101 protein-coding genes, 7 pseudogenes and 1 riboswitch (1 of these 109 cut by a window edge) are annotated in these 112,153 nt (G+C 71.2%); of the genes and pseudogenes, 48 read left to right on the forward strand and 60 right to left on the reverse strand.

The window, feature by feature from the left end; all coding sequences use genetic code 11:
- The 3 genes from AB0D29_RS13670 to AB0D29_RS13680 all read right to left on the reverse strand — a co-directional run.
- A partial coding sequence (locus tag AB0D29_RS13670; RefSeq protein WP_362854044.1) for an ATP-binding cassette domain-containing protein occupies positions 1 to 316 on the reverse strand: 316 nt, incomplete at its 3' end.
- A 386-nt stretch (positions 317 to 702) separates the two neighbouring features.
- Entirely contained in the window at positions 703 to 1,092 is a 390-nt protein-coding gene (locus AB0D29_RS13675) for a DUF1048 domain-containing protein (protein ID WP_362854045.1), read from the reverse strand.
- A gap of 2 nt (positions 1,093 to 1,094) precedes the next feature.
- Positions 1,095 to 1,424, reverse strand: coding sequence for a PadR family transcriptional regulator (locus AB0D29_RS13680; RefSeq protein WP_362854047.1), 330 nt, complete (start codon positions 1,422 to 1,424; stop codon positions 1,095 to 1,097).
- Between the two features lie 225 nt (positions 1,425 to 1,649).
- Between AB0D29_RS13680 and AB0D29_RS13685 the strand changes: the two genes are divergently transcribed.
- The gene (locus tag AB0D29_RS13685; protein ID WP_362854048.1) at positions 1,650 to 1,895 is read left to right on the forward strand and encodes a hypothetical protein; all 246 of its coding nucleotides are present in this window, start codon (positions 1,650 to 1,652) and stop codon (positions 1,893 to 1,895) included.
- A 3-nt stretch (positions 1,896 to 1,898) separates the two neighbouring features.
- Here the strand turns inward: AB0D29_RS13685 and AB0D29_RS13690 are convergent, their stop codons facing one another.
- Entirely contained in the window at positions 1,899 to 2,051 is a 153-nt protein-coding gene (locus AB0D29_RS13690) for a hypothetical protein (RefSeq protein ID WP_362854050.1), read from the reverse strand.
- 81 nt (positions 2,052 to 2,132) lie between these two features.
- Between AB0D29_RS13690 and AB0D29_RS13695 the strand changes: the two genes are divergently transcribed.
- From AB0D29_RS13695 to AB0D29_RS13725, 7 genes and pseudogenes are all read left to right on the forward strand, one after another.
- Entirely contained in the window at positions 2,133 to 2,408 is a 276-nt protein-coding gene (locus AB0D29_RS13695; RefSeq protein WP_362854052.1) for a hypothetical protein, read from the forward strand.
- Positions 2,409 to 2,678: 270 nt separating this feature from the next.
- Positions 2,679 to 4,733 (forward strand): calcium-binding protein, encoded by a 2,055-nt coding sequence (locus AB0D29_RS13700; protein WP_362854053.1) that lies wholly within the window; start codon positions 2,679 to 2,681, stop codon positions 4,731 to 4,733.
- 208 nt (positions 4,734 to 4,941) lie between these two features.
- Positions 4,942 to 7,473, forward strand: a complete 2,532-nt coding sequence (locus tag AB0D29_RS13705) for a SpoIIE family protein phosphatase (protein ID WP_362854054.1) — start codon at positions 4,942 to 4,944, stop codon at positions 7,471 to 7,473.
- A gap of 349 nt (positions 7,474 to 7,822) precedes the next feature.
- Positions 7,823 to 8,503: a hypothetical protein gene (locus AB0D29_RS13710; RefSeq protein WP_362854055.1), complete on the forward strand. Its 681-nt coding sequence runs from the start codon at positions 7,823 to 7,825 to the stop codon at positions 8,501 to 8,503.
- A gap of 338 nt (positions 8,504 to 8,841) precedes the next feature.
- Positions 8,842 to 9,399 carry a YceI family protein gene (locus AB0D29_RS13715; RefSeq protein WP_362854056.1) on the forward strand — a complete coding sequence of 186 codons (558 nt, stop codon included), beginning with the start codon at positions 8,842 to 8,844 and terminating at the stop codon, positions 9,397 to 9,399.
- A 51-nt stretch (positions 9,400 to 9,450) separates the two neighbouring features.
- Positions 9,451 to 9,690 (forward strand): annotated as a pseudogene (locus tag AB0D29_RS13720) (hypothetical protein); the annotation flags it as partial.
- 58 nt (positions 9,691 to 9,748) lie between these two features.
- Positions 9,749 to 10,756: a hypothetical protein gene (locus AB0D29_RS13725; protein WP_362854058.1), complete on the forward strand. Its 1,008-nt coding sequence runs from the start codon at positions 9,749 to 9,751 to the stop codon at positions 10,754 to 10,756.
- 24 nt (positions 10,757 to 10,780) lie between these two features.
- Here the strand turns inward: AB0D29_RS13725 and AB0D29_RS13730 are convergent, their stop codons facing one another.
- The 7 genes from AB0D29_RS13730 to AB0D29_RS13760 all read right to left on the reverse strand — a co-directional run bounded on the left by AB0D29_RS13730 (position 10,781) and on the right by AB0D29_RS13760 (position 16,106).
- Entirely contained in the window at positions 10,781 to 11,647 is an 867-nt protein-coding gene (locus AB0D29_RS13730) for an SDR family oxidoreductase (RefSeq protein WP_362854059.1), read from the reverse strand.
- Between the two features lie 96 nt (positions 11,648 to 11,743).
- Entirely contained in the window at positions 11,744 to 12,208 is a 465-nt protein-coding gene (locus AB0D29_RS13735) for a hypothetical protein (protein ID WP_362854060.1), read from the reverse strand.
- A 151-nt stretch (positions 12,209 to 12,359) separates the two neighbouring features.
- A complete protein-coding gene (locus AB0D29_RS13740) occupies positions 12,360 to 12,878 on the reverse strand; it encodes a MarR family transcriptional regulator (protein ID WP_362854061.1) in 519 nt (172 codons plus the stop codon).
- 108 nt (positions 12,879 to 12,986) lie between these two features.
- The gene (locus AB0D29_RS13745) at positions 12,987 to 13,994 is read right to left on the reverse strand and encodes a terpene cyclase (RefSeq protein ID WP_362854063.1); all 1,008 of its coding nucleotides are present in this window, start codon (positions 13,992 to 13,994) and stop codon (positions 12,987 to 12,989) included.
- 138 nt (positions 13,995 to 14,132) lie between these two features.
- Positions 14,133 to 14,795 (reverse strand): class I SAM-dependent methyltransferase, encoded by a 663-nt coding sequence (locus AB0D29_RS13750; RefSeq protein ID WP_362854064.1) that lies wholly within the window; start codon positions 14,793 to 14,795, stop codon positions 14,133 to 14,135.
- 99 nt (positions 14,796 to 14,894) lie between these two features.
- Positions 14,895 to 15,710: a sulfite exporter TauE/SafE family protein gene (locus tag AB0D29_RS13755; protein WP_362854066.1), complete on the reverse strand. Its 816-nt coding sequence runs from the start codon at positions 15,708 to 15,710 to the stop codon at positions 14,895 to 14,897.
- A 3-nt stretch (positions 15,711 to 15,713) separates the two neighbouring features.
- A complete protein-coding gene (locus AB0D29_RS13760) occupies positions 15,714 to 16,106 on the reverse strand; it encodes a TOBE domain-containing protein (RefSeq protein ID WP_362854067.1) in 393 nt (130 codons plus the stop codon).
- Between AB0D29_RS13760 and AB0D29_RS13765 the strand changes: the two genes are divergently transcribed.
- The 3 genes from AB0D29_RS13765 to AB0D29_RS13775 all read left to right on the forward strand — a co-directional run bounded on the left by AB0D29_RS13765 (position 16,105) and on the right by AB0D29_RS13775 (position 17,815).
- The gene (locus AB0D29_RS13765; RefSeq protein ID WP_362854069.1) at positions 16,105 to 16,242 is read left to right on the forward strand and encodes a hypothetical protein; all 138 of its coding nucleotides are present in this window, start codon (positions 16,105 to 16,107) and stop codon (positions 16,240 to 16,242) included. The genes AB0D29_RS13760 and AB0D29_RS13765 overlap by 2 nt on opposite strands.
- A gap of 427 nt (positions 16,243 to 16,669) precedes the next feature.
- Positions 16,670 to 16,966 (forward strand): hypothetical protein, encoded by a 297-nt coding sequence (locus tag AB0D29_RS13770; protein ID WP_362854071.1) that lies wholly within the window; start codon positions 16,670 to 16,672, stop codon positions 16,964 to 16,966.
- 183 nt (positions 16,967 to 17,149) lie between these two features.
- The gene (locus AB0D29_RS13775) at positions 17,150 to 17,815 is read left to right on the forward strand and encodes a DUF4232 domain-containing protein (protein ID WP_362854072.1); all 666 of its coding nucleotides are present in this window, start codon (positions 17,150 to 17,152) and stop codon (positions 17,813 to 17,815) included.
- A 42-nt stretch (positions 17,816 to 17,857) separates the two neighbouring features.
- On the opposite strand, the gene AB0D29_RS13780 is transcribed toward AB0D29_RS13775, so the two are convergent.
- The 3 genes from AB0D29_RS13780 to AB0D29_RS13790 all read right to left on the reverse strand — a co-directional run bounded on the left by AB0D29_RS13780 (position 17,858) and on the right by AB0D29_RS13790 (position 20,869).
- Entirely contained in the window at positions 17,858 to 18,286 is a 429-nt protein-coding gene (locus AB0D29_RS13780) for a nitroreductase family deazaflavin-dependent oxidoreductase (RefSeq protein WP_362854073.1), read from the reverse strand.
- A 40-nt stretch (positions 18,287 to 18,326) separates the two neighbouring features.
- Positions 18,327 to 20,162, reverse strand: coding sequence for a glycoside hydrolase family 15 protein (locus AB0D29_RS13785; RefSeq protein WP_362854075.1), 1,836 nt, complete (start codon positions 20,160 to 20,162; stop codon positions 18,327 to 18,329).
- Between the two features lie 62 nt (positions 20,163 to 20,224).
- Positions 20,225 to 20,869, reverse strand: a complete 645-nt coding sequence (locus AB0D29_RS13790) for a helix-turn-helix domain-containing protein (RefSeq protein ID WP_362854076.1) — start codon at positions 20,867 to 20,869, stop codon at positions 20,225 to 20,227.
- Positions 20,870 to 20,968: 99 nt separating this feature from the next.
- Here AB0D29_RS13790 and AB0D29_RS13795 point away from each other — a divergent pair, with 99 nt between their 5' ends.
- Positions 20,969 to 21,865 carry an MBL fold metallo-hydrolase gene (locus AB0D29_RS13795; protein WP_362854077.1) on the forward strand — a complete coding sequence of 299 codons (897 nt, stop codon included), beginning with the start codon at positions 20,969 to 20,971 and terminating at the stop codon, positions 21,863 to 21,865.
- A gap of 13 nt (positions 21,866 to 21,878) precedes the next feature.
- Here the strand turns inward: AB0D29_RS13795 and AB0D29_RS13800 are convergent, their stop codons facing one another.
- On the reverse strand, positions 21,879 to 23,543 hold the full coding sequence (locus AB0D29_RS13800) for an ATP-binding cassette domain-containing protein (RefSeq protein WP_362854078.1): 1,665 nt from the start codon (positions 23,541 to 23,543) through the stop codon (positions 21,879 to 21,881).
- Between the two features lie 353 nt (positions 23,544 to 23,896).
- Between AB0D29_RS13800 and AB0D29_RS13805 the strand changes: the two genes are divergently transcribed.
- The 11 genes from AB0D29_RS13805 to AB0D29_RS13855 all read left to right on the forward strand — a co-directional run bounded on the left by AB0D29_RS13805 (position 23,897) and on the right by AB0D29_RS13855 (position 36,121).
- A complete protein-coding gene (locus AB0D29_RS13805) occupies positions 23,897 to 25,132 on the forward strand; it encodes a hydroxymethylcytosylglucuronate/cytosylglucuronate synthase (RefSeq protein ID WP_362854400.1) in 1,236 nt (411 codons plus the stop codon).
- 154 nt (positions 25,133 to 25,286) lie between these two features.
- Entirely contained in the window at positions 25,287 to 26,279 is a 993-nt protein-coding gene (gene blsE, locus AB0D29_RS13810) for a cytosylglucuronate decarboxylase (RefSeq protein ID WP_362854080.1), read from the forward strand.
- Positions 26,267 to 27,211 (forward strand): CGA synthase-related protein, encoded by a 945-nt coding sequence (blsF, locus tag AB0D29_RS13815; RefSeq protein ID WP_362854081.1) that lies wholly within the window; start codon positions 26,267 to 26,269, stop codon positions 27,209 to 27,211. The genes blsE and blsF overlap by 13 nt, the downstream gene beginning before the upstream one ends.
- A gap of 151 nt (positions 27,212 to 27,362) precedes the next feature.
- Positions 27,363 to 28,529 (forward strand): arginine 2,3-aminomutase, encoded by a 1,167-nt coding sequence (gene blsG / locus AB0D29_RS13820; RefSeq protein ID WP_362854082.1) that lies wholly within the window; start codon positions 27,363 to 27,365, stop codon positions 28,527 to 28,529.
- Positions 28,526 to 29,707: a DegT/DnrJ/EryC1/StrS family aminotransferase gene (locus tag AB0D29_RS13825; RefSeq protein WP_362854083.1), complete on the forward strand. Its 1,182-nt coding sequence runs from the start codon at positions 28,526 to 28,528 to the stop codon at positions 29,705 to 29,707. Before blsG ends, AB0D29_RS13825 begins: the two co-directional genes overlap by 4 nt.
- On the forward strand, positions 29,704 to 30,945 hold the full coding sequence (locus AB0D29_RS13830; protein ID WP_362854084.1) for an ATP-dependent carboxylate-amine ligase: 1,242 nt from the start codon (positions 29,704 to 29,706) through the stop codon (positions 30,943 to 30,945). Before AB0D29_RS13825 ends, AB0D29_RS13830 begins: the two co-directional genes overlap by 4 nt.
- 103 nt (positions 30,946 to 31,048) lie before the next feature.
- The gene (locus AB0D29_RS13835; RefSeq protein ID WP_362854085.1) at positions 31,049 to 32,278 is read left to right on the forward strand and encodes an MFS transporter; all 1,230 of its coding nucleotides are present in this window, start codon (positions 31,049 to 31,051) and stop codon (positions 32,276 to 32,278) included.
- Positions 32,279 to 32,388: 110 nt separating this feature from the next.
- Complete coding sequence (locus tag AB0D29_RS13840) at positions 32,389 to 34,272, forward strand: hypothetical protein (protein ID WP_362854086.1); 1,884 nt, start codon at positions 32,389 to 32,391, stop codon at positions 34,270 to 34,272.
- A 48-nt stretch (positions 34,273 to 34,320) separates the two neighbouring features.
- Entirely contained in the window at positions 34,321 to 34,923 is a 603-nt protein-coding gene (locus tag AB0D29_RS13845; RefSeq protein WP_362854088.1) for a class I SAM-dependent methyltransferase, read from the forward strand.
- Positions 34,924 to 34,973: 50 nt separating this feature from the next.
- Positions 34,974 to 35,510 (forward strand): nucleoside 2-deoxyribosyltransferase, encoded by a 537-nt coding sequence (locus AB0D29_RS13850; RefSeq protein ID WP_362854090.1) that lies wholly within the window; start codon positions 34,974 to 34,976, stop codon positions 35,508 to 35,510.
- Between the two features lie 80 nt (positions 35,511 to 35,590).
- Positions 35,591 to 36,121: a hypothetical protein gene (locus tag AB0D29_RS13855; protein WP_362854091.1), complete on the forward strand. Its 531-nt coding sequence runs from the start codon at positions 35,591 to 35,593 to the stop codon at positions 36,119 to 36,121.
- 31 nt (positions 36,122 to 36,152) lie between these two features.
- Here the strand turns inward: AB0D29_RS13855 and AB0D29_RS13860 are convergent, their stop codons facing one another.
- From AB0D29_RS13860 to metE, 3 genes and pseudogenes are all read right to left on the reverse strand, one after another.
- The gene (locus tag AB0D29_RS13860) at positions 36,153 to 40,037 is read right to left on the reverse strand and encodes an energy transducer TonB (protein ID WP_362854093.1); all 3,885 of its coding nucleotides are present in this window, start codon (positions 40,035 to 40,037) and stop codon (positions 36,153 to 36,155) included.
- Positions 40,034 to 40,933 (reverse strand): dihydropteroate synthase, encoded by a 900-nt coding sequence (gene folP, locus AB0D29_RS13865; RefSeq protein WP_362854095.1) that lies wholly within the window; start codon positions 40,931 to 40,933, stop codon positions 40,034 to 40,036. The genes AB0D29_RS13860 and folP overlap by 4 nt, the downstream gene beginning before the upstream one ends.
- 180 nt (positions 40,934 to 41,113) lie before the next feature.
- Positions 41,114 to 43,437 (reverse strand): annotated as a pseudogene (gene metE / locus AB0D29_RS13870) (5-methyltetrahydropteroyltriglutamate--homocysteine S-methyltransferase).
- A gap of 170 nt (positions 43,438 to 43,607) precedes the next feature.
- Positions 43,608 to 43,829: riboswitch (cobalamin riboswitch) on the reverse strand.
- A 188-nt stretch (positions 43,830 to 44,017) separates the two neighbouring features.
- On the opposite strand from metE, the gene AB0D29_RS13875 reads away from it, so the two are divergent.
- Together AB0D29_RS13875 and prpB are read left to right on the forward strand one after the other, a co-directional pair.
- Positions 44,018 to 45,538 carry an MmgE/PrpD family protein gene (locus AB0D29_RS13875; protein ID WP_362854096.1) on the forward strand — a complete coding sequence of 507 codons (1,521 nt, stop codon included), beginning with the start codon at positions 44,018 to 44,020 and terminating at the stop codon, positions 45,536 to 45,538.
- Positions 45,538 to 46,443: a methylisocitrate lyase gene (gene prpB, locus AB0D29_RS13880; protein ID WP_362854097.1), complete on the forward strand. Its 906-nt coding sequence runs from the start codon at positions 45,538 to 45,540 to the stop codon at positions 46,441 to 46,443. Before AB0D29_RS13875 ends, prpB begins: the two co-directional genes overlap by 1 nt.
- A 64-nt stretch (positions 46,444 to 46,507) precedes the next feature.
- Here prpB and AB0D29_RS13885 read toward each other — a convergent pair whose 3' ends face one another.
- Complete coding sequence (locus tag AB0D29_RS13885; RefSeq protein WP_362854098.1) at positions 46,508 to 46,864, reverse strand: hypothetical protein; 357 nt, start codon at positions 46,862 to 46,864, stop codon at positions 46,508 to 46,510.
- Positions 46,865 to 47,189: 325 nt separating this feature from the next.
- Between AB0D29_RS13885 and AB0D29_RS13890 the strand changes: the two genes are divergently transcribed.
- The 3 genes from AB0D29_RS13890 to AB0D29_RS13900 all read left to right on the forward strand — a co-directional run bounded on the left by AB0D29_RS13890 (position 47,190) and on the right by AB0D29_RS13900 (position 50,212).
- On the forward strand, positions 47,190 to 47,900 hold the full coding sequence (locus AB0D29_RS13890) for a restriction endonuclease (RefSeq protein WP_362854099.1): 711 nt from the start codon (positions 47,190 to 47,192) through the stop codon (positions 47,898 to 47,900).
- A 144-nt stretch (positions 47,901 to 48,044) separates the two neighbouring features.
- Positions 48,045 to 49,334, forward strand: a complete 1,290-nt coding sequence (locus tag AB0D29_RS13895) for a GNAT family N-acetyltransferase (RefSeq protein WP_362854100.1) — start codon at positions 48,045 to 48,047, stop codon at positions 49,332 to 49,334.
- A gap of 80 nt (positions 49,335 to 49,414) precedes the next feature.
- Positions 49,415 to 50,212 (forward strand): maleylpyruvate isomerase family mycothiol-dependent enzyme, encoded by a 798-nt coding sequence (locus tag AB0D29_RS13900; protein ID WP_362854101.1) that lies wholly within the window; start codon positions 49,415 to 49,417, stop codon positions 50,210 to 50,212.
- Between the two features lie 125 nt (positions 50,213 to 50,337).
- On the opposite strand, the gene AB0D29_RS13905 is transcribed toward AB0D29_RS13900, so the two are convergent.
- The 3 genes from AB0D29_RS13905 to AB0D29_RS13915 form a co-directional block, all read right to left on the reverse strand.
- On the reverse strand, positions 50,338 to 51,093 hold the full coding sequence (locus AB0D29_RS13905) for an ASCH domain-containing protein (protein WP_362854103.1): 756 nt from the start codon (positions 51,091 to 51,093) through the stop codon (positions 50,338 to 50,340).
- A 571-nt stretch (positions 51,094 to 51,664) separates the two neighbouring features.
- Positions 51,665 to 51,895 carry a DUF5133 domain-containing protein gene (locus tag AB0D29_RS13910; protein ID WP_362854104.1) on the reverse strand — a complete coding sequence of 77 codons (231 nt, stop codon included), beginning with the start codon at positions 51,893 to 51,895 and terminating at the stop codon, positions 51,665 to 51,667.
- Positions 51,896 to 51,996: 101 nt separating this feature from the next.
- Entirely contained in the window at positions 51,997 to 52,770 is a 774-nt protein-coding gene (locus AB0D29_RS13915) for a response regulator (RefSeq protein WP_362854105.1), read from the reverse strand.
- Positions 52,771 to 52,892: 122 nt separating this feature from the next.
- Here AB0D29_RS13915 and AB0D29_RS13920 point away from each other — a divergent pair, with 122 nt between their 5' ends.
- From AB0D29_RS13920 to AB0D29_RS13940, 5 genes and pseudogenes are all read left to right on the forward strand, one after another.
- On the forward strand, positions 52,893 to 54,491 hold the full coding sequence (locus AB0D29_RS13920; RefSeq protein WP_362854106.1) for an ATP-binding protein: 1,599 nt from the start codon (positions 52,893 to 52,895) through the stop codon (positions 54,489 to 54,491).
- A complete protein-coding gene (locus tag AB0D29_RS13925; RefSeq protein ID WP_362854108.1) occupies positions 54,488 to 55,681 on the forward strand; it encodes a fused response regulator/phosphatase in 1,194 nt (397 codons plus the stop codon). Before AB0D29_RS13920 ends, AB0D29_RS13925 begins: the two co-directional genes overlap by 4 nt.
- 129 nt (positions 55,682 to 55,810) lie before the next feature.
- Positions 55,811 to 56,768, forward strand: a pseudogene (locus AB0D29_RS13930) (NAD-dependent epimerase/dehydratase family protein); the annotation flags it as partial.
- Positions 56,768 to 56,962, forward strand: a pseudogene (locus AB0D29_RS13935) (glycosyltransferase); the annotation flags it as partial. The pseudogenes AB0D29_RS13930 and AB0D29_RS13935, both read left to right, overlap by 1 nt.
- Positions 56,959 to 57,377 (forward strand): annotated as a pseudogene (locus AB0D29_RS13940) (DUF2064 domain-containing protein); the annotation flags it as partial. The pseudogenes AB0D29_RS13935 and AB0D29_RS13940, both read left to right, overlap by 4 nt.
- 117 nt (positions 57,378 to 57,494) lie before the next feature.
- Here AB0D29_RS13940 and AB0D29_RS13945 read toward each other — a convergent pair.
- Entirely contained in the window at positions 57,495 to 58,097 is a 603-nt protein-coding gene (locus tag AB0D29_RS13945; RefSeq protein WP_362854109.1) for a DUF4352 domain-containing protein, read from the reverse strand.
- A 138-nt stretch (positions 58,098 to 58,235) separates the two neighbouring features.
- On the opposite strand from AB0D29_RS13945, the gene AB0D29_RS13950 reads away from it, so the two are divergent.
- On the forward strand, positions 58,236 to 58,580 hold the full coding sequence (locus AB0D29_RS13950; RefSeq protein WP_362854110.1) for a hypothetical protein: 345 nt from the start codon (positions 58,236 to 58,238) through the stop codon (positions 58,578 to 58,580).
- Between the two features lie 339 nt (positions 58,581 to 58,919).
- Positions 58,920 to 59,492, forward strand: a complete 573-nt coding sequence (locus tag AB0D29_RS13955) for a hypothetical protein (protein ID WP_362854112.1) — start codon at positions 58,920 to 58,922, stop codon at positions 59,490 to 59,492.
- A gap of 806 nt (positions 59,493 to 60,298) precedes the next feature.
- Here the strand turns inward: AB0D29_RS13955 and AB0D29_RS13960 are convergent.
- A complete protein-coding gene (locus AB0D29_RS13960) occupies positions 60,299 to 60,961 on the reverse strand; it encodes a deoxynucleoside kinase (protein ID WP_362854113.1) in 663 nt (220 codons plus the stop codon).
- A gap of 259 nt (positions 60,962 to 61,220) precedes the next feature.
- On the reverse strand, positions 61,221 to 62,471 hold the full coding sequence (locus AB0D29_RS13965; RefSeq protein ID WP_362854115.1) for a cytochrome P450: 1,251 nt from the start codon (positions 62,469 to 62,471) through the stop codon (positions 61,221 to 61,223).
- A gap of 204 nt (positions 62,472 to 62,675) precedes the next feature.
- Here AB0D29_RS13965 and AB0D29_RS13970 point away from each other — a divergent pair, with 204 nt between their 5' ends.
- A complete protein-coding gene (locus AB0D29_RS13970; RefSeq protein ID WP_362854116.1) occupies positions 62,676 to 63,563 on the forward strand; it encodes a hypothetical protein in 888 nt (295 codons plus the stop codon).
- A gap of 85 nt (positions 63,564 to 63,648) precedes the next feature.
- Here the strand turns inward: AB0D29_RS13970 and AB0D29_RS13975 are convergent, their stop codons facing one another.
- On the reverse strand, positions 63,649 to 64,299 hold the full coding sequence (locus AB0D29_RS13975) for a molybdopterin cofactor-binding domain-containing protein (protein WP_362854402.1): 651 nt from the start codon (positions 64,297 to 64,299) through the stop codon (positions 63,649 to 63,651).
- Positions 64,286 to 64,714 (reverse strand): ester cyclase, encoded by a 429-nt coding sequence (locus AB0D29_RS13980; protein ID WP_362854118.1) that lies wholly within the window; start codon positions 64,712 to 64,714, stop codon positions 64,286 to 64,288. The genes AB0D29_RS13975 and AB0D29_RS13980 overlap by 14 nt, the downstream gene beginning before the upstream one ends.
- Before the next feature lie 150 nt (positions 64,715 to 64,864).
- Here AB0D29_RS13980 and AB0D29_RS13985 point away from each other — a divergent pair, with 150 nt between their 5' ends.
- On the forward strand, positions 64,865 to 65,380 hold the full coding sequence (locus AB0D29_RS13985) for a hypothetical protein (protein ID WP_362854120.1): 516 nt from the start codon (positions 64,865 to 64,867) through the stop codon (positions 65,378 to 65,380).
- Between the two features lie 191 nt (positions 65,381 to 65,571).
- On the opposite strand, the gene AB0D29_RS13990 is transcribed toward AB0D29_RS13985, so the two are convergent.
- Entirely contained in the window at positions 65,572 to 67,233 is a 1,662-nt protein-coding gene (locus tag AB0D29_RS13990) for a serine/threonine-protein kinase (RefSeq protein WP_362854122.1), read from the reverse strand.
- A 171-nt stretch (positions 67,234 to 67,404) separates the two neighbouring features.
- On the opposite strand from AB0D29_RS13990, the gene AB0D29_RS13995 reads away from it, so the two are divergent.
- Positions 67,405 to 69,366: an FHA domain-containing protein gene (locus AB0D29_RS13995; protein ID WP_362854123.1), complete on the forward strand. Its 1,962-nt coding sequence runs from the start codon at positions 67,405 to 67,407 to the stop codon at positions 69,364 to 69,366.
- A gap of 58 nt (positions 69,367 to 69,424) precedes the next feature.
- Here the strand turns inward: AB0D29_RS13995 and AB0D29_RS14000 are convergent.
- Positions 69,425 to 69,550: pseudogene (locus AB0D29_RS14000) on the reverse strand (multicopper oxidase domain-containing protein); the annotation flags it as partial.
- A gap of 36 nt (positions 69,551 to 69,586) precedes the next feature.
- Positions 69,587 to 70,819 carry an MFS transporter gene (locus AB0D29_RS14005; protein WP_362854124.1) on the reverse strand — a complete coding sequence of 411 codons (1,233 nt, stop codon included), beginning with the start codon at positions 70,817 to 70,819 and terminating at the stop codon, positions 69,587 to 69,589.
- 170 nt (positions 70,820 to 70,989) lie between these two features.
- Here AB0D29_RS14005 and AB0D29_RS14010 point away from each other — a divergent pair, with 170 nt between their 5' ends.
- Positions 70,990 to 71,757, forward strand: coding sequence for a DeoR/GlpR family DNA-binding transcription regulator (locus AB0D29_RS14010; protein ID WP_362854125.1), 768 nt, complete (start codon positions 70,990 to 70,992; stop codon positions 71,755 to 71,757).
- 133 nt (positions 71,758 to 71,890) lie between these two features.
- Complete coding sequence (locus AB0D29_RS14015; RefSeq protein ID WP_362854127.1) at positions 71,891 to 72,823, forward strand: 5'-nucleotidase; 933 nt, start codon at positions 71,891 to 71,893, stop codon at positions 72,821 to 72,823.
- 8 nt (positions 72,824 to 72,831) lie between these two features.
- Here AB0D29_RS14015 and AB0D29_RS14020 read toward each other — a convergent pair whose 3' ends face one another.
- From AB0D29_RS14020 to AB0D29_RS14040, 5 genes are all read right to left on the reverse strand, one after another.
- On the reverse strand, positions 72,832 to 73,554 hold the full coding sequence (locus AB0D29_RS14020) for a hypothetical protein (RefSeq protein WP_362854129.1): 723 nt from the start codon (positions 73,552 to 73,554) through the stop codon (positions 72,832 to 72,834).
- Entirely contained in the window at positions 73,551 to 74,078 is a 528-nt protein-coding gene (locus AB0D29_RS14025) for a SigE family RNA polymerase sigma factor (RefSeq protein WP_362854130.1), read from the reverse strand. Before AB0D29_RS14025 ends, AB0D29_RS14020 begins: the two co-directional genes overlap by 4 nt.
- Positions 74,079 to 74,203: 125 nt before the next feature.
- The gene (locus AB0D29_RS14030; protein ID WP_362854132.1) at positions 74,204 to 75,613 is read right to left on the reverse strand and encodes a polysaccharide lyase family 1 protein; all 1,410 of its coding nucleotides are present in this window, start codon (positions 75,611 to 75,613) and stop codon (positions 74,204 to 74,206) included.
- A gap of 57 nt (positions 75,614 to 75,670) precedes the next feature.
- Positions 75,671 to 76,114: an SRPBCC family protein gene (locus AB0D29_RS14035; protein WP_362854133.1), complete on the reverse strand. Its 444-nt coding sequence runs from the start codon at positions 76,112 to 76,114 to the stop codon at positions 75,671 to 75,673.
- 21 nt (positions 76,115 to 76,135) lie between these two features.
- Positions 76,136 to 76,525, reverse strand: coding sequence for a hypothetical protein (locus AB0D29_RS14040; protein ID WP_362854135.1), 390 nt, complete (start codon positions 76,523 to 76,525; stop codon positions 76,136 to 76,138).
- A 315-nt stretch (positions 76,526 to 76,840) separates the two neighbouring features.
- Here AB0D29_RS14040 and AB0D29_RS14045 point away from each other — a divergent pair, with 315 nt between their 5' ends.
- Positions 76,841 to 78,595, forward strand: coding sequence for a SpoIIE family protein phosphatase (locus AB0D29_RS14045; protein WP_362854136.1), 1,755 nt, complete (start codon positions 76,841 to 76,843; stop codon positions 78,593 to 78,595).
- A gap of 70 nt (positions 78,596 to 78,665) precedes the next feature.
- On the opposite strand, the gene AB0D29_RS14050 is transcribed toward AB0D29_RS14045, so the two are convergent.
- From AB0D29_RS14050 to AB0D29_RS14065, 4 genes are all read right to left on the reverse strand, one after another.
- Positions 78,666 to 78,896, reverse strand: coding sequence for a DUF6479 family protein (locus AB0D29_RS14050; RefSeq protein ID WP_362854138.1), 231 nt, complete (start codon positions 78,894 to 78,896; stop codon positions 78,666 to 78,668).
- Between the two features lie 90 nt (positions 78,897 to 78,986).
- A complete protein-coding gene (locus AB0D29_RS14055; RefSeq protein ID WP_362854139.1) occupies positions 78,987 to 79,253 on the reverse strand; it encodes a DUF4235 domain-containing protein in 267 nt (88 codons plus the stop codon).
- Positions 79,250 to 79,630, reverse strand: a complete 381-nt coding sequence (locus tag AB0D29_RS14060) for a DUF3618 domain-containing protein (protein ID WP_362854140.1) — start codon at positions 79,628 to 79,630, stop codon at positions 79,250 to 79,252. Before AB0D29_RS14060 ends, AB0D29_RS14055 begins: the two co-directional genes overlap by 4 nt.
- Complete coding sequence (locus AB0D29_RS14065; protein ID WP_362854141.1) at positions 79,627 to 80,040, reverse strand: phage holin family protein; 414 nt, start codon at positions 80,038 to 80,040, stop codon at positions 79,627 to 79,629. The genes AB0D29_RS14060 and AB0D29_RS14065 overlap by 4 nt, the downstream gene beginning before the upstream one ends.
- A gap of 352 nt (positions 80,041 to 80,392) precedes the next feature.
- Here AB0D29_RS14065 and AB0D29_RS14070 point away from each other — a divergent pair, with 352 nt between their 5' ends.
- Positions 80,393 to 82,624, forward strand: a complete 2,232-nt coding sequence (locus tag AB0D29_RS14070; protein ID WP_362854142.1) for a catalase — start codon at positions 80,393 to 80,395, stop codon at positions 82,622 to 82,624.
- Positions 82,625 to 82,644: 20 nt separating this feature from the next.
- Here AB0D29_RS14070 and AB0D29_RS14075 read toward each other — a convergent pair whose 3' ends face one another.
- A complete protein-coding gene (locus AB0D29_RS14075) occupies positions 82,645 to 83,088 on the reverse strand; it encodes a hypothetical protein (protein ID WP_362854143.1) in 444 nt (147 codons plus the stop codon).
- Positions 83,089 to 83,368: 280 nt separating this feature from the next.
- Between AB0D29_RS14075 and AB0D29_RS14080 the strand changes: the two genes are divergently transcribed.
- Entirely contained in the window at positions 83,369 to 83,737 is a 369-nt protein-coding gene (locus AB0D29_RS14080; RefSeq protein ID WP_362854145.1) for a PRC-barrel domain containing protein, read from the forward strand.
- Between the two features lie 60 nt (positions 83,738 to 83,797).
- Here the strand turns inward: AB0D29_RS14080 and AB0D29_RS14085 are convergent, their stop codons facing one another.
- From AB0D29_RS14085 to AB0D29_RS14110, 6 genes and pseudogenes are all read right to left on the reverse strand, one after another.
- The gene (locus AB0D29_RS14085) at positions 83,798 to 84,148 is read right to left on the reverse strand and encodes an STAS domain-containing protein (protein WP_362854147.1); all 351 of its coding nucleotides are present in this window, start codon (positions 84,146 to 84,148) and stop codon (positions 83,798 to 83,800) included.
- Complete coding sequence (locus AB0D29_RS14090) at positions 84,145 to 85,431, reverse strand: SpoIIE family protein phosphatase (RefSeq protein ID WP_362854149.1); 1,287 nt, start codon at positions 85,429 to 85,431, stop codon at positions 84,145 to 84,147. Before AB0D29_RS14090 ends, AB0D29_RS14085 begins: the two co-directional genes overlap by 4 nt.
- Entirely contained in the window at positions 85,431 to 86,234 is an 804-nt protein-coding gene (locus AB0D29_RS14095) for an alpha/beta hydrolase (protein ID WP_362854151.1), read from the reverse strand. Before AB0D29_RS14095 ends, AB0D29_RS14090 begins: the two co-directional genes overlap by 1 nt.
- Positions 86,235 to 86,307: 73 nt before the next feature.
- Positions 86,308 to 86,571 (reverse strand): annotated as a pseudogene (locus AB0D29_RS14100) (CBS domain-containing protein); the annotation flags it as partial.
- A 294-nt stretch (positions 86,572 to 86,865) separates the two neighbouring features.
- Positions 86,866 to 87,069: a cold-shock protein gene (locus AB0D29_RS14105; protein WP_030722003.1), complete on the reverse strand. Its 204-nt coding sequence runs from the start codon at positions 87,067 to 87,069 to the stop codon at positions 86,866 to 86,868.
- Between the two features lie 362 nt (positions 87,070 to 87,431).
- On the reverse strand, positions 87,432 to 87,782 hold the full coding sequence (locus AB0D29_RS14110) for a MerR family transcriptional regulator (protein WP_362854153.1): 351 nt from the start codon (positions 87,780 to 87,782) through the stop codon (positions 87,432 to 87,434).
- Between the two features lie 614 nt (positions 87,783 to 88,396).
- Between AB0D29_RS14110 and AB0D29_RS14115 the strand changes: the two genes are divergently transcribed.
- On the forward strand, positions 88,397 to 89,533 hold the full coding sequence (locus AB0D29_RS14115) for a phospholipase D-like domain-containing protein (protein ID WP_362854404.1): 1,137 nt from the start codon (positions 88,397 to 88,399) through the stop codon (positions 89,531 to 89,533).
- Positions 89,534 to 89,564: 31 nt separating this feature from the next.
- Here AB0D29_RS14115 and AB0D29_RS14120 read toward each other — a convergent pair whose 3' ends face one another.
- The 4 genes from AB0D29_RS14120 to AB0D29_RS14135 all read right to left on the reverse strand — a co-directional run bounded on the left by AB0D29_RS14120 (position 89,565) and on the right by AB0D29_RS14135 (position 92,591).
- On the reverse strand, positions 89,565 to 91,040 hold the full coding sequence (locus AB0D29_RS14120) for an amino acid permease (RefSeq protein ID WP_362854154.1): 1,476 nt from the start codon (positions 91,038 to 91,040) through the stop codon (positions 89,565 to 89,567).
- A gap of 131 nt (positions 91,041 to 91,171) precedes the next feature.
- Complete coding sequence (locus AB0D29_RS14125; RefSeq protein ID WP_362854155.1) at positions 91,172 to 91,393, reverse strand: helix-turn-helix transcriptional regulator; 222 nt, start codon at positions 91,391 to 91,393, stop codon at positions 91,172 to 91,174.
- Positions 91,393 to 91,884: a DUF2975 domain-containing protein gene (locus AB0D29_RS14130; RefSeq protein ID WP_362854157.1), complete on the reverse strand. Its 492-nt coding sequence runs from the start codon at positions 91,882 to 91,884 to the stop codon at positions 91,393 to 91,395. Before AB0D29_RS14130 ends, AB0D29_RS14125 begins: the two co-directional genes overlap by 1 nt.
- Positions 91,885 to 91,991: 107 nt before the next feature.
- Positions 91,992 to 92,591: a TetR/AcrR family transcriptional regulator gene (locus tag AB0D29_RS14135; RefSeq protein WP_362854158.1), complete on the reverse strand. Its 600-nt coding sequence runs from the start codon at positions 92,589 to 92,591 to the stop codon at positions 91,992 to 91,994.
- A gap of 420 nt (positions 92,592 to 93,011) precedes the next feature.
- On the opposite strand from AB0D29_RS14135, the gene AB0D29_RS14140 reads away from it, so the two are divergent.
- Positions 93,012 to 93,401 (forward strand): ATP-binding protein, encoded by a 390-nt coding sequence (locus AB0D29_RS14140; RefSeq protein WP_362854160.1) that lies wholly within the window; start codon positions 93,012 to 93,014, stop codon positions 93,399 to 93,401.
- Positions 93,402 to 93,408: 7 nt separating this feature from the next.
- On the opposite strand, the gene AB0D29_RS14145 is transcribed toward AB0D29_RS14140, so the two are convergent.
- Both AB0D29_RS14145 and AB0D29_RS14150 read right to left on the reverse strand, forming a co-directional pair.
- A complete protein-coding gene (locus AB0D29_RS14145; protein ID WP_362854161.1) occupies positions 93,409 to 94,401 on the reverse strand; it encodes a helix-turn-helix domain-containing protein in 993 nt (330 codons plus the stop codon).
- 137 nt (positions 94,402 to 94,538) lie between these two features.
- Positions 94,539 to 98,273 (reverse strand): S8 family serine peptidase, encoded by a 3,735-nt coding sequence (locus AB0D29_RS14150; protein WP_362854163.1) that lies wholly within the window; start codon positions 98,271 to 98,273, stop codon positions 94,539 to 94,541.
- Between the two features lie 274 nt (positions 98,274 to 98,547).
- On the opposite strand from AB0D29_RS14150, the gene AB0D29_RS14155 reads away from it, so the two are divergent.
- Complete coding sequence (locus tag AB0D29_RS14155) at positions 98,548 to 99,129, forward strand: DUF5994 family protein (RefSeq protein WP_362854164.1); 582 nt, start codon at positions 98,548 to 98,550, stop codon at positions 99,127 to 99,129.
- Positions 99,126 to 99,458 carry a hypothetical protein gene (locus AB0D29_RS14160; protein ID WP_362854165.1) on the forward strand — a complete coding sequence of 111 codons (333 nt, stop codon included), beginning with the start codon at positions 99,126 to 99,128 and terminating at the stop codon, positions 99,456 to 99,458. The genes AB0D29_RS14155 and AB0D29_RS14160 overlap by 4 nt, the downstream gene beginning before the upstream one ends.
- A 9-nt stretch (positions 99,459 to 99,467) precedes the next feature.
- Here the strand turns inward: AB0D29_RS14160 and AB0D29_RS14165 are convergent, their stop codons facing one another.
- The 3 genes from AB0D29_RS14165 to AB0D29_RS14175 all read right to left on the reverse strand — a co-directional run bounded on the left by AB0D29_RS14165 (position 99,468) and on the right by AB0D29_RS14175 (position 103,309).
- On the reverse strand, positions 99,468 to 100,940 hold the full coding sequence (locus AB0D29_RS14165; protein ID WP_362854166.1) for a hypothetical protein: 1,473 nt from the start codon (positions 100,938 to 100,940) through the stop codon (positions 99,468 to 99,470).
- 19 nt (positions 100,941 to 100,959) lie between these two features.
- A complete protein-coding gene (locus AB0D29_RS14170) occupies positions 100,960 to 102,432 on the reverse strand; it encodes a hypothetical protein (RefSeq protein WP_362854167.1) in 1,473 nt (490 codons plus the stop codon).
- Positions 102,433 to 102,736: 304 nt separating this feature from the next.
- Entirely contained in the window at positions 102,737 to 103,309 is a 573-nt protein-coding gene (locus tag AB0D29_RS14175) for a dihydrofolate reductase family protein (protein WP_362854169.1), read from the reverse strand.
- Positions 103,310 to 103,545: 236 nt separating this feature from the next.
- Between AB0D29_RS14175 and AB0D29_RS14180 the strand changes: the two genes are divergently transcribed.
- A complete protein-coding gene (locus AB0D29_RS14180) occupies positions 103,546 to 105,579 on the forward strand; it encodes a protein kinase (RefSeq protein WP_362854171.1) in 2,034 nt (677 codons plus the stop codon).
- 105 nt (positions 105,580 to 105,684) lie between these two features.
- Here the strand turns inward: AB0D29_RS14180 and AB0D29_RS14185 are convergent, their stop codons facing one another.
- The 5 genes in view from AB0D29_RS14185 to AB0D29_RS14205 are tightly spaced (at most 10 nt apart) and all read right to left on the reverse strand, a layout consistent with a single transcriptional unit that may run on beyond the window.
- Positions 105,685 to 105,933: a hypothetical protein gene (locus tag AB0D29_RS14185; protein WP_362854173.1), complete on the reverse strand. Its 249-nt coding sequence runs from the start codon at positions 105,931 to 105,933 to the stop codon at positions 105,685 to 105,687.
- Positions 105,930 to 107,909, reverse strand: a complete 1,980-nt coding sequence (locus AB0D29_RS14190) for a peroxidase family protein (RefSeq protein WP_362854174.1) — start codon at positions 107,907 to 107,909, stop codon at positions 105,930 to 105,932. The genes AB0D29_RS14185 and AB0D29_RS14190 overlap by 4 nt, the downstream gene beginning before the upstream one ends.
- Before the next feature lie 10 nt (positions 107,910 to 107,919).
- Positions 107,920 to 109,320 (reverse strand): hypothetical protein, encoded by a 1,401-nt coding sequence (locus tag AB0D29_RS14195; protein ID WP_362854176.1) that lies wholly within the window; start codon positions 109,318 to 109,320, stop codon positions 107,920 to 107,922.
- Between the two features lie 8 nt (positions 109,321 to 109,328).
- Entirely contained in the window at positions 109,329 to 110,768 is a 1,440-nt protein-coding gene (locus AB0D29_RS14200) for a cytochrome P450 (protein ID WP_362854177.1), read from the reverse strand.
- On the reverse strand, positions 110,765 to 112,153 hold the 3' portion of the coding sequence (locus tag AB0D29_RS14205; RefSeq protein WP_362854178.1) for an FAD-linked oxidase C-terminal domain-containing protein. It continues 51 nt past the right edge of the window; only the last 1,389 of its 1,440 coding nucleotides appear in the window; its start codon lies off the right edge, out of view; its stop codon occupies positions 110,765 to 110,767. Before AB0D29_RS14205 ends, AB0D29_RS14200 begins: the two co-directional genes overlap by 4 nt.

Here is a 112,153-nt window from a genome sequence, read left to right on the forward strand (position 1 = left end):
CGGTGATCAGCCCGTCCACGGCGGAGAACTGTCCGGTGACACCGATCGCGGCCCGCACCGCCTGCGGGGCGGCGGCCAGGTCGTGGCCGCCGACGTGCAGGTCGCCCGCGTCGGCGCTGACGAGAGTGGAGAGGATCTTGACGGCGGTCGTCTTGCCCGCGCCGTTCGGACCGAGCAGGGAGAAGACCGTTCCTTCGGGGACGGTCAGGTCGATGCCGTCGAGCACGACCTTGTCGCCGTACGACTTGCGCAGCCCGACGGCGGAGACAGCGGCGGCCGGCGACGGGTGACCGCCACCACGTTTGGATGTGGGCATGACAAATGAAGGCATGGGCAAGGGCCCTCCCGTTTCGATGGATGAAGTGGCCGAGCGAGTGAGTGAGTTGAGGGCTGCGCTTCGGGGAGTCAGGGAGTCAGGCCCTGACGCGGCAGATCCAGAAGCCGCCGTACCGAGTTGGTGAGCGCCGCACCCGCGGAGGGACGAGGCCGATGCGCCTCACCCGGCGCGCGGCAGCCGCAGCGGGGCCCGGCCGCCGGCCCGGCGGGTCGCGCCGGGCCGGCGTCCGGGCCCCGTGGGCACCGGGTTCTCCCGCGGCGAGCATCTCGCCTACGGCCGCGAACTGCCCGTTCAGGCCGGTGAGGCCGGTGAGGCCGGCGGGCTCCCGTACCGGCGCACCCGCGTGGCGAGCGCCGTCGCGGCGGTCACTGGGGCGCGCCTTCCTCCGCCCCCTGCACCCCCTCCGCCCGCGCGATGGCGTCGGTCAGCTGCTTCCGCGCACGGGCGGGGACGTAGCCGCCCTCCGAGTAGTTCTGGACGAACACCTCGGCGAACTCCACCGGGTCGTCCCCGACGATCTCGCGGATCGGCGTTCCGTTCACCACGGCCTGCTCGAACAGATCGGCGAGGTCTTCGAACATCGACGCGTTGCTGTCGCCGTCGGTGGGCACGAAGTGCATCGCGTACCGCTCGATCGCCTCGACCGCCGCGCGGTAGTTCTCGGGAAGCTCCTTGACGCGCGCCTTGTACGCCCTCCAGCGCTTCTTGGGCCCGATCACCTTCGAGATGAAGCCGCCCTTTTCGACATCGGACATGGCTACTCGCCCCCTTCGCGGAGCTGATCCAGTCGTTCCGTGAGGAAGCTCCACGTCCTCCAGAACTCTTCGAGGTACTCGCGCCCCTGAGCGTTGAGGGAGTACACCTTGCGCGGCGGCCCCTTCTCGGAGGGCACCTTCTCCACGTCGACGAGGCCGCGCTTCTCGATCCTGACGAGCAGCGCGTAGATGGTCCCCTCGGCGATGTCGGAGAAGCCCTGCTCCCGCAGCCCGGCCGTGATCTCGTAGCCGTACGCGGGCCGGCCGGACAGTGACGCGAGGACGATGCCCTCCAGCGTGCCCTTGAGCATCTCCGTCACCAGCTTGGACATCGAACACCTCCTCCCTGAGCTATTCAGTGTTACCGACTACCGGTACACCGTAACGCTGACTACCGGTACTTAGCAAGACGGAATAGTGGGAGGTATGGCTGCCGCCACCGGGTCAAGCCCCGATATCCAGCGACACGACACGCCACTCCATGCTCGGGCCCAATGGAGGCACGGCGAACGCACCCCCACGTGGTGCGTCACCATCCGACCCCAAGGAGCAACCTCATGACCCGCACCCGTACCCGCACGCAGCGACTGGTCCTCCTCACCGCCACCACCGCGCTGACCGCAGGAGCCCTCGCGGTGACCACCAGCGCAATCGCAGCCCCCGCCGGCGCCCACACCGCCACCCAAGCCGCAGCCCCCACCGATGGCGGCGAGGGCATCCTCGTAGGCGGCAAGGGCGGGAGGTGGTCCCACCTCCGCCACTACGGCGGCGACACGAGCCCGTGGAAGGCCAACCTCTGGTAACGGTCAGCCGGCGGGCACGTCCGGGCGCAGCATGCTGCTGGTACTGGCAGCGCTCACCCGGCTGCCTGGCACCGTGCCGCCGGCCGGGTCGAGGTGGCTGCCGGGGGCGATCTTCGTGCTGCTCTTCCCGGTCTTCCTCTCCGCTCTGGTGCGCATCTTCCTGGCGCGCGCGGACCGGCACTCGATGTGGATGCCTTCCGGTGCCTTCCCCTCCCGGCCCAGATGGGGCTTGCGGCCTTGGCCCTGTCGGATGTGGTCCTGCTGGTCCCCGACCCGGCAGGAGCGCGGAACCCGCAGGCCGCGCAGGAGCGGGAAGGGCGGTACTTCGCCTTCGACACCGCGCCGCACGCGCGGGGCACGGTCGAGGTCTCCCGGAGCCGGTACCAGGCCGTTCTGGAAAGCGATCAGCGCAGCATGTTCGCGATCCCGGGGGTGCTCTTCACCGGCGCCGCGTATGTCGTCCTGGTAGCCGGCGAGCTGCGCCCGGCGGATCGGGTCTCCCTGCCGTCGTGACCGGTTGGGGAACGGACCGCTGCGGCACACCACCGCCAACTCCCCGCCTCGAACGACCCCTTCGGCACACCCACCGGACAGCCGGCGCCCTGTGGAACACCCGCACCCCGGGAATCTCCCGGGCCGTCGTGTACGGCGGTCGGGTGGAACCGCCGTCTCCGGCGGCGCGAGTCCGGCGAGCCGCCGAGGTCCCGCCGCGGCAGTGGCCCGAAGCTGTGGCCCGTCACGAGGGGTGACCAAGGCAGGGCGAGCAGCGGCAGAGGGGTCTGCATGTCGACATTCACGTGGGGTGCGCGCAGGGTTCGGGGACGATTCGCGCGAGGTGTACGCCGGCGGCGCGCCGCCCGGATCGGCGCGGTGGTGGCCTTGGGCCTGGCGCTCACCGTGGCCCTGCCCGGGGCGGCACTGGCCGCCCCTGGCGATCCGGATCCCACGTTCGGCGGCGGCGACGGGGTGGTGACCACCGACCTCGGCTCCTCCGAAGCCGCCGCCGACATGGTGGTGCAGCCCGACGGCAAGATCGTCGCCGTGGGTGGTGACGTGTCGGACTTCATCGGCAATTTCGCGGCGGTCCGCTACAACGCCGACGGCAGCCTGGACACCACCTTCGGCGACGGCGGAAGGGTGTCCACCGACATCGCCGGCGGCTCCGACACGGCCAACGGCGTGGCCCTCCAGGCCGACGGCAAGATCGTCGTCGTGGGCATCAGCGAGAACCTCGAAGGCGGCATCGCCTGGTTCACGGTGGTCCGCTACAACCCGGACGGCAGCCTGGACACGACCTTCGACGGCGACGGCAAGGCGGTCACCGACTTCGGAGGCGGTGGCGCCGACCAGGGCTCCGACGTGGCGGTGCAGGCCGACGGCAAGATCGTGGCCGCCGGCGGGGTCGGCGGGGTGTTCGCACTGGCCCGGTACAACGCCCTGGACGGCAGCCTGGACACCACCTTCGACGGCGACGGCAAGGTGTTCACCGACTTCGGAGGACTCCAGGAGGGGAGCACTGCGTACGGACTGGCCCTGCAGGCCGACGGCAGGATCATCGCCGCCGGTGACACGACCGAGGGCCTCGTACGGGACTTCGCGCTGGCCCGGTACAACACCGACGGCAGTCCGGACACGAGCTTCAGCGGCGACGGCAGGGTGACCACCGACCTGGGGTCCATGGACACCGCCCAGGACGTGCTGGTGCAGGCCGACGGCAGGATCGTGGCCGTGGGCGGCTCCAGTCCCGGTGTGTTCTCGCTGACCCGTTACAACACCAACGGCACCCCCGACACGACCTTCGACGGCGACGGCAGGGTGACCACCAACCTCGGTGGGCCCCAGGGCGGCAGCTCGGCGTACGACGTGGTCCAGCAGTCCGACGGCAAACTCGTCGCCGTCGGTGGCGGCAACGGCGACTTCGCGCTGGCCCGCTACCTCACCAACGGCAGCCTGGACACGGGCTTCGGCGGGGGCGACGGCGCGGTCGCCACGAACCTCGGGGGCGCCGACCTGGCCCAGTCCGTGGCGCTGCTGCCCGACGGCAGGATCCTCGCCGCAGGCGGTGGCGGGGCGGGCGAGGACTTCGCGCTGGCCCGGTACGAGGGCGGCGGCACCACTCCGCCGCCTCCGCCGAATGCGGACCTGGCCGTCACGGTGTCCGGTCCCGGCACCGTCAGCATCGGCGACCAGGCGACCTACACGGTGACGGTGCGCAACACCAGCGCCACCACCTCCGCGACGGCGGTCACGCTGGCCGACACCCTCACCGGAGCCGGCGGCACCGTCCTGTCGGCCGTGCCCGGCCAGGGCAGCTGCACGAGGACGCCCACCAGCGCGAGCTGCACCCTGGGCACCCTCGCCGCCGGCGCCTCCACCACCGTGACCGTGGTGGCCGAGCCCCGCAGCACCGGCACCCTCACCAACACCGCCACGGCGGACGCGACGCAGACCGACCCGGTGCCCGGCAACGACAGCGCCACGGCGAACACCACCGTGAACAACGCCCGCGGCTGCACGATCATCGGCACCAGCGGCGCGGACACCCTGAACGGCGGCTACTTCACCGACGTGATCTGCGGTCTCGGCGGCAACGACACGATCCGCCCGAGCTACGGCAACGACACCGTCCACGGCGGTGCGGGCAACGACAACATCGACGGCGGCTACGGGGACGACACGCTGATCGGCGGCCCCGGGAACGACACCCTGCTGGGCAACTACGGCAACGACCGGCTGAACACGGTCGACGCCGTCACCGGCAACGACACGGCGAACGGCGGCCTCGGCAGCGACACCTGCACGACCGACCCGGGCGACGCCCGCATCAGCTGCCCGTAGGACTGCGCCCGGGCGGGAGCGGCGCCCGGGCGGGGCCGGCGGCCGGGCGGGAGCGGCGGCCGCGGCGCCGGCCTTCCCGCCCGGGGCACGCGCGCGAGACACTGTGACCGACGCCTGGAGCGGATCCGGATGGCGCAACGCCTCTGGCTCCCGTTCCGGACATCGACCAGCATGAGGGCAGCGGGACCGGCGGACGAGATGGGCACGCATGCGCGCCACCGAGAGCAACCAGGACTACCCCTTCGCTGCCACGAACACGGCCGCGGCACTGCTCGACGACGCCGGGACCGTCCTCGCCTGGACACCGGCGGCCGAAGCCCTCCTGGACCGCCGGTCCGCAGACGTGTGCGGCCGGCCGGCCCGGGACCTCCTGGCGGACCCGGGCAGCTGGGAAGCCGTCCTGGCCCAGGCCGGACTGCGGAAGCAGGAGGACAGGGAGGACTGGGCCGGCGGGGAGGGCCAGGACGGCCCGGTGGGCTGGGAGGGCCGGGCCACGCTGCGGCACGGCTCGGGGCGTGAGCTGGAGATCGGCTTCCGCGTCATCCCGCTGAACGACGGCGCACGCGAGGGCAGGGCCCGCTGCCTCGTACTCGGCGCGCCCCTGGAGCTGGTCGCCCGCTGGCGACAGGACCACGCCTTCACGCAGGAACTGTTCCTGCAGGGCCGCGTGGGCCTGGCCGTCTTCGACGCGGACCTGCGCCTGCTGCGGACGAACTCGCACCTGTTGCCGTACACCGGGGTGCCGGTCGACCTGTCCGGCCGGCGCCTGGCCGACTTCCTGTGGGCCGAGGACGCGCAGATCATCGACGACCGGCTGCGGGAGGTCCTGCGCAGCGGGATCCCCCTGATCGGCCTCAACACGACCGTGCGCACCTTGGACGACCCGAGGGGCGGCCGGGTCGTGACCGTCCAGGCGTTCCGGCTGCAGGAACCCGACGGGCATCCGATGGGTGTGGCGACGGTGTTCACCGACGTCACCGACCACGAGCGGTCGCGCGGGCGCCTGGACCTGCTGTACCGGGCGACCGGAGCGCTGGGTGGTTCGCTGTCCGTCCTGCGCACCGTGGAGGACCTGGTCAAGGTGCTGACGCCCGCGCTCGGCGATTGCGCCGCGGTGGATCTCGCGGAGACCGTTCTGACCGGTGGTGAACCACCCGCCGACGGGCGTCTCACGCTGCCCCTGATCCGGCTGGCCGTCGCCGGAGCGGAATCGGCGGCGCTGCGTACGGGGACGGCCCAGTTCCCCGCGCCTCTCGCCGCGGCCGCTCCCCAGCCGACCGTGACCGAGGCGGGCGGGCCCGAGACGGTCGCGCCCGAGGAGCGGGGGTGCCGGGGCGAGCTGATCACCGACCTCGGAACCCCACCCACCGGGCCCGGGGACGACGCGGCCCCGGAGTGGGCCACGGCCGTCCCGGGTGCGCATTCGGCGATGACGGCGCCGCTGTGCGCACGGGGCATCAGGTTCGGAAGGCTCACGCTCTGGCGCACGGGGGACGCTCCCCCGGTGGACGAGGACGACCTGGCGCTCCTGGAGGAGATCGCCGCCCGTGCGGCGGTCGCCGTGGACAACGCGCGGCGGTACACCAAGGAACGCCGCACCGCTGTGGGCCTGCAGCGCAGCCTCCTGCCACCGGCCACCTCGGAGAGGCCCGCGCTGGAGGCCGCCGGCCTCTACCTGCCCGCCGACGCGGACAGCGGAGTGGGCGGCGACTGGTTCGACGTCATTCCCCTGTCGTCGGCCCGGGTCGCCCTGGTGGTCGGGGACGTGGCCGGTCACGGACTGCACGCCACGGCCATGATGGGCCGCCTGCGCAGCGCCGTACGCGCGATGGCGGACCTGGAACTGGAACCCGAGGAACTGCTGGCGCACGTGGACGACATGGTGCTGCAGGTCGCCGCCGAGGCCGAGAGCGACGACCCGGACGACGGCGACGCGGGCATACCGGTGCCCAGCGGACCGGCCGGTGCCACCTGCCTGTACGCCGTCTACGACCCGGTCACCCGAACGTGCGTCATGGCGAGCGCCGGGCACCCGCCGCCGGCCGTGGTCAGCCCGGACGGAACGGTGGAGTACGTCGAGCTGAGCCCCGGCCCGCCCCTGGGGGTCGGTGGCTGGCCCTTCGAGCCGGTCGAACGCGAACTGCCGCCGGGGAGCGTGCTCGCCCTGTACAGCGACGGTCTGATCGAACGCGGAGAGGGGGACGTCGACACGGGCATGGCCGACCTGGCGGACCGGCTGCTGCGCGCGGACGTACTCGGTCGGCCGCTGCGTCAGGCCCGGCACGACATCGTGGAAGGGCTGCCGCCGGGCAGGCTGCGGGACGACGTCACCCTCCTGTTGGCCCGTACCCGGGAGGTGGATCCCGGCTCCCTCGCGACCTGGTGGCTCGACGCCGATCCGGCGATCGTCGGCGACGCGCGCCACCTCGTCCTGGACCAGCTGACCGCCTGGGACCTCGACGAGCTGGCCTTCAGTACGGAGCTCATCGTCAGCGAGCTGGTCACCAACGCCATTCGCCACGCGGGCGGACCGGTCCGCCTCCGCCTGATCCGGGCGGACACCCTGACGTGCGAGGTCTCGGACGCCAGCAACACGCAGCCGAGGATGCGGCGTGCGAGGAGCTCCGAGGAAGGCGGTCGCGGCCTGTACATCGTCGCCCAGCTCTCGCACCGCTGGGGCAGCCGCTACACCAGGGGCGGCAAGACCGTCTGGTCCGAACAGAACCTGCCGCTCGCTTGATCGACGGGAGTGCGCGGAAGTCCGGCGCAGCATTAAGGGGGGATCAACCCAACCTTAAGGATTCCTCCGGGCTCCTCGTCTCCGCGTCGGTCGCGAGGGGCAGCCCGAGCGCTGCACACGTCGATCACTCTCAGCGCGGCGGCCTCCACCTGCGTCTTTGAACGTACTCCTTGGGACTCGAGCCCCTGCGGCATGCCGTGCACAGCACTCCGAAACCTCCGCACCGCTGGATTTGTAATGCCGCGACAAGGAATGAACTGGCGCGTGGCGGCGGGCGTATGCAGGACGGGGGAGACAGCGTCCATCGGATCGAGGAGTGTCAATGTCCCGCAAACGGACTATGAGTGTGATGAAGAAGCTCGTGCTCTCTGTCACCACGGGAACCCTGGTGACCGGAGGCGTCATCGCCACGGTGGCGACCGGCAACGCCTCCGTCCCCGACGTCGTGTGCCCGGGGTCGACGGTGACGCTGTCGGGCGAAGCGGGCCCGCCCGCGGCGACCAGCGGCACCTTCCCGGTGGGAACGAAGCTCAAGGTGACGAACCTCGACAACGGCCAAGCCACGACCGTGACCGTGAACGGACCCTCAGGAAGCTGCGTACTCCTCAACAACGCGGCCTTCGACAAGGTGCGCGAGCCCGGCAAGAACCTCATCCGACGCGCACGCGTCGAGCGCGTGGGTGGCGGCGGCACGCCGGCCGCCGGTGCGACGCGCGCGACGGGTGCGACAGGCGCGGCGGGTGCGACAGGTGCGGCGGGTGGCCAGGCGCCGCCCGCCACCGGTGAGGTGGTGTGTCCGGGGTCGACGGTGACGCTGTCGGGCGAAGCGGGCCCGCCCGCGGCGACCAGCGGCACGTTCCCGGTCGGCACGAAGCTCAAGGTGACGAACCTCGACAACGGCCAAGCCACGACCGTGACCGTGAACGGACCCTCGGGAAGCTGCGTACTCCTCAACAACGCGGCCTTCGACAAGGTGCGCGAGCCCGGCAAGAACCTCATCCGACGCGCACGCGTCGAGCGCGTGGGCTGAGCCACCAGAGCCACATCGGGGCCGCCTCGGGGCCGCCAAGGCCATGGCGGGGACACCGGACACACCGTCCCCGCCATGGCACCGAGGGCGTGAGCGTCTGTCAGCAGGGCCGGTAGGACGAGATTGCAAGAGCTTGCTGCAAGCCTTGCAAGAGTTTCACGCGGGTGACCGGCTGGGCAACTCCTGTGCACCGACGAACAGCTGCCCATCGATCGGCAGGGTGCACTGTGCCGCCGCCCCGTGCGTCAGGCCGCGCCTCGAACCGATCACGCCCTAGCGTGGCCCGGGAGACGATCCGGGCGGACCGCCGCCGGGATCCAGGCCCTACGGAGGCACCCGTGACCACGTCCCCCACCCTCGCCGAGCTCACCGGGGACTACGTCCTCGACCCCGCCCACACCCGGATCGGCTTCGTCGCCCGCCACGCCATGGTGACCAAGGTCCGCGGCGCGTTCCACCAGTTCGAAGGCACTGCCCACCTGGACGGCGCCGACCCGGCGCGCTCGACCGCCCAGATCGTGATCAAGACCGAGAGCATCGACACCGGCGTCGAACAGCGCGACCAGCACCTGCGCACCAACGACTTCCTGGACGCTCCCAACTTCCCCGACATCACCTTCCGCACCACCTCGGTCGAGGCGAGCTCCGACACCGAGTACCGCGTCACCGGCGACCTGACCATCAAGGACACCACCCGCCCGATCAGCATCGACTTCGAGTACACGGGCACGGCGGTCGACCCCTACGGAAACCGGCGCGTCGGTCTGGAGGGATCGGTGAGCATCTCCCGCAAGGAGTACGGCGTGACCTGGAACGCGGCCCTGGAAGGCGGCGGCGTCCTGGTCGGCGACAAGGTCGTCCTGGAGTTCGACATCTCCGCGATCAAGCAGGACTAGGCCGGCCGCTCCCGGAGCAGGCCTTCGCCGACCACATGTGACGCAGGCCATATGCCCGGGATCGAACTTTCCCTCTCCGTTCCCATCTTGGGGGTGTCGTCCGACGGCCCTCAAGACCAGGAGCTGAGCTGTGGTGGTCCCACCTGTCATGGAAGGCGCGTTCCCGGCAGCCGGCACCCCCTTCGGAAGCGATGGTCCGTTGATCGCCGCGAGGCCGAACTGGAGCGGATCGATGCCTTCTTGAGCGGTTCGGTCCGCAGCGGCCGTCCGCTGCTCCTGCTGGGGGTCGCGGGCGTCGGCAAGACGGCCCTGCTGGCCGCCGCCGCGGACCGGGCCGCCCGGGCGCGGTATGCGCGTACTCGCCGCCACGGGGGTCGAGTACCGGGCCCGGCTGAGCTACGGCGGCCTCGTCCAGCTGCTCGGCTCGGTCACGGCCGGGCAGCCGTCGGTGGTCCTCGGGAGCGCTCTCACCGCCGTGCCGGCCGACCTGACCCCGGAGGGCCCGGAGCGGGCCCTCCGCCTCGCCCGCGCCGCGTACCTGACCGAGGCCCTGCACACCCTGCTGCTGGTGTGCTTCTTCGGCGGACGGCCCGAGCTGTGGGCCCCGTTCGACGCCGCGGTGGCCAGGCATCCCGCCGTCCCGGAGCTGCTGACGACGGCCCGCAGCACGCTGGCCGACCCGGCCCGCGCGAGCCCGGCGGCGCTCGGGCGGCTGGACGGCGCCGTCGCGGGGCTCGCCCACGAGTGCGACCCCCTGCGCATCGTCCGGGTGGCCACCGCGGGGGCGTACCTGGACCGCCTGGGCGGGTGCACGGAGGCACTGCGGCGTGTCGTGGCCGGCGGGCGCCGGGGCGAGCACATCGCCCCGGCCATCGACGCCCTGCTCCTGCTGGGCAACCATGCCTGGCTGAGCGGGCAGTGGCCGGAGCTGCGGCAGTCGGTCCGCGAGGGCCTGGAGCTGTGCGAGCAGTACCACTACCCCCTGCTCGCCTGGCCGGGGACGTACCTGCTGGCCTGCGCGGCCGCGGTGCGCGGCGACCATGCGGCGGTCCGGGACCTGACCGACCGGATGGAGCGGTGGGCCGGGCCCCGGCGCGCGGAGACCGTACGCGTCTACGGTGCCCACGCGCGGGCCCTGTCCGCGCTGGGGCGGCGGGACTTCGAGGAGGCGTACGAGCTGCTGCTGCGCGACGACGTCGGCTCGTGGTTCGCGGCCCGGTGGGCGGGCCGGCAGCCGTACTTGACCTCGTTCCTGTCCGAGGTCAACGTCCCGGTCCGGTCCACCGGCGGTGACCATTCCGTGGTCTGCCTGTGGGACTTCGGCGACGCCAGGGACGCCCGCTCGGCGACACCCTGACCCCCGGAAGCTCGGGCCGCCTGGCTACCGGCGGAAGTGGTCGCGGTTTTCGTGGAGGAAGGCGTCGAGAGTGCGGGGCGGGCGGCCGAGGATGCGGGAGACGGTATCCGTGGGGGTTTCCGGCCGGGCGATGGCGAGTTGCTGGATCTCCGTCACGTGGTCCGCGAGCCAGGCGGGCATGTGGGCGCGGTGGATGAGGTGGTCGCGCAGCTCGTCCGGGGCGAGGTTCACGTAGCGGATCTGATGTCCGGTCAATGTGCTGAGCCGACGCGCGAGTTCAGGCTGCGATACGGCTTCAGATCCAGTGAGGACGTAGCTGCCGCCCGCGATGTCCGGCCGGGTGAGCGCGGCGGCGGCGACATCCCCGATGTCCCGGCAGTCGACGTAGTTGCAGGGCGCCTCACCCGTCGCGCCGAGGATGACTCCCTGGGCGACGGCCGGCGCCAGGCGCAGGAGGTTCTGCATGAACGCGTAGGGGTGCAGGATGGTGTGCTTCATCCCGAGTGCGCGTACGTGTTCCTCCACGGCATGGTGCCCGCGGGAGATGGCGACCGGGGAGTCGGGTTCGGCGGCGGGTGCGGAGATCTTGACGATGTGCTCGACGCCGGTGTCGGCGGCCGTGTCGATGACGCCGGTTTCGAGTTCGACCTGGGCGGGGCTGTTGGCCATGACGAGGAAGAGCCGGCTCGCTCCCGCGAAGGCGGTGCGCAGCGAGTGGGGGTCTCCGGCGTCGGCGTAGCGGACGTCCAGGGGCGGGCGGTGTGTGCCGGTGACGCCGGGGATCGGCTCGTGCGGAGTGCGGGTCAGTGCCCGGACGGGGGCGCCGAGCGCGAGGAGGCTGTGGAGCACGGCGTTGCCGGTTGCTCCGGTCGCTCCCATGACAGCGATCATCGGGTGTCCTCTTTCCTTGTGGGTTGCTGGTGGGCTGCTGGTGGGTTGCCTGGTGGGTTGCCCGGCGGTGGTGCCGGCGGGCCGTTGCGAGGGGGGTTACGTCCTCGTCGCCGCGGTGGTGCTCCGCCAGCGCAGGGTGACGATGGTGGTGGCGAGGGCCGCGGAGAGGGGCAGGTCGATGCGCAGGCGCTCCAGCCAGGCGGGCGCGGGAACGAGGGTGTGGGCGGGCAGCCACTGAGCGGCGAACCACCCCAGCAGGGCCGCCGCGCCGGTGGCCGTGACGACCAGTACGAGGGTCAGGGCGGGGCGCGGTAGGGCGATGGTCCACCGTCGGGGCTGACCGCCGCGCCGCAGCCAGGCACCCACCAGGAACGCCACCACGGCGGAGGTGCCGGCTATGGAGGTGCAGGCGGCCACGGCCAGCTCCGGCTGCCCGGTGAGGACTCCCGCGGCGCCGGCCATCAGTGCGGGGGCGGCGTAGGCGGTCAGCACCTCGCGCCACAGGACGAACGGCCGGGGAGTCGCCCGGCTTCGGCTGGTTCTTTCCTTCATCGCGGGCATGTCGGCCTCTTTCTCGTTCGTGTGAGGTGAGCGAAGGGTCGCCGCGAGGTGGTGGGTGGCACCCCACCCCGCCATGTAATTAGCTGGCTAACTATTGGCCCGCAAAAAGCCCCCGCCCGGAGGGCGGGGCCAAAACCGGCCGCGCGTCGGATCAGTCGGCGGCCAAGGCCGCACTGCCGCGCACCACTCGGGCGAGCAGATCGAGGAACACCGCGCGCTCCTCGACGGAAAGCCCGCCGACCATCGCCTCCAGCCGCCCGAAGTGCTCGGGTGCCAGGTCACGCAGGCGCTGCGCGCCACGCGCCGTCAGGATGGCCACCGTGCCACGCCCGTCCTCGGTGGACGGGCGCCGGGCGATCAGACCCTCACGTTCGAGGCCGTCCAGCAGACCGGTGATCGTGGCCCTGGAAACGTCGAGGTCGACCGCGAGGTGCGAAGGCGACTTCTCCCCGCCGTGGGCTTCGAGGTCGGCGAGCAGGCGGTAGCGACCCGTCGAGAGCCCGAACCTGGCGAAGTGCGCCTCGGCGGCCCGCCCCACCCTCGCACCCGCGGAGATCAGCCGCACCGCGACCAGTACCGCCTGCGGATCGACCTCCAGGCCGTAGTGCTCGATCTGCTGCCTCGCCTGGTCCAGCGTGGGGAGTTCGCCGTCGACCTCGTTCCGCGTCATGCAAGTAATATGGCAGCTAACCATCTGCTTGGCAAGGCGCCGCGACCACCGGAAGGCCTACACGAAGTGATCGCCGTCGCCACTGGGCCCCCACGCCGGAACCCAGACCTACGCCCCCAGGACCTCGTCGAAGTAGCCGGGCCCGGTGTTGGGGATGACCTGAAGTGCGCCGGTATAGCGGCGGGTCTGGGTCTGCCAAGCGTGATAGCCGCTCATCCAGGCCCCCATGACCTCGACGTACGTGGCCACGGCGGTACGCTCCGGACCGGTGAGACCGAGCTGTAGGCACATGGCCAGGACCTGGCGGGCGAGTTCCCGGAAACGCTCGACGCGCCCGTCGACTTCGCGGCGGGCGGCCGCGATGGCTTCGTCGCGGGTGCCCGGCCGGGTGTGTTCGATGACCAGGACGAGGTTGTCCATGTCACCGCGGGCTTCCTCCTTCTCCAACGAGTAGACGTCGTTGCACATGAAGGTGACGTCGATGGCGGCCTGGCGCATGATGCGCAGCTGCGGGCTGTGGAACGCGGCTGCGGGGATGGTGATGCCGGCGGCCCGCTCGCCCAGGGACAGCGGCAGGTCGGTGCCGGCTATGCCCCGTCTGACCTGCAGGTACGTTTCCATGTCGGCGGGAGTCCCGCGCAGCCGGCCTATCGCCTCGTGAGACTGGGTGGCGAAGTAGTACTCCCACTCGTGCGCGGTACGGGCCACCCAGCCCGGGTGTGCGCGGTCCCTGCAACGCGCCCAGAGATCGGCGAACGCCACCGAGCACGCGTCCGCCCCCGCGGCCGGGGCAGCGCCGTGCACGATGTCGATCAATTGCCGGCACACGTGCGCGGCGCGGGCGGGGTCCCGACCGAGAGGACCGTCGAACTGGTCGTCGAAGACGAAGAAGAACGCCATCGCGTCCGTGCACAAGTCCAGGGCCGGGCCTTGTGCGCAGGGGAAGCCGTGGGCGGCCAGGAGCGGCATGTCCCACGACGCGTACCACTCCATCGAGCGGCCCTCCCCGACCAGACCCGTACGCCCGACCCACGCCAGGTTTCGCTGCCGCGCGCCCTCCAGGTCCGGGCTGAGGGAGCTCGGGAAGGGCAGGTGGAACTCGATGTCCTGCGGCACGTGTCCTCCGTGAAGCGAGCCGGTCACAGCGGTACGGAGCTCACCATCGCCCGGTTCCGCGGCGTGACGCAGTCGGCCGCCGGCCAGATGGTGGCCGGATTCCATGGATGATCGCCGTGAACTCGCGCCCTGCACGCTCTAGGCGCGGCGAGCCAGCAAGTGGGCGTCGAGGAAGCCGCGTTCGGAGTTCGGGTCGTGGAGCAGCCGGGCGAACGGGACGAGCCCGGCACCGACGAGCAACTCGGCGAACCGGTCCACCGGCCAGCTGTAGGCGGGCGTCACCTTGTGGTCGAAACGCACCGGGTCCGGGCCGTCGGTCGCGAAGAACGAGACCAGGAGCAGGCCCCCTGGCGCCAGCGCGCGCACCTGCTCGGCGAGCAGCGCGGGCAGTTCCCCGGGCGGGGTGTGGATCATCGAGTAGTGGGCCAGCACGCCGCCGAGCGCGCCGTCCTCCACCGGCAGTACCTCCATCCGCGCCTCGTCGAAGCGCAGCGCCGGATGGGCCCGGCGGGCATGGTCGACCATCGCCGGGGAGAGGTCGAGCCCGAAGGAGTCCAGTCCCGACTCATGGAGCATGGCGGTCAGATGTCCGGGCCCGCAGCCGACGTCGGCCGTCCGCAGGTTCCCCGTCCCGCGCACGAGCTCGGCGAAGGTGCCGATCATGGCCCGCGCGAACGGCTGCGTCTCCAGCCGATCGGCGAACAACGACGCGTACAGCTCGACGACCCCGTCGTAGGCCGCCCTGGTCTCGTCCTGGTGCTCCACCCCGGGAACGTAGCCCACTTCCACGTCCGTGCGCACCCGTTCTCCAGCCCCGCAGTCGCTTCGGTCAGCAGCCGCCGCCTGCGGCATCCGCGGTCTCGTCCTGGTCGAAGAAGCCGCGCCGCCGCAGCCCGCGGATCAGCTGAGCGTCTCGACCGCGTACAGGGCACCAACAGCGGCGGCCAGCGTGCCGAGCAGCAACCGCAGCGCCCTTTCGGGAAGGTGGGGCTGGAGGCGGGCGCCGAGGTAGCCGCCGATCAGTCCGCCCAGTCCGCAGGCCAGCCCGAGGAACCAGTGGGGCGCGATGTTGCCCGAGTCGGCGAGCGACAGCAGCGCGTACGTGGCCGCTCCGACGACGGAGGTGGCGAAGGTGGCGGCCAGGGCTGCCGGGGCGACCTTGACGACGGGCATCCCGCGCCCGACGAGGATCGGGCCGAGGAGCGAGCCGCCGCCGATGCCGTAGATCCCTCCGACCACTCCCACGGCCAGGGCCAGTGCGGTGACCGTGCGCGCCGACGGCCCGCCTCCGGACGGTTCCGGTCCCGGTTCCGCGGACGGTTCCTGGTCCGGGGGTGGCAGGAGCGTCCGGGCGATCAGCCATACGCCCAGCGGCAGGAGGAACAGGGCCACCAGCGCCTTGAACACGGCCGGGCCCGGGATGGCGAACACGCGGATGACCGCGCCGATGACGACCCCCGGCAGGGTACCGAGCACCAGCTGCCGGACCAGCGGACCGTGGAGCGCGCCTGTGCGGAGGTAGCGCAGAAGCGCGCCCGGGCCGGCGACGACGTTGTAGAGCAGATTGGTCGGTGTCACCGCCGGGCTCGGTACCGCGAACACGCTCAGCTGCACGGGCAGCAGGAAGACTGCTCCCGAGACGCCGACCGGCGCGGTGACCACGGCGATCAGCAGTCCTACGGCCAGCCCGGCCAGTCCGATCCCCCACTCCCCCACGGGTCAGCCGCGTTCGATGTGCACGCTCGTCGACTTGACCCGTGCAGTGGCCCGCATCCCGACCTCGATCCCGAGTTCTTCGACGGCCTCGCGCGTCAGCAGGGACACCACCCGGTGAGGGCCGGCCTGGATTTCGACCTGGGCGGAAACGTCGCCGAGCTTGATGCCGGTGATGATGCCGGGGAAGGCGTTCCTGGCCGACGTGTACGAAGTGTCCTCGTCCCCCGCGCCCTCCTGCGCGAACTCGACACAGAAGGCGGCGAGGTCGGGCCCGTCGACGATGCGCCGCTTGCCCTCACGGCGGGTGGGGAACCTGTCGGCGTCCGCCCAGCGCCGGGCGGTGTCGATGCTGACGCCCAGCAAGTCGGCAGTCTGACCGATGGTGTAGGACTCCATGCGCCACACCTTAGATGAGCAGGCCGGTTGCCTCGCGGGCGACCTCGACGGGACGGTGGGACGGTCCGCGCGCCCCATCCGCGACGCGATCAAGGGCCTCATTGAGGGCCTGATCGCCGAGATCGACGCCCAGTAGGACATGGCGGCACCAGATCTTGCCGGTGACGTGGCGGGGCTGACGTCGCTGCGCGTCCAACTGTCGCAGTCGTCCTCATACGTGCTCACCAGAGCTGCGCTGCGGCGGGAGGCCATCTGCCCCGCGAGAGGGGCGCCGCTCGGTGGACGGCGTCGTTGAACACGGCCAACGGCGCCTCGCGCAACGGCAGGTCCCGGGCACTCCCCCCAAGGGATCGACGCGGAAACTGCCATGGCGCAGGGCGGTTCGGTCCGCTGGTGCCGTCGCGGCGGGCGTCCGCGAGCCGCTCCAGGTCGAGCACGCCGACGCCCTCGGCCCAGCCGGCGGCCAGGTGCAGGGCGACGGGGCCCCGCCGTGAACGCGCTCTGCCACGAGTGACATCATCTCGCCGGCGTCCGGCGCGGGTCCGGCGCGCAGGAGAGAGATCATGAAGCTGTACCTCGTCGCACCCCTGGTTCTCATCGCGGTGGTCATCGCCGCCTCGGGGGCGGCGGCAGTCATCCGCGGCTGGGTGCTCCCCATGAACCGGCGCCACATCCGCAGCCCCCGCCTCTACGGGTGGGGCCAGCTGGTGACGGCCTTCGCGCTGTGCTGGCAGGTGGTCTTCGGGCTGGTGATCAGCGACTCCGCCACCCGCCAGTGGGGCGCCCTGACCGGCGGCGCGATCCTGGTCGCCGGCCTCATGGTGATGCTGGCGGGCCAGCTCAAGCGTGGCCGCTCCTGAGGGCGAGGCGACCCGCCCCAGCCGATCGCGTTCGTCGCGATCATGTCACCGCTCTGCGACAGCGTTGTCCTGGAACGAAGACGCCGATATCCCCTCGGCTGGCGGTCCCCTCATAGTGATCGTGCAGTACCGGAGCCGAACAGCTCCGGCCGCGACCACGGACCTCAAAAGGGGACTCATCTCATGTCTGGCAACCGTCGTAAGGCTTTCCTCGTCACCGCGGCCCTCATCGGCGGAGCGATGCTGATGACGGCGTGCCAGGACACGGACGCGGCTTCGGACGCGGCTCCGGGCGCCGGCGGCGCGCAGGGCTCTCCGTCCGCCACTGCGGCCGCCACCCCGTCCGCCGGCGCGGTCACCCCGTCCGGCTCGCCGACGGCGACCGCCAAGGGGACCAAGGACGGTGCCGGCTCCGGGGCCGACACCGGCGACGGCGAGCGGAAGCCCGTCGGACAGGTCTGCGGCGCCAACGACATCTCCTGGAGCACCAGGTCCGAGACCCAGGCCGGCGGCTACATCCTGATCAGCGCGAAGGCGAAGCCCGGGATCACCTGTGCCCTGCCGGCCGCCCACCCCACCGTGGCCTTCGGTTCGGACGGCACGGAGGCCGGTCCCGCGGAGCAGGCCGTCGGCAAGCAGATCACGCTGAGCGGGAACACCACCGCCTACGCCGGGCTGAACCCGAAGAGCACCAACACGAACGACGGCAAGGAACTGGACAGCATCATCGTCGCCATCGGCGCCGCCGACCCCGACCCGGTCTCCCTGCCTGTCGCCACCATCACCGTCGACAAGCCGGTCGTCACCAACTGGCACACCTCCCCGAAGGACGCCGTCCCCTCCAAGTGAAGCGACCCGGGGCGAGCACAAGCTGCCGCCGAGCAAGCAGGGCTACGCCCGCCGGAGTTCGAGCACGGGAAGGACGCGGACGCCCGCAGTCTGGCGTGCGTACTCGGCGAAGCCCGGGTAGCGCCGCGCCTGCTCGGCGTAGATGCGGTCGCGTTCCGCGTCGACCAGTTCCCGGACGGTCACCCGGTAGGTCTCAGTGCCGCGTTCGACGGCGCCCTCACCGGCGGCGATCAGGTTGCGGTACCAGTCCGGGTTGGTCGGTGCCCCGCCCTTGCTCGCGAAGACGTACACGACGTCCGGGTCGGTGTCGTGCGGGAGGTACATCATCGGGCTGACGTGGTCCTGCCCGCTCTTGCGGCCGCGGTGATGGACGAGGACCAGCGGAGCGCCCTCGAAGACCCCGCCGACCCTGCCCTCGTTCGCCCGGAACTCCGCGATGTTCTTCGCGTTCCAGTCGAGTGCTTCGCTCACGTCGAACTCCTCTCGTTCACGTCCCGGCGGTGACGCCGTGTCAGCCCAGGGCGCGGTCGAGGTTGAAGGCGGCGCTGATCAGGGAGAGGTGGGTGAAGGCCTGGGGGAAGTTGCCCAGCTGTTCTCCGGTCGGGCCGATCTCCTCCGCGAACAGACCGAGGTGGTTGCCGTAGGTGAGCATCTTCTCGAAGGCGAGCCGGGCCTCCTCCAGCCGGCCCGCCCGGGCCAGCGCCTCCACGTACCAGAAGGAGCAGATCGAGAAGGTGCCCTCGGGGCCGTGCAGGCCGTCCGGGCTGGCGGTGGCGTCGTAGCGGTACACGAGCGAGTCGGAGACCAGGTCCGTGGTGAGGGCGTCCAGGGTGGAGAGCCACTTGGGGTCGGTGGGCGAGATGAACTTGGCCATCGGCATCATCAGCAGCGAGGCGTCCAGCACGTGGTCGTCCAGCCCCTGGACGAACGCCCCTCGTTCGACCGACCAGCCGCGCCGCATGATCTGCCGGTAGATCGCGTCCCGGGACTCCCGCCAGCGGGGCAGGTCCGCCGGCAGACCGCGGTGGTTCGCCATGCGCATCGCGCGCTCCAGCGCCACCCAGCACATCAGCCGCGAGTACACGAAGTTCCGCCGGCCCGCCCTGGTCTCCCACACACCCTCGTCGGGCTGGTCCCAGTGCTCGCACAGCCAGTCCACCACGGCGCCGACCTCGTCCCAGCGGTCACTGCTGATCGGCTGCCCCCACTTGTCGTAGAGGTAGATCGAGTCGATCAGCGCACCGTAGATGTCCAGTTGGAGCTGGCCGGTGGCGGCGTTGCCCACGCGGACCGGTGCGGAGCCGAGGTATCCCTCCAGGTGCGGGAGCTCGTATTCGGGCAGGTCGGTGCGCCCGTCGATGCCGTACATGATCTGCAACGGACCGGTCTCCCCCATGCCCCGCAGGATGCCCCGCTCCGAGATGAACCCCATGAACGCCTCGGCCTCCGAGGTGAACCCCAGGCGCAGCATCGCGTAGACGCAGAAGGCAGCGTCGCGGACCCAGACGTAGCGGTAGTCCCAGTTGCGCTCGCCACCGATCTGCTCGGGCAGGCTGGTGGTCGGTGCGGCGACGATCGCACCGGTGGGCGCGTACGTGAGCAGCTTCAGCACCAGCGCGGAGCGGTTCACCATCTCCCGCCACCGCCCGTGGTAACGGGAACCGGCCAGCCAGTGGCGCCAGAACCGGACGGTCGCCTCGGCCTGCTCCTGTGCCTCGGCGCGTGGGCACGACCGTGGGGGGAGGCCGTCGCCGATCTGGTCGAGGGCGAACACGTGGGACTCGCCCTCGAGGAGCTTGAAGTGCGACCACACGTCCAGGCCGTCGCTCTCCAGGGGGGCGGTGGCGGTCAGCGCGAGCGTCAGTGACGGGGAGCGGAACACCGCCGTGTGGCCATTGAGGTGCGTGGTGTGCGCTTCGGCGCCGTAGCCGAAGCGGGGGGCGATCCGCGCCCGGAAGGGGAGGGTTCCGCGGACGCAGATCACCCGCCGGATCAGCCGGTGCCGGGCCGCCTCGCGCGACTCGTCGACGACGGGCATGAAGTCCTGGATCTCCGCCACCCCGTCCGCGGCGAAGAAGCGCGTGATCAGCACGTTCGTGTCGGGAAAGTAGAACTGTCTGGTGCGGCTCGGTACCTCGGCGGCCAACTCGAACGATCCCCCGCGGTCGGCGTCGAGGATGGCCCCGAAGACGCTGGGCGCGTCGAAGCGCGGGCAGCAGTACCAGTCGATGGTGCCGTTCGTGCCGACCAGGGCGGTCGTACGGAGATCGCCGATCAGGCCGTGCTCGGAGATCGGGATGTAACGGCCGCCGTCCACCTGCTCGAAACCAGCCGTGTCGAACGCCATACCGGCCTCCCTGCCGCTGTGGCCCGGGCCTGGAGATGAACCTCGCTCTTCATGCTAGACCGCTACGCGGGGCGGGGGCCTGACGGCCGCCCCGGTTCACCTCCGGCCGCGGGGCCCAGGGCAACGGCCAGGAGCGTCTCGGCGGCTCGCCGGGCGTCCGAGAACGCCTGGTTGTCATTGCAGGAGGCCGCCAGCGCATTCGCTCCTTCGAAGATCACGGCGAGTTGCTGGCCGAGGGCCTCCGGGTCGGCCGCTCCGGCCTCCGCGGCCGTGGCCACGACGCGGTCACGGAAGGCCTGCTTGTGCCGCTGCGCGAGGCGGGCCACCTCCGGGAGCTCCCCGGCGCCTTCGATGACGGCGTTGTGGAAGGGGCATCCGCGGATGAGCGTCGACGAGTCACCCTCGAGTGCGGTGAAGACGGCCAGGAGTCGCTGAGCCGGGGTCAGGTCGCTGCGCTCCAGCTCCGTTTCGGCAGCGATCGGCCGCTCCGACTCGAATCGACGGAGGTACTGCTCCACCAGCGCGTTCTTGGTCGGGAAGTGCGCGTAGAAGGTCCGGGGCGAGACGTGCGCGGCCGCCATGAGCGCCGCCACACCGGTGGCGTGGATGCCGCGCGTGTAGAAGAGCTCCTCCGCAGCCCGCAGGATCCGCTCACGCGCGCCACGCCCGCCGCGGGCCGCCCCTGCGGTTGATGTCGATGCCCCCATACCAGAAGTATAGCGAACGCTATACATCCACCCGGGAGGGAGTAGCCTGGATCCATCAAGTAAAGCGATCGATATACCTCGGGACATGCGGGAGGAACCATGTCCACCACCGCTGACATCGGCTATGACGTGTTCGTGGCGGACCCGCTGCCGATGAACGGTCCCGGGCCGCTGCCCAACGGAGCGCCCCGCGCCTTCCAGCCCCTCGCGGTCACCCTGATCCAGGGCCGCCGGGAGGCCGTGCTCGTCGACCCGCCGCTGACCCGCGAGCAGGCGGAGCAGGTCGGAGAGTGGGTCGAGGCGAGCGGGAAGCGGCTGACGCACATCGTCGCCACCCACGGGCACGGTGACCACTGGTTCACCGCCGGGGTGCTCGCCGAGCGCTTCGGGGCCCAGGTCGTCACGTCCCCCGGCGCCGTCGCCCAGATGCACCACAACGTGCACGCCCGGGAGGTGCTGTGGGACGTGCTGTGGCCGGGCCGCATCCCCCCGTCCCCGGTCACGGCCGTCACGGTGCCCGGCAACCGCCTCACCCTCGAAGGACACGACCTCGACATCGTCGAAGTGGGCCACGCGGACAGCGACGACAGCGCGGTACTGCACGTGCCCGACCTCGATCTGGTGGTGGCCGGCGACGTGATCTACAACGGCGTGCACATGTACCTCGCCGAGTCGGCCGACGGCGACCTCGGCCCCTGGCGCAAGGCCGTCGACACCGTCGCCGCGCTCGAAGCGCGCCACATCGTGGCGAGCCACCAGAACAAGAACCTCGACGACGACGCGGTACGGCTCCTCGCCGAGACCCGCCGGTACCTCGACGACGCCGAAGCCGCCCTGGCCACGTACGACAGCCCGGCCGAGTTCTTCGACGCGATGCTGAAGCGCTACCCGGAACACCTCGGCCCGACCGTGCTCTGGGTCGGCGCACGTGCGCTCTACCTCGCGCGTGAGGGCGGCGACCCTGCGCAGATCCTCGTCGCGGCCTGGCGAACGTAGACGCGGCCCCGAGTCAGCTGCGGACGCGGCTGACCCGACCCTCGTCCCACACCGGTTCGTCCGTCTCCACCACCCGGCCGTCCTCCCGGAAGACCAGGAACCGGCTGAACACCCGGGCGAACCAGCGGTCATGGGTGACCGCCACCACCGTCCCGGTGAAGCCGGCCAGGGCCTCCTCCAAGGCCTCGGCGGAGATCAGGTCGAGGTTGTCGGTCGGTTCGTCCAGCAACAGCAGGGTCGCTCCGGCCAGTTCCAGCAGCAGGACCTGGAAGCGGGCCTGTTGACCGCCCGACAGGGTCTCGAAGCTCTGGCGGCCGGCGCCCGCCAGGCCGTAGCGGCTCAGGGCCGACATGGCGCTCTGGAGGTCCAGCCCGGGGCGGTCGCCCTCGCCGGCGCCGAGGATGTCGGCCGGGGTCCGGCCGGCCCACTCCGGGTGCCGGTGCGTCTGGGCGAACAGCCCGGGCCGGACGCGTGCGCCCAGCCGGCACTCACCGGTGTGCGCCACGGTCCCGGCCGTGTCCGCGTCCGCGCCCGTGTCCGTGTCCGTGGACATCTCGTCCAGCAGGCGCAGGAAGTGACTCTTGCCCGATCCGTTCGAACCGAGCACGCACACCCGGTCGCCGAAGAACACCTCCAGGTCGAACGGCCGCATCAGCCCGCTGAGTTCGAGGTTCCGGCAGGTGATCGCGCGGACGCCGGTCCGGCCGCCGCGCAAGTCCGGTGCGACCCGCTGCCGGCGCGGCGGCGCGGGCGGCGGCCCGGCCGCCTCGAACTTCGCCAGTCGCGTCTGGGCCGCGTGGTACCGCGAAGCCATCTCGTCACTGATGGAGGACTGCTGACGCAGGGTCCGGACGAGCTCCTTGAGCTGCTCGTGCTTCTCGCTCCAGCGCTGCCGCAGCTCCGCCGCCCGCTGCCAGCGCGCCTCACGGGCCTCACCCCAGGTGGCGAATCCGCCGCCGTGGGTCCAGGCCGTTCCGCCCTCCAGTGTCACGACCTGGCCGGCGGTGCGGCTCAGCACCTCACGGTCGTGGGTGATCAGCAGAACGCCCTGCCGGGTCTGGGCGAGCTGCTCCTCCAGCCAACGCTTTCCCGGAACGTCCAGATAGTTGTCCGGTTCGTCCAGCAACAGCAGTTCGGCCGGCCCCCGGAGCAGGGCCTCCAGGACGAGCCTCTTCTGCTCGCCGCCGGACAGCGTCGCCACCTCCCGGAACTGCGCGGCCTGGAACGGGACGCCGAGCGCGGCGACCGTCACCGTGTCCCACAGCACCTCGTGGTCGTACCCGCCGGCCTCGCCCCAGTCCACCAGCGCCTGGGCGTAGCGGACTTGGGTGGGCTCGTCGTCGGCCTCCATCATCGCGAGCTCCGCCGCGTCGAGGGCGGCGGCCGCCGTCCGCAGTGGCGGCGGCGCGACGGTGAGCAGGAGGTCCCGGACGGTGCGGTCGTCGCGCAGGCTGCCGATGAACTGCGGCATGACCGCGACGGCGCCCTGACTGCGGAACGATCCCCGCTGCACCGGGATTTCGCCCGTGAGGGTGCGCAGGAGCGTGGTCTTTCCCGCGCCGTTGTCGCCGATGAGCGCGACCGTCTGGCCGGTCGACACCCGGAATGAGACATCGCTGAACAGCTCGCGACCATCGGGGAGGACGTGACCGAGGGAGGCGGCTTCGAGGTAGCCCATGGGAGCAAACCCTAGCGGCCGGAAGCTCGGGTGGCGATTCAGTTCCGGCGGCCCACGTGATGCATTTCCGATCGTGTGACGACCCTTCAAATACCGTTCACCGGCGGATGATTATTCTACTGATCCGGCTATTCACCCGCCGGTTCCAATGCGGCGCCGACTTCTTGCATCATGCACCCGTTGTACGGAATGGTTGCTCTCGAAAGAGGCTTCGGGAAGGGACCGCTTGATCCCACCCGGGGTGCCCCCGTGCCTGCGTGTATGCGGATGCGTGCGCGGCGCCCGTCCTCTGTTTCCAGCGTGCCGTCCCTCCACGGAAATGCGAGAGTCAGCCAATGCCGCCCAATGCCGCCATGCCCTCCGCGGCCCCCGCCGCACGCTCTGGTCCCGCCACCGTCGCACTCGTCGGGGCGGAATTCGGATGGGGAAGTTCGGGAAAGCTCAGCGCGGTGCTTTCCGCGTTACGGGAGCGGTCCGCACCGCCCCTGCGATTCGCCGGAATGGCGTCAGGACTGGGTCGGCCTCTGCTCGCCGAGCACACGGTGGACGGCTGGTACGACCTGCCTGACGATCCCGGCCGGTTGGCCCCCGCGGTCCAGGAGTTCGTGCGGTCACAGGGGGTACGGGCCGCCGTGGTCGTCCTGGACGGCGCGGCCGCGAAGGCGCTGCTGGCCATCGGCGTACCCACGGTTTTCGTCGACAGCCTGCCCTTCCTCTGGTCCGAGGGCGACCGGGCCGCGCTGCCGCTGGACGCGACCGTGTACTGCGCCCAGAAGAGCGTCGAGCTGCCGCCCGAGTGCCTGGCCGTCCTGGCCGACGCCCGGGCGCTGCGCTGGGTCGAGGCGGTCATCGCCCAACCCCGCGCCCCGGAGCCGGAGCGTGGCTCCCGGAGCGGCGCCGGACGCCCGTACCGCAGGGCGCTGGTCAGCCTGGGCGGTCTACGGGCGCCGAGTCTCGTCGATCCGGAGCACTATCCGCGCCTGGTCGTCCCGGCCGCCCTCGAGGCCCTCGCCGCCTACGGGATCGAGGAGGTGCACATCGCCGGAAACCTGCCCGGCGACCTGGCGGGGCGCCTCGTCGACTCGTCCATCGCCCCGCCCCGCACGACCGCCGGCCCACTCGGACACTGCGCGTTCCTGGAACGGTTGGACGCCTGCGACGTCCTGCTCACCTCACCGGGTCTGACCACCCTGCTCGAGGCGGCCGGGCTGAACGTCCCCACCGTCTGCCTGCCGCCCCAGAACCTCAGCCAGATCTTCAACGGCCGCTTCCACAGCCAGGCGCTCGGGGCCCGGCTGCGGGTGCTCTGGCCCAAGGAGGTGCTCGTCGAGGACGAGGCGCTGGCACTCCGTTCGGAGGGCGAGGACCACGCTCTCGAGCGGATCTACGGCGCGATCGGGGCGGCAGCGCGCGGCGATGACCGGCAAGGCGTCAGCCACGCCCTGCGCGACGGCGTCCTCGACGCGCTGCGCCGGTCCGCCGACGTCGGCGAGTGGGGTGCGCTCACCACCGCGGTCGGCACCGGCGGCGCGGCCCAGGTGGCCGACGCGCTGCTCGAAGTCCTGGACGCGGCGGCTCCGCTCTCCTGACCCGTCCAGCCCGTCCGCCCCGCCCAACCCGCGTTCGGCCCGCCCGACCCGCGCGTTCCGGTCCGCCCGGTAACCATCCGCGCCGTCCCGGCCGCGCCGTTCCACCCGCGCCCCGTTCCACCCGTCCGTGAGTCGCCTGGAAGGTCTCCACCCCGTGCGTACACGCGATCGCTACCTCTTCATCAGGATCCTGGAAGCCTGCAACGCCGACTGCTTCATGTGCGAGTTCGCCCTCTCCCGCGACACGTTCCGTTTCTCCCTGGAGGACTTCGAAGACCTGGTGCCCAAAGCCAGGGACGCCGGGGTGGGTTACGTCCGGTTCACCGGCGGCGAGCCGCTGATGCACCCGGACGTGGTGGAGCTGGTGCGCTCGGGTGCGGCCGGCGGGATGAAGATGTCGCTCATCACCAACGGCTCGCTGCTGCCCCGGATGGCCGCCCCCTTGGCCGCGGCCGGCCTTGCCCAGGTGATCGTCAGCCTGGACGGCGCCTCGGGCGCCACCCACGACGTCTACCGGCGTTCTCCCGGCATGTTCGACAGTGGGCTGCAGGGCCTGCGCGACGCCGCCGCGCTCGGCGTCCTGCCCAGGGTCAACACCGTGGTCGGGCCGCACAACTACACCGAGGTGCCACGGCTGCAAGAGGTCCTCACACAGGCGGGGGTACGCCAGTGGGAGCTGTCCGCGCTCAAGCTCGACCGCACCATCACGTACCCCGACGCCGATCACGTCCGCGGCGTGTGCGATCCGATCTACGACGCCGACCCGGCAGCGCTGCTGGTCCCCATGGGCAAACGCTTCTACGGCGACACCCCGGAGGAACAGGAGCGGTACTTCTCCCGGTCCGTCACCCCGCGCGCCGCCGAACCCCTGTGCCACGTCGCCGACGACGTCATCTACGTCGACGGCAAGTACGGGCGGATGTTCGCGTGCAGCTGCATTCCGCACCGGGAGGGAGACGACGGGCAGCCCGGTGGCGCGCCGCTGCGGGAGCAGGGGGTGATCCGGCTGGACACCCCGGTGTTCCGGGCTCACGCCGACTACTTCCGCGAGCGCGGGCCCGAGGTGTGCAGCGGGTGCTCCACCACCGCCGCCGGATACAGCGACGACGTGGCCCGGCTCGGGGCGGTGGGAGCATGGCACTACTGACCTCGGCCGAGGACTCCTCGGCCTCGCCGGCCGGCAGCCATGGCGCGCACGGCCCGCGGGTGCTGCTGAGCGCCCGCGAGGACCAGCTCGACTCCACTCTCGCCCTGCGCCGGGTGGCCGCCCACCTCGGCGACCTCACCCGGACCGGCTGGGCCGAGCTCGAACCACCACCGGTCGCGGCGCTGGTCTGCGACGACGTGGCCGCAACCGAACGGCTTCTGGACCTGGGCGTGCCGGTGGTGCACCTGGAATCGGGCCATCCCGAACCGCCCGGCGCCGACGCGCCGCCGGAACGTGCGCTCGGACGGGTCCACCGGCCGGGTTGGCTGCCGCCGTCCGGCTCCCCGGCCCAAGGCGCACGGCCGACCGGGGTCCTCGCGCCGCAGCGCACCGGCAGGAGCCGGACGCGCTCGGGCACCCTGCTGCTCCTGTCCCTGTGGTCCGTACCCCAGGCCGAAACGGAGGTCTTCGCGTACGGGGCGCTGCGGGAGCTGGCCGCCGCCGCGCTGCACCGCACCGGGAGTTGCACCGTGGTCGCCGACACCGGGCTCCCGCTCCTGCGGTCCGCCCTGGCGGAGCATCCGGGCGTCCGGGTGCTCCGGGCCGCCGAAGCCGACCCGGACGCGCTCCACGCCGACGCCGCGGTGTTCCTGGCCTCGCCGGTGCTGGGGGCGCTCGCCCTCGCCCAGGCGCGGCGGGCGCCGCTGGCCCTGCTGCCACCGCTCGGGTCCGCACAGCGGGACCTGGCCGGTCGGCTCGCCGAGGTCCTGCCGCTGCCCTCGGCCGACGATCCCGCCGACCCGGCCCTGTGGGGGCTGTCCGCGGCCGCCGCGACGGGCCCGTGGCACCAGCTCGACCCGGCTCTGGACGACCTGCGCGGCGCACAGCGTGTCGCCCGTACCCTCCGCCAGCTCGCGCTCGCCCCGCTGTGAGCGCGCCGCCGGCCCGCCCGTTCACCCGTCGCGTCCATCGCGTCCCCCTCCTCGTCCGCCCACCTCGTCCGCCCTCCTCGTCAGCCCTCTGGTCCGGCCACACCGGTCGCGGCCACCCTGTCCACGTCCCGCGCGTCGTGCTGGAGCCGCCATGTCCGAAACCCTCCGTGAACCCGTCGCTGCCACCGGCCCCGAACTGATCCGCCCCCGTGTCCCGGAGAGCGACTGGGACGACTGGCGCTGGCACATGCGCCGGCGCATCACCAACGTCGAAAAGGCCAGGCAGTGGATCAACCTCAGTACCGACGAGGAGGAGGCCATCGCCGGGGTGGCGGGCAAGTACCGCTGGAGCGTCACCCCGTACTACGCGTCGCTGATGGACCCGGACGACCCCGGCTGCCCGGTCCGCCTGCAGGCGGTTCCGGCGCTCGGCGAGCTGACGGAGTTCCCCGGGGCCGAGGTCGACCCGGTCGGGGACACCTACTACCGCAAGACCAACCGGGTGGTGCACAAGTACCCGGACCGGGTGATCATGCTGATCACCGAGGCCTGCCCGGTCTACTGCCGCCACTGCACGCGCAAGTTCCACACGACCGATGTCGACGGCACCTACTTCCGTGACGACGAGGGCGGCTCCTTCGACGAGGACCTGCGCTACATCGCCGACCACCCCGAGATCCGGGACGTCCTGCTGACCGGCGGCGACCCGCTCTCGTACCAGGACGGCAAGTTGGAGGAGATCATCGCCGGTCTCCGGGCGATCCCCAGCGTGGAGATCATCCGGATCGGCAGCAGGTTCCCCGTGCTCCTGCCACAACGGATCACCGAAGACCTCTGCTCGATGCTCTCCCGCTACCACCCGGTCTGGCTGAACACCCATTTCAACCACCCGAAAGAGATCACTCCGGAGGCCGCGGCGGCCGTGGACCGCCTGCTGCGGCACGGAATCCCGGTCGGGAACCAGACGGTGCTGCTGCGCGGGATCAACGACGACGTCGCCACCATGCGCACCCTGATGACCGAGCTGCTGCGGATCCGGGTCCGGCCGTACTACCTCTACCACTGCGACAACGTCACCGGGGTCTCGCACTTCATGACGTCCGTGGAGAAGGGCTGGGAGATCATGGCCGGCCTGCAGGGCCACATCACCGGGTTCGGCGTCCCCCAGTACGTCCTGACCACCAAGATCGGCAAGATCCCGGTCGCGCAGCCCTCCTTCACCCCCACCCCCGACGGCCTGCTGCTCCGCAACTACCGAGGCCAGGAGATGGTCGTCGGCGGCGACGCGCAGCCGATCACGGAGTCCGAGACACGATGAGCACACTCGACAAGCGGCTCGGGCAGCGCTTCCTGCCCTACGGAGCGAACTACCTCGACTGGTCCGACATGTCGGAGCTCCGGAAGGTGATCGAGCACCAGGTCCTGTTCCGGTACCAGACCGAGACCGAGAGCATGGCCTCCCGCCTGGAGCGGACCGTGGCCGAACGCCTGGGTGCGGGGCACGCCCTGGCCGTGCACAACTGCACGGAGGCACTGAGGCTGGCGCTGATCTCCACCCGTCCGGCCATCGGCGACCTGGTGCACATCCCGGCGGTGACGTTCGTCGCGGTGGCCGGGGCCGTGCTGTCCTGCGGTCTGATCCCGGTACTGGTCGACGCCGACGACTCGCTCTCCATGGACCCCACGCTGCTGCCGCCGGACGCGCAGCGGGTGATCACGGCCCACATGGAGGGCACCGTGGCACCGCTGCCGGCGGACGTGCCCTACCTGGTCGAGGACTGCGCCCAGTCCCTCGGCGCGCGGTTCCCCGACGGCCGGTACGTCGGAACGGCCGGCTACGCCGGGACGTTCAGCTTCCACCACAACAAGGTGCTCACCTCGGGCGAGGGCGGGCTGGTCGTCACCAACGACGAGGACGCCTGGGCGACCATGCGCCGCTACCACGACCACGGCTCGGCACGGGTGCCGGGCCACTACCCGACCTGGAACCAGGACGCCCACTTCGGGGAGAACTTCGTCACCAGCGAGCAGGTCGCGGCCGTCCAGTGCCAGCAGTTCCGGCACCTCGACGAACTGCTCGACGGCCTGGAGCGGATGTACGCCATCGCCATGGCCGAGCTGCCCGACCGGCCCGACCTGGAAGTCCGGCCGCGGGCCGCCGGCGACGTGAAGGTCAGCCTGCGGTTCCGGTGCGAGAGCAAAGAGCTGCGGGACGCGTCGGTGGCCGCGCTCACTGCGGCCGGCATCGCCAACTGGACGCTCGGGAAATACCTGTTGCCCGACCATCCGGTGCTCACCGGCCGCCGTTCGCTCTACCGCGACGGCTTCCCGTGGAACCACGCCCCCGAGGGCCCGCTCGTTCTCAGCCACGACGGCTTCGCCCGGACCAGGGACCGGCTGGACCGCACCCTGTGCGTGCCGCTCTCCCCGGAGCTGCCGCAGGAGGAGCAGGCCCTCGCGGCCAAGGCCGTCCGCCAGGTGCTGGAGGCGGTGTGAGCGACGCCGAGGTGTTGTTGATGGTGGACGACCGGCCGTCGTCCTTCACCCGCTACGCGGCCCGGAAGTCGGCCGGCCGGCTGGTCCTGCTGCGGTTCGCCGCCACCCGGCAGGACCTGCCGGAGGACTACCTGCTCGAAACCGCGCACCTGCCCGCCTTCTGGGTGCGCGAGGGCGTCCCGGCGGCCGAGGAGGCCCGGCGCTACCGGGAGTGGGCTGCCGGACTGCCGGTACCGCCGACCCGGTTCTGCAACCCGTCGGAGCCCCGGCAGGCCGAGGCCCAGCGGTTCGCGGCGCTCGCCGGCCTGCCGCACCTGACCGAACGGCAGGTGGCCCTGGTCCGGGACAAGGCCGTCATGAAGGCGTGCTTCCGGGAACTGGGCCTGCGTACGGCGGAGTTCGCACGGGTGCGGTCCGCCGACGAGGTCGAGCGGTTCGCCGGCCGGCACGGCTGGCCGGTGGTGCTCAAACCGGTGGACTCGTTCGCCTGCGTGGACACCTACCGTCTCACCGGGCCCGGTGACCTCGCCGGGATCGATCTCACGGCACGGGACTGGATGGTGGAGGCCCACCTCGGAGGCACCGAGTGGGAGGTCTGCGCGATCATCCTCGGCGGCGAGGTCCTCGACGCGTGGCCCAGTGCCATGCCCTGCCGCCCGCTGGACATCGTCGACGGCGCGATGAACGCCAACATCAGCGTCGGCACCGGCGAGGGTCCGCCGGTGGACCTGCGGGAGCTCGTCCAGCGGATCGTCACCGGGATGGGCCTCGACCACGGCTATGCCCACATGGAGTTCTTCCTGATCGACGGCGAGGTGTACGCCGGCGAGATCGGCCTCCGGCTCGCGGGCTGCGAGATCCCCGCCAACCACGGCCACGCGTACGGCTTCGACGTGTTCGGCGCCACCCTCGATGTCTACCTCGGCCGGCGGCCGGAGCTGGACTACCGCGAACGCCGTTGTGCGGGCGATCTGTTGCTGCCGCTGCCCGGCTCCGGAACGATCCGGCGGATCACCTCCCGGGAGGAACTCCTGGAGATGCCCGGGGTCGTCGACGCCGTCCTCAAGGTCCGCGCCGGTGACCCGGTGACGGCCCGCCGGGCCTCGCACAACGCCTCGGGGTACGCCCACGTCGTGGGCGCCTCGGTCGGGGAGGTGGAGAGCCGCATGCGCGAGGTGCTCGCCCGGTTCAGCATCGAGGTGGTGGCGGCGCAGGAGGCCGACGCCGTCCCCATCTGATCCCTGGCGATTCCGCCCCGCCCCTGCCGACCCGCCCGCCCGCGCAGCGGACGGGCACCCGACTCGGCCGCCCCGTGCGGCCAATGGAACGGAGACCGACCACGTGACCAGCGGCCTGCCCCGTCGCTTCCTCGACCTGCTCACACGCCCCCAGGTGGCGGGGGCGGCCTGGTGGAGCGTCGTCTCCAGACTGCCGGTCTACCTGATGTCGCTGGCCCTCGTCCTGACCGTCCGCGAGCAGGGCGGCAGTTACGCCCAGGCGGGCCTCATCGCGGCGCTGTACACGCTCGGCATGGCCCTCGGCAGCCCGTTCATCGCCCGCCGCCTCGACCGCAGCGGCCGCTCGGCGGTGCTGGCCGCGACCGCCGTCGCCTACCCGGCGGCGCTCGCCGTCCTGGTGTGGGCGACCCGCCCGGGCGGCTGGGGGCAGCCGGTGGCGGCGGTGGTGGCGGGGGTGGTGCTGCCGCCCGCGAACGCCTGCATGCGCTCGCTCTGGGCGCGGCTTCCGCTCCGCAAGGAGGAACGCGAGACGGCCTACCTCTGGGAGGCGCTGCTCACCGAGGTCCTGGTGATCGGCGCGCCGCTGATGCTGGCGGCGCTGATGCTGGTCGGCTCGGCGGGTCTGGCGCTGACGGCGGTCGCGGTGGTGGGCGGCCTGGGCGCGCTCGGGCTCGCGTACACCCGGCTGCCGGCCGGTACGGAGGGCGCCCCGGCGGACGGTCCGAAGGTTCCGCGCCACCCGCTGGGCCCGCTGCGGGATCCGGCCCTGCTGGCGCTGACCGGCATCATGGCCGTCTCCGCGGTGCCCATCGGTCTGCTGACCCTGGCGATCCCGGCGTTCGTCGACCACCACGGTGCGCCCGGCGGCGCGGGCGTGGTGTACGCCTGCTGGGGTGTCGGCAGCGCGCTGGGGGCCGTCTGGCTCGGCCGGTCCCAGTCCGAGGTGGCTCCCCAGGCGCGCTTGCCGCGCCTGCTGCTGGCCTACGCCCTCGGGACGGGGCTGACGCTGCTCGCCGGGTCCCAGGCGGGCCTGGCGGTGGCGCTCGCGGTGGGCAGCGTACCGATCGCGCTGGTCTCCGCCACCGAGATGACCTTGGTGAGCGGCATCGCCGACAAGCGGTCCATGGCGGAGGCGTTCACCTGGGCGTCGCTGGCGACCGTCCTGGGCGACGCCGTGGGTCAGCAGGCCGGCGGGCTGCTGATGGACCCGTTCGGGCCGCGGGTGGTGTTCACGGTGGCGACCGGGACCGCCCTGGCCGCGGCCGGACTGGCCTTCGCCTGTCGGGGGTTGCTGACCCGGCAGGCGGCGCCGGAGCCGGAGCGTGCGGTGTGAAGGCCCGGCCCCGCCCGCGAGGTCCCCCGGTGACCCGTTCACCCGACCCCGGCCCGCAGCCGTTCCCCTTTCCCTCCCGCCCCGGCGCGGACAACACGAGGTGGTCCACCATGAACACCGCCGTCACCGACCAGCGACCCAGCCGTCCGTCCGGGCCGGCCCCCCTGTTCCGTCCGGTCACCCGGCAGGAGTTCGCCCGGGCCGTCCGGGAGTTCCTGGACTCCCCCGAGCTCCTGCCGGTGCCGGTCCCGACCGAGGACCGCGCCGATCTTGCGGAGAGCGTCGAGCTCGCCGGCCGGCTGTACGGCGGCCTGCGGCGGCCGCACCCACTGGACGTCGGGATCGTTCTCGGCGAGGCACAACTGCCCGAGGGCCTCGCACAGTTGGCACGCACGCTCGCCCGGACGTGGGTGGCCGAGGAGGAGCTGGCCGACGAGGCGGCGTTCCGGGCCCGGCACAGCGGCTCGCTGCTGGTCGTCGGCTGCTACGACCGGCTCACCCTCGCCCCGGTACGGGCCCTGCTGATGGCGACCTACCGCGGCCCGCGGCACGCTCTGACGCTGCTGAGCGGCCGGGACGATGCCTCGCTCGTCTGGAACGTGGCCAAGCAGTACGCGGAACCGGCCCTCGACGTCGACGCGCTCGGCCTCTTCACGGACACCGACCGGCCTCCCCGGCTGCCCGGCGTCCAGGTCTTCGACGACCGCGACTTCGAGCGTTCGGACATCCAGGCGGAGATCCTGGGCACCCGGTGGCGGCGGGTGGCCTTCCAGGGACACGGCAAGGACGACAGCGTCAACCTCGGCGAGTTCACCATCTGCGGCCTCAACGGCTCGGCCCCGGCCGTGCCCGGGCTGCTCGGCCCGCGCTGCGCGTACGGCCTGCCCTGCTACAAGCCGGAGGACAAGCTGGTCCCCCTCAACCGGGTGGAGGCCGTGGAACTGGTGCTCAGCGCGTGCAACAGCGGCCCGCTCGCCGACCTCGCGCTGTACGACCCGAAGTACCAGCTGCTGCTGAACGCCCTCGACGGTCCCGCCCGCACCGTGGTCTCGGCCGTGTCGGTGCACGACTCCGACCGGCCGGAGAACGTCGCCTGGATGCACGGCGCCCTCATCGGCGCGGACTCGGTCGACACCCTCAACGCCAGTCTGGCGGGCTCGCACCCCTACCCGGCGTTCATGCGCTTCGGACTGCCCGGGGCACCGGAGGACACCCCGGCGCCCCCTGCTCCGGCGGACCACCGCCCCGACCCGCTCCTGCTCACCGTGGGCGGCCGGCTCACCGCCTACCTCGCCTCGGACCTGCTGCCGCACAACCACGCGCTGCGGCCCCGGCTGACAAAACTGGCCCGCAAGGTCGACCTCTGGGTGGCCAGGCCCACCCACCTCGCCGACCAGTCACCCGAGCAGATCGACGCCTCGCTCACCGCGGACCTGCAGTCCCTCGACCATGCGATCACCGAGCAGGTCGCGGCCGATCCCGAGACCGAGCTGATGAACTACCCGGCGCACTTCGGCGACCGCAGCAGCCTGGACCCGGAGGTCCGGGAGGTCACCTGCCACTGCGGCCGCCCCGCACAGGAGTTCACCCGGCGGGGCCTGCTCCCGCACGTCCTGGACACCACGTGCGCCGTCTGCATGCGGTGCGGAGACGTGACCTTCCGGATCCCGGACGCCCCCACGCTGCTCGCGCACGCCGCGGACGAGGTCGGGCAGGGCGGGGTACTGGAGGTCCGGGCCACGGTCACCGCGGCCCGGACCGGGCCGGTCCGGCTGGGCCTCTTCGTCCCGGGCTACCTGCGCGAGGACACCACCGTGGAGCCGGCCACCACCAGGCTCCGGCTCACCGGTGGGCGGGCCGAGGACGTTGCGTTCCGTGTGCGGTTCGCCCCCGAAACCGCCCCGCAGGCCTACTACTTCACGGTGTTCGCCGTACAGGACCTCGCCGTCTCCACGGCCCGGCGCCACTTCGGGGTCCTTCCCCGAACCACCTGATCCGACCCCCAGCGCCCGAACCGCCCACACCACAGCAGGGAGAAGAGCATGGAGATCGAACTGATCGAGCAGAACGGCGAGGTGACCCTCAGCATCGGCGGCGAGCAGGCCATGCAGGCCTGGGAGCGGGACCTGATGTGGGCCAGCGCCGACATGCTGTGCGAGTACGGCAAGGACTTCTACGAGGTCGGGCTGGGACTCGGCCTGTCCGCCCTGCGCATCGCCGGCAACCCGGCGACCCGCAGCCACACGGTGCTGGAACTCTTCGACGAGGTCGAGGACCTGTTCCGTACCCGGCACCCGCACGTACCCGACAACCTCACGGTCGAGCGCGGCGACTTCTTCGAGCGGATCTTCGAACTGCCGTCGGAGAGCATCGACGGGATGTTCTTCGACCCGGCCCTCGACATGGAGGTCTGGACGGACGCCGACCTGTGGGCCAGGACCATGCCGGAGGTCGTCCGGGTGCTGCGCCCCGGCGGCGTCTTCATCCCGTTCTTCAGCACCAAGCCCGAACTGCGCTGGCAGTACCTCCCGCACTTCCGCCGGATCCGGGTCGAGCGGCACCCCTTCGTCGCGTACGACACCACCGAGTACACCCACGGCGGCACCGCCGGCGACGCCTTCATCCAGTGCTTCCTCAAGGACTGACCCAGCCCGCACCCGACACCGCACACCAGCGACACTCCGGAGGTACCCCCATGACCATCACGCAGCCCCGTGACTCCCGTGACACCCATGACTCCCGCCCCGACCTGGGCATCCGCTCGGTCTTCCTCGCCGGCCCGTTCATCCAGCTCCTGGACCCCGAGACCGGAGAGATGCCGGCCGACGCCCGGGCCCCGTTCGACGTCCTGATCAAGCACTTCGAGGCGCAGGGGCTCGCCGTGCACAACGCCCACCGCCGCGAGGCGTGGGGCGCGGAACTGATGCGGCCGGAGCAGTGCACCAAGCTCGACCAGGACGAGATCCGCAAGGCGGACGTCTTCGTGGCGCTGCCGGGCCACCCGGCTTCCCCGGGCACCCACATCGAGATCGGGTGGGCCAGCGCCTTCGACAAGCCGATCGTCCTGCTGCTGGAACGCGACAGGGAGTACACCTTCCTGGTCCAGGGCCTGCACACGGTCGCGTCCGTGGAGTACGTGGTCCACACGGACATCGCCACCTGTCTGCCCGCCGTCGACCGGGCGGTGGACCTGGCGGTCATGCGGCAGCGGGAGGGCAACGGCGGCCGCTGACCGGCCAGTCCCGCCCTTTCGGCATGCTCGGGGTACGGGCGGGGGATGATGGCCGCATCAATCCGAAAGGGAGTGAACTCTTGCCGGATCCCATCACGTTGGCGGCCCTCGGCGCACTCGCGCTCAGCGAGGGGGTCAAGTTCCTCTATGGCCAGGCCGGAGAGGTGCTGAGACAGCGCAGGGAACGCAGGGCGGAAGCCGTCGAGCTCCCCGGGGAGCTGTTCGAGCGCCCGCCGGCGGCGCTCCGCGTCGACCTGGAACGCGCCGAGGAGCTGGAGCCGGAGCTGCGGCAGCTGCGGCAGTCGCTCAGCGAGTACGGCCAGGGCGTGGACGAGATCGACCCGAGCGACACCCCGACCGTGGAGCTGGTCGACGCCCTGAGGCGGACACTGGAATCGATCTACGGGCAGCCGATCGTCTTCAAGGGTGAGCCGACGCCGGGGACGGCCATCGACCTCACCGGCGAGGCCTCGGTCAAGGTGGTGCGCGGCTACGTGGCCGCGGTCCGGGCCCGGGCCGTGCGTTCGGGGACGGTCAAGGGCACCGTCCGCGCCGACTCGGTCGAGCAGGGTGGGCAGGCCATCGGACTCGACGTCGGTGAGATCGGCTGACACCTGAGCCTCGTCGCGTCCCGTTCCGAGATCAAGACGAGGCTCGGGTGCCGGGGAATGCGGCGAGGAGCAGGTCCTCGACCGCCGGATCGCGGCTGAGGACGGCCAGCAGGCTGAGCAGGTCCGGGTGGTCGAAGTTGGCGAGGGTCCGTGACCGCAGGAGGGCGTCGAACTCGTCCTTGGCTTCGCGGTCGCCGACCAGCGCCTTCACCACGAGGATCTCCGCGACGGAGGCCAGCGCGGCGCCGCGGACCTGCGTCGCCGAAGGCAGGAGCCCGCGCAGCTCGGCGTACCAACCCGCCCGGGCGGCCGTCTCGGCGATGTACTTGAAGGTGTTCGCCTGCCAGTGCGCATCGGTCATCCCCGATGCGCACTGCTCGGCTTCGGCGAACGAGGCCTTCGCCCGTTCGGTGTCGCCGGCGTGGTGATGGGCCTCTGCCATCTGGGCCGCCAGCAGGGACTTTCGGTACAGGGCGGCATCCCCCTCCTGCAGGAATTCGCTGTCGCGGGCGTAGTACCCGCGGAAGGCATCCCAGCCGGCCGCCGCCCGTTGCGCCTGACCGGCCCAGGCGTCCATGATCTGCAAGGAGGTCCGGGCCAGCTCGGGCTCACCCAGGTCGACGGCGGACACGGCCACGTAGGCGGCCTCGGCTTCGCTGCCGTGGCTCTGGGTGGGATCGAGGTAGCTCCGCGGGCCGTGCTCCACCTCTTCCAAGAGGGCTTCGACGATCGTGTCGAGCCCGGGGCGAGCGGCCGCGCCGACGCGGGAGGCGCCCTCGCTGTCGCCCTTCGCTCGCAGGTGGCACACCGTCAGTGCCTGCGCGTGCAGCTCTGAGTGGTACGGGGTGGCCGACTCGCCCTGTGCGCCACCCAACAGCTCGAACTCCTCGAGCTCTCCGCCCAGGATCAGGTCGCGACGGACATCGGGCCGCAGGCGTAGCAGCATCGAGCCCACGTGCGTCGTCGGAGTGCGGAGCACGGCGATCGCTTCGTCCTGCCGCCGGGCGCGCAGGAGATTCTTGACGATGCGGTCCCTGGTCCGTGGCAGGCGGCGCTCCTGGGGCTCCGCCGTGAACATCTCGCGGGCCCGCCCGGCCAGGAATGCCGCCCGCTCGCGGTCGCCGCGCCGGTGTGACGCCCACGCCAGGCACGACATGGCCACGGAGTCCATGGACGTGCGGTGGGAGCGCGACAGGGAACGGGCGACGGCACCCGTCAGCCTCTCGTGATCGCCGTCGACGAGGACGAGCATCGCCTGGGTGCGAAGGTCGCGCGGCACCGCCGCGGCGGCCTGCCGTGCCGACTCGAGGATCTCGTCCGCTCGGCCCGCGTCCGTCTCCGCCTGCCTGACGTACGACAAGGCGCGGACGACTTCGGCGGGGTCCGCCTCGATGATCCGATCGGCTTGGGCCCTGGCCTCGATCAACCGTCCGAACGAGCACAGCGTCCGGATCAGCGCGAGCCTGAAACCGACGTCGCAGGGACCGTGGAACGGATCGACGTGTCCCCGGTACATCTCCCAGACGAAGTCGTCTTCGAAGCCTTCGTCGGACCGTTCGATGGCCAGATCGAGGAACTGGTGCGCGCGTGGGTCCCCCTTGCCGAACAGGAACCTCGCGTAGTACAGGGTCGCCCACGGGTCATTGCCGTCAGCCAGTAGCCGTTCGCCCAACTCCCGCACGGACGCGGCCTCGTCGTCGCCGCTCACCGCCGCCTCGACGATCCGGGCGAGGAGGACTCCGGCCGGATCAAGTGTGTAGCGGTACTTGTGCACCGGGTCGGTCAACTCGGCGTGGGCGGCGGCGAAACGGCCCCGCGCGGCCTCTGTCACCAAGACGGAGTTGGGCACCTCCGGCACGGAGAGATAGGACTTGTGCCGGTTCCCTTCCCGCTCGTGGCGCTCGTACGAATCCATCACGTAGTCGCAGAGTACGTGCAGGTCGTCGAGCCCTTCTCCGGCCAGGGCCAGCTGTGAGACGACCTCCATGGCGGCCCGGGCCCGGACGAGCGTCTCCTGAACGTGGAGAACGGGGAAGACGCACAAGTCGGGGCTGTCGCTCTCGCTCAGGAAGAACGCCAGGTAGCCGAGCAGTTCATCGTCGGCGATGTCGAGGATCGCCCTCCATCCTTCGGCTTCCATCTCCGGCATCAGCGGGGCGAGGAGCGCCGCCACGGAGGAGGACCAGCTCGGGTCGATGACACCGAATCCGGAGCGCTGTACGAGATCCACCACCTGCGGCAGGTCGGCGGGAGCCCGGGAACCGACCGCGGCCATGATCAGCAGGTGCCAGACCAGGGAGACGTTCTCGGGATAGGTGCGCGCCTTGGCGGCTCCGGCCTCGACTCCCCACGTGAGGGCGGCTTCCATGGGGGTGAGGGCGTCGGCCTCGATCTGGGCGCGGGCCGAGGAGAGCGCCAGGACGGTGACCCGTTCGTACTCGCCCACACGGAGAGAGGACTCCAGGGCGAGGGCGAGGGTGGCCAGGTGGGGCTCACGGCTGGGTGCCGCGGCTCGCTGGCCGGCGAGGAATTCTTCGGAGCAGGCGAGGCCGTAGAGCCTGTCGCGCAGGATCCGGGCACGCGAACGGGTCAGGTCCGGCTGTTCCAGGGCCGTCATCAGGTGGTGCGGGAGATGTCCCAGGTAGTACGGGTCGTCGCAGCCGGCCCAGGCGCCTTCCCACTGGTCGAAGGCGTAGGCGGCGATGCGTTCGTGTCCTTCCGCGATGTCGAGGCGCGGGTCGGGACCCTTCAGGAGGAAGTCGGCGAACGAACGGTGGAAGAGCGTCCAAGGACCGCGCGGTGCCCCTACCAGGTACTGGCCGAGGTCCTGGACGGCGTCCTGAGTGGTCCGTGCGGTCTCGTCGAGGATCTCGGCGAGCTGCGCGGTGGTGAAGCCGTCCTCTTGGGCCGCGACGAGAACGGAGAGGAGCGGCCGGAACTGGGCGCGCCAGCGTTCCTCCGCAACGGTGTTGCCGATCGGCCGGAGCTCGCGGCGCAGGAACTGCTCGTAGACGCCCTCGAGATCGGCGGGCAGGGCGGGCGCACGCTCGAGTGCGCCGGCGTCGCGTACGCCGGTGATCAGCTCCTGGGTGAGGTGGTAGACGTACAGGTAGTTCCCCGCGCCGCCGGACGCCAGCCGCCGTGCCAGAGCCTCGCGTTCGGTGCGGTCCCCGACGGCGGCCGACAGCCGGTGGAGGGCGTACTCCTCCAGGTCGGCGTCGGGATCGGGTGCGTCGGCGACCAGGTCGAGCGAGACCGCGTCCGCCCGGGCCTCGATCGCCCGGACGATGCGTTTGTCGTGCCGGGAAGTGACCACGAAGCGCAGTGGCACCCCGTCCACCGCGTCGAGGACGAGCTCGGCGATGGTCCGGTGCGTCCGGTAGGTGAGCGCTTCGTCGAGGGCGTCGATCACCACGATGGGCCAGGGATCCGGCGCGAGCCGTTCGAGGGGCCTGCGCACCAGCCGGTCGAACGCCTCGTCGGCGGAGACGCTGGAGATCGCCACCTTCACGCCGATGACCGTTCCCCCGGGGAGCACCGTCTCGGCCAAGGCCGACCCTTCGATGTGCACCTCTCCCTGACGCCCCGACAGCTCGGTGCTGACCCGCATGAGCGCGTCGGCGAACCCCGGGAGGGAGGCGCTGAACTGCTCGGCGAGCGACTCGGCGAACCGCACCGGGTCGCAGGTCCGCCGGTCGTTGGCGCGGCACCGGTGCACTGCGGCGCAGCCGCCGCTGTTGCCCCACAAGTGGTCGACCGCAGCGGACTTGCCGGTTCCCGGCCCACCGGTGAGGAGCAAGTGCCGTGCTCGTGAGTCCGTCCACTCTCCGACGGCGTCCACGAGCCAGGCGCGTCCGATGTAGGCGTTCCCGCCGGAATCCGATCCGGCGTCGCTCTCTCGGCCTTCGCTTGTCACCATCCCAGCATAGGTCCCGCATCAAGGCCGGTGCCGGTGTTGGGACTTGTTCGCGATGCCGGAGGGGTGAGCGCACGAGCGACCCTGACCGCGTCCGCCGTTGCCCGTACGTCGTGGACGCGTACGGCCCATGCGCCCTGGTGTGCGGCGATGGCCGACAGCGCGGCCGTTGCCGCGTCCCGGTGATGGGCCGCAGGCGGCGTCCCGTCCGCGTCCGCCAGGACGTGCCCGAGGAACCGCTTGCGGGAACCGGCGACCAGTACGGGTCGGCCCAGGGCCCGCAGGTCGGCCATCGCGGCCACCAGGCCGAGGTCGTGCCGTGCCTCCTTGGCGAAGCCGAGTCCCGGGTCGACCACGAGCCGCTCGGGGGCGATGCCCGCCGCGACCGCGGCGTCGATGCGGTCACGGAGCTCTGAGACGACCTCGGCCACCACGTCCCCGTAGACGGCACGGCTGTTCATGTCGTGGCTGAATCCGCGCCAGTGCATCAGGACGAAGGGGACGCCGCAGGCTGCCACGGCCGGAATCATGGCGGGGTCGGCCAGGCCCCCGCTGACGTCGTTGACCAGGACCGCGCCCGCCTCGACCGCCCGCCGGGCGACGACGGCGCGCATGGTGTCGACGGACACCAGGACACCCTCGGCCGCCAGCCCCCGCACGACGGGTATGACCCGGCGCAATTCCTCGTGCTCGTCGACGCGGGACGCGCCGGGGCGGGTCGATTCGCCGCCGACGTCGACCAGGTCGGCGCCGTCGGCCACCAGACTCAGGCCGCGCTTGACGGCAGCGGCCGTGTCGAACCAGTGGCCCCCGTCGGAGAACGAGTCCGGGGTCACGTTGACGACGCCCATGACCGCGCAGCGGTCCCAGTCGGGCAGACCCTCGACGGAGCTCATGAGGGGGCTCTCCTTCGCGAGATGTGTCCAGGAACGTCCCGGCTGCGGGATGCGGATGCGGACGCGAAGGAACGACACCCCTCTTGCGACGCGTCCCGCCCGGCGGACGGGGGCGAACCAGCTGCTCAGGCCACCCCGGGTCGGAACATCCGATCACGGATGTTCCGACCCGGATGCGGATCAGACGGCCGTGGTGCCGCTCTCCGCGCGGACCTCGCGCGCCGCGGCGACGAGGTTCTGCAGAGAGGCGCGGGTCTCCGTCCAACCGCGGGTCTTCAGCCCGCAGTCGGGGTTGACCCAGAGCCGCTCCGCCGGGATGGCCTCCAGCCCCTTGCGCAGGAGGGCCGCCGCCTCGGTGGCCGAGGGGATGCGCGGGGAGTGGATGTCCCAGACACCGGGGCCGGCCTCGCGGGGGTAGCCGTGCTCGGCGAGCTCGGTCGCGACCTGCATGTGGGAGCGGGCGGCCTCCAGGCTGATGACGTCGGCGTCGAGGTCGTCGATGGCCTGGACGATGTCGCCGAACTCCGCGTAGCACATGTGGGTGTGGATCTGGGTCTCCGGCCGCACGCCCGAGGTCGTCAGCCGGAAGGACTCCGTGGCCCACGCCAGGTAGTCGGCGTGGCCGTCCGCGCGCAGGGGAAGCGTCTCGCGCAGGGCGGGCTCGTCCACCTGGATCACCGAAGTTCCGGCCGCTTCGAGGTCGTTGACCTCGTCGCGCAGGGCCAGTCCGACCTGGCGGGCGGTCTCGCCGAGCGGCTGGTCGTCGCGTACGAAGGACCAGGCGAGCATGGTGACCGGGCCGGTCAGCATGCCCTTGACCGGCTTGCTCGTCTGTGCCTGAGCGTACGTCGTCCAGCGACCGTCATCGGCTCCGGACGGGAGATGTCCCCGGCCAGGACCGGCGGGCGCACGTAGCGGGTGCCGTAGGACTGGACCCAGCCGTGCTGGGTCGCCAGGTACCCCGTCAGCTGCTCGGCGAAGTACTGGACCATGTCGTTGCGCTCGGGCTCACCGTGCACGAGGACGTCGATGCCCGTCTTCTCCTGGAACGCGAGCACCTCCCGGATCTCGTCCTTGATCCGCTCCTCGTAGCCGGCCGTGCCGATGCGCCCGGCCCGCAGGTCGGCGCGGGCCACGCGCAGCTCGTCGGTCTGCGGGAACGAGCCGATCGTGGTGGTGGGCAGCAGCGGCAGCCCCAGGTGGGCGCGCTGGGCGACCGCGCGGTCGGCGTACGGCTGGGGGCGGCGCCCGTCCGCGTCGGCGATCGCCGCGGTGCGGGCCCGCACCGCGGGATCGTGGGTGATCGGAGAAGTGGCGCGGGAGGCCAGGTCGGCGCGGTTCGCGGCGAGTTCGGCGGTGATCGCGTCGGTGCCCTGGGCGAGGCCGCGGGCGAGCGTGGTGATCTCGTTCGTCTTCTGGCGGGCGAAGGCGAGCCAGCGCCGGACCTGCGGGTCGATGTCGCGCTCGGCGCCCGCGTCCAGCGGCACGTGCAGGAGGGAGCAGGACGCGGAGACGTCGACCCGGTCGGCAAGCCCGAGGAGGGTCCCGAGCGTGGTCAGCGACTTCTGGTAGTCGTTGATCCAGATGTTGCGGCCGTTGACGACACCCGCGACGAGGCGCTTGCCCGGGAGCCCGCCGACCGCCGCGAGGTCGGCGAGGTTGGCGGCGGCGGCATCGGTGAAGTCGAGGGCAAGGCCCTCCACCGGGGCCTTCGCCAGCACCGGAAGTGCTTCACCGAGCCGGTCGAAGTACGAGGCGACGAGCAGCTTCGGGCGCTCCGTGAGGGCGCCGAGCTCCCGGTAGGCGCGGGCCGCGGCGTTCAGCTCGGCCGGAGTGCGGTCCTGGACCAGCGCCGGCTCGTCCAGCTGGACCCACTCGGCACCCGCCGCGCGGAGCTCGGCCAGCACCTGGGCGTAGACGGGCAGCAGCCGGTCCAGGAGGGTGATCGGCTCGAAGTCGGCAGCCACGCCCGGGGCGGGCTTGGCCAGGAGAAGGTAGGTGACCGGGCCCACGAGTACGGGCCGGGCCGCGTGCCCCGAGGCGAGGGCTTCGGTGAGTTCGGCGATCTGCTTGGTGGAGTCGGCGGTGAAGACGGTGTCGGGGCCGAGCTCGGGGACCAGGTAGTGGTAGTTCGTGTCGAACCACTTGGTCATCTCCAGCGGGGCCACGTCCTGCGTGCCGCGCGCCATCGCGAAGTAGCCGTCCAGGGCGTCGGCCTCGACGGCGGCCCGGTGGCGGGTGGGGATGGCACCGACCATGACCGTGGTGTCCAGGACGTGGTCGTAGTACGAGAAGTCTCCGGTCGGGACCTCGGTGATGCCGGCTTCGGCCAGCTGGGCCCGGTTGGCCCGGCGCAGCTCGTGGGCGGTCTCCCGGAGGGTGTCCGCGGTGACGCGCCCCTTCCAGTAGCCCTCGATCGCCTTCTTCAGTTCGCGGTTCTGACCCTGGCGGGGGTAGCCGTACACGGTGGCCTGTACTGCCGCGGCTGCGGACTCGGTGGTCACGGAACTCTCCTTCGCGAGCGTGTCTCCATGGACCCGGTGGGGGCCGAGGGCGCGAAGGGTGCGGGAACGGGCGGACCGCCGGGTCACGTACGTCCGGGTACGCGACGGGGAGGTTCCGCCTGAAAGCACGCCGACCCGCCCACGAGGTCACCGGGAAACCGGGCGCGATCGTTCGCACTCGGGCAACGGGCAGGTCTTCGGACTCGTGGGCACGCCGGCCACTCGGGCAGGCACCTACTGGCCGTCGCTTCCCAGACCCGTCCGGGTCCAGTGCGTATGACGGCGGTCGTTCCCACTTACCGCTGCGGGGCAGTCCCGGATTCCCACCGGGTTCCCTCTTACGACGCATCCCGCCTGGCGGACGGGGGCGAACCAGCTGCGAGGTCCACACTAGGCCGCCGAACTAAAGAATGGGCAGAGCGTTCCAGATATCGGACGTCGAAACGAGATCATCCGCTCGTGAACGCCGGGTAGTGATTCCGCAGCTCGGAGCTGTCCACCCGGCTCCGAAAGCGGGGAAGGGTGAGACATCGAAGCGTCCGATTTCCGCACGCGCCGATTTCCGCACCCGAGGAGTTCCGTGATCGAGCACGAGGTACGCGTCCATCCCAGCGCCGACCGTCTCCCGCGCGAGGAACAGCTTGCCTGGAAGCTCGCCGAGACGGCCACCGGTACCGAGCGGGCCCCCGCCCTCGATCGCCGGGCTGCCGACATGGCGGTCAACCGGATCGTGGACAACGCCTCCGTGGCCGTGGCGTCCCTCCTGCGCCGCCCCGTCGCGGTGGCCCGGGCCCAGGCCGCACCCCACCGGGCGGCGCCCGGAGGTTCCGTCTTCGGCCTGCCGCCGCAGGTGCGGGTCTCCCCCGAGTGGGCGGCCTGGGCCAACGGCACGGCCGTGCGCGAGCTGGACTTCCACGACACCTTCCTGGCCGCCGACTACTCCCACCCGGGCGACAACATCCCGCCGCTGCTGGCCGTCGCCCAGCACGCCGGCCGCTCGGGCGCCGACCTGCTGCGCGGGATCATCGCCGCCTACGAGGTGCACGTCGCCCTGGTCCGGGGCATCTGCCTGCACGAGCACCGCATCGACCACGTGGCCCACCTCGGCGCCGCCACCGCCGGCGGGCTCGGCGCCCTGCTGGACCTCGACACCGCGACCGTCTACCAGGCGGTCCAGCAGGCCGTGCACACCACGACCGCGACGCGGCAGTCCCGTAAGGGCGAGATCTCCAGCTGGAAGGCGTACGCCCCCGCCTTCGCCGGCAAAACCGCGATCGAGGCCGTCGACCGGGCGATGCGCGGGGAGGGCTCCCCCTCCCCCGTCTACGAGGGCGAGGACGGTTTCCTCGCCTGGATGCTGAACGGCCCGCAGGCCTCCTACCGCGTCTCGCTGCCCGCCCCGGGGGAGCCCCGGCGGGCGATCCTCGACACTTACACGAAGGAGTACTCCGCCGAGTACCAAGCCCAGGCGATCATCGACCTGGCCCGTCGGATGCGGGAGAAGACCGGCCCGACCTCCGGGATCCGCGAGGTCGTCCTCCACACCAGCCACCACACCCACCACGTGATCGGCTCGGGCTCGGGCGACCCGCAGAAGTACGACCCCACCGCCGGCCGCGAGACCCTCGACCACTCCGTCCCGTACATCCTGGCCGTCGCGCTGGAGGACGGCGCCTGGCACCACGAGCGCTCCTACGCCCCCGAGCGAGCGCGGCGTCCGGAGACCATCGGTCTCTGGCGGAAGATCTCCACCGTCGAGGACCCCGAGTGGACACGCCGCTACCACCACCCCGATCCCGAGCGCCGGGCCTTCGGCGGCCGCCTGGTCGTCACCCTCGACGACGGCAGCGTCATCGAGGACGAACTCGGCGTCGCGGACGCCCACCCCGCCGGCGCCCGGCCCTTCGACCGGGCCGCCTACACCGGCAAGTTCCGCACCCTGACCGAGGGCATCGTCACGGCCGACGCCCAGGACCGTTTCCTTGACGCGGCCGGCCGGCTCGCGGAACTGGACACCGCCGGGCTCGCCGCCCTGTTCCCCGCGGTCGACGCGGGCCGGACCGCCGCGTACGACGCAGCCCTCCCGAAGGGACTGTTCTGATGCTGCACACCCACACCACCGCGGCCGCCCGGCGCCGGGGCTTGCGCGAACAGCTCGCCTCGGGCCGGCTGTTGCGCATGCCCGGCGCGGTGAACCCGTACTCGGCACGCCTGATCCAGGACGCCGGATTCGACGGGGTGTACCTCTCCGGGGCGGTGCTCGCCGCGGACCTGGGGCTGCCCGACATCGGTCTGACGACCTCGACCGAGGTCGCGGCCCGCGCCCAGCAGGTCACCCGGACCACCGACCTGCCCGCCCTCGTCGACGCCGACACGGGCTTCGGGGAGCCGTTGAACGCCGCCCGGACGGTCCAGCTCATGGAGGACGCGGGTCTGGCCGGCCTCCACCTGGAGGACCAGGTCAACCCCAAGCGCTGCGGCCACCTCGACGGGAAGGCCCTGGTCCCGCGGGAGGCGATGGTGCGGCGGGTGCGCGCGGCGGTCGAGGCCCGCAGGGACGACGGCTTCCTGCTGATGGCCCGTACCGACGCCCGCGCGGTGGAGGGGCTGAAAGCGTCGATCGACCGCGCCAAGGCATACGTCGACGCGGGTGCGGACGCGGTCTTTCCCGAAGCCCTGGCCGACGAGGCCGAGTTCGAGGCGTTCCGCACGGCCGTGGACGTGCCGCTGCTGGCCAATATGACCGAGTTCGGCAAGGGACGGCTGTTGTCCGCGCGCACGCTCGAGGACCTCGGGTACAACATCGTGATCTATCCCGTCACCCTCTTCCGCCTGGCCATGGGTGCGATCGAGGACGGCCTGCGCACGATCGCCGAGGAGGGAACGCAGGAATCGCTTCTTCCCCGGATGCAGACCCGTTCCCGGCTCTACGAGGTGCTCGGGTACGACGCGTACTCGGCCTTCGACGGGAACGTCTTCGACTTCACCCTGCCTCCCGGCACCTGATCCCACCGGAGTGCGAACTCCTGGCGGGCCTGCCCCCGCCCCGGGCGGGTGTGACACCCGGGGGTCACCTGGGGCGGGGCCTCAGCGGAGCCGCCGGGCCGGCGAGGGGCGTTTCGGCACCCAGGGGACGGGCGGCTCCGGCTCGTACGGCGTGGATGACCGCATCGTGCAGGTCGCGGCTTGCCACCTCGCTGGCGCACGGGACGGGGCTTCCCGCAAGCGGGAGCCAGTCGGACGCCCCGGCGTACTGCACCGTGACGTATGCGAGGCCTTCGTCCTCGGTCCAGGTGGTGTGGATGTCGAGCTCACCGGTGAGGACGAGGCCGCTCTCGCCGGACGCGCCGGTTTCGCCGCTCTCGCCGGTCTCGACCCCGCTGCGCCCGGTGAAGATCCCGCGTGTGGTCCATGACGCCCAGCTCATCCCGCCTCCCTACCGCACTCGTCTTCCTGCCAGTGTGACCCGATCGGCCGCCGCGCGCCGCCTGCGGGGCCGGTACGTTCCGGGAACGGTGCGGCGGGAGCATGGCGTGAGCCGGATACGTGCAGGTCCGGGACGACCGCGCGGGGCCGGTTCCGGGCGGGGCCGTTTGGATCCGGCGATCTTGATCAGACGAGGAGGGAATGCACCGGGTCAGCCATCCCCGGCACTGCTCAGGCCGTGCCTGCCGGGTGGCGAGGAGTGAGAGGGGGGCCGTATGTCGGCATCGGGAGGGCGTCGGCGCGATGGGGTCGTCCGCGTTCCGTCGATGGGGCGCGACGTCGTGTTGGCGGTGGGGCTGGTGGGGATCTGCATCGGCGGGGCGGCCGTCTTCGTCAAGGCGGCCGTGGAGACGGGCGGCGGCGTACCGGTGCTGCCCATCGCCACCGTGCTCCTCCTGGCCGCCGGAGTGGCGCTGGCGCGGTGGAGCATCGTTCCGGGCCCGTACGGCTCCACCCTGCGCCGATCGGTTCCGCCCGGCCCGATGGGCCTGGACGCGCCGCCACCCTGCGCTCCGTCGGCGGCCGAGCCGGAGGCCGTCGGCCTGCCCGAGGTCGACTCCAACGCCCTGGACCACACGGCGGTGGACGCCGACGGCTTCGAGCACACGGTCGCCGCGCTGTGCGCTCGGGACGGCTGCCCGCAGGTAGAAGTGGTGGGCGGAGCAGGGGACTTGGGAGCCGATGTGATCGCCACGACGGCGGACGGACTGCGCGTGGTCATCCAGTGCAAGCACTACGGTGAGGGCAACCGGGTGGGTTCCCAGGACCTCCAGCGCTTCGGCGGCACCTGTTTCGCCGTCCATGAGGCCGATGTGGCCATCGTCGTGACCACCAGCGACTTCACCGCTCCCGCTACGGAGTACGCCGCGGCCTGCGACATCGTCTGCGTGGACGGGGACGGCCTGGCCGCGTGGACGGAGTCGCTGACGCCGCCGCCCTGGGACGCTCCCGCCACGGCGGCGCGGGCGGAGGGATGACGGATCCCGCGGACTCCCCCGGCGTGAGGGTGTGGCCGAAGGCGCTGGTCAGCGGGGTGGCGTCGGCCTGATCCGCGAGCGGACGGGAGCCGGCGTGGTTGACCACCCCGTGCCCGTCGGCACTGATGACGAGCTGCGAAAAACGTGTTGGACGGGATGGCTGGGCGATGCCACAGTCTGGCTGTGACCATGATCAAAGGTTATTCCGAAGCTGTTCCGTTGGCCGACGGCCTCGCCCTGCGTGAGGCGAGGCCCGCAGATCTTGACCAGATCGGCGCGCTCCTGTCCGAGCGCGGTGAGCCGGACGACGCCATCGACCACCGGCTGGTCGTCACCGACCCCGACGCGGGCTTGTCCGCCTGCGCCGTGGTGGTGGACGGTGACCGGGTCGTGTCCACCGCGACGCTCCTCGACGAGGAGGTGCGTATCGGAGACGTCCGCCTGCCCGCCGGCCAGGTGGAACTGGTCGCCACCGACAGCGCGTACGAGGGGCGCGGGCTCGTAAGGGCCCTCATGCACTGGGCTCACGAGCGTTCTGCCGCCCGTGGCCACCTCGTCCAGGCGATGATCGGAATCCCGTACTTCTACCGGCTGTTCGGCTACGAGTACGCCATCGACATACCGCAGGCGCTGAACGTGAAGGCCTTGCCGCCGCAGGCCTTGCCGCCCGGCGATGGAACGGCCGCGCTCCGTGCCGCCCGGCCCTGCGACATCCCGTCCATGGCTGCCCTGCAAGCCTCGGCCCAGAGCGGGTTCGATGTGACCATGCCGCACTCGGAGGCGTGCTGGCGATGGCTCCTGGAGCACGAGTCGAGCAACCTCTGGGTTCTCGAGCGTGCCGACACGGTCATTGCCACCGCGCGCACCACGCCTCCGGGTGAGGAGATGCTCCTGGCGGAGGCCGCGGCACGCGACGAGGCGGCGGCACGGGACCTCCTGAGCGGCGTCGCCGCCCTGTCGCCCGACGACCCGATTCGGATCGTCCATCGGGCGGGCACCGTGACAGGCAACGCGTGGCAGGAGTTCATCGAGCACGAACCGCAGCGGAATGCAGAGCAGTACTACATCCGCATCCCGGATGTCGCAGCGCTGCTCGACAGGCTGCGTCCGCTGTTCTGGCAGCGCCTCACCACGGCCGGGATCGACCGCACCGGCCGAGACATCGTCCTCTCCACCTTCGGCGCCCACTACCGGATTCCGGTACTCGCCAACGGGCTCGGTGAGGTCGTCACCGGCGGCGCGATGCAGTCGCCGGGAGCTTCGGGAGGCGCCGGGCTGGCGCCCGACCATCTGGCCGCCCTGCTCTTCGGCCCGCACGGAATCGAGGGGCTGACCCGGATCCGCCCCGACGTCTACGCCGCGGACGAGGAGCTGTTCCAGGTGCTTTTCCCGCCCCTCACAGGCGACGTACTCAGCTACTACCTCCCGTACTGAGGGCTGTCCTTCAATGGCGAACCGGCGGCGACTGTGAAAATCGCTGTCGGCTCACCGGAGCACGGTGATAGACATCCGGCGTGGAAAAGAATCTTGAGTTCCCTGACCTGCTGCGACTGATCGATGAAGGGTCGACCGCCTTCCGCGCCGAGGTCGCCGCCGCGCCCAGTCTCGACGCACAGGTGCCGAGCTGCCCCGGGTGGACGCTGTTCAATCTGGTGAAGCACCTGGGCGGGGGAGACCGTTTCTGGGCCGCCATCGTCGGCGCGGGGCCTGCCGACGCTCCCCCGGCCGAGGCCACCGCTGCGCGCGCCGCTCTGGAAGTGCCGCGGGAGCGTGAGGCATTGCTGGCCTGGCTGGCCGCGTCGACGCAGCTTCTGCTGAGCGCCCTGCGCGAGGCGGGACCGGACGCCGGCTGCTGGGCGTGGTGGAGTGCCCTGCAGACGCCGCGGACCTCTGGCGGAGTCGCCCGGCACCGGGCCCAGGAGAGCGCGGTGCACACCTACGACGTACAGCTCGCCGCGGGCGCCCCGCAGCCACTGCCGGCCGAGGTCGCACTCGACGGTGTCGAGGAGTTCCTGTTCACCTGCGTCGCGACGCCCAGCGCCTGGCCGCACAAGCCCACAACCTTCGACTTCCACGCCGCCGAGGGCCGCTCCTGGCGCCTCACGGTCGACGGCGACGGCGCACGCTCCACCCGCGTCCCCGCGCCCACCGCCGCGACCGACGAGGACTGGGACGCAGCCGGCGCCTCCGTCCATGGCACGGCCAGTGAGTTGGTCCTCTACTTGTACGACCGCATCCCGCACGAATCCTTGCACGTTGACGGAGACGCAGGGCTGCTCGACCTGCTCCGCGCCTGGGAGCCGGAGCAGTAGGACGTAGCGGGCAACCGCCGACCGGCTCGCTCTCCGTATCGAGCGAGCCGGCGGTTCCGCGTCGCGCCCCTGGCCGCGCTCCTGGTCCCACGAACAAGCCAGATCGTCGCTGGTGCTTCCGCGGTTTAGGCGGCGCCCGTCTTGTCGTTGATCTGGAAGGTGATGACGTCGACTTCGTCGGTTCCCACCAGATCCGGGTAGTGGCCCTTGAGGGCTTCCCGGAGTTCGGTTGCGGTCGTCAGCCCCTCGGCTTGGGCGTCCTGGTTGGTGAGGTCGCTGACCAGGCAGTGCCTGACGCCGGTCACCTCTGCCGGCAGGACGACTTCGGGGTCGCTTTCGAACACCAGCCGTGCCGGCCCGAGCTGGGCAGGGTCCCGGAAGCGGGTGGTCTTGGTCTTGGCGCCAGAGCGGACGTCTTCAAGGTAGCGGGGGTTGAACCGGATGATCGGGGGACCGGCCGTCTCGGGGTCTTGGTAGAGCGAGGGGTCGAGACCGTTCATGCCCGCCTCCGGGGTCCATCGCTGGGTCAGCGGCATCAGGTCGGCGGCGAGAACGGACCTGGGCCCTGCGGGGGTGGGAACGATGACGCGCATGGTGGGGTAGTAGTCCACGAAGACCTGCCTGTCGCGCCCACACGGGCCGATGACGCCGCGCCCGTGGTTTCCCACGGCAACGATGCAGCGCATCTGGCGGGCGCCCTGGGCTCGTGCGGCTCCCAGAGCCACGAGTTCGGCGCAGGGTCCGCCGGTGAAGTGGTAGAGGTTCACGCCGGCGAACATCCGGTAGTCGGCGGCCATGACCGCGGCGCCCATCGTGTGGATCCCGTCTTCGTCGGGCCCGGCGTCCGTATGCGCGTCTATCGTGCGGCGTGCCAGCTCCACGAGCTCACGCTCGTCATCATCGAGAGCTCGTGCGGATGACGGGACGTACACGTTTTCAGCCTTCCCTTTCGTCAGCAGTCACCAAGATCATTCCACGCCATGCAGGTGGGCTCCACGGGATTTCAGCTTGCCCTGACCGGGCCCCTCTGGTGGTCCCGTGGGCAGGGACGGAGCGGCCCGGCTGAGGCTGGTCGTGGTCACGGACGACGATCCCGGGGCGCTGCTCTGCCGTGGCTGTGGTGCCCATTGATGCCGACGGTGAAGACGGCGGCGGTGTTCTCGGTGTTCTGCACGCCGGTGTGCCGTTCGCGGCACGGGCGGCGGATCCGACGGGCAGGCGCGAGGGCCCCGACGGTACAAGGTGGCACGGCTGCCACCTGCTGATGAGACTCCTTCAAAACGGCTGTGGCGGATCATCCGCCGTCTCGTCGAGGAGTTCGCGGCACGGCACGAACCCGTCGACCACCACCCGCCGGGCGGTGGTCGACGGCATCACCGACCGGGAACGCGAGGTCCTGACCCTCGTCGGCCGCAGGCTGTCCAACACCGAGATGCGACGGGCCACCCCACCTCAGCCGGAGGCGAGTACGGAGTCGTCGAGCGTGCCCGTGCCCGGCAGGTGGTGGCGGGCGGCGATCAGGGCGGCGTGCACGTCCGTCGTGCCGGTGGCCACGCACAGGGCCCGCTCGACAGCCTCGATCTCCTTGCGCACGGGCGAGGCGCCTTCCCCGGCATCGAGTACGGACAGCGCCCAGTAGCGGTCGACGAGGCCGGGGAGCACAGCCGGGTGAGCCATCAGCATGGGTGGGTTCCTTTCGCCGGCGGATCGATCAAGTGGCCGTCGCCTACCCTGCCGATCACCGTCCAACCCCGATCACCGTCACCGTCACCGTCACCGGGATGTCAGGCGCGGGGCGGGCGCGTTGCGGTGTCCAGGTAGAAGGAGTCGATGCTCTGGACGGCCTGCTCGAACTCCTCCAGGTTGACCGGCTTCGTCACGTACGCGTTGGCGTGGCTGGTGTACGCGCCGGCGACGTCGTCGGGCGCGGAGGACGTGGTGAGGACGACGACGGGGATGGTCCGCAACTCGGCGTCGTTCTTCAGGATGCGCAGCAGGTCGCGGCCGTTCATGCGGGGCATGTTCAGGTCGAGCACGATGAGGTCGGGGCGCGGGCTGTCGGGGTTGCGCAGGTGCTCCAGGGCGGCGACGCCGTCGGTGGCCTGGACGAGGTTGCGGGCCCCGCGCTCGGAGAGTGCCTCCTCGATGAGCATGGCGTCGGCAATGTCGTCTTCCACGAGCAGGACATCGAACGGGCGGGCGGGGGCGTTCATCGTCAGTTGCTCCGTGGGTACTTCGTCGGTGTGGTTGAAGAGCCCCGGCCAGCGGCGGCGGGCGCCCTGGCGGGTCATGCCGCATGCGCGGCCGATCTGGGGGTATCCGGCTCCGGCGCGCGCGGCATCCGCGGCCGCCGCGCGTTGCAGCCGTTCTGCGGCCTCTTGGAGGTGGTCCAGTAGGTGCAGGCGTGCCAGGGCCTGCGCGCGGTCGTCCGCTGCCGGGTTGAAGAGGTCCCTCTGGAGGTAGAGGGCCAGGCGCCGGGCGAGATCGGCGACAGCGGCGTCGGCGACAGCAGCTGTCTCCTTCGGGGTGGTCCGCAGGTGGAAGTTCTTCCCTGGCATACCCCGCACCTTAGGCCCCCGACCCGATGAGCGACAACAATTGTTGTCCGATGCCCTCTACAGTGTGCGCTGGCCTCTGTTCAAGGTGGCCGTCTCGGAAGGGGATTCAGAGGATGACCGGCATGACGAGGCCGCCGCGTGCGCCGAGGTTCTCCGCGTGGACGACGCGGCGGTGGCTCCGCGTCGGGGTCGCCGCGTCGCTGGTGGTGCTGGCCGTGCTCGGTGTCACCGGGGCGTGGGTGCTGGGGCGTACGGCGACGATCAGCGACGAGCTCGTGGACGTGCGGTCCCCCGCACTGTCCACCTCGTTCCGCCTGGAATCGGCCCTCCTCAACCAGGAGACCGGTATCCGCGGCTACGGCCTCACCGGAACCCAGGAGTTCCTGGAGCCCTACCAGCGGGGGCTCACGGACGAGAGGACGTACACCGCGCAGCTCGCGCAGCTCCTGGAGGGCGACACCCGTGCGCTCGGCGACCTGAAGGCCGTTCAGGGCGCGCTCTCCACGTGGCAGGAGAGGATCGCCCGCCCCGTGGCCGCCTCACCACCCGGGGCGCCCGCGTCCCTGGCCACCGAACGCGCCGCCGAGGCCAAGGCGGAGTTCGACGCCGTGCGTCAGGCCATGCGCGACCAGCAGGAACGGTTGCGCGCGGAGCGGGCCCGGACACGAGCCGACCTCGCCGCCACGATGAAGCTGCGGACGTGGGTGTTTGCGGCGATCTCAGCCGTGATCGCCCTCCTGGCCGGCCTGGTGTTCGAAGGACTGCGCCGCGGCATCAACCGGCCGCTGGAGCAGCTGGCGACGGACGCCCGCACCGTCGCCGGCGGTGACTTCGACCACCCCATCTCCTCGGCCGGTCCTGCCGATCTGCGGCGTCTGAGCAGCGAGATCGACTTCATGCGCCGTCGGCTGGTACGCGAGCTGGCCTTCAGCGAGGAGGCCCGGCGGCGCCTGGACGCACAGACCGCCGACCTGCAGCGGTCCAACGCCGAGCTGGAGCAGTTCGCGTACGTGGCCTCCCATGACCTGCAGGAGCCGCTGCGCAAGGTCTCCAGCTTCACGCAGCTCCTCCAGCGGCGCTACGGAGGGCAACTCGACGCCAAGGCGGACCAGTACATCGGCATCGCGGTCGACGGTGCCAACCGCATGCAGACCCTCATCAACGACCTTCTCGACTTCTCCCGGGTGGGCCGTGTCCACCACGCTCCCGAGAAGATCGACCTGGACGCGGTCATGGAACGGGCCTTGTCCGCGCTGAGCGTCGGCATCGAGGAGTCGGGCGCGTCGATCACGCACGATCCGCTCCCGGCCCTGGTCGCCGATCCCACCCAGATGGGCATGCTCTGGCAGAACCTGATCGGCAACGCGGTCAAGTTCCGCCGTCCGGACCTGGCACCGGAGATCCGTGTCACGGCGGCCCGGGAAGGGGAGTCGTGGCGGTTCACGGTGACCGACAACGGCATCGGCATCGCTCCCGAGTACGCCGACAAGGTATTCGTGATCTTCCAGCGGCTCCATACCAAGGACGTCTATCCCGGAAGCGGAATCGGCCTGGCGATGTGCAAGAAGATCGTCGAGTTCCACGGCGGCACCATCGCCGTCGACCCGGAGTACCGGGACGGGACGCGCATCAGCTTCACCCTCGCGGCCGAACCCGCCCCGGCCCTGTCCCCGTCCACCCTCGCGGAAGCGACCCGGGCCACCGCGGAGCCGGCGCCATGACCGCAACCCTCCCCCACGTCAGCGACCTTGCCGCGAACGAACCGGTCTACCGCGTCCTCCTCATCGAGGACGACGCCGCCGACGCCCTGCTCGTCGAGGAGCTCCTCCACGACACCGAGCTGCGCTTCGAGCTCACCACGAGCACCTCGCTGGCCGAAGCCCGCTCAGCACTCGCATCCCACGCCGTCGACTGCATCCTCCTCGACCTGCACCTGCCCGACGTGTCGGGCACCGATGCGGTCACCACCGTCCGCGCCATGGCCCCGCACACCGCGGTGATCGTCCTGACCGGCCTGTCCGAGAAGCAGGCGGGCTCCGAGGCGATGGCCGCCGGCGCCCAGGACTACCTCGTCAAGGGCAAGGTCGAGGCCGACCTGCTGCGCCGCACGGTCCGCTACGCCGTCTACCGGAGCCACACCGAGCGCGCGGCGGCCGAAGCCCAGTCGGCCCGCCAGCGTGCGGAGGAGAACGCCCGTCTGGAACGCGGACTGCTACCGCAGCCCCTCCTCGACACCTCCACCGTCACGGTGACCACCCGCTACCTGCCCGGCGCCGAACAAGCCCTGCTCGGAGGCGACTTCCTCGACGTCGTCGAGGGTGACGACGGGCTGCTGCACGCCGTCGTCGGTGACGTCAGCGGACACGGTCCCGACGCCGCCGCCCTCGGCGTCTGCCTGCGCATCGCCTGGCGCTCGCTCGTCCTGGCCGGACACCACGGCACGGAACTGCTGCACCTCATGGAACGCCTGCTGGTGGCCGAGCGCGGCACCCAGCCCCTGTTCGCGACCTGCACGCTCCTCACGCTCGACCAGAAGACGTCCACGGCCACCCTCTACCTGGCGGGCCACCACGAACCCCTGCTCACCACCGCGGAGGAGACTCTGGAGGTGCCGGCCGAGCACGGCATCGCGCTCGGGATAGTCCCCGGCCACCGCGACTGGCCCGCCACGGTCATCCCGCTCCCGGACGCCGGAGCGCTCACGATCTACACCGACGGCCTCACCGAGGGGCACAACGGTGACGCCGGCGGCCGGCTCGGCATCGAGGGGCTCCTGCCCCTGATCCACACCACACCGTCCGCGGACCCCGCAGCGCACCTGGACAGCCTCATCCGCCAGACCAGAGCGCTCAACGCCGGAAGACACACCGACGACCTGGCCGTACTCCGCCTGGGCTGGGGCTTCCGCTAGGGGTGGGATCCTGGGTTCAACGGGAAGCCCCGCCCCGGACTGCTCCCGCGCCGACTGCCCGTATGACGGAAGTCTTACGGGCACGCGTGGGAGCCCCTCGGGGATTCCGCGCTGCGTAACGTCCCGGGCATGCGCGTACTCGTCACCGGAGGAGCCGGTTTCATCGGCTCCCACATCGTCACCGCCCTCAGTGACCGCCGGCACGACCACGTGGTCCTCGACGCCCTGCTGCCCGCCGCCCACCCCGGCACGCCACCCCTGCCCGACGCGGAGTTCGTACGGGCCGACGTACGGGACGCCGACGCCGTACGGGCCGCGCTGCGCGGGTTCCACGCCGTGTCATCAAGCGGCCGTGGTCAGACTCGGCAAGGACTTCGCGGACGCCCCCGAGTACGTCGGCCGCAACGACCTCGGGACGGCCGTACTGCTGGCGCAGATGGCGGCCGCCGGGGTTCGGGAAGTCGTCCTCGCCGGGTCGATGGTGGTCTACGGGGAGGGCCGCTACGCGTGCCCGCGTCACGGGGTGGTGCGCCCCGGCCCCAGGCCGGCGGCGGACCTGGCGGCCGGCCGGTTCGAGCCGCGCTGTCCCGAGTGCGGGGCCGAGCTCGCGCCGTGTCTGGTCGGTGAGGACGCGCCGACCGATCCGCGCAACGTGTACGCCACCACCAAGCTCACGCAGGAGCACCTGGCGGCGGGCTGGGCGCGGTGCAGGGAAGGCCGGGCGGTCTCGCTGCGCTACCACAACGTGTACGGGCCGAGGATGCCGCGCGACACCTCGTACGCGGGTGTCGCCTCCTTCTTCCGCTCCTCACTCGCCCGGGGCGAGGCACCGCGCGTCTTCGAAGACGGCGCGCAGCGCCGCGACTTCGTGCACGTCGCGGACGTGGCCTCGGCCAACGCCGTGGCACTGGAGGCGGTCGGCAGCGCGTCGGCCGGCACGCTGACCGCGTACAACACCGGCAGCGGGGAACCGCCCACCGTCGGGGAGATGGCCACCGCGCCCGGCGGGTCGGCACCGGTGGTGACAGGGGAGTTCCGCCTCGGCGACGTACGGCACATCACCGCCGACTCCACCCGGCTGCGCGAGGCTACCCGCTCCAGATGGTCGTACGGGCGGCCGACGCGGGCTGGCGGGTGGCCGAGAGGGACATCCCGTACCTGCCCCGCTCGGGAAAGTCCAAGGTCACCGGGACCTGGCGGTACGCCGTCCGCGACATGCGCCGGGTCCTGACCGAGCCACCCGGCACCCGACCCGCACCGGCCGAGGGGATCGCCCCATGAACACCCTCCTCGTCATTGCCAAGGCACCCGTCGCGGGCCGCGTGAAAACCCGTCTGACCACGGTGTTCACCCCGCAGCAGGCAGCCGACCTGGCCTTGGCCTCGCTCCGGGACACCCTCGCGGCGGTCCTGGCCACGCCGGCCGGGCGCCGTGTGCTGGTCCTCGACAGCCGTCCGGGGCCTTGGATCCGGACGGCATCGAGGTCGTCCCGCAGGGTACGGGCGGCCTGGACGTCGGGCTGGCCGCCGCCTTCGCCCTGGCCGCAGGACCGGCCCGGCTGATCGGCATGGACACCCCGCAGGTCACCCCCGGCCTGCTCGCGCTCGGGCTCGACTTCTCCGAGGCGGACGCCTGGTTCGGGCCCGCCGACGACGGAGGGTTCTGGGCGCTGGGCCTGTCCGACCCCGACCCGGCCGCGCTGCACCGGCTGCGGCTCCCTGTGGACGGAGGCCGGTGTGATCGAGGCCTGAACACGGCTGCGCCCCACCCCTCGAAGCGGCCGGGGAGGTGGGGCGCAGCAGCCTGCGGAGGGTCAGGACACGTCGGCCCGGAACGACTTCCCGATCAGCCCGTCGGTGTACGTCACCGACTTCGGCGTGAACGACCCCTTCCCGGTGATCACGCCGGTGACGTTCTCGCCCGGGGCGAGCTCGACCGTGGCGATCTGGTTCTCGTCGGCCCCCAGTTCGGCCACGTGCTTGGTGCCATTCGAGTCGGTGATCGCGAAGTACAGCGGGTTGACGTTGATCGGCTTCGACGAGTTGTTCGTGACCGTCACCGACACGCTCGTGTAGTCGCTGCCCTGCGCGATGATGCTCTTCTCGAACTCCGTCTTCTTCGCCGCCACCACGACGCCGGTCTTCTTCTCCGGCTCAGCCGACGACGGCTTGGTCTCCGGGGCCTTCGACGGCGCAGACGACGCGGCAGCCGGCGGCGCGGCAGGCTCCTTCGACGTCTTGTCCTTGCTGCTGTCGCCGAGGAGCGCGCCGAGGATGGCGAGGAGCACGAAGAGGCCGACGATGCCGAGGCAGCCGAAGCCGATGATCTTCCCCGTGTTGGACTTCTTCGGCTGCGGCGGGGGCGGGTAGCCGTATCCGGGCTGCGGCTGGCCAGGCGGCGGGAACTGCTGCGACATGGAACCCCCAGGGGACTGGTGCGAATGCGGTCACCGTATTGCTGGAGGGGCCACATGGTGCGGCAGTAGCCGAACCGTGACAATCGAAGATTCAACCACCTGGATACACCCCGCCCGGCCGCGCCTACGATCACGGTCATGAACGAGATTCCGACGCGCACCGGCACGCTCCCCGCCCGGCACAGACGCGACCGTTGGATCCTCGGCGGCATCACCGTCGGCGTCATCATTGCCGTCGGCTCGTTCATGGCCGGACGCGCATCCGTCGACTCGCCGGACTGCGCAGGAGCGAAGAGGGTGGCGGCAGAGAGCAGACGGGCCATCCTGGAAGCGGCACAGAAGGACACCCCTGCGGACAAGTCCCGGGGCAGAGAGCCCCTCCAGCACTACGGCTACGTAGTGCTGGAGAATCCCAACTGCTCCTCCTCCAGCGAGCGCGACGATCCGCAGGCTGGCCTCGACGCGCTCAACAGCGGCAAGTAGGCCCGATTCCTGGTCGCTACACGCTCACCCTTTCGACGGGAGGGTGATGTTGCCGGTGTAGGTCTTGATGGAAGTCACGCACGTCCAACGCACGCTTGGCGATCCGGTTGCTCAGCCGCCCTCGACAGCCGCACCTCGGGCCCACTGCTCCGCCACACGATCGGCAACCAGCTCCCCGACCCTTCAAGCCTGCCGGGTCATCCATGCGCCGAGCTTCAACACCTTTGGCGCAGCTCGCCGCGCGTTCCCGGCTGACCTCCCGCAGCGTGGTCTAGGGGCTGCAGTCCCGCCTCACAGGTGCAGCTCCTGCAAGGACGGACCCAAATGGAACAATCCACCATGAAGACCATTGCAATTTCGACAGCTGGAACTGTCGTTGGTGGACTCATACTTGCGGCCATTTTGGGGCTTTTTGAGGGTGGCGGCGAACCGAAGCAAGAACCGACCAATACCTCCTCGACGGCACTGCCAAACCCGCCGACCACACTCCTCTCGCAGCCTCCATCTCCATCTCCATCTCCATCTCCATCTCCACCCCCGCCTCCGCCTCCGCCTCCACCCACAACGGAGGGCACTCCCTCCACTCCGGCCGTACACGCATGGTGGGAGGTTAGAGGTTGCCGCATGAATCGAGATTATGGGCACCCTCAACTGACCGGGACCGTTTACGTCAAAAACAAAGATCCCCTCAACGAGCACACATATAAACTGCTAGTCACCTTCGGTGATGACGAAAACCGGATTGCCACCAACCTCATCTACGTTGACTTCGTAAAACCCCTGGAGACGGGAGAGAACCAAATCATCGAAGATAATCCATCAGCAGGAGCAAAAAGCGTGCCAAACGGCCCCATCTCATGCAGGGTCGCAGAAATTAGCGACTACGACACCGGTGGAGCCGTGAAGCCTTAGCAGCCGACAGGACATCCACCCCAAACAGGCAACGCACCTTCCATCGCGAGCTGCCGTCAGTACCGAGCCGCGCATGGGTGTCACGGGCATGAGCAACGAACTCGCTACCGCCTCAGAGGCTGACTCAGTCCAGCACGCCGAGCGCCGTGTCCGGCCGGCAGCGCGTGCACGCCTCGACTCTCTCGACGAGCGCCCGGCGGACGGCGTCCGGTCCGCAGGCAGGCAGCGGGATCGAGTTCGTCGACGCGCCGTACAGAGCGCCCCGGCACGTCGTCGACGGCGCGGCGAACACTCTCGGATTCCACGGGCAACGCCTCTCGCCCGGCAGACCGTGAGGCTCACGGGCCGACCGGACCGCGTTGGAGAGCCTGCTCTCCGCGCTCGCCAGCCTCGGCCTGATCTTGAACAACGCCACCACCGACCAGCACGGACGCCTGCCGAGCGATCAGAATCTGATCGCCTGGACTGGCGATCCGAACGACGCCGGGCACGTCACAGCGCAGTCGTCCGCAGGCGGCGCGGGCCGGATCACGCTGGTGCAAATCCCCATCCGCGAGCAGATTCGGCTACCTCGGCGGCTGCGTGCAGGAGGAGGGCTACGTCCTCGGCGCGAGGTTCGGCCATCAGGCGGCGCTGAGCAGTCTCGCGTACGGCGCCGCGGCGGCCCTGGTCCTCGTGATGAGCTGGGTCCGGCGGGGGCCTGGGCCCCTCGCCGGTGAGGCTCGGGTGAGGGCAGGCGCCGGCAGCCGGGGACGGCGGCTTCGGAGTTCAGAGAACGCGAACTCGGCGCCCGCGGGGGCGCGGCTTCAGGCGCGGAGCCTGGCCGCCACCAGGGCGTCCTTGACCTCCTGCACCACACGGGCCGCGTCCTCGGCGTTGTTCACCACGTCGGTGTGGTTCATGTCGATGATGAGGACCTCGCTGGCCGAGTAGTGCTTGTGCACCCAGTCGTCGTAGCCGGACCACAGCGTCCGGTAGTACTCGACGAGGCTCTCGTCCTGCTCGAAATCACGGCCCCGCAGCCCGATGCGGTGCAGCACCGTCTCGAAGTCCGCCTTGAGGTAGACCATGAGATCGGGTGCCTTGCGGTAGGGCAGGCCGTCGATCTCGCGCATCATCTCGCTCAGCAGCCCGTCGTACACCTGCATCTCGAGGGAGCTGATCCGGCCCAGGTCGTGGTTGACCTTGGCGAAGTACCAGTCCTCGTAGATCGACCGGTCCAGGACGTTGTCGCCCTGCTTGTACGCCTCCTTGATCGAGGCGAACCGGGTCTGCAGGAAGTAGAGCTGGAGCAGGAAGGGGTAGCGCTTCGCCTGGATCTCCTCGGGGCTCGCCGTGTAGAACAGCGGAAGGATCGGGTTGTCTGCCACGCTCTCGTAGAAGACTTCGCTGCCCAGCTCCTTGGCGAGCAGTTCGGCGACGCTCGTCTTGCCGATCCCGATCATGCCTCCGACGCAGATCACTGACATACCTCACTTCTCCCTGGGTTTCTTCTGATCGCGGGCGGGTGGACTGGACACCCCACACCACTGAGACGCGTGCCAGCGGTCATTGGATTCCCAAAGATCTTCATGCAGTTGCCACGCACGGCGACGAGTCACCGCCCCGCAACCGCCTTGAAGTTTAGACGACGCATCGCCCCACCCCGGGCCGAGCGCCGGTACCCGCCTCGCCCGCTCCACGGCGCCGTCGTCCCCGGCCGGCGGCGGTGATCGGCCTGCTCACGATTCAGGACGCGCTGATGCCGTCGCAGGCGATCGGCAGGTGGCGGGGGCCGCGCAGGACCGCGTTCTGCCGGTACGGCGGCGGGTCCTCCAGCAGTCGCGGGTTCTCCAGCCGGCGGGCCAGTTCGCTCAGTGCCAGCTGGGCCTCCAGGCGTGCCAGCGGGGCGCCGAAGCAGCTGTGGATGCCGCTGCCGAGGCCGAGGTGCTGGATGTCCTTGCGGTCGGGGTCGAAGCGGTCCGGGTTCTCGAAGCGCTTCGGGTCACGGTTGCCGGCCGCCAGGATCAGAGAAACCGTGGCGCCCTTGGGGATCTTCACCCCGGCCACCTCGATGTCGTCGAGGGTGCTGCGCCGGGGCAGCAGCTGCACGGGCGGTTCGTACCGCAGGAGTTCCTCGACGATCGGCACGGACAGCTGCGGGTCCTCGCGGAGCCGTTGGAGGACGTCCGGGTGGCGCAGCAGGGTCAGCATGCCGTTCGTGATCAGGTTGACCGTGGTCTCGTGGCCCGCGATCAGCAGCAGCGCCGCGGTGCTGATGGCCTCCAGCGTGCTCATGGACCCGTCCGGTTCCTCGGTGGCGGCCGCCAGCTGGGACAGCATGTCCTCGCCCGGGTTCTTGCGGCGCTCCTCGATCAGCCCGGCCAGGTACATGCCGAGCTCTATCTGCGCGTCGGTCGCGCCCTTGGGCTTGTCGGCGGGGTCGGCGTCCGGATCGGGGTCCAGGCCGGCGGCGATGGCGTCGGCCCAGCCGTGGAAGCGGGGCTCGTCCTCGTGCGGCACGCCCAGCAGCCGGCAGATCACCGTCACCGGGAAGGGGTAGGAGAACTGGTCGACGAGGTCGATCCGGTCCAGCGAGTCCGCACCGGCGATGCCGTCGATGAGGCCGGTGACGATGCCGTCGAGCTCGCCGCGCATGTCGTGGATCTTGTGCGGGGAGTGCGGCGGCCCGAAGGGCCGGTTCGTGATGCGGCGCAGCCGGTCGTGGTCCGGCGGATCGAGCTTGAGGAAGACCGGCGGCAGGGCCGAGTCGTCGCCTTCGTCCTGTGCCAGCGGGTCGCTCGTCGGATCCGCCAGATTGCGCGGATCGGAGCTGATGCGCGGGTCGTGCAGCAGGCTCTGGATCTCGTAGTAGGTGCTGACGACGTACGGCCCGTCCTCGTCGTGGAACACGGGCGTCCTGCGCAGCTCCTCGTACAACGGGTACGGATCGGCGCGGCTGGAGTAGTCGATGATCTGCCGGAGCATGGCTCGACTCATGGCGTGTCCTCGTGCGGCTCGCGGGATCGGGGCATGGGAGGCCACCCGGACCAGCGCCTCCGCGCCCGGCTTTCCCCAGCATGCACGCGGGCCCCGGGGATCGCCTGCCGGGCGACGAAGCCGCAGGTCACGCCCCCGTCGGCCCCTGCCGCACTCTTTCCGCGCACCCGGTGCCGCGGGCCGGGTGCGTGGCATCCTGTGGGCATGACGTCCGAGGTCACGGCCGCGGCGTGGGCGGCGCGACAGGTCGCCCGGGTCCGCGACGACCCCGCCGGGCGGACGGCCTTGATGGAGCGCTGCTATTCCGGCCCGTTCGGCAAGGCGCCCCAGCACCTGCCGTTCCGCCGGGCCGCGCTGTCGTTCATGGGCTGGCAGGTGCGGCGGGGCGTGCTGCGGCCGACGTCGGGCGACCGACCCGGCAGTCCGTGGTGGCGTGCGGTGAACGAACGCATCCTCCGGGACGGCTGCGAGGCGGTGGCCCTCAGCGGCGGACTTCCCGGACCGGCCTCCTCGGGTACGGCCGATCTCTGGCTGTCCTTCGCCGAGCACCCCACCGCCCGGGCCTGGTACCGGGCGCACAACGGGAGCGTGGTCGCCGCCTACCTCGAGAACCGCGCCCTCGCCGAGGCGGAGAACGAGAGCGAGCGGTTCTTCATGAACGTCGTCCTCTGCCGCGTGCTCTACGCCCACACCCTCGTCGCGGCGCCCCGGATCTCACTCGGCCCGCTGCGTCCGCTCGCCCCGTTCCTGGGTGATCCGAGGCTGGGCATGACCGGGATCTTCCTGCAGCTGTCGCGCGTGCTCCCCGACGAGTACCCGCTCCGCGGCACGGTCCAGTCCCACCTCGACCGGGAGATCGGGTTCGGCCGCCTCCTCGATTACGGGGTGATCGTTCCGCGGCTGCAACAGCTCTACGAGTGGTCGGCGCACGAGCTCTCGGCGCCGGGCCTGCTGGGCTGCGTCCGCGAGGGAGCCCCGATCTACGCCTGGCCGTTCGACGACCGGCGTGTCTGGCAGCCTCCCCGCTCGGTCGTCATCCGGATGGTCCATCGGACGCTCCCGCCCGCGCGACTCGCCCCGCCCGTTCCGTAGCCACAGCGGCACGCCGCGCGGAACCCGCCTCGGCCACACCGTCGGGCCGGGCGCAGGCGGCCGGGCGCAGGCGGCCGGCCGCCGCTCAGAGCAGCGCCTCCAACCTGATGGGCAGGTCCGTCAGGCGCTTGCCGGTTGCGTTGAACACCGCGTTCCCGATGGCCGCCGGGACTCCCACTGCGGTGATCTCCCCCAGCCCCTTGACCCCGATGGGATCCGCCAGGGGGTCCTCGGTGTCGATGAACGCGGCGTCCAGTTCGGGCACGGCGGCGTTGACCGGGACCAGGTAGTCGGCCAGGCCCGCGTTGACGATCCGGCCGTCGCAGGCGGTGGCCTCCACGCCGGGCAGGCCGGTGCGGCGCAGGATTTCGCGGCAGCTGTCGGCTGCGCCGCTCTCCCCGGAGCGGAGCCGGCCCTCGCGGACCGCCACCTTGGCGGGATCGGCCCGGTACAGGGGCGAGGCGGGGTCCGCCACCGCCATGCCGATGAACTTGTTCCGCAGGGCCGTGCACGAGGTGTGGGCGGCGGACCCCACGCTCGCCATGGTGGTGGCACCGGCGTGCGGCGGAGCGGCCGGGTAGGCCGAGTCCCCCAGCCGGAAGGTGACCTGCCGCGCGGGCAGGCCGAGCGCGTCCGCGGCGACCTGCATGACGGAGGTCGTCGTGCCCGGCAGCGAGGCCCTGTCGTCTTCCCGAACGGGGCTGGTGGACCTGCTGCCGGGCTCAGTCGCCGGCAGGGGCGGGCGAGATCTGCTGCATGAGGCCGATGATGTCCGGAGCGACCCACTCCTCGGCGATCTTGTCGCCTTCCATGCGGTAGACCTCGACGCTCCGGAAGCTCACCTGCCGGCCCGTCGCCTCGAACTGCTGGAACGCGCCCAAGTGGGTTCCCCGGAACCGGAGCAGCGCCGTGACCTTGTCGTCGACGCCGAAGACGTCCTGGACCTCGATCTTCAGGTCGGGGAAGGCTCCCAGCATGGCTTGGGCGCCCAGCCGCCAGACCTCGCGGCCGCGCAGGGGTTCGGGGCTGCCGGGGAGGTTGGCGATGAAGTCCTCGGTCAGCATCGCCTGGGCCGCGTCGAGTCCGCCGCCCTCCAAGGCTTGGAAGGCCGTGCGCAGCAGGGCCATGTTCTTCTCGGCGGTGGTGGTCATCTCGCTGTCCTCTCAGGGGGACCGCCCGTGAGCTCTGTGATCGCTTCGGGCCGGGTGCCACTCAGTACAAACGGTGACGCTGCGGCAAGGTCAAGCCGATCACCACGGCCGCGCCGTGCATCGACCCTTGCCACAGGGCAGCATGGAGGAATGCCAGATCTGCGGTGGGATGACGTCAGGAACTTCTTCGACCCTGACCTGATGGGTGCTCTGCCGGACGTCTCCGTCGCCGACACCACGGTCGAGGCCTGGCAAGCGGTGTTCGAGCTGATCCGGTCGAGCGGATGGACGTGGGAGTACTCCGAGGGCGGCATTGCCGGGCCGCTGCCGTCGGCGGTGGACGTGTTCGCGCGACCGGCCGACGCCGAGACGGTCGAACTGCGGGTCTGGCCGGTCCCGGAGGTGTTGGCGATCTTCCGGCCCGGCTCGGCCGACGAGATCGACTTCGATGTCGACCTTCGGGAGTTGCAGGGCCAGGGAGGCGTGGATGTCCTGTGCGGCTTCCTGGTTGCGATCGGGCGCCGGCTGGGCAAGCCCGTGCTGATGACCGCGGAGGGCGACTGGGGGAACCCGGTGCTCGGGTTCGATCCGGCGGCGGACCGCGTGGTGCTGATGGCAGATCCCCTCGGGGTTCAACTGTCGTCAGCCGCAGGCGGGGATTCGTAGAGGGTGCCGTTACGGAGCACACAGTCTGGCCGTCGAGAGCCGTGAGGCTCCTCGACGAGACGCTCGGGGATCGGGGAGGGTCGGGCGGGCGGCCTGCCGTGGCCGCGCCGGCCCGCCCCCGCGTACGTGAGCGGGGACCCCGCGCGCGCCCGCGACCAGTGCCGCCGGCTCTGCGTAATGGTCGGCCGGGATCAGCCGGTGCAGGTGATGGAGAAAGGGACCGGATTGGAGATGGTGCGGGTGGGGCTCTGGAGTTCCACGGCCATTCCGGTGGTCAGGTTGCCGGCCTTCGCGTAGGTGGTCAGCCGCACGGTGTCGTGCCCGGTGGGGTTGGCCTTGTCCCCGATGGACATGGTGCGCCAGTGCGGATCCACCACCGAGCCGTCGCCGGATACCCAGCGGTAGGAGATCAGGGTGGGCTCGGAGGCGGTGAAGGTCGCGGTGAACGCCGGGGCCTGGCTCTCGGGGGTCGGGCACCTGCCGGTGTAGGTGGTGTTCGCGCCCGCCACCGACATCCGTACGCCGCCCGCACCGGGCGTGGGGTCCTCATCGTTGCCGCTGAGGGCGTAGACCGCCCCGGCGGCGATCAGTACGCAGGCGGCCGCGCCGGCCGCGACGAAGGCCACCGTACGGCGCTTGCGGGGCGGGGCGGCGGGCGCTGCGGCTGCCGGGTGCGCGGGGGACGCGTACGCCGGTGACGCGTGCGTCGCCGCCGCCGCGGGCTCCGCGGTTGCGGTGGCGGTGGTGTCCGCCGCCGCCGGGGCCGGTGCCGGCGTGGCGACCGGTGCCGCTGCCGTCGTGGGTTCGGCGGGAGCCGAGGATTGCGCGGGAGCCGGCAGGACGCGGGCGGCGGCCGTGGTGGCGTCCGGTTCGTGGGCGATGCCCCGCAGGGCCTCGGCGGCTTCGGCGGCGGGGGTCCGCTCGGCCGGCTCCTTGCGGAGCAGCCCGGCGATGACCGGGGCGAGCGGGCCGGCCCGCGTCGGCACCGGCGGTTCCTCGTCCACGACGGCCCGCAGGGTGCTCAGCGCGCTGTCCTGCCGGAACGGCGAGATCCCCTCCACGGCCGCGTACAGCATCACGCCGAGGGACCACAGGTCCGACTCGGGGCCCGAAGGGCGGCCCAGCGCCCGCTCCGGCGGCAGGTACTCGGGGGAGCCGACCACCTCGCCGGTCAGGGTCAGCGCGGTACTGCCCTCGACCATCGCGATGCCGAAGTCGCTGAGCACCACGCGCCCGTCCTCCGCGATCAGCACGTTCGCAGGCTTCACATCGCGGTGCTCCACGCCGACGGCGTGCGCGGCGCGCAGCGCGCTCAGCACCTCCGCGCCGATGTGCGCGGCGTGCCGGGGTGTGAGCGGCCCCTCGGCGCGCAGCAGATCGGCCAGCGACTGCCCGCGGATCAGTTCCATGACGATCCAGGGCCTGTCGTCCTCCATGGCCACGTCGTGGACCGTCACCACGTTGCGGTCGGGTATCCGGGCCGCGGCCCACGCCTCCCGCTCCAGCCTGCTGTACATCCGCGCGATGTCGCCGGACCGCAGATGGGCCGGGGCCCGGACCTCCTTGACGGCGACCTCGCGGTGCAGGGTCTCGTCGCGGGCCCGCCACACCGTGCCCATACCGCCCTCGCCGAGCCGGGACAGCAGCCGGTAGCGGCCGGCGATCAGCCGTTCCCCGTCCGGGGCCTCCGGGACGGCCGGGGCGCTCGGGACGGCCGGCGCGGTCGCGGTCGTGGCCGTGTCCGCGGTCGTGACCGTGGCCGTGCCTGCCGTTGTCGCCGTGGTGGCGGCCGTGACTGCCGTGGTGGCCGCGAGCGTGCTCTCCGTCACGGTCTCGGATTCCTCGTTGTGCATGGGGGCGGTTCTCCTCTGATCGCCTACCGACGCCAACATCACGTACGGACCGCGTCATCCGGTTCAACGAAGTGGCCGAAAATTTTCGAAAATGGTTGAACCGAACACCTTCGCGAGGGCGTGTTGCTGTCGTACGAGGAGTCAGCAGGCGTCTTTTCCAAGGAGTGTGGAGTGGCTTCGGTCATCGTTGGAAGCACGGGTCCCTTTACCGGTCAGAGCGTGGTCCTGGACGGCGAGCCCGTCAGCTTCGGGCGCAAGAGCGACAACACCGTCGTGATCGTCAGCCCCAGTTCCTCCCGGCTGCACGCCGAGATCCTCACGGAGGACGCCGGTTACGTCCTCTACGACAGGGACAGCCGGAACGGCACGTTCGTCAACGACCAGCGCATCACGCGGCATGTGCTGCGTCCGAACGACCGCATCCGGATCGGCGATGAAACGTTCCTCTACGAGGCCCAGGACGCCATGGAGACGGTCATGGACCTCTCCCTCCTGGACGTGCCCCGGCCGAGCGCCGCGGACCCCGGCACGCTGCGGGTCACCATCACCGGCGGCGGCCCGGTGGGCCTCGCCTTCGCCCTGGCGCTCGACGAGATGCTGCCCGGGCGGACCGCCATCACCCTCTACGACGGGCGCTGGACCAGGAAGGGCTCCTCGGTCGTCTGGAAGGACGAGACCCAGGGCAACTTCCGCCGCCAGCAGGTGGTGACCGTCCAGAGCCGGCAGTACCTCGCCCTGCCCGAGGAGGTGCTCGGCGCCCTCTTCGACGACGACGGCGCCTACTCCGAGATGTGGCCCGTCGGTCCCGACTCGGTCGACGGCCGCCCGCCCCGCAACATCCGGATCGCCCACATCGAGGACCGGCTGCTGGACCTGGCCAACCGGAAGCCCTCGATCCGCCTGGTTCCCAAGCGTTTCGACGTGGCGGAGGAGCAGAACCGGATCACCCAGGAACACGTCCTGGTGGTCGCCGAGGGCGGTCGCTCCCGCACCCGGGAGTACTACGCCGACCGCTTCGGCGCGGCCGACGCCTCCATCTACTCCCTCGACGGCGAGCACCTCCAGGACATCGTGCTGGGGCTGCGCGTCAAGTCGAAGCTGCCCGACCCGATGAGCGTGCTGCTCACCGTGTCGCAGAACCGGTTCCTGCTCAACTCGCTGCGCGGCGAGGGCTTCCTGAACATGCGGCTCACCCGGGAGGAGACCAAGAGCGTCATCGGCATCGACCCGGTGCGCCACGTCTTCGAGGAGTGCATAGCCGCCCGCCCCTGCCTGATGAGCCGGCAGGAGGAGGACAACGAGTTCCGCTGCCCCACGCACGGCACGCTCTTCCTGCCCGCCCTGCTGCGCGGTTCCCCGCTCTGGAAGGAGATCCGGCAGGGCCTCAGCCTGTTCGGGGTGGCCGAGGAGGACCTGTCCGCGATCACCTCGTTCCGGCTGGACATGGTGCAGCGCCCGCGGTTCACCGCACAGCTCCACCGGCCGACCATGACCACCCCCGGAACCTACGGCTTCCTGCTGGGCGACGCGGCCAACGCCATCCACTTCTGGCCGGGCCGCGGGCTCAACAGCGGTCTGGCATCGGCCACTTCGCTGGCCCGCTCGCTCAGCCGCGCCTGGCAGGGCAAGCCGCTGCGGGACGCCGACTTCATCCGGCACGAGGCGGCGATGTCCATGCTCCAGTACCGGCACAAGAGCCGGGCCTGGAACGCCATGGTGACCACCGACGAACAGGGCGTCACCCGCGCCATCAAGGACATCATCGCGCGCAGCGCTGAGGCCGGCGCAGGTGCGGCCGCCGGTGCCGCTGCCGGTGCCGCCGGTGCCAGTGCCGCCGGTGCCGCCGGATCCGGTGCCGTGGAGGGGAGCGACCTGGACGCACTGCTGGACCGGATGGCCGGAATCCGCGAACGGCTGGCACCCCGCATGCCCGGCCTGCCCGGCGACGCGGAGCTCCGCTCCCACCTCGCCTCGATCGCCCCGGCCACCCTCCGCACGCTGCGCGAGAGCGGCGCCTGGGACACCCTGATCGTCGGCGGCGAGGAGGCCGACATCGACCTCTTCTACCAGTCGGACTCCCCCGTCTTCGTCCCCCGCCCGACCGACCCCCGGACCCCCTCCCCGGTCGGCTGAACGCTCCGGGAGGCCGCGGGCCTCGGCCCCGGCCTCCTCGCCGGTCACGGCACCCGGTCTAGTGCCGGTGTGGTCCGGAGGTGGCGGGGAGCTTCGGGGCGGCCGCCGGCCGGCCCGGGTCGACCACCACGAACTGGCCCATCATGCCCTTGTCCTCGTGGTACAGCAGGTGGCAGTGACAAGGGCGGGGCCCGCGGCGAGCACCTCCGCGTCGGCGCCATCAAGGCGACGCCGCCTCCAGCGCGTCCGTACGCCCGCGGTCGCGCGGGCCGGGCGCGCCGCCGGGGTCGGGGGCGTTGCGCCGCAGCCACAGGCTCAGCACGCCGCAGATGACGGCGAGCAGGAACAGCAGCAGCGGCACCGTACCCACCTCCATCGTGTTGATGACGACACCCAGCAGAGGCGGGAACGCCACCCCGCCGATCATCGAGGCGGCGATCACATAGGCGCCGGCGGCGGCCACGCCGGGCACGGCCCGGTTGAGCCAGGGCAGACAGGTCGGGAAGATCGGCGCGATCATCAGGCCGACGCCGAAGTACGCGTACGGCGCGAGGGCCGGGACCGTTGCCAGGAGGAGGAAGCCGGCCATGCCGACGCAGCAGACGAGGAGGATCGACGGCGCGGACCAGCGCAGGCTGATCGGCGCGGCGACGAACCGGCCGATGGTCATGGCGGCCCAGTAGGCGGAGGTCGCGGTCGCGGCGGTGGCGGCGCCGTATCCGACGGCTTCGAGGTGGGTGGGCTCCCAGCCGCCGACGCCGGTCTCGATGGCGACGTGCAGGACGTAGATCCCGATGAACACCCCGATGATCGGAAGCACCCGGGCGCCGCCTGCCGAGGTGCCGTCCGCGGGTGCGGGGGCGGGTTCCCGGACGGCCACCCCGCCGAGCGTGACGAGGATCAGCAGGCTGATCACCCCGGTGCCGACGAAGATCTCCGGGTAGCTGTCCGCCCCGAGCCAGCCGATCAGGGCGGGGCCGGCGATCGCGCCGATGCCGAAGTGCCCGTTCAGCAGGTTGAGCATGGCGGTGCTGCGGTGGCCGAACCCGACGGCGAAGAGCTGGTTGAGGCCGTAGTCGATGCCGCCGAAGCCCAGGCCGATGACGAACGTGCCGGCGAGAGCGAGGGCCCAGCTCGGGGAGAAGGCGAAGACGACCGCGCCGATGGCCATGAGCAGGTAGGAGCCGCCGAGGAGCACCCGGTTGTTCAGGCGGCCCCGTAGGAGGTGGTAGGTCAGCACTCCGAGAAGGGCGCCGACGAAGTGCGCGCTGAGGCTCAGCCCGGCCACGGCCGGACTGATGCCGTACTCGTCCCGCAGGGCCGGGATCGCCGGACCGTAGAGCGCCTGGAGGGCGCCGATCACCACGAACGCCAGGCACGAGGCGACGATCGCGACGGTGGTGAGGAGGGGCTTCCCTCCTCCTGACAGATCGGCCTCACTGGCGACGGTCACGGCTCTCCTCATCGGTCGCTGTCGAATGAACACGATCAACGTTCACGGTGGCGCAAAGCTCACACCTCTTCGTTCACATTACACATTCGGAATGTTCGTTTCCACAGAATCGATGTGCGAAACGCTCTGCCAGGGGTCCCGCAGCCCCCATCTGTGCTAAAAGCAGACACATGAATGTGATGGAGAGGCACAAGTTCGTGGTGGGACTGCTGATGCAGCAGAACCGCGCGACGGTGGCCGAGCTGGCCCAGGCCACCGGGGCGTCCGAGATGACCATCCGCCGTGACCTGGAGGTACTGGAGTCCCGGGGAGCACTGCGCCGGGTGCGCGGCGGCGCCGTCAGCAGCCTGCCGGGCGGCGTCGAGCCCCCCTACGCGATCCGAGCCATGTCCGGGTCGCAGGCCAAGGAACGGCTCGCGCGGGCCGTGGTCGAACTGCTCACCGACGGCGAGACGGTCGCACTGGACACGGGTACGACAGCCGTCGCCGTCGCAAAGGCCATGGTGGACCGCCAGTTCACCGTCGCGCCCCTCTCACTGCACGCGGCCTTCGCCCTGTCCGCGCACCCCGGCATCCAACTGGTGCTGCCCGGCGGGCAGGTGCGCCCCGAGGAGCTGTCCTTCCACGGCGACACGCCCGTGCAGACCTTCAGGGACCTGTGCTTCGACACGTTCGTCCTGGGCTGCTGCGGGGTCGACCCCGTCCAGGGCGCCACCGCCTACAACCTCGACGACGTGCAGGTGAAGCGGGCAGCGGTCGCCTCGGCGCAGCGCGTGATCCTCGTCGCGACCGCCGACAAGATCGGCCGCACGGCGCTCGGCCGCATCTGTTCCATGGAGGAGATCGCCCTCGTCGTCACGGACGCCCCCGCGGACTCCCCCGCGGTCGAAGCGCTGCGCGACCAGGGCGTCGATGTGGTCCATCCGGCGGACGACTGAGCACGCCGACCGACCCGGCAGCCCTCGAGGGCGGTTCTGCCTCATCCCCACCAGCAGGCGCCGCACATGTTTTCGGAAATGTGTGAGGGTGATAACCATCGCAACATTGCGCGCACGTCAGCCGGGGGGCGTTATGAAGTACGACCTGTCGGGTCGCCTGGTGATAGGGATCGCCTCCAGTGCCCTGTTCGACCTCACCGACTGCGACGCGGTGTTTCGCGAGCGGGGAGAGGATGCGTACCGCTCCCATCAAGAGGCGCACGTGGACGATGTCTTGGCCAAGGGGGTGGCCTTCCCGTTCGTCCGCCGCCTGCTGTCGTTGAACGATCTCGCGGATCCGTCCGATCCGTTGGTCGAGGTCATCATCCTGTCGCGGAACGATCCGGACACCGGGCTACGGGTCATGCGTTCGATCAAGGCGCACGGCCTGCCCATCAGCCGAGCCGTCTTTCGGCAGGGTCGTTCGCCACACCGGTTCATGCCGGCGCTGAACATGTCGTTGTTCCTCTCGGCCAACGGGACTGACGTCCGTGAGGCGGTGGCAGGCGGATTGCCGGCGGGACACGTGCTCGAGACGGCACGGGTCGATGACGAGAGCGACCCTGAACTGCGCATCGCCTTCGACTTCGACGGGGTACTGGCGGGTGACTCCTCCGAGCGGATCTTCCAGGGCGCCGGCCTCGACGAGTTCCGTGCGCACGAGGTCAGCAATGCGACCACGCCTCACGATCCAGGACCGCTGAGCGCGTTCCTCGCCGGCATCAACCGCATCCAGCGCCGCGAGGAGGACGAGCGCCGCAGGAATCCCGGATATCAGCCCCGCCTCCGGGTGTCCCTGGTCACGGCTCGGGACGCGCCCGCTCATGAGCGGGCCGTCCTGAGCCTCAAGCAGTGGGGGCTGCGGGTCGATGACGCCTTCTTCCTCGGCGGCATCGACAAGGCCGCCGTCATGAGCGTCCTGGATCCGCACATGTTCTTCGACGACCAGGTCTCCCACCTGAACGGCACCGCGGCTGCCACCCCCAGCGTTCACATACCGTTCGGAGTCGTCAACGCGCCCTCATGAGGCACGCCTTACGCGAACCCACCCCACACCGCGGCTCCGCTCCCCGCGGCACCGGCAGTGGCGTCGATCCGGTACGTGTCGTCCGTCGCGTCGCGTCCGCCGGTGGCGTGGTCGTACTGGCCGGCGAAGACGTGCTCGCCGGGCGGGACGGTCCTGCCGGGCTTGAGGGTCCACCGGTAGACGAGGAAGCCACCCTCCTCCCGCGTGGAGAGGTCGAAGTCCGCGGCGGGGCGGGTCCGCCAGCCACCGGTGTCCTTCACCCCCTCGGTGAGGGCGATGCGCAGCTCCACGACGAGCGCGGAGAGCGGCTCCCTCGCCTTGAGGGTGACGTTGCTCTGAGCCCAGTAGGCGTTGCTGTGGGGGTCGACGGAGCCGTCGGCCCACAGGGGGCCGTCCTCGGCCCGGCCGCCCTCCGTCGGCGGCGCCGTGCGGCCGGCCGCGGACGGGGCGGTGGCCGTCGGGTTCCGTGGCGGGTCCGGGGCGTGCACGACGGTGACCACGGTGAGGGCGCTCGCCGTCAGGGTCCCTGCGGTGGCCAGGGTCGCGAAGACGATCCTCGGCCAGGAGAGGGTACGGATACGGGTACCGGTACGGGTGCGCCCGCGGTCCCGCGATCGGCCGGCGGTGCCGGGACGGGCCGTGCCGCGCTCGACCCGGGCCAGCATGCGGGCCCGGTCGGGCAGGTGGCCTTCGGCGCTCTCGCGCAGCAGGCCGCGCAGTTCTTCGGTCACCGGCTTCCCCTTCCCACCAGCTCGTCCGCGGCCGGGGTACCGAGCAGCCGCTGCAGTTCCGCCGACCCCTTCGAGGTCTGGCTCTTCACCGTACCCACCGATATCCCGAGCGCCGCCGCGGTGTCCTTCTCCGAGAGGTCGAAGGCGTACCGCAGTACCACGCAGGCGCGTTTGCGGAACGGCAGCATGTCCAGCGCGGCCCGTACGTCCATGACGGCGGCCAGGTCCGGGCCGTCGGTCCGCTCCGGGCGGTGCGACCAGAACAGCAGGACGCGCCGCCGCTCGCGTACCGTGCTCCGGATCCGGCTGCGGGCGAGGTTGGCGACGATTCCGCGGGCGTAGGCGACCGCGGAGTCGGCGCGGCGGGCCCTGTCCCAGCGGTGCCAGAGCGCGACCATCGCGTCCGCGGCGAGGTCGTCGGCAGCGTCCGCCTCTCCGGTCAGCAGGTACGCCAGGCGGGAGAGTTCGGCGTGGTGGCGTTCGAAGAACGCGTGGAAATCCGCGGCCGCCTCGTCTTGGGTCATGGCCTCGGTACGGCCTCTCGGTGCGGCGGGGGCGTTCTCAGGCAGGTGCCGGAGCGTAGCAGTCCGCTCGCATGTCCGTTCGGACGCCTCGGTTCGTCCGGGCCTCGTTCGCACGGTGGCGCCCATCAGCCCGTCGGGTTCCCGCCGTCGTACGTACCCCGTGCGGGCTTCGGCGCGGCCTTGCCGCCGGTTTCGGTGAGGACGCCGGCCCCCGCCTTCGCCGCCAGCTTCGCCGGCAGTCCGGCGGCGGGTTCCAGTCCTGCGGTGAGGGTGGGCCGCCAGTCGACGGCGGCCTTGATCTTCTTCCCGGGGTTGGCGGAGTTGTGGGCGGCGACCAGGTCGACGGGGGCGCCGCCGACGAGGTTGCCGCTGCCCGCGATGGCTCCGGTGCCGTCGCCGCCGAGCAGTTGGGAGACCTTCCTGTCGGAGGAGAGCTTCCAGTAGTTGTTCTGCGCGACGACTTGGGCGCCGGCGCGGGAGTTGACGCTGTAGCTGTGCGCGTAGCCCTCCGACTCCGTGGTGTCGTAGTAGTTGTCGTACAGGTGGATCTGGCCCACCCGGGCGAGGGGGGCGCGCTGGACGATGCCCCGGAAGACGTTGTGGTGGAGCGTCACCCGCAGTTTGGTGTCCTTGTCGCTGCTGCCGATCAGCATGGTCTTGTCGTGGTTGCTGAACGTGTTGTATCCGACGGTGACCAGGTCGGAGGCGTTGGTGATGTCGAGGGCGCCGTCGTGGACCTGGTACTCGCGGCCGAAGCGGACCGGGTTGGCGGAGTCCGGGTGCGGGTCGTCGGAGAAGCTGTTGTGGTCGACCCACACATGGGTGGCGCCGCGCAGGCTGACGGCGTCGTAGGCGGAGTTCCAGTTGCCGGTGGAGCCGTCGGTCGGGTCCCACTGCGGGAAGCAGTCCCGGACGTCGGTGAGCGACAGGTTGCGGATGATCACGTTGTCGGCGTTCTTCACCACGAGGCTGCCGCCGGTGATGCCCGCTCCGGTGCCGGGCACGCCGACGACGGTGGTCCGCGCCGGCACGGTGAACACGATGCGGGCGGCCTGCCTGGCCTGGGCCGCCCTGCGGGCGCTCTCCTGGGCGCCGGCCGGAACCTTGGCACGGCCCCAGACAGCCGGATCGTAGGCCTTGAGGTAGGAGTCGAGCGAGTAGCCGGTGCCCGCGGCGTAGTCGGCGCAGCTCTGCGGCTTCCCGCCGTCGTCGGTACCGGCGTCGATGAGGCCCTTGACCCGGACGATCCGCGGGGCGTCGGCCGGGCCCGCGGCCAAGGCCCTCGCCAGCTCGGCGCGGGTGGAGACGGTGAAGACGCGGGCCGCGGCCGCGGCCCGGCCGCCGGTGGTGCCCGAGCCGCTCGCGGCCCGGCCGTCCCGGGCGGGCAGCACGCCGTGGGCGAGATCGGCGGGCACCGCGGCATCGGCCTTCACGACCAGCGGCACGGCGCCGAGACCTGCGGCGACCAGGGTGGACGCTCCGACCAGGGCGAGCCTTCGACGTCCGGTGGGGCGGCGGTGGAGGGAAGCGGACATGGGCGGTGGCTCCTAGGGGTGAGGTGCACTGTTCACCCCTCAGTTGCCGCCGGAGCCCTAAAGGTTGCCGGGATCCTGTTCCACGATCCTGGCCAGGCGGGCCAGCATTCCTCGATGCCGAAGCTGGAGCAGGGCTTCGACGGCGGGGTTGTGCAGGGTGCCGCCGATGCCGCGGAGGGGGTGCTCGTCGCAGACGACGAGGGTCTCCTCCCCCCACTGCCGGAGCTGGAGGAAGATCCTCGCCGTGCCCGCAGCCTTGAACGACGCCTCCAGCTCCAGCTCCCGGCCGGGCTCCCGGTGGCGTACGGTCGTCAGCCCTTCGGTCGACCAGGGGCCCAGCCGCACGGTGTAGCGGAGCCGGGATCCGACGGCCGGCCACGCCTGGTCGAGCGGCGTCGACTCGGACGGGCCCACCACCCACTCCCCGTACAGGGTCGGATCGGCAAGCACCGACCACACCGCCTGCGGGGACCGATGGACCAGCTGGTTCCGGACGGCCATGAGAGAAGCCCTTCCGCCGAGCTACCCGGCGCTCCGCTTGCCGGGCGGGTCCTGGGGGTCCACGCCCGTCGAGGCGGAAGCGTCCTTGGTTCCGCTGGGACGCTGCGAGCGGCCCCTGGGGCCCAGGTCGTGCATGCCCTTCTCCCCAGAGCCCTTGCTCTGGTCCTCCCCGCGTGTGCCCCTGCTCCGCACCGGTTCGCCGTGGGGGTTTCCGGCCTCTTCCTTGGAGACCGTCCGGCCGCTCCCCTTGTCAGGGGCGTACTTGTCCGGATGGAAGGAACGGTGGGCGCTCGGGTTGTCCTGCTGACGGGTCTCGTCCACATCCGGCGACCAGCCGTGCTGCTTGGTGCCCTCGTGGCGACTCGGACCCTTGCCGTGGGCGGGCTGGGACGGCTTCGGCTGCTTGGTCATGGCTTGGCCTGCTGTCTGTCTCGGGATGGGCGCACTGGTGCAAGCGCCTCTACCGCTGGTTCTGCCATCGTCCCACCGTTCGTACGAGCGGTCGTGTCGGCGCCGCAGGGCCCGTGCGTTTCTCCGGTGGGGGGCCGAGTCGGGGTAGTCCAGGCGAAGGGGCCTCCCACTGGCCTACGATGCCGTTGAGGGCTTCGGGACAGCGCGACCGGAGGGCAGATGCCGGAACAGGGCCGGGAATCCGGAACGGACCCGGGCAGCTCACAGCGGCGCGCCCTGAGGCTGGCCGGTCTTTCGGCGGCTTCCGATGCCGGGATGGACCGGTTCGCCCGGCTGGTTTCACGACTGCTCCGCGTGCCTGTGGCCTTCGTTTCGCTGGTCGAGGAGGACCGGCAGGTTCTGCCCGGCCTGTTCGGTCTGCCGGAGCCCTGGGCGGGAAGCCGTGCGCTGCCGCTGTCGCATTCCCTCTGCCGGTACGTGGTGGCGTCCGGGCAGCCCCTGGTCGTGCCCGACGCCCGCGCCGACGACCGGCTCCGTACGAGCCCGGCCCTCGCGGATCTCGGCGTCGTCGCTTACGCGGCAATGCCGCTGACCGACACCGAAGGGCTGGTCCTGGGCGCCCTGTGCGCCATCGATCACGAGCCACGGACGTGGAGTGACGGCGAGCCGACCGACCTGGAGGATCTGGCCGCGGCCTGCTCCGCCGAGCTGTGCCTGCGCATCCTGTCGGCTCAGGGCCGTTCCGTACGGAAGGTGCTGGAGACCGCGCGGGCCGGCGCCGATCGGGCCCGGAGCGACGCGCAGCGGCTGGAGCAGGAGGCCCAGGCCGGACTGGACCACGCCGAGCTGCTGCTGAGGGCATCGGAGGAGCTGGCCCAGACATCCGGGCTGGAAGACGTCCGACGACGGCTGCGGGACCTTTTCGTCGGCGCCGGGAAGCCCTCGTACGTCGGCCTGCTGGTCGCCGACAAAGACGAACTCCACCGGGTTCCCGACCCGGACATCGCGCATTCGCTCGAACTCGAGGTCCTCACCCTGCCCGTGGACGCGGCGTTCCCGAGCACCCGGGCCATGCGGGAACGGCGGGCGGTCTTCGTGCCCGACCGCGAGGCGCTCGTCGCCGACTACAGCCCCGAGGCGGTCGGCTTCTTCGACCGCATGGGCTTCGCCACGGTCTTCTGCCTGCCGCTCTGGGGCAGCCACGCCCTGCTGGGCGTCCTCGCGATCTGCTGGGCCAAGCCGCACGAAGTGGGCGTGACCGAGCGGGCCACGCTCACCGCCGCGTCCGGTTACATCGCGCAGGCGGTGGAACGCGCCCTGTACCTCGACGAACGCATCTCCGTGGCCCGGCAGCTCCAGGAAGCCATGCTCACCGATCTCCCCCTCACCGACCCCGTCGAGATCAGCGCCCTGTACCAGCCGGCTGCGGACGGCGAAATGATCGGTGGGGACTGGTACGACGCCTACAGCCTGCCACCCGCCCCCTCCGGGGAGCCCGGAGCACTCATGGTCACGGTGGGCGACATCACCGGCCACGACATGCACGCCGCGACGGTCATGGGCCAGATCCGCAGCATGCTGCGGCAGGCCACGCTCGACCACCCCCCGTACAGCCCCGCCACTGCGCTGACCGCCCTCGACGCGGCGTGCTCGATCCTGCCGATCGACGCCAGCGGCACGCTGGTGCACGCCCGCCTCGACCTCACCGACGGCGGTCCCGGCTGGACGCTGACCTGGTCCAACGCCGGCCACCCGCCGCCGCTGCTCCGTACTCCCGACGGCCGGGTGACCATCCTGGTGGAGCACGACATCCTCCTCCACGGGGGCCTCGGGCCGTTCCACCGCACCGAGGCCCGGCGCGACCTTCCCCCCGGCTCAACGCTGTTGTTCTACACCGACGGGCTCATCGAACGCCGCGGCCACGACATCGATTCCGCCATCGCCCGGCTCGTCGCCCTGCTCGCACGCCACGGCGACCGTCCGCTGGACGAACTGCTCGACCGGATCGGCAGGCCGGCGGACCCGGCTCCCGGGGACGACGTCGTCGTGCTGGCGCTGCGCGTCCCCTGACGGCGCGGCCCGGGGACAGCCGGGGCAGGTGCCGGCCGTCGCCGGGTGCGGGGCCGGACACCGGTCCGGCTCACACGCGGGGCTCCTGGTCGTCGGCGTTGCCGTCCGGCGTCTGCCACGAGTCCTCGCGCCCCCGCACCACGGGATTCTGCTCGGCCGGCCGGGCCGGCGCCTGGCGCCGCGCGGCGCGCCGGCTGCCGTACCAGAACGCGCCGACCAAAAGGACGACCACCACCACGCCGGCGAACATGAGGAAAAACGCTCCTTGGCCTTCGGCCGCGAGAATTTCGGTAGGAATCATGGCTCGCGCCTACCCGGAATCGGCGGGCTTACGGGATTCCCCACCGGCCTACCGCAGGTCGGCGCGGGAAGGGGCCCGCCTCGCGGGCGGTCAGCCCGGCCAGGTGCCCGTCACGCGCCGGGTGGCCACGGCGCCCGAGCGGTCGACCGCGGCCTTGACCACGGCGAAGATCGCGCCCTGGATGGCAGCGGCGATCAGGATCTGCTTCCAGGTGCGGTCCTCGTCCGTCGCGCTGGGAGCGTCGCCTTCACCTTCGACGATCTTCCAGACCTGCCTGAACGCCGCCCCCGCGATCATGCCGCTGACAGCCCCCAGGGCCAGACCCACCGGCTTGTACGCGGCCTTCGACGCTTTCATCGGCTTCGACGGCTGCGCCGCACCAACAGGAGGACGACCAGCGCGGCGCCGGCCACGAGCAGCGGCGTGCGGTTGGCGCGCGCCACGCTCGCGGCCCGGCCCGCCTTGTCCAGAACCTGCTCGGGCGCCGTGTCGTTCACCACCTGGGCCACGTGCAGGGCCTTCGCACGGATCTGGTCGGAGACCACCGCGGTCTTCTCGGCGGCCTGTTGCTTGACGGCGGCCGCCTTTCCTTTCGCTTGTGCTTTGATGTCGGCTTTCCCCGCCAGTGCCTCGATGGTCTGCCCGAGTTCGTCGCGGGTGCGCTCTACCTGCTCGCGCAGCTCGTCGGGCGTGGGCGCGGGCGTGCCGATAGTGGTTCGGGGCTCGTTGGTCATCGGTGCGCTCTCTCCCTGATCTCGGCCAGGTCGGCCTTGACGCTGTCGATGGTCTGCTGCGGGACGGGGGCGCCGGCCTCTGCGATCCGTTTCTTCCCGGCCAGGGCGGTCACTGCGGCGATCACTGCCAGCACCGCGGTGACGATCAGGGCCGCCGCCCACACCGGGAGGACCAACGCGAGGGCCACGATGCAGGTCGCGACCAGGGCCTGGGCTGCCAAGAGCCCGGCCAGACCCGCCGCGCCGAAGAAACCGCCGCCCTTTCCGAAGCGCTTTCCCTTCTGAGTCATTTCCGCTCGGGCCAGCTGCATCTCCTCGCGGACCAGCTCCGAAATCTGCTGGGAGGCGCGCGAGACCAGCACGCTCACGGATTCATCGGTGCCGTGCGTTTGCCGCTCTATCGTGCTCATGCGGAGTGTCCCCCTTTGCGATGCGCACGCTGTTGTCGTGGCGCCTACCCGGTAAACGAACGAGCACCCGTGCCACGAACAGATCCTTCCGCGCAGCCGGCTCGGTCCACGGACGCGCTTCCGCGGCTTCCGCACCGGCGCGAGGGAGCCAATGGGGATGAATCGCATCGCTTGCGACATCAATGAGGGGTGTGCGGGTAGCCGGACACCATGGACTCCAACGATCACACCGCGCTCCGCGCTGTCGTGCTCGCCCGCCCCTGTCCCCCTCCCCCGCCCGCCTCAAGCCGCGCCGTACCCGCCGGCTGACCTGCGGCGATCGGATGTCTGCCAGCCCCCAAGGAGATGGATCATGACGAAGCGACGATCAGCCGACACCGCCAAGAACGAGCTGCCGGGTAAGCCGGGCCCCGAGTCTCCGCCACTGATCGAGCCGACGGAGCCCAGGGAACCCCTTCCCCCGAAGCCCGACCAGGAGGGACCCGAGACGGTGGGTCCGACCGGCCGGGCGACGGGGGTGGAGCAGGCGCGCGTGGCGCAGAGCGGCGCGTACCTGACGACGGCCCAAGGCACGCGGCTGCCGGACACCGATCACTCGCTGAAGGCGGGAGCACGTGGTCCGGTCCTGCTCCAGGACCACCATCTGCGCGAGAAGATCACCCACTTCGACCACGAGCGGATCCCGGAGCGGGTCGTCCACGCGCGGGGCGCCGCCGCGCACGGCGTCTTCCAGGGCTACGGAACGGCCGGAGAGGTGTCCAAGGCCGCGTTCCTCGCCAAGGACGTGGAGACGCCCGTGTTCGTGCGGTTCTCCACGGTCCTCGGCTCGCGCGGTTCGGCCGACACCGTGCGCGACACACGTGGTTTCGCGACGAAGTTCTACACCGACGAGGGCACCTTCGACCTGGTCGGCAACAACATCCCTGTCTTCTTCATCCAGGACGCGGTCAAGTTTCCCGATGTGATCCATGCCGGCAAGCCGCATCCGGACCGCGAGATCCCGCAGGCACAAAGCGCGCACGACACGTTCTGGGACTTCGTTTCCCTGCACACCGAAGCCACCCACCACACCCTCTGGAACATGTCCGACCGCGGCATCCCGAGGTCGCTGCGGATGATGGAGGGCTTCGGGGTCCACACCTTCCGCCTGGTCAACGCGGCCGACGAGAGCGTGCTCGTGAAGTTCCACTGGAAGCCGAAGCTCGGCGTGCACTCCCTCGTCTGGGAGGAGGCACAGATGATCTGCGGGATGGACCCCGACTTCCACCGCCGGGACCTCTTCGACGCCATCGAGGCCGGCGCGTTCCCGCAGTGGGAGCTGGGCATCCAGGTCTTCCCCGACACCGGCGACCAGACCTTCGAGGGCATCGACCTCCTGGATCCCACCAAGATCGTGCCGGAGGAGCGCGCGCCGGTCCAGCCCATCGGGCTGATGACCCTGAACGCGAACACGAAGAACTACTTCGCCGAGACCGAGCAGGTCGCCTTCCACCCCGGCCACCTCGTTCCCGGCATCGACGTCACCGACGACCCGCTGCTCGCCGGTCGCCTCTTCTCCTACCTCGATACGCAGATCAGCCGGCTCGGCGGCCCCAACTTCGGCCAGATCCCCATCAACAGGCCGCACGCCCCCGTCAACGACATGCTGCGCGACGGCATGCACCAGAGCGCCGTCCACACGGGCGTCGCCCCCTACCGGCCCAACAGCCTCGACGGAGGATGCCCGTTCCTCGCCGGAGCCGACACGGCCGCCTTCATCGAGACACCCGTCACGGTCCCCGAGGCGAGCAAGGTCCGTGAAGCGCCCGCCTCGTTCTCGGACCACTTCACCCAGCCGCGCCTCTTCTGGCTGAGCATGACGCCGCCCGAGCGCGAACACATCATCGCCGCCTACACCTTCGAACTGGGCAAGTGCTACGAGCAGGCCGTCAAGGAACGCACCCTGAAGGTCCTGGCCAACATCGACCCGCAGCTGTGCGAGCAGGTCGCCACTGGTCTCGGGCTGCCGGTCCCCGCGGCCACCGTGCCGCTCGTCGCAGCCGACCCCAGCCCCGCCCTCTCCCAGGTGGGCGGGACCTGGCCGACCGACGGGCGTGTGATCGGCATCGTCGCCGACGCCTCGGCCGACCCGGACAGCGTACGAACCGCCCGCCAGGCCGTCCTGGACGCCGGCATGGTGCCCCTCGTCGTCGCCCCGACCGGTGGCACCCTCGACGCCGAGGGTGACCCGATCGCCGTTCAGCGGACCTTCGCCACCGCCCGCTCCGTCGAGTTCGATGCCGTCCTGCTGGCCGGAGTGCCCCAGGCCGGCGCGGACGCGTACGGTGCCCGCGACGCCAAGGCCGGCACGGCCCAGCCGCCCATGGCTCCCGACCCGCGCGTACTGCTGCTCGTCACCGAGGCGTACCGGCACGGCAAGGCCATCGGCGGCTGGAACGGCGCGGAGCAGCTCCTCGAATCCGCCGGCGTCACGGCAGACGAACCGGGCATCGCCGTCGCCGACAGCAGCAGCGCGGTCGTGGACGCACTCACGACGGCGCTGGCCGAGCACCGGGCCTGGGACCGGTTCCCCGCCGCCCTCTGATCCGGGTGCGGGCCTTCGTCTCAGGAGGCGGGCGGCGTGGCGGTGTGGTCCGGATGGCCGTGGGTGCGACGGAGCGTTTTGAGGCGGGCCTCCAAGAGGTGCTCACGCCCGCCGGCCAGCTCGTCGACGATGTCGCGTTCCATCGCGGCGAAGGGCTCGTGGTAAGTGGAGTTGTAGGCCTCGATGATCTGGAACGTCCAGTGGCCCGGGATCACGTTGCGGCCCACGATGTCGCGCTCGACCCGTGCGGCCTGCTCCTCGTGGCCCGCCTCGCGCAGGAGGCGGACCGCGTCGCCGAGCTCGAAGTCCGCGGTCCCGGTCAGCTGGTGGAACCCGTAGAGGTGGCCGCGGGCCCGCTCCGTGGTCTCCAGTGCCTTCGACAGCGCGCCCAGGGCACGCAGGGTCTGCTCGCCGACACCGTCAGGCACTTGGTGCTGCGGGTCCATCTCACGATTGCTGTCCATGGTGATCTTCTGCCCTGACGGGGCCCCGCCGAGCGGTCGATTGAGCCGTACGGAGCAGGGCGGCCGCCCCGGACGTGTCGGCCCGGCCGACGCCTCTGAGGTACGTGGCGATAGCCGTCCCGGTCCCCCGCATACGAGTCCGGGTGCGTGAAGCGGTGAAAGCCGGGCAAGCGAATTCCAGGCGGACCGCACGACCCGCCACGCACGACGTACGGAACAAGGGGGATGGGCGGAGAAACACTTCCCCGTCGTCCCCCGTTGACCGAGGAGTTGTTTTCGCGTGACTGAACATGTGTGGAGTTACAAGTCGACGTCGGGCCACCTGGCCGGTACGGACCTGACCGGCTACAAGGTCGAGGCGACCGACGGGAGCATCGGCAAGGTCGACAAGCACTCCGACGAGGTCGGTGACGCCTATCTGGTCGTGGACACCGGCGTATGGATCTTCGGCAAGGAGGTCCTGCTGCCGGCGAGCACGGTCGTCAAGGTCGACCCGGAGGACAAAAAGATCTTCGTCGACCGCACCAAGGAACAGATCAAGAACGCCCCCGAGTTCCACCGGGACAAGCATCTCGGAGACACCGGCTACCGCGAGGAGCTGGGCACCTACTACGGCACCGGCGCCCCCTTCGGCGGCCGCCCCGCCTGATCCCGTTCCCGCATGACGACGCCGGTCCCGGCCCCTTCCTGGGTGCCGGGACCGGCGTCGTCATGCGGTCGGTCGAGGTGCCGTGGCCGTGTCGAGGTCGGGGTGGATGGTGAAGACCCGATCGAGGCCGACGATGCGCAGGATGCGGATCGTGTTGTCGGGGACGGCCGCCAGAACGATCTCGGCCTGGGCGGCGACGGCGTGGTTGCGGGCGACGAGGAGGGCGGTGATACCGCTGGAGTCGCAGAACCGTATGCGGGAGAGGTCCAGGACGACCCGTTGTCCTGGTTCCAGGATGAGGGCCGTCACGGCCTGTCGAAGCCGGTGGGCCTGGTCGTAGTCGAGGTCGCCGTCGATTTCCAGTACGGGGCCGGTGGCGGCGTCTCGGGTGGTGATCGTCAGGGATCTCATGTCAGACCGTGCTCCCGCGCGGCGGGTACGGGATGTGGCACGCCGAGGGCGAGCAGAGCCGTGTCGTCGTCCAGGCCTTCACCGAAGCCGTCGAGGAGACCGGTGAGGGCGGTGATCAGCTCTTGTGCCCCCGCGGGGGCGAGGCCGGCGGTGAAAGTGCGCAGGGCCTCGTCGCCGTAGAGTGCGCGGTTCGTACCGACGCGGGCTTCGGTGAGGCCGTCGGTGTAGAGGAGGAGGGTGTCGCCCGGGCCGAGCGTGGTCTCGGCAGGGGTGAAACGGGGGTCGGGCAGGATGCCGATGAGGAGGCCGCCGGGGGTGGGGAGGTAGTCGGCCCGGCCGTCGGCACGCACGACGAGTGCGGGGGGATGGCCGCCGGACGCCAGCTGCACCGTCACCGTTCCGGCGGTGGTGTCGGGTTCCAGAATGCCGAAGATCGCGGTGCAGTAGCGCGGGTCCCCGCTGTTGAACCGCTCGTGCAGCACGGTGTTCAAGGTGGTCAGCGCCGCTATGGGGTCGCAGTCGTGGAGGGCCGCGGCGCGCAGTGTGTAGCGGGTCAGGGAGGTCACCGCGGCAGCCTGGGGGCCTTTGCCGCAGACATCGCCGAGGAAGAACGCCCAGCGCTTGCCGTCCAGCGGGAACAGGTCGTAGAAGTCTCCGCCGAGCCGGTCGACGGAGGCGGTGTGGTAATACGAGGCCGCTGCCATTCCGGGCACCGCGGGCAGGTCGGCGGAGAGCAGGCTCTGCTGGAGCACCGCGAGTGCTTCACGCAGTCGCTCCCGGTCTGCTTCGGCCTGCCGGCGGGCTTCCTCCGCCACCTGACGCTCGCGGAGCAGTTCGCCTTCGTAGGCGCGGCGCTGGCGGGCATCGAAGACGGTGGTGCGGATCAGAGTCGGTTCGCCGTCGCCGCTCGTCTTCACGCTGGAGGTGACCAGGACCGGGAGGCGCCCGCCGCCCGCCGCCTTGAGTTCCAGGGCTATCTCGCTGATCTTTCCCTGCATCCGCAGGAGCGGCGCGAAGTGCGTCTCGTGGTAGAGCTTGCCGCCGATCGTGAGGAGGTCGGTGAAGCGTCTACGGCCCACGACCTCCTCGCGCGCGAGGCCGAGCCAGTCCAGGAGCGTTCCGTTGATCCGGGCGATGGTGCCGTCCATCAGGGTGGACAGGTAGCCGCAGGGGGCGGATTCGTAGAGTTCCTCGGCGGTGTCCTCCAGCAGGGAGGAGAACACCGCGTTCGTCGCGGACTCCTCGCCCTCGGGTCGCTCGGGGTTCTGTGCCGTGCGGCCCATCACCGTTGCTCCCGCAGGAAGGCCCGGATGGCTGACGTGGTGGCCTCGGGAGCGCTCAGCTGGGGGCAGTGACCCGTTGCGTCCAGGGTGATCAGGCGGCTTCCGGGGATGGCCGCGTGGACGTAGCTGCCGACCTCGCGCGGCGCGATCACGTCCTGGGAGCATTCCAGTACCAGCGTCGGTACGCCCACCGACTTCAGGTCGTCGCGGCTGTCGGAGAGGAACGTGGTGCGGGCGAAGACGCGGGCGATGGCCGGATCGGTGGCGCAGAAGCTGTTGGTCAGCTCCGCCCCCAGTTCCGGGCGCTCGGGGTTGGCCATGATCACCGGTGCCATCGCGGCCGACCAGCCGAGGTAGTTGGACTCGAGCGACTCCAGCAGTTCGTCGATGTCCTCGGCGCTGAAGCCGCCGCGGTAGGTGTCGTCGTCGATGTAGCAGGGGGAAGGGCCGACCATGACCAGGGAGGAAAACCGCTTGGGGGCGGTGGCCGCCGCGCGGACCCCGATCATCGCGCTGACCGAATGCCCGACGAAGGCCACGTCCCGCAGGTCCAGGGCTTCGCACACCTCGACCACGTCGTGGGCGTAGCCGTCCAGCGAACCGTAGCGTTCGGCGCTCCAGGCGGACTGATCGGAGGCGCCGGACCCCACGTAGTCGAACAGGACCACTTGGAATTCCTCGGCCAGCGCCGGGGCCACCAGACCCCACATGTTCTGGTCACAGCCGAACCCGTGCGCCAGCATGACCACGGGGCTGCCGGCTGGTCCGCTGACCTTCACGTTGTTCCTGCGGAGGATATCCATCCCGTCATCCTGTTCATTGGTTCTGGAGCGTCAGCGCTGCCAACGCATCGGGGGTGGGCTCGCGTGGTCCCTAGGTGGTGAGGGGCGAGGTGAACGGCCCGCGGTCACCGAGGACCTCCCGCAGCCGGACTCGGTCCGTGTACGCGTCGCCGTCACGGACGGCGAGGAGCTGAGCCGCGGTTACCAGCCCGGCGCACAGGCCGTCCTCGTCGCACACCAGCAGATGTCCCGCGCGGGCACTGGCCATGACGGACAAGGCCACTTCGACGGTCATGTCGTCACAGACCTGCGGCCCGGCGGCCTCCAAGGCATCGGCCACCACCGGGCGGGGTTGCATCTGGACCAGCGTCAAAACGTGCCTCCTGCAGAGATGGGTCGGTTTCCTGATCACGTGGCCTTCAGGCCGCCGCCGCGTTGGTGGAATTCCGGCACCAGAAGACCGGTGCGGGGAATCGCAAGAACGGGCCGAATGGAATGCGAAAGCCAATCCGGCCGCAGGAAGTACGGGCGGGCCGACGGGATCAGGCTCCGAAATGGGGGAATTCGCAGGCGGACCCACTGCGGGACTTGCATGCAGCTGGGGCCCGCACCCCGAAGGATGCGGGCCCCAGCTACGAAATACGCGTCAGCGTCAGGCGGGAACGATGTTCTCGGCCGTCGGACCCTTCTGGCCCTGCGCGATGTCGAAGGTGACCTTCTGGCCTTCAGCCAGCTCGCGGAAGCCCTGGGCGGCGATGTTCGAGAAGTGGGCGAACACGTCAGCGCCGCCACCGTCCTGCTCGATGAAGCCGAAACCCTTTGCCGCGTTGAACCACTTCACGGTGCCAGATGCCATGTCAAATCTCCTTTGGGGCAGTACACCAGCATCCGCACTGCACGGACGCCGTGTCGCCGCGATGATGCCCCGCCCGGAAAATGACCCGGAAATACAAAGCACTCCCGTCGGGTACGGAGACCCGCTGGAGGCGCTTGAAGTTTTGGGAACCACAACTGCAACTGAGATCGACACTAGCATGCCGTAGCGGCCTGCGTACGAAAAACAATTCGCCCTGGCCGCCGCGCCAAAAACCCTCTCCGCACGGACCGCTAAATCCTTACACCGCGGCGACAGATATTGGCAGCCCGGGCGCAATGCTTTTCCGAACGGAGGGATTGCCCCGAGTGCGCGGCCCGCCGGGACCGACGGGCGCGCTCACCTCAGACCGCAGTCGGCGGACTGGACGGCCCGGCGGCGCGGCGGTACTCGGCATTGAGCCGCTGGGCTTCCTCGAGCTGGTCCTCGAGGATGACGATGCGGCAGGCGGCCTCGACGGGGGTTCCCTGGTCGACGAGTTCCCGGGCACGGGCTGCGATGCGCAGCTGGTAGCGGGAGTAGCGGCGGTGGCCGCCCTCGGAGCGGAGCGGCGTGATCAGGCGCGCTTCGCCGATGGCACGGAGGAAGCCCGGGGTGGTGCCGAGCATCTCTGCGGCACGACCCATGGTGTACGCGGGGTAGTCGTCGTCGTCCAGGTGGCCGCCGAGCGGACCTGTCGGATTCTCTGCTGTCATTGCACCTCTCTCTGAAACACGTGGAGGGGCCCTGGTGCCGTACGGCACCAGGGCCCCGAGGGAACTTCTACACCATCCGCCGGCACCAGTTGCGTGCCGGCCTTCTGTTTCCGCCTGCCCGACCTGAACGATGTCGGGGGTGCGGGGATCGCAGCTGCTTGACCGGAGACCACCTCACTATCGATGTCCTGCGGTACCCGGGCTCAGACTTCCGCCCGGGCGATCCTGATGGCGCTCGCTCCTCCGCTCTTCCCTCGGCGATCAACTACTGACCCAGCAAGGCTGGGCACTGCTCACTGCATCTACAGGCAACACGCCCGGCAGTTCATCTCTGCCGGGCCCTACTGTCTCCGTGGGCTACAAGAGAAAGCATAACCAGGCCGCCACCCAATGTCTACTTCGGCCAACATAGATTTTCGCGTGTTCGACGGTGAGGTAATCAGCTTCGAACAGCGACGGGTGTGTACAGTCGGCTCGCCCCGGCGGTGCCGGACGTACGGGGCGACGTCCCCGACCGGCCAGGTGGAGTCATGACGAATGCAACCAGCGGGACACAGCTGCACGGTGGGACGACCGGCGCCCCCGTGCTGTCGGTGGCCGAGCGCAAACAGCGGATGCGCCGCCGCCTCGAGCGGCTGATCGGCATCGCCGCCACCGAAGGAAACGCGTTGCTCGCCCTGCGCAACGGGGACGAGATCTTCACGGCGATGCTGGACAGCATCCGCGCCGCCGAACACACCGTCGACATGATGACGTTCGTGTACTGGCGCGGCGAGATAGCCCGGCAGTTCGCCCGGGCGTTGGCGGACCGGGCCCGCGCGGGCGTCCGGGTACGGCTGCTGCTGGACGGCTTCGGCAGCCGGCTCATCGAGCAGGACCTGCTCGACCTGATGGAGGAGGCCGGGGCCGAGGTGGCCTGGTTCCGCAAGCCCCTCTACCTCTCCCCGCTCAAGCAGAACCACCGCTGCCACCGCAAAGTGCTCGTCGTCGACGAAGAGACGGCGTTCACCGGCGGGGTCGGCATCGCCGAGGAATGGTGCGGCGACGCCCGCAACGAGAACGAGTGGCGCGACACCCACGTCCGGCTGCGCGGCCCCGCCGTGGACGGTATTGCCGCCGCTTTCGCCCAGAACTGGGCCGAGTGCCACGACACCCTCTTCGACGACCGGGACCGCTTCACCGGCCACGCGCCTCAGGGCGACGCAGTGGTGCAGGTGGTCCGGGGCTCGGCCAGCATCGGCTGGCAGGACATGCAGACCCTGATCCGGGTCGCCATCGAATCCGCCCAACATCGCTTCCGCTTGTCCACCGCCTACTTCGCCCCGGACGTCTACTTCATCGAGCTGCTCTGCGCAGCAGCGCGCCGGGGCATCGAGGTCGAGATCCTCCTGCCCGGCCCGCACACCGACAAGCGCGTCTGCCGGCTGGCCGGTCAGAACTTCTACGCGGACCTGCTGGCGAGCGGCGTGAAGATATTCGAGTACCAGCCGACGATGATGCACGCCAAGATCATCACGGTCGATGAGGTCGCGGCGCTCATCGGTTCCACCAATTTCAACCGCCGCTCCCTGGACCACGACGAAGAGGTCATGATCGCGGTCCTGGACGAAGACTTCACCGCGACCCTGGACCGCCACTTCGACGAGGACTTGCGGGCCAGTGAGCAGGTGGTTCCGGCACGCTGGAACCACCGCTCCGCGGTGCAACGGCTGCGGGAGCTCGCCGTCACCCCCATCCGCCGGTTCTTGTGACCACCGCAAGCAAGTCAGGGAGGCTTCCGGGTCAGCCGGTGAACGAGTCCACCTGGCCCGGCTCCGTCTTCATGGCCTGGCGGTCGAACCTCAGCATCGCGAGGAAGAACAGGCCGCCCACGAGGAGGAGGCCCGCCACGATCACGACGGAGACGAACGCCTCGTTCGGGGTCACCAGCACGAACAGCGCGACGAGCGTCCACACCAGAGCACAGACAGCGACGGGCAGTTCGAAGCGCCCCAGGTCGAAGGCTCCCTTTTGGCGGCTCAAGCGTCCGCGTACCGCCAGGTAGAGCACGATCGTCGACCCGTAGGTGACCGCGGGCAGGATGGTCGAGGCCGTCACCAGTTCCAGTAGCGCGGCGCCGGGCAGTGCCAGCATCAGGACGATTCCCAGGACGAAGACCAGCATGGTCGCGGGGATCGGTGTCCTCGTGCGGGGGTTCACCCTCCGCATCAGCCGGTGGGCGGGGAAGCGGCCGTCGCGCGACATGGCGTAGACGAGGCGCGAGCACGCGACCATCACCACGATCCCGGCGCCGAAGAAGGCGATGGTGATCGCGGCCAGCAGGGTCTTCTCCGTCGCCGGACCGAGGTGGTCCCGCATGATCGCCGCGACCGGCGAGCCGTTGGCGCTGATGCGCGGGATGTCGTCGATCGCGATGGTGAGCGTGATCAGGAACAGCATCCCCAGGACGCCGGCCGCCACGACCGATCCCACGATCGCGCGCGGGACGGTGCGGAACGGATCCTTGGCCTCCTCGGCCAGGTTCGCCGCCGAGTCGAAGCCGACGAGTGTCGCGAGTCCCATGATCATCGCAAGCATCAAACCACCGCCGACCGCGAAGTAGTCGGGGGCGTTCTCGACGACACCGCGCGAGGTGAGATTGCCGACCGCGCCGTCGCCCGTGACCGCGACGGCGATGACGAGCGCGATCGCCACCACCACGACGAGCGCCAGTTCGAGCCCCACCGCGACGGTGTTGATCAGGCTGACGAGGCGCGTGGAGGCCACGGCCAGTACGGTCTGCACGAGCAGGACCACGAGTGTGATCAGGCGCGCGGTGTCCTCGTCCGGTGCGATGCCGGCGAGCGGCATGAACGCCTGGCTCGCGAGCGCGTTGTCGACCGCCACCACGCCGATCGCCAGGTAGCAGAAGGTCAGCCACCCGAACCACCAGCCGATCTTCGGGCTGGCCAGCCGCGAGGCCCACTGGTAGGAGGAACCGCTGAGCGGAATGCGGGCCGCGAACTGCGCGACCACCAAAGCCACCAGGGTCTGCCCTACCGCCGCGACGATCCACAACCAGATCCCGACCGGCCCGGCGGTCACCAGCACTTCGTCGAAGGTCGCGAAGATGCCGACCGCCACCGAGATGAACGCGAACGAGATCGCGAACACCTGGAAGGAGCCGAGCGTCCGCTTCAGCTCCTGCCGGTAGCCTCCGGCCTCGACGGACGCGGCATCGCCCCGGGGATCGGACGAGGACTCCACCACTGCGGCCACCTCACGTTCCAGGGCCCCTCCGCGTGCCCGGGGCACACGGCAGGCAGGGACCGATCAGTGCACCATTTTCACCATCTTCCACACCCGAGTCCCGTTCGACTCACGTGACGGGCCGTACGGATGCCGGCCCGTCATGCGCCGGCGGCGTCCTCGGCCTCCCAGCGCAGCAGGTCGCCCGGCTGGCACTCGAGCACCTCGCAGAGCGCGGCGAGCGTCGCGAACCGTACCGCCTTGGCGCGGCCGTTCTTCAGTACCGCCAGGTTGGCGGGAGTGATCCCCACGCGGTCCGCGAGCTCGCCCACGGACATCTTTCGCCTGGCCAGCATGACGTCGATGTCTACGGCGATCGGCATCAGATGACCTCGTCCAGCTCGGCCTGCATCTGCGACGCTTCGACGTCGCGCGCGACGGCCTGGGCGAGCAGCATCCGCAGCAGCAGCACGAGGAGCGCGACCCCCAGGATGGCCACGCCGACCCCGGCCATGATGACGGTGACGCCCGGGTCCTCCCGCTGGCCCGGCGCGTTGATGGCCGTGACCGTGAACCACACGAGGGCGGCCGCCACGATCGCGCCGATCACGATGTCCACGTACCGGAAGGCGGCGTGGGAGAAGACCGTTCCGCGTCGCACCATCGTCACCAGCCGCCATACGCAGACCAGGGCGACCTGGACCGACACCATGCCCAGCATGGTGACCACGCGCAGCGGGGTCAGCGGGAGCGACCCGTCCTCCGGGTCGTTCCCGCTGACCAACGCCCACAGCATCAATGCCTGCACGAACACGGTGCCTGCGAGCACCACCACGAGCACGGCCCGCAGCGCACCCACTGTCAGCTTTCCCATGACCCATCCTCACATCGAGTTACGATGGGAATCTATCGAATCTCGATAGGTCAAGCAAGAGCCCCGCAGAGTACGGGCGGGCGCGGCCCTCGATCCACCACCCCGGGTCACCCGTCGGCCCGCCAGGCGGGCTCGAGGCGGTCGAGCAGCAGCCGGAAGGCCACCGTCGCCCGGTCCCAGTCGCCGTCGGCGAGCGGCGCGTGGAGCAGCCCCAGGGTGGCGTGAACCAGGAGCGCGGCCTCGGCGCCGGCCCTTTCGTCGGACATTCCGAGACCGGCGAACGCGGGGGTGAGCAGGCGCCTCCACTCGGCGAGCACGTCGCGCATGACCGGTCCGTACCGGTCGGGGTTGAGCACGCTGGCCGTCATCACCTCGAAGGTGACGGGGAGGACGGCTCGACGCTCCGGAGCCGTGAACCGACCCCAGAGCCCTTCCATGACGAGCCGCATGCCCGCAGCGTCCGCGGGTGCGCCTGCGACGTCGATCACCTGCCGCATGAGCACCAGCGGCCTCCCCTCGTCCTGCGCGAGCGCCGCGGCGACCAGCCGATCTTTGCTCCCGAAGTAGTAGAGGAGCATGCGGTCGCTGGTGCCCAGCGCCTTGGCGAGTGGGCGGAGGGACAGGTCCGCCAGCCCGTTGCGGACCACGTAATCACGGACCCGACGCAGCAAGTCCTCCCGTTTGCCCAGGTCAGCCGCTCGCCCCACGTCAATCGCCCACCTTTGACCCAGTGCCCGAATCTGCCCATTTTTGCGAGGTATTTACTGTAGCAACCATTACATGTATATTTGTGGTTGTAGCGAGCGCTACATGAACACGGCCGGCGACGTCGGCACCACGGGGCGTAAGGCCTCCTCGAGCAACCGAACGGAGTGATCATCATGGCCGCCCAGGACGCCGGCCTCCGCGGAGCCCACAGGGGCGAGTGGTCCGGCGGGCTTCGCGCCTGCCGGCACGACTGCCGGGGCGGGTTTCATCTCCTGGCGGACTCCGCGTGCGGCGGTCAGTACGTGGACGGTCACGGCCACACGTCCTGGGTCGCACGGCAGATGGCACTGTGGTCGCGGACCCTCGCCCCGCACAGGGGCTCGACCGTGTGTGCCGGCATGTGGGACACGTCCTGGCCCGTGGCTCGTGAACCGTCCTCGGTCGGTCAGGCGCGGCGTGTCCTCACGGCCCAGCTGTCGTCCTGGGGACTCCACGAGGTGACCGACACCTACCGGCTCCTGGTCAGCGAACTGATCACCAATGCCCTGCGCCATGCCCACGGCCCCGTCCGGGTCAATCTGCGCGTGCACGGTTCCCTCCTGCGGTGCGAGGTGGAGGACGCCAGCCCGGTCTGTCCCGTCCCCCGCACCGCCGGCACCGACGCCGAAAGCGGACGCGGCATCGAACTCGTCGACGCCCTGGCCCAGGACTGGGGCAGTGATCGCACGAGCACCGGCAAGACGACGTGGTTCGAGCTGGCCATCCCCCACGCCGGGCACGGCCGGGCGTACCCGGCGCCGCCGATGTGACGGAGCTTCAGTGGGACTCCACCCAGCCGTGCCGGACGGCGTAACCGCCGAGCTGCATCCGGGTCCGCACTCCGGCGATGTCCATGAGGTGGCGCAGGCGGCGGTGCAGCGTGCGCGGTGACAGGCCGAGCTGTGCCGCGGCCGTCGGGTCGGTCAGGCCGGCCAGCAGGAGCGCGAGGATCCTTCGGTCGAGGTCGGTCGGGCCCTCCACACGGCGCTCGACGGTGGTTTCGGTTTCTGCTCCGGTGCCTGACAGCTCAAGTGGGTGGGCGGTGTGCCATATCGTCTCGAACAGCGCGTCCAAGGCATCCAACAGGCCGCTGCGGTGCAGCAGCACGGCGCCGGGCTCTCCGTCCGGTGTGACCGCGAGCGGGACGAGGCCGAGGTCGGCGTCGGCCAGTACGAGTTTCATGGGCAGCTGGTCGGCGACGCGCAGCTCTACGCCGTTGTGCAGTGAATGGATCGCATCGGTGACGATGCCGGGCTCTGCCAGCACGGCCCGGTCCAGTACCACCCGGAAGTGCACGCCGCGGCCGATGGCCACGGGTTCGGCCGTGTTCTCGACGGGCGGGACGGCGACGAACGGTGCGGTGATGAAGGTACGGATCTGCGTGCGGGCCGCCTGCTGCACCTGGAGGAAGCGGTGACGGATGGCGTCGACACCCGTGACGACCTCGATCAGATCGTTGATGCTGCTCCCGGTCATCGCCGCCCGGTGTTCCTCGGCGAAGGCCACCAGCGCCTGCTCGGCCATGCGCAGACCGTCCCGGCGCTGGCTGATGAGAGAGCCGAGCGCCATGGCCGGCGGCGCCGCGGTGAACCGCTCGTCCGCCGACCTCGTCACGAGTCCCCACTCGACCAGGCGGGACAGGGCCTTGTCCACGTCGGCTCGCGGTGCGACGAGCAGGTCCGAGAGGAGCGTCGCGGTGGAATTCGGCCGTCCGAGCAGCGTCCGGTAGACGCGCTCGTCTTGGGGTTCGAGGCCCAGAACATCCAGCATCGGCGACCGACTCCCTTCCGCTTGCCGCAGCGGGGAGAGTATGCGCCATGGCGGCAGACCCTGAAAAGTCCCTGCTGGGAGCAGGTGTGACGGGAAGGGTCCCGGGGAATCGCCTCCCCGGGACCCGCCGGTGCGGTTCATCGCAGGCCGTACGCCCTGATGATCTCGTTCTTGACGGAGAAGCCGCTGTCCGTCGCGGCGTTCGCCCGGACCGAGATGAAGCCGCCGGGCTTCTTCGGCGTCTTGAACGAGCCCGTCCAGTAGCCGCCGGTGCCCTTGTGCAGGGTCACCTTCTGCCAGGTGGCGCCGTCGTCGTACGAGACGTCCAGCTTCACCGTGGTGACGGTGCCCGGCACGGCGCCGAGGTCCATCGACACGGGCTTGAGCGCGATCTGCTGGTTCGCATCGGCCTTGACGTCGCCGTGCAGGTCCGACTCCAGCTTGTAGTCCAGGTTGAGGACCGAGAACCGCTCGAAGAACTCCGAGTCGACGGTGTCGGACATGAACGTCCACTCGGTGTGGGTGCGCGTCGACAGCCGGAAGACGTCACCGGGCCGCTCCGCGTCGAGGACGGCGCGGTAGGGCAGTCTGCCCGCCGGCACCTCGGTCCACTGCATGTCCGTGCTGTTCGGGTTGTCGTGGATCAGTCGGTCGCCCTGGAAGACCTGCAGGCGGGTCGGTGTCTCACCCCAGGGCAGGAAGCCGCCCAGCCGCATGTTGTCGCTGGCGGAGGCCCATGCCTGCACGTTCCAGGTCATGTAGTTCCCCCAGCGGGAGTTGTACACGCCGAAAGACTCGCCCTGGCCGGGCCGGGTCGCCGGAGCGAACCAGTCCAGACGGCTGGTGCTGCCCTTGGCGTACGTGTTGTCGCCCGAAACCATCACCCACGGCAGGGCTCCGTCGACGCCCTGCGCGTGGAACTCCCTCCAGACCTGGCCGGGTGTGACCCATTCGGTGCGGGTGCCCGGGTGCCACTCGCGCTCGGGGAAGTTGACCGACGGGCTGAGGGTGAAGTCGGAACGGTAACCTTCCGCCGCCCCGCCGTCCTTGGCCGCGTAGTAGCGGGCGTCGATCCGGGCGAGTTCGGCATGGGTCGGCTTGTAGACCAGGGCACGGTCCGGCACGTGGCCGGGGTAGTTCCGGGTCAGGTCGTAGACGAACGGCGTGTACTCGGTCTGCTTCACGGTCAGTTTGAGGATGCCGGCCTTGGCCATCGCGATGAGGGGCTTGCCCGCGTCGCGGTGGACGGTGGCGACCGGGATGGCCGACTCACCGACGTACTCCATCAGGGCGCCGGCACGGTCGTTGACCACGATCAGCGCCTTCGCGCCGGCCGCGACGGCGGCCTCGGTGCGCTCCTGCGGCGAGACCTTGTCGCTGCGCTCGATGACGACGACCTTGCCCTTGGCGCGCGCCTTCTCGTAGTCGCCGGCCGCGCCGGGGCCCGCGTAGGCCGCGTCCAGTCGGTCCGTGGCGGTGCCCACGGCGCTGCCCGCCTGCACCAGTGCCTCGAACGGGAGGTGGCCGCCCAGCGCGCTCAGGCTGAGCTGCGGCTCGCCCTTGCGCCAGCGGGTGGTCAGCAGGAACTCGCCCTGCTTCATCGGCTCCGTCGGCGCGACGTACACGTCGTCGTACGTCGGCGGCACCACGTACGCGCTGCGGAAGTCGGTGAAGGGGTCGAGGCCCTTGTAGTGGACGTTGAAGTCGACCTTGCGCTGGCGGTCGTCGGTGCGCTGCGGCGCCTCGGTCTGCAGCAGGCGTGCCTTGCGCGCGTCCAGCACCACGTTCGCGGAGCGGTCCTTGAGCAGGGTCTCCGGGTCGACCATGACGGCCAGACCCGAGCGGTCCGCCTTCTCGCCGGCCACGTCGAGGTACGCCGCGACGCTGTACTGGCCGGGGGCCATGCGCATGGTGGTCGAGCCGTCGACGTAGAGGTTCCAGGGCCAGAAGTCGCCGGCCAGGTTGACCGTGACCCATCCGGCGGCGGGCTTGCCGTCCCGGCCGACCAGCTTGATGTTCAGGTCGTAGCGCTCCTCCTCCTTGAGCAGCGCCACCGAGGTGCGGGTCACCGGCTTCCCGGTGGCCGCGTCGGTGCCCGTCACGTAGCCGACGTTCCGGCCGGCCGGGGCGGCTTGCGGGTCACCGGTCACCGGGACGGCGGCGGTGCCGCCCGCCGGGACGGTCACCGTGGTGGCTCCCAGCCGGAACGGGCCGCCCTCGCCGCTCAGCGCCAGGTTCAGCCTGACGTCGGTGGAGCCGGAGTTGGTGAAGGTCAGGTCCTTGGTGACGGCGACGTCGCTCGGCTCGTGCGGCCACGTGTAGTTGCCGAAGAAGAGCGATCCGGTGCCGCGGACCGTGGTGCGTACGGCGGCGGCCACGTCGAGACGGCCGGTGCCGACCTCGTACGGCGAGTACCGGTCGCCCAGCCCCTTCGCGGTGCTCATCAGGTGTTCCTTGAGCCGCGCGCCGGTCCAGTCCGGGTGCTGCTGGGCCAGGATCGCCGCTGCGCCGACCACGTGCGGGGTGGCCATCGAGGTGCCGCTGATGGTGCGGTACAGGCCCTCGCCGCCATCGGTCATCTCCTGCGAGCGCGCCGCGGTGATGTCCACGCCGGGCGCCGCGATGTCCGGCTTCATCCCGCCGGAGAAGGCCAGCGGGCCGGTGCTGGAGAAGGAGGCGAGCTGGTCCTGCTTGTCCGTGGCGGCCACGGTCAGCGCCGAGGCGGCCGCGCCCGGGGCGGAGATGCTCTCCGGGCCCGCGTTGCCGGCGGCGATGACGAACAGCGTGCCGTACTGCGCGGACAGCGCGTCGACCGTCAGCGACATCGGGTCGCTGCCGTCCGTCGGGTAGGAGTCGCCGAGGCTCATGTTGACGACGTCCGCACCCGACTCGGCGGCCCACTGCATGCCGGCCATGACCCAGGAGTCCTGGCCGGAGCCCTCCGCGCCGCCGAGCACCTTGCCGACGACCAGGTCGGCGCCGGGGGCGACGCCCTTGTTGGCACCGCCGGAGGCGGCGCCCGAGCCGACGATCGTACTGGCCACGTGGGTGCCGTGCCCGTTGACGTCGGTGACGGCCTCGCCCGGCACGAAGCTGGCCGTACCGTCGATCAGTCCGGCGAAGTCGGGGTGGTTGACGTCGATGCCGGTGTCGAGCACCGCGACCTTGACGCCCTTGCCGGTGTAGCCGGCCGCCCAGGCCTCGGGCGCGCCGATCAGCGGCACGCTCTCCTTCAGGCTGGCCTTCACGCGACCGTCGAGCCACAGCTTCGCCACGCCCGCGCCGAGCGTCGCGCTGCCCTGCGGCGCGACGTCGGTCCAGAAGGTGCGGGCCTGCCGCTTCTCGGTGGTGAGCGCGGCACCGCCGATGCCCTTGAGGTCGCGGGTCAGCTTGCTGCCCCGGGGGGCCGTCGGCTCCACGGCCGAGCGGGACTTCGACCCGGCGTACGTCGCGATCAGCGGCACCGCGGCCGACTTCGCGTCGTCGTAGCCCATCTCGATCAGATCGGTGACGTTGAACAGCCGCCGGTCCAGCTTGTCCGCGCCCAGCAGCGGCAGTGCCTCGTCCGGGATGACGAACAGGTCCCCCTTGATCTGCTGGACCTTCACGCCGCCGACGGCGTTCTTCGGCCGGTCGACATCGGCGGTCTGTTTTCCGTCGGCCATCGTGGTGACCGTGACGACATCGCCGGTGACCAGGGTGACCTTGTGGGTCGCCGAGGGCTTGGCGGGAACGGTGGGTTTGCTCGGAGCGGCTTGAGCGGGCGCTTGCAGGACTGCGAGCCCCGACGCCAGCAGCGGTACCACGGCGGTGGCCGATATCAGCTGCCAGCGCCTGCGTCGAAAGGCGGAAGCCTGAGAGGGGGAGGACATGCCAAGGGTCTATCGGCCCGGGAACGCCGACGTAAGACCTGATGACGGCAAGTCCTCGCCATGGCAAGGACTTGTCAGCCGTGAACCGCGCCGAGCGACCCGCGTACCGGTCCGTCACCAGAAATACCTGGTCAGACAGGCTTTTGATCTCTGTACCGGAGTAGAGTGGAGCTACCGGGAGTATTTCGGACATCGGATGCAACTCAGGTGTCGTTTCCGGCGATCAATACACCGGGCCGCCGAACTGCGGGCGGCCCGGGGACAGGTCTTCACCATGACGGTCACCATGGAACGCACGGCGGCTGTACCGCCTCTCGCCGCCGCTCCCCCGCTTCCCGCCCGCCTGACGCTCACGCCGGCGACCGCCCTTGCCGGGCAGCTGGACGGGGCCTGGTGGCCCCGGTCCCGCGACCTCGAGGCCGAGCTGCCCGCGCTGGTGGCCGCGCTCGACGAGCGCTGTGGACGCATCACGCGCGTCACCGTGAACCCGGCCCGCTGGCCGGTCATTCCGCGCAAGGTGCCCGCGGGCGGGCACCTCGTGCACGTGGGCTGGTTCGCCGAGCAGGACCCCGACAAGCTGATCCTGCTCTCCGGCACCGTCGGCCGCTGGGACTTGCTGGTCATCCCGCCCGAGACCGCCCCCGCCGCCGCGGCGCGCCTGATGGCGGCCGCCGCCGTCCCGGGCAGCGTGCTGACCGCCCGCGCGTTGATCGCCGCCGAAGGCGTCATCGGCCGCATGCCCGACCTCCGGGACCGGGAGGAGGCCTGGGAGAGCGAAGGCGGGGCGTGCATGTCCACCGTCGGGTTCCCTGCCAGACAACCGATCGGCCCGCTGTCCGCCGGCGCTTGGTGGTGAGCCCCGCGGACACCGCGGACACCGTGGTTGTCGGGCATCCGCTTCCGCGCCCGCGCACCGTCTCCGGGAACCTCCAGCAGGTCGGCCTGCGCACCGTCGCTGCCCAGGTCGAACGGCCCGGTCGCTCCGGCGGCCGTCAGCGCGTGCCGGCCCGCCCGTACGGCCAGGTCGACGGTGGCCTCGCCGTGGCGATGCGCCGGCTCGCCACGCCGATGCGTTCGCAGATCCACTCGTCGCCGAGGGAACGCCGTCCGCACAGCTCGGCGTTGGTCAGGACGCGCGGCGGTACCTACGCGCCGAGGCCGGCCAGGACCGATGTACGCATGTGACCGACCACCTCAGTCCGCCAGCCGCTTGGCGGCCCGGCGGACCCCTTCGGCGGCCTTCGCGCACCGTTCGGCGTGCCCGAGCAGGACCATCCGGAACCGTTCGCCCGCCTCGTCCTTGTTCCAGCCGCCGTTTCCGGCACAGGCCGCGAGGCTCTCCGCGTGCCGCTCCAGCCGGTCGGCGCTGGCGTGGGCCAGGGCGCCGTACGACGCCGGCGCGTACCCGTACGCCGCGACCGGCACGGCCGTCGCCATGCCGATCGTCACCCGCCCGTCGCCGGCCCTGGCGAAGCCGTCCTCCAGGTCTTCGAGCGCCACGAGCAGCGTCCGTGGGTCGAGCGTCTGCGGCAGCCGGTCCGCGGTGAACGCCGGGGCGATCAGCACCGGGCGGACCCGCGCCGTGACGACCCGTACGATCCCTTCGGCGACGAGCGCCGCGAACCGCGCGGCCGCGCACCCGCCCGGGGACCCGCACAGCGCCACGGGGCCGGGATCCGTGTCCGGGCCGACCGCCTCGTCCTCCCCGCGCAGCCAGCCGGGCGCCCGCAGGATCTCGGTCCCCGACGCGATCGCCAGGTCCTCCCAGACGAACGGCGCCCGCACCGGGTACACGGCGGCGGCCACGGGCGGAAAGCGGCGCAGCGCCTCGCCCACGGCGTCCCGCGGGGACACGGCCGCGCCCGCCGCGAGCAGGGCCAGCGCCTGGAGCGCGGTTCCGGCGGCGGCCTCGGAGACCAGGGCGAGGGTGTGCGCGAGGGCCGGGACCGCCACGTCGGGATCGATGCCCCGCGCCAACAGCCGTCCGGTCAGGGAAGCGGGGTCCGGGTCGGCGAGGTGCAACTCCAGCCGGCGGCGCAGGGCTGCGGACCCGGCCTCGTACGACCGGTCGCCCGCGGCCGCCGTCGCGACGGCCATCACCTCGCTCAGCAAGGTGTCCTCGACGGCCCCGGCCCCCGCCACCACGCGTCGGCTCAGCCTCAGCATGCCGCGGTACCACGCGTGCCATTCCAGGGTGCCGTCCCCGCGGCGGGCCTCGATCGCCCGGTCCACGTCCTCGGCCAGCAGGGCGTCCAGGTCGGTGGCCGGTTCGGTCTGTGCCGTCGCCGCGTCCCGGTCCAGGGGGGCGTGCGGCGACAGGCCGTACCAGCGCCCGCCCGCCGTGAGGCCGGCCGCCGGCCCCAGGGCCGCCGCCTCGTCGGCCCGGGTGAGCAGTCCTTGGGCGTCGGCGGTGGTCAACGGCACCAGGAAGGACCCGTACGGGGTGCGCAGCCGGACCGGGCGCCCGGACCGGGTGCGGCGCAGGTGCGCGAGCAGCAGGCGCGTCAGTCCGTCCCGGGTCAGCGCGTCCAGTCCCAGGGCGCGCGCCGGGGCATCCGTCCACGGCAGGCGCTGGGCGACCATGGCCGCGCTGAACACGGCGTTCTCCAAGGGCCAGGCCGTCGCGGGACGTCGCGCCGCCGTGGCCGGGCTGTCGGCAGTGGTCATCGGTCGGTCTCCCTCGTGGTCACTTGTCGCGGAGCATGTACGGCTGGTTGCCGACGACTTCGCCGTCGTAGGCGCTGATCAGCTTGTTGACCTGCTCCCGGTAGTGCGTGAACTCCCCGCGCAGCGCGTCGGAGTAGGCCTGCGGGGCGTGCGACAGCGGGTAGTCGTACGACTCGTCCAGCCAGCCCAGTTCGACCCAGCTCGCGGGGATGTCGTTGGGCGAGGCCGGTCCGCGCCCGTCCAGTCCGGGAATCACGTCGTGCTTGTTGACGAGGCTGACCACCTGCGTGGTGTGGTCGGCCGGCCGCTTGCCGTCGATCGGGGAGCCCACCGCGATCACGTGCGTGATCCGGTAGGTGGACGCCACCTCCACGTCCGTCGCGAGGTTCATCGCGGTCATCCCGCCCAGGCTGTGCCCGACGATCATGAGCTCGGACCCGGCCGGCACCCCGGCGCGCAGCAGCAGCTTCTTCGCGGCGCGCGTGTACGTGGTGTCCGTGCGCAGCAGCCCGTCGAAAGCGCCGACGAGGTCCTGCGGGGTGTTGTTGCGCAGCAGCCCGAAGCTGGTCCCGGGCAGCAGGAGCACGTGGCGTACGGCGCCGTCGGCGCACGCGACGCGGCGCAGCAGCACCAGGCCGTGGTTGCCGAGGGCCCCGATGTCGTTGACGTAGCTGACGATGTCGTTGTCCGAGGTGGCGAGGACCTTCGCCAGGATCGTGTCCGGCTCGGTGCGTTCGGCGCGGCCTGGCCCGGGGTTGAGGAACGCCAGCACGGAGCTCGGCAGCCCGAAGAGGGGATCGGTGGTCGGCACTCCGCCGGCGAGCGTCACCCAGGAGAAGTCGTCGTTGACCGGGTTCTCGTCGAGCATCCCGAGCAGGGCCAGCAGTTCCATGATCACGGGGCTGATCGTGGTGAGGGCGCGGGTCACGCCGTGCAGCTCGATCAGCGCGCGCATGGCCCGCAGGGCCTCCAGCCGGTTCCCGGCCACCATCGCGTCGGTGACGCGCCGGGCCGCCGGCGAGTCCAGGTTGGGGTGCCCGACGGCAGCCGCCTTGATCCGCAGGGCGAAGGCGTCCACGGCCATGGCCACCTTGGCGGGGCGCCGGTAGGCCATGCTCCCGGCCATCCGGGCCAGTTCGCCGACCAGGCCGCCGTTGGCGCCGAAGCCTAGACCTGACGGGCTGGTGAGCGCCTGGGCGCAGGCCACCGCCGTGCCGAGGGCCCAGCCGGGGCGTCGCAGGGCCTCGAGCCCGAACCGCCAGCTGAAGAGGGCTCCCGTGAGTTCGGCGCCGGACTGCTTGGCCGTCAGGGCCGCGTCCGCGAGCAGGACGGACGCGGCGATGAGGAGCTCGGCCTCGGTCCGTTCGGGAACCGCCGGAGCGGGGGCGGCCGCCGGGGCCGTGGGGTCCGTGGCGTCCGCGGATTCCGGCCCTTCGCCGGAGGCGTGCGGTTCCTCCCGCGCGGGGAAACGCCGATCCGTTTGCTCGACCACCCGAGGCGCCACTTTCCGTACCTCTCGTCCCTGCGCACCGGCCTCGCGGCCGTGCCCGCCCGTACCTGCTGTGTGCGGTGGCATCGTGGCACCGAATGTGATCATTTCCGCACCCTCGGGCGGCCGTCCGCGTGCGCCGAACCCTTCGCAGGGCAGCGCCGATTGCCCGCCGGAAGCCCTCCCGGGCCCGCAGCCACGGGGCACCCGCCGGTCCGCGAGCGGCCGGCCCGCCCACCGGGATTCGGCACGCCCCCAGGTATGAATCAGGGCCCCCGAGGTTGACCCGGGTCCGGCTTTACCCGCTTCAGCGGACGACGTCGAAGACGTTCTTCTGCAGGCCGTTCGCGTAGGCCTCGTGCTCGACGAGCTTCAGCTTCTGGGTGTCCTTGTCCGTGGCGCTGAAGAGGCGCTTGCCCGCGCCGAGCAGGAGCGGGAAGACGAGCAGGTGGTAGCGGTCGATCAGGCCGGCGTCCGAGAGGCTCTGGTTCAGGGTGGCGCTGCCGTGAACGATGATCGGGCCGCCCTCGGTCCGCTTCAGCGCGGCGACCTCGTCGAGCGTGCGCAGGATGGTGGTCTCGCCCCAGTTCGCGACCAGGTCGTCCTCGGTGAGGGTGGTGGAGACGACGTACTTCGGCATGACCTTGTAGCGGGCGAAGTCCGCCATGTCCGGCCACACCGGGCTGAACGCCTCGTAGCTGGTCCGGCCCATCATCATCGCGGCGGCTTCCTGCTGCTCCCGGCCCTTGATCTCGAACGCCTCGGGGAGGAAGTCGACGTCCTTGAAGGTCCATCCGGAGTTCCGGTAACCGGGCTCGCCGCCCGGAGCCTCCACGACGCCGTCGAGCGAGATGAAGGCGGTGCTGATCAGGGTGCGCATCTTGGTTCCTCGTTGTCTCGTGTCCGGTCTCGACTGTCCGGTTCTCGGTGGATACGGCCGGTGCGCGACCAGGTCAGAACACCACCCGCCACACACCCGCCATGATCTCTGACTGTGGATCGTGGAGAAACTCATCGGTCCTCACCCGTCACCGATGTCCGGCCTCGCTTGACTGGTGGACGGCGCGACGGGTAGGGAGAGGCTGTTCATTGCGCAAGGTGTGAAACGGGGGACATATGAAGCCGCTCGAAACGGGCGATCCCACCTCGCTCGGCGAGGGCCGCTACCGGCTGGTGGGACGGCTCGGCCAGGGGGGCATGGGCGTGGTCTACCTGGGCCGTTCCCAGTCCGGCCGTGCGGTCGCCGTCAAGGTCGTACGTCCCGAGTTGAGCACCGAGCCCGGGTTCAAGCGCCGGTTCGCCGACGAGGTCGCGGCCGCGCGGCGGGTCGGCGGCTTCCACACCGCGCCAGTGGTCGACGCCGACCCGGACGGGGAGCCGGCCTGGCTGGTGACGGCCTTCGTGCCCGGTCCCACCCTGCAAGCGGTACTCGCGCGCGTCGGATCGCTGCCTCCGGACACGCTCACCGTCCTGGCGGCCGGCCTGGCCGAGGCACTCGAGGCGATCCACCGGGCGGGGGTCATCCACCGCGATCTCAAGCCCGCGAACATCATCGTCGCGGAGGACGGGCCGCGTGTCATCGACTTCGGCATCGCGCGCGCCCTGGACGGAACGGCCCTGACACAGACCGGGCTGCAGGTCGGCACGCCGGGATTCCTGGCCCCCGAGCAGCTCACCGGCAGTGGCGCGGTCACCCCCGCGGTAGACATGTTCGCTCTGGGGGTGGTGCTCACCCAGGCGGCGGGCGGCGCCCCCTTCGGCGACGGCCCGTCCGCGGCCAGGCACTTCAAGGTGGTCTACGAGGAGCCGGACCTGACCGCGGTGCCCGGTGAACTCCGCGAGGCCATCGGCGCCTGCCTGTCCAAGGACCCGGCGGCGAGGCCCACCCCGGCTGCCTTCCTCGCCGCTCTCACCGTCCGCCACCCGGACGGTGGCTCCTGGCTGCCGGAGGCGGCCACGCAACTTCTCCCGCCCCCGGAACCGGCAGTGCCTCCCACCGCGCTGGACACCCCGCTGGACCTCCGGCAGGACTCCCCGGTACCGGACGCCGCCCCGCCCGTCGTCGCGGAGCCCCGTACGGAACAGCCGCACACCGTGACGGGACCCGCGGCGCGGCCCTCCCCCACCCCGGCGCAGGTGCCGCAGGCGGTTGCGGAGAGGCCCCGGCGTCGGCGCGCGGTGGTGGCGGCAGTGCTCGTGATGTCTCTCGCCGCCGTCGGCCTGTACGCGTGGCAGCACTGGTCCGGCTCCACCAAGGACAACGCCAAGCCCGGCGCGGTCACGCCCACCGGATCCGCCGCTGCCCCTACCCCTGCCTCGTTCCCGGCCGATCCCCTGCTGATCCGGCAGGACACCGCCCCGGGCTGGCCCGGGACGTGCCACAGCCTCATCTCCCGCCGGGACCCCGGAACGGAGAAGCCCGTGGGGCTGATCACCGGGGGCGCGGGCGCATGCGACACCCTGCCCCAGTGGTCCCCCGACCGCAGGTCGTTCGCGTTCACCCGCAGCACACCGGAGGGCACGGCCGTCTGGACCGCCAACGCCGACGGTTCGAACCTTCGGCGGATCACGTCCATCGCCGGCGGCAGGGTGTCGTGGTCGCCGGACGGCAGCCGGCTGGCCGTGCTCCGCAAGAAGGACGGTGTCCAGCAGCTGTTCGTGGTCGGTGTCGCCGACGGCACGGCTGTCCAGCTCACCTCGGGCGGGGGCCAGGTCGAGGATCCGGCGTGGTCGCCGGACGGCAAGAGCATCGCGGTCTGCCTGCAGACGGAACCCGAGAACTGGCAGATCCACCTGGTCGACCCCGCCGCCCCGAGCCGCGCCCCGCAGCAGGTGACCCGGCTGCCCCATCCGGCACTCGACCCGGTGTGGTCACCCGACGGCTCCACCTTCGCCTACACGGCGGGGACCTACGGCACGGGCACTCAGGGCGACATCCGCCTCGTGGACGCCGACGGCAGTGACGATCGTGAACTGGTCGCCACCGACGCCCACGAGATGGACCCCGCCTGGTCCGTCGACGGCACGTGGGTGGCCTTCGTCCGCGGCCCGTACGAGAAGCCCGTGATCTGGGCCGTGCGCGCGGACAAGACCGGCGAGCGTACGCTCACCACCGGCGGCGCCGCCGAGGGGCATCCCGCCTGGCGCTGACGGCGGAAGAGACCCCGGCCCGAGGCCTGGACGGCCTCCGGAGCCGGGGCACCGGCTGCTGAGGGACGCTCCCTTTCAGCCCCTGTCGGCCCCTGTCGACCCCTGTCAGCGAGGGTGTTCGTAGGCCTCCAGGTGGGTCGCCGAGAGGGCCAGGCCGTCCGCCGCCGCCGTGCAGCGGGCGGCCAGGGCTTCGACGCGCCGGCGGAAGGCTTCCGCTTCCGGGCCCTGCCAGGTGAGGGCCTCGGCCGAGGCACGCAGGCGGTCCGCGTGGGCCAGCAGGGCCGTGGAGTGGGCGCGCAGGCCGGTCACGGGGGCGCGGCGGTGTTCGGACCGGGCGGCCGGGATCGTGGTCACAGGGACCTCCAGGGGGCGAAGGCGTTGGTGACACCGGCCAGGGCCGGGACGAGTTCGGGGTGGTGGCGCAGCAGGACGGTGACCATGGAGTTGCGGTCGACCCACTCGAGGCCCTCGGCCGTGTAGACCTCGGGCCGGTAGTCGGTGGTGAAGAAGCGGTCGCTCTTCAGCCGCCGGCTGGCCATCAGGATGAAGATCCGGAAGAGGGAGTCGCTGAAGGCGAACCCGGCGGGGCGGGGCTCCGCGAGGTTCCCGACCAGGGTGTCGACCCGGTCGAGCCTTCCCTCGTACAGGTCCCTGAGCAGCGGGGTGTCCCGCGGGTGGTCGCCGGTGAGCTCCTTGAAGGAGGCGACCGGGCGCTTGCGCAGCATCTGCCGGTAGGCGTTGTAGCGCGGGATGCCCCGCTCGCGGTCGCGCAGGACGTCGACGGTCCCGAGGTCGATGTGCTCGCCGGAGAGCCGGGCGAGGTTGCGCAGCGCGTCCGGGTGGTTGTGCAGGACGAGGGCGCCGGGGTGCTCGGTGCCGAAGGTGTAGAGCAGGTCGCTCATCCCGTACGCGTCGATGGCGCTGCGGGTGGTCGCGCCCTGCATGTCGTCGAAGCCGATGACCTCGCGGACGGCCCCCCGGGTGTGGTCGCGCACCGTCACCTCGTCGGGGATGAGCGGGTGCAGCCGGTAGGCGGAGACGAACTCCTCCGTCATCGAGTACGGCGCCGCGTGGTGGTCGGTCGGCGAGCCGAGGATGCCGCTGAGCATCTCGCCGCTGCCGATCCGGCCGAACCGCTGGGAGACCCAACGGGGCAGCACTCCGTACCAGTTGGCGTCCATCGCACGCTTCAGCACGGGGGTGTCGAGGACGCCCGGGGTCCACTCCACCGTGTGGATCTTCGCCATCAGGGCGGTGTTGACGAGCCGTGCCGTGTGGAAGAGCCGCTCGTCGTCCCAGGTGGGGTGGTGGGAGCGGATCTGGTCGCAGATCGCGTTGTGTTCCTTCGCGAAGAGCGTGTGGAGCAGTGAGAGGCCGGTCCAGTAGTCGCTGTTCATCCCGGTGGCGTCGAGGCAGGCCAGGTCGAGTCGGGGGTCGGAGGGCAGCCGGCCGTCCCGGACGATGAGGTGGCCGTGCTCGGCGGTGCGCAGGGACCGGCAGCGGGCTTCGTCCGAGCCGTAGATCTGCGAGCCGTCCCACCAGTGCGTGACGGTGTTCTCGTACGTCGGCGGCGCGTCCGCGGTGGTGTGGGCGACCGGGTCGGGGCGGGTGCGGTTCACCCGCATCGGGCAGCCGCCGCCCGCCCAGTCGTCGTCGGCGGCGAGCGGGACGGTGAAGGGCTCGGCCTCCTCGTTGTCCCCGTGGTTGGCCCAGCCGTGGTTCTGGAACTGGATCCACGCGGCGGCCAGCAGGTTGAGGGTGGGGGCGGGGGTGAAGCCGCCCGAGCGGGCGAGCAGTTGCCTGCTGACCTCGCGGGGGCTCGGCGTCATGAGGTCTTCGTCGGAGTCCGGGAAGACCATGTGGAGCGGGGCGTTGCGGTCGAGCCGCGTTCCCACCCTGCCCATGTCGACGTCGTCCGGGTCGTAGCCGGAGCCGTCGTACGAGCGGTACGGCGCGAGGTCGCGCGTGGTCCGGCGGGGGCGTTCGCCGCCCGCGCCGTAGGTGTCGTACAGGTTCTTGCGGCGCAGGTCGTCGCGGAGCACCCGGAGGTTCAACATGGCGACCGGGCCGGGGAGTTCCCACCAGTCGCGCGAGCGGTTGATCCGGTCGAAGGCGGCCGAACCGAGGCGCTCCAGGAGGCCGGGCGGACCGTAGGGGGCGGGGCGTCCGGCCTGCGCGGGCAGGGTCGCCGTGCGCACGGCGGTCTCCGCCGTCGCCGCCCGGCCGGCGGTCCCCGGCGTTCGCGTCGTACGGGTCGTCCCGGCCGTGTCTGTCGTGTCGGTCGTGCGGGTCGTGTCCTTCGTGCCCGCGGTGTCCGTCGTGTCGGTCATCAGGAGGTCCTCAGCGGTCGTAGAGCTGGAAGAGCCGGGTGTCGGTGACCCGGCCGCGGAAGCGGGTGAGTTCCGCGTCGACGTGGGCGCTCGCCTCGGGCACGTCGAACCGGAGGTTGTGCTCGTACCGTTCCGCCGCGTGGCACAGCGGGAAGGCGTGCGTGTCGTCGGTCCAGGTGAATTCGGTGAACTGCGCGGGCAGGGCGTACGGGGAGACCGAGGAGCGCCCCTCCAGGCTCGGCACGACATCGTGCTCGTTGATCAGCGAGCACACCCGGGTGGCCGGGTCCGCGGGCCGCTTCCCGTCGATGGGCGAGCCGACGGCGACGACGTGCGTGACCCGGTACAGCGCGCAGAACTCGCGGTCCGCGGCCAGGTTCATCGCGGTGATCCCGCCCAGGCTGTGGCCGATCAGCGCGATCTCGGCGCCCGTGGGAATCGCCAGGCGCAGGGCCCGTGCGGTGGCCCTGGAGTAGGGGGTGCTGGGCCTGGCCACCGCGTGGACCGCGCCGAGCAGGTCCTGCGGGCTCTCGTTGCGCACCCCGTCCGTGGACATTCCGGCGAGCTGGACCACGTACCGCGTCACCTCGTCGGGGCCCGACACGCGCTGGACGAGCAGGACGCCGCCGGTGCCGACCGTCCCGATGTTGCCGAGGTAACCACCGATGGTGCCGGAGGTGTCGAGGCGCTCCAGCAGGCCCGGCTCGGGGGCCTTGGGCTCGGCGCGGCCGGGCCCCCGGTCCAGGAGGGCCCAGATACGGGCGCTGACGCCCATGACCGGTTCGGCGGCGGTCAGGGTGCGGCCGGTGGCGATCTCCCAGCCGGCCTCGTCGTTGAAGGGGTTCTCGTCGGTCAGCGCGTTCCACGCCAGGATGTCGGCGAAGGACGGGGCGAGCAGCGCGAAGGCGCGTTCGGCGCCCTGGCTGCCGATGATCCGCTTGAAGGTACGGACCGCCTCGCGCTGCCGGTCCTGCTCGACGGCCCTGAGCACGCGTGCGGTGTCGGGGTCGCTGAGCAGCTCGGGATGGGCGACGGCGGCTGCCCGGATGCGGGCCTTGAGACCGGTGACGGCGAGGCTGACCGCCAGGCTCTCCCGGCTGGTGAGGACTCCGGCGAGCCAGCCGGCGCGGGCGACCCCGGGGCCGTCCGCGGCCCAGCCCAGGCCCTTCGGGTCGCTGAGCGTACGGAGCAGGGTGCGCAGCGCGGTACGGGCGCGGCCGGAGGTGCCCAGGGCAGCCAGCGGCAGCCGGGTGCCGAGGGCCAGTTCGCAGGCGTGCCGGGAGGCTTCGCGGACGGCGTCGGCGGCCTCGGCCAGGTCGCGGCAGAGCTGGTGCAGGCCGGCCACGTCCGGTTCGCCGACGGCGGGAGCGGGGGCGGATGCGGTGGAGGGGGCGGTGACGGCTTCGGGCACGGGGGGACTCATTCCGGGTCTCGACGAGGGGCCAGCCGCAGCCGCATCGCGGCGGTGTCCAGCGTTCCGGGCAGCGGGCGGTGCGGGTCGACGGCGGGGCGGCCCCCGGCGATCCGGTGGCTCCGCAGCACCTGCGCGCAGACGGCCGAGGTCAGGAGCAGGGCGAGCTGGTCGCCGGGGCAGCGACCGCCGCCGTGGCTGAAGGGCGCCATCCGGGTGTCCCCGTCGGCGTCCGGCTCCAGCCAGCGGCCGGGTACGAAGAGGTCTCCGGCCGGAACGTGGGCGGAGTCCCGCTGGTGGAATCCGATGGGGACCAGTACGGACGTCCCGGCCGGGTAGCGCACGCCGCGCCACTCGGTTTCGGCGCGGGTGACCCGTACCAGGTCGGGGACGATCGGATAGAGCCGCACCGATTCCTGTACGCAGGCCCGCAGTCGGGGCAGTGCGGGGTCGCCGGTGACCGCGTCCTCGTACGCGGCGTCCTGCTCGGCGGGGTGGCCGGCGAGCAGCAGCAGGGTGCGGGCGACGACCGGGGCGGCGACGTCGATGGCCAGCAGCCAGTGGTGGACCTGGCCGAGCGGGTCGGCGGCCTCGGGTGCGGGGTGCGCGAGGGCCCGGGCGGCGAGGGTGTGGGCGGGTGCGTCGGCCGCGTACGCCGCGATCCGCTCCGAGGCCTTGGCGTAGACGGCCTTGTTGGCCTCGGTCCGGCTCTTGCGCAGGCCCATCCAGTTACCCTCGTCGCGCAGGGTGCGCAGCCAGCCGGCCAGCTCCCCGTCGTCCGCGGCGCGGTCGCCGAGGACCACCCGGCGGGAGATCCGGCCGAGGCAGCGGCGCACCCGCTCGAAGTCGAGGACGGCGTGGTCGGTGAGCGGCCGGCTCTCCTCCTCGACGACGGCCTGGTACTGCGCGCAGGCGGGGTGGACCGGGCTCCCCCACGCGAGGACCTCGTCGTTGACCTTCCGCCGGTCCTCGCGGAGGTCGCCGTGGGAGCAGATGACGCCGGTGGGCTCGACGCCGATCAGGCCCTTGAGCTTGTCCTCGGCGTCCATGGCGAGGGTGCGTACGGGCTCCTCGAAGAACTGCCGGATGTCCGCCGGGTCGAACAGCACCAGCATCTGTCCGGAGAGCCCGCGCACGGTGACGGGGGCGCCGCCGTGCCGCTCGCGCATGGCCCGCAGGGTGGCCGCGGACCAGCCGTACTGGTCGAGGGCGGCGTACGCCGACACGACCTTGAACCGGGGGCTGACGACACCTCGGATGAAGACGGGCAGGGTGTGGGTGGCGACGAAGCGGGCGGTCTCGGCCAGGCCCGCGCGGGCCTGGCGGGCGGCGGCGGGCGCGGGGGCCGGGGCGGGGGCGGTCGGGATGTCCGTCGGGCTCCCGGTACCGCGCCCGGTCCCGGTCCCGGTCCCGTTCAATGTGTCGTTCGGGGTCTCGGTCCCGGTCATGCCTCGACGACCTTCCCGGGGTTCAGCAGGTTCTTCGGATCGAAGAGCCGCTTGAGCCCGCGCTGCAACTCCAGGCTCACCGGGTCGAGTTCGCGGGCGAGCCAGTCGCGCTTGAGGGTGCCGATGCCGTGCTCGCCGGTGCTGGTGCCGCCGAGGGCGAGTCCGGCGGCCATGATCTCGTCGTACGCGACCTGGGCGCGGCGGAACTCCTCCGGGTCCGACTCGTCGAACACGACGGTCGGGTGGAGGTTGCCGTCGCCTGCGTGACCCAGCGTGAAGATCCGCAGCCGGTTGCGGTGGGCGATCTCCTCGATCGTGCCGATGAACTTGGGGAGTTCGGAGCGGGGTACGGCCACGTCCTCGATGAACGCGGTGGGCTTGCCGCCGAGGGTTGCGGCGAAGGCGCCGAGGGCCGGGGTGACCAGCCGCCTTGCCTCGATGACCTGTCGGGACTCCTCGGGGGTGGAGGCGGTGTGGACGTTCTCGGCTCCGGCCTCCTTGCAGAGGAGTTCCATCGCGAGGAGGTCGCCCGCGGGGTCGGTCGCATCGCTCTCGACGATGAGGGTGGCGGCGCTGCCGGGTCGCAGCAGCGCGTGTCCGTAGTCGGCGACGGCCCGCGACGTGGCCCGGTCGAGGAGTTCGAGCGCGGAGGGGATGTGGCCGGCCGCGGTGATCGCCGCGACGGCGTCCCCGGCAGCGGTGAGGCTGGGGAACTGCGCGAGCAGCGCGAGCGCGGCCGGGCGGGCGGGCCGCAGCGCGAGCGTGGCGCCGACTACGACCGCGAGGGTGCCCTCCGAGCCGACGATCAGCCGCGTCAGGTCGTAGCCCGCGACGCCCTTGGCGGTGTCGCGTCCGGTGCGCGTGCGCCGGCCGTCGGGCAGTACGAGGTCCAGCCCGAGCACGTAGTCGGCCGTGACCCCGTACTTCACGCAGCAGATGCCGCCCGCTCCGGTGGCGATGTTGCCGCCGATGGTGCAGCGCTCCCAGGAGGCGGGGTCGGGCGGGTAGGTCAGGCCGTGCTCGGCCACGGCGTCGTTCAGGTGCTTGGTGACGACTCCGGGCTCGCAGCGCACGAGCCGGTTGGCCGGGTCGATCTCGATGATCCGGTCCATCCGGGCGGTGGACAGGACGACGCAGCCGTCGATGGCGTTCGCGGCGCCGGCGAGTCCCGTGCGGGCGCCCTGCGGGACGACGGGGACGCCGAGTTCGTACGCCGTGCGCAGGACGTGTGCGACCTGCTCGGCGTCGTGCGGGAGGGCGACGACCGCGGGGGTGCCCGCTTCGGAGAAGGGTGCCGCGTCGCGGGTGTGGGCGGCGAGCGCCTCGGGGTCGGTGCGCAGGACGTCGGCGGGCAGTCCTGCGCGGAGCCGGTCGAGGAGCGCGGC

This window comes from Streptomyces sp. NPDC048424 (genome assembly GCF_040651555.1).
Lineage (GTDB): Bacteria > Actinomycetota > Actinomycetes > Streptomycetales > Streptomycetaceae > Streptomyces.

Excerpts from the sequence above, each read along its gene's own strand:
- AB0D29_RS13775 (WP_362854072.1), top strand. The coding sequence starts at position 17,150 with ATGTCTGGCAACCGTCGTAAGGCTTTCCTCGTCACCGCGGCCCTCATC.
- AB0D29_RS13735 (WP_362854060.1), bottom strand. The coding sequence starts at position 12,208 with ATGCCCGCGATGAAGGAAAGAACCAGCCGAAGCCGGGCGACTCCCCGG.
- AB0D29_RS14030 (WP_362854132.1), bottom strand. The coding sequence starts at position 75,613 with ATGTCCGCTTCCCTCCACCGCCGCCCCACCGGACGTCGAAGGCTCGCC.
- AB0D29_RS14070 (WP_362854142.1), top strand. The coding sequence starts at position 80,393 with ATGACGAAGCGACGATCAGCCGACACCGCCAAGAACGAGCTGCCGGGT.
- AB0D29_RS14110 (WP_362854153.1), bottom strand. The coding sequence starts at position 87,782 with ATGACAGCAGAGAATCCGACAGGTCCGCTCGGCGGCCACCTGGACGAC.
- AB0D29_RS13680 (WP_362854047.1), bottom strand. The coding sequence starts at position 1,424 with ATGTCCAAGCTGGTGACGGAGATGCTCAAGGGCACGCTGGAGGGCATC.
- AB0D29_RS14060 (WP_362854140.1), bottom strand. The coding sequence starts at position 79,630 with ATGACCAACGAGCCCCGAACCACTATCGGCACGCCCGCGCCCACGCCC.
- AB0D29_RS13705 (WP_362854054.1), top strand. The coding sequence starts at position 4,942 with ATGCGCGCCACCGAGAGCAACCAGGACTACCCCTTCGCTGCCACGAAC.
- AB0D29_RS14045 (WP_362854136.1), top strand. The coding sequence starts at position 76,841 with ATGGACCGGTTCGCCCGGCTGGTTTCACGACTGCTCCGCGTGCCTGTG.
- AB0D29_RS14180 (WP_362854171.1), top strand. The coding sequence starts at position 103,546 with ATGAAGCCGCTCGAAACGGGCGATCCCACCTCGCTCGGCGAGGGCCGC.
- AB0D29_RS13740 (WP_362854061.1), bottom strand. The coding sequence starts at position 12,878 with ATGACGCGGAACGAGGTCGACGGCGAACTCCCCACGCTGGACCAGGCG.
- AB0D29_RS14075 (WP_362854143.1), bottom strand. The coding sequence starts at position 83,088 with ATGGACAGCAATCGTGAGATGGACCCGCAGCACCAAGTGCCTGACGGT.
- AB0D29_RS14090 (WP_362854149.1), bottom strand. The coding sequence starts at position 85,431 with ATGGGCCGCACGGCACAGAACCCCGAGCGACCCGAGGGCGAGGAGTCC.
- AB0D29_RS13970 (WP_362854116.1), top strand. The coding sequence starts at position 62,676 with ATGACGTCCGAGGTCACGGCCGCGGCGTGGGCGGCGCGACAGGTCGCC.
- AB0D29_RS13785 (WP_362854075.1), bottom strand. The coding sequence starts at position 20,162 with ATGGCGTTCGACACGGCTGGTTTCGAGCAGGTGGACGGCGGCCGTTAC.
- AB0D29_RS13945 (WP_362854109.1), bottom strand. The coding sequence starts at position 58,097 with ATGTCGCAGCAGTTCCCGCCGCCTGGCCAGCCGCAGCCCGGATACGGC.
- AB0D29_RS14025 (WP_362854130.1), bottom strand. The coding sequence starts at position 74,078 with ATGACCCAAGACGAGGCGGCCGCGGATTTCCACGCGTTCTTCGAACGC.
- AB0D29_RS13990 (WP_362854122.1), bottom strand. The coding sequence starts at position 67,233 with ATGCACAACGAGGAATCCGAGACCGTGACGGAGAGCACGCTCGCGGCC.
- AB0D29_RS13710 (WP_362854055.1), top strand. The coding sequence starts at position 7,823 with ATGAAGAAGCTCGTGCTCTCTGTCACCACGGGAACCCTGGTGACCGGA.
- AB0D29_RS14040 (WP_362854135.1), bottom strand. The coding sequence starts at position 76,525 with ATGACCAAGCAGCCGAAGCCGTCCCAGCCCGCCCACGGCAAGGGTCCG.
- blsF (WP_362854081.1), top strand. The coding sequence starts at position 26,267 with ATGGCACTACTGACCTCGGCCGAGGACTCCTCGGCCTCGCCGGCCGGC.
- AB0D29_RS14105 (WP_030722003.1), bottom strand. The coding sequence starts at position 87,069 with ATGGCATCTGGCACCGTGAAGTGGTTCAACGCGGCAAAGGGTTTCGGC.
- AB0D29_RS13795 (WP_362854077.1), top strand. The coding sequence starts at position 20,969 with ATGTCCACCACCGCTGACATCGGCTATGACGTGTTCGTGGCGGACCCG.
- AB0D29_RS13850 (WP_362854090.1), top strand. The coding sequence starts at position 34,974 with ATGACCATCACGCAGCCCCGTGACTCCCGTGACACCCATGACTCCCGC.
- AB0D29_RS13760 (WP_362854067.1), bottom strand. The coding sequence starts at position 16,106 with ATGGAGTCCTACACCATCGGTCAGACTGCCGACTTGCTGGGCGTCAGC.
- AB0D29_RS14150 (WP_362854163.1), bottom strand. The coding sequence starts at position 98,273 with ATGTCCTCCCCCTCTCAGGCTTCCGCCTTTCGACGCAGGCGCTGGCAG.
- AB0D29_RS14130 (WP_362854157.1), bottom strand. The coding sequence starts at position 91,884 with ATGGGAAAGCTGACAGTGGGTGCGCTGCGGGCCGTGCTCGTGGTGGTG.
- AB0D29_RS14115 (WP_362854404.1), top strand. The coding sequence starts at position 88,397 with ATGCGCCGCCGCCTCGAGCGGCTGATCGGCATCGCCGCCACCGAAGGA.
- prpB (WP_362854097.1), top strand. The coding sequence starts at position 45,538 with ATGCTGCACACCCACACCACCGCGGCCGCCCGGCGCCGGGGCTTGCGC.
- AB0D29_RS13790 (WP_362854076.1), bottom strand. The coding sequence starts at position 20,869 with ATGGGGGCATCGACATCAACCGCAGGGGCGGCCCGCGGCGGGCGTGGC.
- AB0D29_RS14175 (WP_362854169.1), bottom strand. The coding sequence starts at position 103,309 with ATGCGCACCCTGATCAGCACCGCCTTCATCTCGCTCGACGGCGTCGTG.
- AB0D29_RS13960 (WP_362854113.1), bottom strand. The coding sequence starts at position 60,961 with ATGTCAGTGATCTGCGTCGGAGGCATGATCGGGATCGGCAAGACGAGC.
- AB0D29_RS13690 (WP_362854050.1), bottom strand. The coding sequence starts at position 2,051 with ATGCGCACCAGAGCGGAGAGGAAGACCGGGAAGAGCAGCACGAAGATC.
- AB0D29_RS13725 (WP_362854058.1), top strand. The coding sequence starts at position 9,749 with ATGCGCGTACTCGCCGCCACGGGGGTCGAGTACCGGGCCCGGCTGAGC.
- AB0D29_RS13730 (WP_362854059.1), bottom strand. The coding sequence starts at position 11,647 with ATGATCGCTGTCATGGGAGCGACCGGAGCAACCGGCAACGCCGTGCTC.
- AB0D29_RS13950 (WP_362854110.1), top strand. The coding sequence starts at position 58,236 with ATGAACGAGATTCCGACGCGCACCGGCACGCTCCCCGCCCGGCACAGA.
- AB0D29_RS13685 (WP_362854048.1), top strand. The coding sequence starts at position 1,650 with ATGACCCGCACCCGTACCCGCACGCAGCGACTGGTCCTCCTCACCGCC.
- AB0D29_RS13955 (WP_362854112.1), top strand. The coding sequence starts at position 58,920 with ATGAAGACCATTGCAATTTCGACAGCTGGAACTGTCGTTGGTGGACTC.
- AB0D29_RS14035 (WP_362854133.1), bottom strand. The coding sequence starts at position 76,114 with ATGGCCGTCCGGAACCAGCTGGTCCATCGGTCCCCGCAGGCGGTGTGG.
- AB0D29_RS14165 (WP_362854166.1), bottom strand. The coding sequence starts at position 100,940 with ATGACCACTGCCGACAGCCCGGCCACGGCGGCGCGACGTCCCGCGACG.
- AB0D29_RS13885 (WP_362854098.1), bottom strand. The coding sequence starts at position 46,864 with ATGAGCTGGGCGTCATGGACCACACGCGGGATCTTCACCGGGCGCAGC.
- AB0D29_RS14095 (WP_362854151.1), bottom strand. The coding sequence starts at position 86,234 with ATGGATATCCTCCGCAGGAACAACGTGAAGGTCAGCGGACCAGCCGGC.
- AB0D29_RS14085 (WP_362854147.1), bottom strand. The coding sequence starts at position 84,148 with ATGAGATCCCTGACGATCACCACCCGAGACGCCGCCACCGGCCCCGTA.
- blsG (WP_362854082.1), top strand. The coding sequence starts at position 27,363 with ATGTCCGAAACCCTCCGTGAACCCGTCGCTGCCACCGGCCCCGAACTG.
- AB0D29_RS13925 (WP_362854108.1), top strand. The coding sequence starts at position 54,488 with ATGACCGCAACCCTCCCCCACGTCAGCGACCTTGCCGCGAACGAACCG.
- AB0D29_RS13890 (WP_362854099.1), top strand. The coding sequence starts at position 47,190 with ATGGGGCGCGACGTCGTGTTGGCGGTGGGGCTGGTGGGGATCTGCATC.
- AB0D29_RS13765 (WP_362854069.1), top strand. The coding sequence starts at position 16,105 with ATGCGCCACACCTTAGATGAGCAGGCCGGTTGCCTCGCGGGCGACCTC.
- AB0D29_RS14125 (WP_362854155.1), bottom strand. The coding sequence starts at position 91,393 with ATGCCGATCGCCGTAGACATCGACGTCATGCTGGCCAGGCGAAAGATG.
- AB0D29_RS14145 (WP_362854161.1), bottom strand. The coding sequence starts at position 94,401 with ATGCTGGATGTTCTGGGCCTCGAACCCCAAGACGAGCGCGTCTACCGG.
- AB0D29_RS14065 (WP_362854141.1), bottom strand. The coding sequence starts at position 80,040 with ATGAGCACGATAGAGCGGCAAACGCACGGCACCGATGAATCCGTGAGC.
- AB0D29_RS14010 (WP_362854125.1), top strand. The coding sequence starts at position 70,990 with ATGAATGTGATGGAGAGGCACAAGTTCGTGGTGGGACTGCTGATGCAG.
- folP (WP_362854095.1), bottom strand. The coding sequence starts at position 40,933 with ATGAGCTCCGTCGAGGGTCTGCCCGACTGGGACCGCTGCGCGGTCATG.
- AB0D29_RS13825 (WP_362854083.1), top strand. The coding sequence starts at position 28,526 with ATGAGCACACTCGACAAGCGGCTCGGGCAGCGCTTCCTGCCCTACGGA.
- AB0D29_RS13805 (WP_362854400.1), top strand. The coding sequence starts at position 23,897 with ATGCCCTCCGCGGCCCCCGCCGCACGCTCTGGTCCCGCCACCGTCGCA.
- AB0D29_RS13965 (WP_362854115.1), bottom strand. The coding sequence starts at position 62,471 with ATGAGTCGAGCCATGCTCCGGCAGATCATCGACTACTCCAGCCGCGCC.
- AB0D29_RS13770 (WP_362854071.1), top strand. The coding sequence starts at position 16,670 with ATGAAGCTGTACCTCGTCGCACCCCTGGTTCTCATCGCGGTGGTCATC.
- AB0D29_RS13845 (WP_362854088.1), top strand. The coding sequence starts at position 34,321 with ATGGAGATCGAACTGATCGAGCAGAACGGCGAGGTGACCCTCAGCATC.
- AB0D29_RS14055 (WP_362854139.1), bottom strand. The coding sequence starts at position 79,253 with ATGAAAGCGTCGAAGGCCGCGTACAAGCCGGTGGGTCTGGCCCTGGGG.
- AB0D29_RS13980 (WP_362854118.1), bottom strand. The coding sequence starts at position 64,714 with ATGACCACCACCGCCGAGAAGAACATGGCCCTGCTGCGCACGGCCTTC.
- AB0D29_RS13800 (WP_362854078.1), bottom strand. The coding sequence starts at position 23,543 with ATGGGCTACCTCGAAGCCGCCTCCCTCGGTCACGTCCTCCCCGATGGT.
- AB0D29_RS13920 (WP_362854106.1), top strand. The coding sequence starts at position 52,893 with ATGACGAGGCCGCCGCGTGCGCCGAGGTTCTCCGCGTGGACGACGCGG.
- AB0D29_RS14200 (WP_362854177.1), bottom strand. The coding sequence starts at position 110,768 with ATGACCGGGACCGAGACCCCGAACGACACATTGAACGGGACCGGGACC.
- AB0D29_RS13675 (WP_362854045.1), bottom strand. The coding sequence starts at position 1,092 with ATGTCCGATGTCGAAAAGGGCGGCTTCATCTCGAAGGTGATCGGGCCC.
- AB0D29_RS13915 (WP_362854105.1), bottom strand. The coding sequence starts at position 52,770 with ATGCCAGGGAAGAACTTCCACCTGCGGACCACCCCGAAGGAGACAGCT.
- AB0D29_RS14015 (WP_362854127.1), top strand. The coding sequence starts at position 71,891 with ATGAAGTACGACCTGTCGGGTCGCCTGGTGATAGGGATCGCCTCCAGT.
- AB0D29_RS14155 (WP_362854164.1), top strand. The coding sequence starts at position 98,548 with ATGACGGTCACCATGGAACGCACGGCGGCTGTACCGCCTCTCGCCGCC.
- AB0D29_RS14050 (WP_362854138.1), bottom strand. The coding sequence starts at position 78,896 with ATGATTCCTACCGAAATTCTCGCGGCCGAAGGCCAAGGAGCGTTTTTC.
- AB0D29_RS13985 (WP_362854120.1), top strand. The coding sequence starts at position 64,865 with ATGCCAGATCTGCGGTGGGATGACGTCAGGAACTTCTTCGACCCTGAC.
- AB0D29_RS14190 (WP_362854174.1), bottom strand. The coding sequence starts at position 107,909 with ATGACCGACACGACGGACACCGCGGGCACGAAGGACACGACCCGCACG.
- AB0D29_RS13840 (WP_362854086.1), top strand. The coding sequence starts at position 32,389 with ATGAACACCGCCGTCACCGACCAGCGACCCAGCCGTCCGTCCGGGCCG.
- AB0D29_RS13700 (WP_362854053.1), top strand. The coding sequence starts at position 2,679 with ATGTCGACATTCACGTGGGGTGCGCGCAGGGTTCGGGGACGATTCGCG.
- AB0D29_RS13910 (WP_362854104.1), bottom strand. The coding sequence starts at position 51,895 with ATGCTGATGGCTCACCCGGCTGTGCTCCCCGGCCTCGTCGACCGCTAC.